General features: G+C 64.0%; 124 protein-coding genes and 1 pseudogene (2 of these 125 running past the window's edge). 61 read left to right on the forward strand and 64 right to left on the reverse strand.

The genetic code is table 11. The annotated features are described in order from the left end of the window. A protein-coding gene (locus CH281_RS22760; protein WP_143544850.1) for a hypothetical protein crosses the window boundary here: on the reverse strand, positions 1-699 show its 5' portion. Its footprint begins 657 nt before the window's first position; only the first 699 of its 1,356 coding nucleotides appear in the window; its start codon is at positions 697-699; the stop codon falls past the left edge of the window. 276 nt (positions 700-975) lie between these two features. Here CH281_RS22760 and CH281_RS22765 point away from each other — a divergent pair, with 276 nt between their 5' ends. The 7 genes from CH281_RS22765 (at position 976) to CH281_RS22795 (ending at position 8,806) form a co-directional block, all read left to right on the forward strand. Further along, positions 976-1,233, forward strand: coding sequence for an acyl carrier protein (locus tag CH281_RS22765; RefSeq protein ID WP_027495629.1), 258 nt, complete (start codon positions 976-978; stop codon positions 1,231-1,233). 5 nt (positions 1,234-1,238) lie between these two features. Continuing rightward, positions 1,239-2,396, forward strand: a complete 1,158-nt coding sequence (locus tag CH281_RS22770) for an acyl-CoA dehydrogenase family protein (protein WP_027495628.1) — start codon at positions 1,239-1,241, stop codon at positions 2,394-2,396. After that, positions 2,393-3,331, forward strand: a complete 939-nt coding sequence (locus CH281_RS22775; protein WP_032386497.1) for an amino acid--[acyl-carrier-protein] ligase — start codon at positions 2,393-2,395, stop codon at positions 3,329-3,331. Before CH281_RS22770 ends, CH281_RS22775 begins: the two co-directional genes overlap by 4 nt. 46 nt (positions 3,332-3,377) lie before the next feature. Further along, positions 3,378-5,186: an alpha/beta hydrolase gene (locus CH281_RS22780; protein ID WP_094695574.1), complete on the forward strand. Its 1,809-nt coding sequence runs from the start codon at positions 3,378-3,380 to the stop codon at positions 5,184-5,186. Then, positions 5,183-6,757, forward strand: a complete 1,575-nt coding sequence (locus CH281_RS22785; RefSeq protein ID WP_052053541.1) for a lipopolysaccharide biosynthesis protein — start codon at positions 5,183-5,185, stop codon at positions 6,755-6,757. Before CH281_RS22780 ends, CH281_RS22785 begins: the two co-directional genes overlap by 4 nt. Positions 6,758-6,995: 238 nt before the next feature. Further along, positions 6,996-7,847, forward strand: coding sequence for a glycosyltransferase family 2 protein (locus CH281_RS22790; RefSeq protein WP_032372043.1), 852 nt, complete (start codon positions 6,996-6,998; stop codon positions 7,845-7,847). Then, entirely contained in the window at positions 7,844-8,806 is a 963-nt protein-coding gene (locus tag CH281_RS22795) for a glycosyltransferase family 2 protein (RefSeq protein ID WP_032386498.1), read from the forward strand. Before CH281_RS22790 ends, CH281_RS22795 begins: the two co-directional genes overlap by 4 nt. A 28-nt stretch (positions 8,807-8,834) precedes the next feature. Here the strand turns inward: CH281_RS22795 and CH281_RS22800 are convergent, their stop codons facing one another. Both CH281_RS22800 and CH281_RS22805 read right to left on the reverse strand, forming a co-directional pair. Further along, positions 8,835-11,252 (reverse strand): glycosyl hydrolase 2 galactose-binding domain-containing protein, encoded by a 2,418-nt coding sequence (locus CH281_RS22800; RefSeq protein WP_094695575.1) that lies wholly within the window; start codon positions 11,250-11,252, stop codon positions 8,835-8,837. After that, on the reverse strand, positions 11,249-12,253 hold the full coding sequence (locus tag CH281_RS22805; protein ID WP_094695576.1) for a DUF1839 family protein: 1,005 nt from the start codon (positions 12,251-12,253) through the stop codon (positions 11,249-11,251). Before CH281_RS22805 ends, CH281_RS22800 begins: the two co-directional genes overlap by 4 nt. 358 nt (positions 12,254-12,611) lie before the next feature. On the opposite strand from CH281_RS22805, the gene CH281_RS22810 reads away from it, so the two are divergent. After that, complete coding sequence (locus tag CH281_RS22810; RefSeq protein ID WP_094695577.1) at positions 12,612-13,550, forward strand: endonuclease/exonuclease/phosphatase family protein; 939 nt, start codon at positions 12,612-12,614, stop codon at positions 13,548-13,550. A gap of 10 nt (positions 13,551-13,560) precedes the next feature. Here the strand turns inward: CH281_RS22810 and CH281_RS22815 are convergent, their stop codons facing one another. Beyond that, positions 13,561-14,955, reverse strand: a complete 1,395-nt coding sequence (locus tag CH281_RS22815; protein WP_094695578.1) for an Hsp70 family protein — start codon at positions 14,953-14,955, stop codon at positions 13,561-13,563. A 164-nt stretch (positions 14,956-15,119) separates the two neighbouring features. Here CH281_RS22815 and CH281_RS22820 point away from each other — a divergent pair, with 164 nt between their 5' ends. Together CH281_RS22820 and CH281_RS22825 are read left to right on the forward strand one after the other, a co-directional pair. Then, positions 15,120-15,629, forward strand: coding sequence for an arsenate reductase/protein-tyrosine-phosphatase family protein (locus CH281_RS22820; RefSeq protein ID WP_094695579.1), 510 nt, complete (start codon positions 15,120-15,122; stop codon positions 15,627-15,629). Between the two features lie 90 nt (positions 15,630-15,719). After that, positions 15,720-16,106 (forward strand): hypothetical protein, encoded by a 387-nt coding sequence (locus CH281_RS22825; RefSeq protein WP_027495618.1) that lies wholly within the window; start codon positions 15,720-15,722, stop codon positions 16,104-16,106. A gap of 3 nt (positions 16,107-16,109) precedes the next feature. On the opposite strand, the gene CH281_RS22830 is transcribed toward CH281_RS22825, so the two are convergent. Genes CH281_RS22830 through CH281_RS22840 form a run of 3 tightly spaced genes read right to left on the reverse strand, consistent with a single transcriptional unit; the run spans position 16,110 to position 18,749 of the window. Then, the gene (locus CH281_RS22830; protein ID WP_094695580.1) at positions 16,110-17,906 is read right to left on the reverse strand and encodes an ABC transporter ATP-binding protein; all 1,797 of its coding nucleotides are present in this window, start codon (positions 17,904-17,906) and stop codon (positions 16,110-16,112) included. A gap of 21 nt (positions 17,907-17,927) precedes the next feature. Then, complete coding sequence (locus tag CH281_RS22835) at positions 17,928-18,392, reverse strand: ATP-binding protein (RefSeq protein ID WP_027495616.1); 465 nt, start codon at positions 18,390-18,392, stop codon at positions 17,928-17,930. Positions 18,393-18,413: 21 nt separating this feature from the next. Then, the gene (locus tag CH281_RS22840; RefSeq protein WP_027495615.1) at positions 18,414-18,749 is read right to left on the reverse strand and encodes an STAS domain-containing protein; all 336 of its coding nucleotides are present in this window, start codon (positions 18,747-18,749) and stop codon (positions 18,414-18,416) included. 281 nt (positions 18,750-19,030) lie between these two features. Here CH281_RS22840 and CH281_RS22845 point away from each other — a divergent pair, with 281 nt between their 5' ends. Both CH281_RS22845 and CH281_RS22850 read left to right on the forward strand, forming a co-directional pair. Further along, a complete protein-coding gene (locus tag CH281_RS22845; protein ID WP_255032514.1) occupies positions 19,031-19,450 on the forward strand; it encodes a FluC/FEX family fluoride channel in 420 nt (139 codons plus the stop codon). After that, positions 19,447-19,812: a CrcB family protein gene (locus CH281_RS22850; RefSeq protein WP_032389785.1), complete on the forward strand. Its 366-nt coding sequence runs from the start codon at positions 19,447-19,449 to the stop codon at positions 19,810-19,812. The genes CH281_RS22845 and CH281_RS22850 overlap by 4 nt, the downstream gene beginning before the upstream one ends. Positions 19,813-19,822: 10 nt before the next feature. Here CH281_RS22850 and CH281_RS22855 read toward each other — a convergent pair whose 3' ends face one another. The 7 genes from CH281_RS22855 to CH281_RS22885 form a co-directional block, all read right to left on the reverse strand. Then, entirely contained in the window at positions 19,823-20,398 is a 576-nt protein-coding gene (locus CH281_RS22855) for a YdcF family protein (RefSeq protein WP_032392264.1), read from the reverse strand. Between the two features lie 50 nt (positions 20,399-20,448). After that, a complete protein-coding gene (locus CH281_RS22860) occupies positions 20,449-20,655 on the reverse strand; it encodes a hypothetical protein (protein WP_027495611.1) in 207 nt (68 codons plus the stop codon). A gap of 79 nt (positions 20,656-20,734) precedes the next feature. Next, the gene (locus CH281_RS22865) at positions 20,735-21,466 is read right to left on the reverse strand and encodes a MerR family transcriptional regulator (protein ID WP_027495610.1); all 732 of its coding nucleotides are present in this window, start codon (positions 21,464-21,466) and stop codon (positions 20,735-20,737) included. A 112-nt stretch (positions 21,467-21,578) separates the two neighbouring features. After that, entirely contained in the window at positions 21,579-23,102 is a 1,524-nt protein-coding gene (locus CH281_RS22870) for a flavin-containing monooxygenase (RefSeq protein ID WP_094695581.1), read from the reverse strand. After that, a complete protein-coding gene (locus CH281_RS22875) occupies positions 23,099-24,019 on the reverse strand; it encodes a reductase (RefSeq protein ID WP_094695582.1) in 921 nt (306 codons plus the stop codon). The genes CH281_RS22870 and CH281_RS22875 overlap by 4 nt, the downstream gene beginning before the upstream one ends. A gap of 1 nt (position 24,020) precedes the next feature. Next, entirely contained in the window at positions 24,021-24,902 is an 882-nt protein-coding gene (locus CH281_RS22880) for an SDR family NAD(P)-dependent oxidoreductase (protein ID WP_094695583.1), read from the reverse strand. Next, the gene (locus CH281_RS22885; RefSeq protein WP_235579994.1) at positions 24,899-25,906 is read right to left on the reverse strand and encodes an alpha/beta hydrolase; all 1,008 of its coding nucleotides are present in this window, start codon (positions 25,904-25,906) and stop codon (positions 24,899-24,901) included. The genes CH281_RS22880 and CH281_RS22885 overlap by 4 nt, the downstream gene beginning before the upstream one ends. Positions 25,907-26,018: 112 nt before the next feature. On the opposite strand from CH281_RS22885, the gene CH281_RS22890 reads away from it, so the two are divergent. Further along, positions 26,019-27,107 (forward strand): ferredoxin--NADP reductase, encoded by a 1,089-nt coding sequence (locus CH281_RS22890; protein WP_094695780.1) that lies wholly within the window; start codon positions 26,019-26,021, stop codon positions 27,105-27,107. 15 nt (positions 27,108-27,122) lie between these two features. Here the strand turns inward: CH281_RS22890 and CH281_RS22895 are convergent, their stop codons facing one another. Genes CH281_RS22895 through CH281_RS22905 form a run of 3 tightly spaced genes read right to left on the reverse strand, consistent with a single transcriptional unit; the run spans position 27,123 to position 30,171 of the window. Beyond that, complete coding sequence (locus CH281_RS22895; protein ID WP_051365015.1) at positions 27,123-27,800, reverse strand: TetR/AcrR family transcriptional regulator; 678 nt, start codon at positions 27,798-27,800, stop codon at positions 27,123-27,125. Beyond that, positions 27,797-28,618, reverse strand: coding sequence for an alpha/beta fold hydrolase (locus CH281_RS22900; protein WP_373453894.1), 822 nt, complete (start codon positions 28,616-28,618; stop codon positions 27,797-27,799). Before CH281_RS22900 ends, CH281_RS22895 begins: the two co-directional genes overlap by 4 nt. Beyond that, positions 28,615-30,171, reverse strand: a complete 1,557-nt coding sequence (locus tag CH281_RS22905; RefSeq protein ID WP_052066843.1) for a flavin-containing monooxygenase — start codon at positions 30,169-30,171, stop codon at positions 28,615-28,617. The genes CH281_RS22900 and CH281_RS22905 overlap by 4 nt, the downstream gene beginning before the upstream one ends. Positions 30,172-30,367: 196 nt before the next feature. On the opposite strand from CH281_RS22905, the gene CH281_RS27005 reads away from it, so the two are divergent. Continuing rightward, on the forward strand, positions 30,368-30,529 hold the full coding sequence (locus CH281_RS27005; RefSeq protein WP_155291285.1) for a hypothetical protein: 162 nt from the start codon (positions 30,368-30,370) through the stop codon (positions 30,527-30,529). Between the two features lie 167 nt (positions 30,530-30,696). Beyond that, positions 30,697-31,287 (forward strand): CsbD family protein, encoded by a 591-nt coding sequence (locus CH281_RS27580; protein WP_063216602.1) that lies wholly within the window; start codon positions 30,697-30,699, stop codon positions 31,285-31,287. Positions 31,288-31,340: 53 nt separating this feature from the next. Here CH281_RS27580 and CH281_RS22915 read toward each other — a convergent pair whose 3' ends face one another. The 3 genes from CH281_RS22915 to CH281_RS22925 form a co-directional block, all read right to left on the reverse strand. Then, positions 31,341-31,637 (reverse strand): hypothetical protein, encoded by a 297-nt coding sequence (locus CH281_RS22915; RefSeq protein ID WP_027495602.1) that lies wholly within the window; start codon positions 31,635-31,637, stop codon positions 31,341-31,343. Positions 31,638-31,740: 103 nt separating this feature from the next. Further along, the gene (locus tag CH281_RS22920; RefSeq protein ID WP_205914390.1) at positions 31,741-32,706 is read right to left on the reverse strand and encodes an alpha/beta hydrolase; all 966 of its coding nucleotides are present in this window, start codon (positions 32,704-32,706) and stop codon (positions 31,741-31,743) included. A 177-nt stretch (positions 32,707-32,883) separates the two neighbouring features. Then, positions 32,884-33,192, reverse strand: coding sequence for a hypothetical protein (locus CH281_RS22925; protein ID WP_094695584.1), 309 nt, complete (start codon positions 33,190-33,192; stop codon positions 32,884-32,886). 118 nt (positions 33,193-33,310) lie between these two features. On the opposite strand from CH281_RS22925, the gene CH281_RS22930 reads away from it, so the two are divergent. Then, positions 33,311-33,709, forward strand: a complete 399-nt coding sequence (locus CH281_RS22930) for a hypothetical protein (RefSeq protein WP_094695585.1) — start codon at positions 33,311-33,313, stop codon at positions 33,707-33,709. A gap of 94 nt (positions 33,710-33,803) precedes the next feature. On the opposite strand, the gene CH281_RS22935 is transcribed toward CH281_RS22930, so the two are convergent. The 3 genes from CH281_RS22935 to CH281_RS22945 form a co-directional block, all read right to left on the reverse strand. Then, complete coding sequence (locus CH281_RS22935; protein ID WP_094695586.1) at positions 33,804-35,111, reverse strand: NAD(P)/FAD-dependent oxidoreductase; 1,308 nt, start codon at positions 35,109-35,111, stop codon at positions 33,804-33,806. A gap of 141 nt (positions 35,112-35,252) precedes the next feature. After that, positions 35,253-35,876, reverse strand: coding sequence for a DUF305 domain-containing protein (locus CH281_RS22940; protein WP_057473556.1), 624 nt, complete (start codon positions 35,874-35,876; stop codon positions 35,253-35,255). An 82-nt stretch (positions 35,877-35,958) separates the two neighbouring features. Next, positions 35,959-36,354, reverse strand: a complete 396-nt coding sequence (locus tag CH281_RS22945; RefSeq protein WP_057473555.1) for a DUF6153 family protein — start codon at positions 36,352-36,354, stop codon at positions 35,959-35,961. A gap of 150 nt (positions 36,355-36,504) precedes the next feature. Here CH281_RS22945 and CH281_RS22950 point away from each other — a divergent pair, with 150 nt between their 5' ends. After that, a complete protein-coding gene (locus tag CH281_RS22950; RefSeq protein WP_027495586.1) occupies positions 36,505-37,383 on the forward strand; it encodes a universal stress protein in 879 nt (292 codons plus the stop codon). Then, positions 37,380-39,770, forward strand: coding sequence for a phosphoketolase family protein (locus tag CH281_RS22955; RefSeq protein ID WP_094695587.1), 2,391 nt, complete (start codon positions 37,380-37,382; stop codon positions 39,768-39,770). Before CH281_RS22950 ends, CH281_RS22955 begins: the two co-directional genes overlap by 4 nt. 11 nt (positions 39,771-39,781) lie before the next feature. Here CH281_RS22955 and CH281_RS22960 read toward each other — a convergent pair whose 3' ends face one another. The 4 genes from CH281_RS22960 to CH281_RS22975 all read right to left on the reverse strand — a co-directional run bounded on the left by CH281_RS22960 (position 39,782) and on the right by CH281_RS22975 (position 43,995). Beyond that, positions 39,782-40,666: a universal stress protein gene (locus tag CH281_RS22960; protein ID WP_027495584.1), complete on the reverse strand. Its 885-nt coding sequence runs from the start codon at positions 40,664-40,666 to the stop codon at positions 39,782-39,784. Next, a complete protein-coding gene (locus CH281_RS22965; RefSeq protein ID WP_143544851.1) occupies positions 40,663-41,505 on the reverse strand; it encodes a universal stress protein in 843 nt (280 codons plus the stop codon). The genes CH281_RS22960 and CH281_RS22965 overlap by 4 nt, the downstream gene beginning before the upstream one ends. Positions 41,506-41,624: 119 nt before the next feature. Beyond that, positions 41,625-43,331, reverse strand: coding sequence for a GAF domain-containing sensor histidine kinase (locus CH281_RS22970; protein WP_082519231.1), 1,707 nt, complete (start codon positions 43,329-43,331; stop codon positions 41,625-41,627). Further along, a complete protein-coding gene (locus CH281_RS22975) occupies positions 43,324-43,995 on the reverse strand; it encodes a response regulator (RefSeq protein ID WP_027495581.1) in 672 nt (223 codons plus the stop codon). The genes CH281_RS22970 and CH281_RS22975 overlap by 8 nt, the downstream gene beginning before the upstream one ends. A gap of 195 nt (positions 43,996-44,190) precedes the next feature. Here CH281_RS22975 and CH281_RS22980 point away from each other — a divergent pair, with 195 nt between their 5' ends. Continuing rightward, positions 44,191-45,102 carry a universal stress protein gene (locus CH281_RS22980; protein WP_179274265.1) on the forward strand — a complete coding sequence of 304 codons (912 nt, stop codon included), beginning with the start codon at positions 44,191-44,193 and terminating at the stop codon, positions 45,100-45,102. 87 nt (positions 45,103-45,189) lie between these two features. Next, a pseudogene (locus CH281_RS27430) lies at positions 45,190-45,441 on the forward strand (ATP-binding cassette domain-containing protein); the annotation flags it as partial. A gap of 33 nt (positions 45,442-45,474) precedes the next feature. Here the strand turns inward: CH281_RS27430 and adhP are convergent. Together adhP and CH281_RS27010 are read right to left on the reverse strand one after the other, a co-directional pair. After that, positions 45,475-46,485 (reverse strand): alcohol dehydrogenase AdhP, encoded by a 1,011-nt coding sequence (gene adhP, locus CH281_RS22990; RefSeq protein ID WP_094695589.1) that lies wholly within the window; start codon positions 46,483-46,485, stop codon positions 45,475-45,477. Between the two features lie 18 nt (positions 46,486-46,503). Further along, complete coding sequence (locus tag CH281_RS27010; protein WP_179274266.1) at positions 46,504-46,650, reverse strand: hypothetical protein; 147 nt, start codon at positions 46,648-46,650, stop codon at positions 46,504-46,506. A 90-nt stretch (positions 46,651-46,740) separates the two neighbouring features. Between CH281_RS27010 and CH281_RS22995 the strand changes: the two genes are divergently transcribed. Beyond that, positions 46,741-47,193 (forward strand): DUF1003 domain-containing protein, encoded by a 453-nt coding sequence (locus tag CH281_RS22995; protein ID WP_027495572.1) that lies wholly within the window; start codon positions 46,741-46,743, stop codon positions 47,191-47,193. Here the strand turns inward: CH281_RS22995 and CH281_RS23000 are convergent. Then, positions 47,168-47,668 (reverse strand): flavodoxin domain-containing protein, encoded by a 501-nt coding sequence (locus tag CH281_RS23000; RefSeq protein WP_027495571.1) that lies wholly within the window; start codon positions 47,666-47,668, stop codon positions 47,168-47,170. The genes CH281_RS22995 and CH281_RS23000 overlap by 26 nt on opposite strands. After that, the gene (locus CH281_RS23005; protein WP_057473548.1) at positions 47,665-48,096 is read right to left on the reverse strand and encodes a hypothetical protein; all 432 of its coding nucleotides are present in this window, start codon (positions 48,094-48,096) and stop codon (positions 47,665-47,667) included. Before CH281_RS23005 ends, CH281_RS23000 begins: the two co-directional genes overlap by 4 nt. Positions 48,097-48,290: 194 nt before the next feature. Between CH281_RS23005 and CH281_RS23010 the strand changes: the two genes are divergently transcribed. The 5 genes from CH281_RS23010 to CH281_RS27440 all read left to right on the forward strand — a co-directional run bounded on the left by CH281_RS23010 (position 48,291) and on the right by CH281_RS27440 (position 51,047). After that, a complete protein-coding gene (locus CH281_RS23010; protein WP_057473547.1) occupies positions 48,291-48,887 on the forward strand; it encodes an Rv1733c family protein in 597 nt (198 codons plus the stop codon). A gap of 36 nt (positions 48,888-48,923) precedes the next feature. Continuing rightward, complete coding sequence (locus CH281_RS23015; protein ID WP_057473546.1) at positions 48,924-49,124, forward strand: hypothetical protein; 201 nt, start codon at positions 48,924-48,926, stop codon at positions 49,122-49,124. A gap of 15 nt (positions 49,125-49,139) precedes the next feature. Beyond that, positions 49,140-50,267 carry a cation:proton antiporter gene (locus CH281_RS23020; RefSeq protein ID WP_057473545.1) on the forward strand — a complete coding sequence of 376 codons (1,128 nt, stop codon included), beginning with the start codon at positions 49,140-49,142 and terminating at the stop codon, positions 50,265-50,267. Positions 50,268-50,397: 130 nt separating this feature from the next. Then, entirely contained in the window at positions 50,398-50,706 is a 309-nt protein-coding gene (locus tag CH281_RS27435) for a WhiB family transcriptional regulator (RefSeq protein WP_135043299.1), read from the forward strand. A gap of 119 nt (positions 50,707-50,825) precedes the next feature. Beyond that, a complete protein-coding gene (locus tag CH281_RS27440) occupies positions 50,826-51,047 on the forward strand; it encodes an ANTAR domain-containing protein (RefSeq protein WP_230591697.1) in 222 nt (73 codons plus the stop codon). Positions 51,048-51,191: 144 nt separating this feature from the next. On the opposite strand, the gene CH281_RS23035 is transcribed toward CH281_RS27440, so the two are convergent. Continuing rightward, the gene (locus CH281_RS23035) at positions 51,192-52,421 is read right to left on the reverse strand and encodes an EAL domain-containing protein (RefSeq protein ID WP_179274267.1); all 1,230 of its coding nucleotides are present in this window, start codon (positions 52,419-52,421) and stop codon (positions 51,192-51,194) included. Between the two features lie 423 nt (positions 52,422-52,844). Here CH281_RS23035 and praA point away from each other — a divergent pair, with 423 nt between their 5' ends. Together praA and CH281_RS23045 are read left to right on the forward strand one after the other, a co-directional pair. Further along, entirely contained in the window at positions 52,845-53,354 is a 510-nt protein-coding gene (praA, locus tag CH281_RS23040) for an alkane oxidation protein activator PraA (RefSeq protein ID WP_032366927.1), read from the forward strand. A gap of 44 nt (positions 53,355-53,398) precedes the next feature. Then, positions 53,399-54,121, forward strand: coding sequence for a hypothetical protein (locus CH281_RS23045; RefSeq protein WP_032366928.1), 723 nt, complete (start codon positions 53,399-53,401; stop codon positions 54,119-54,121). A 69-nt stretch (positions 54,122-54,190) separates the two neighbouring features. On the opposite strand, the gene CH281_RS23050 is transcribed toward CH281_RS23045, so the two are convergent. Together CH281_RS23050 and CH281_RS23055 are read right to left on the reverse strand one after the other, a co-directional pair. Then, positions 54,191-55,300, reverse strand: coding sequence for a GGDEF domain-containing protein (locus CH281_RS23050; RefSeq protein WP_094621471.1), 1,110 nt, complete (start codon positions 55,298-55,300; stop codon positions 54,191-54,193). Positions 55,301-55,398: 98 nt separating this feature from the next. Beyond that, positions 55,399-55,617 carry a hypothetical protein gene (locus CH281_RS23055; protein ID WP_027495561.1) on the reverse strand — a complete coding sequence of 73 codons (219 nt, stop codon included), beginning with the start codon at positions 55,615-55,617 and terminating at the stop codon, positions 55,399-55,401. 772 nt (positions 55,618-56,389) lie between these two features. Here CH281_RS23055 and CH281_RS23060 point away from each other — a divergent pair. From CH281_RS23060 to yczR, 6 genes are all read left to right on the forward strand, one after another. Further along, positions 56,390-57,613 carry an alkane 1-monooxygenase gene (locus tag CH281_RS23060; RefSeq protein WP_027495560.1) on the forward strand — a complete coding sequence of 408 codons (1,224 nt, stop codon included), beginning with the start codon at positions 56,390-56,392 and terminating at the stop codon, positions 57,611-57,613. Then, on the forward strand, positions 57,613-57,777 hold the full coding sequence (locus CH281_RS23065) for a rubredoxin (protein ID WP_027495559.1): 165 nt from the start codon (positions 57,613-57,615) through the stop codon (positions 57,775-57,777). Before CH281_RS23060 ends, CH281_RS23065 begins: the two co-directional genes overlap by 1 nt. Next, positions 57,774-57,947: a rubredoxin gene (locus CH281_RS23070; RefSeq protein WP_027495558.1), complete on the forward strand. Its 174-nt coding sequence runs from the start codon at positions 57,774-57,776 to the stop codon at positions 57,945-57,947. The genes CH281_RS23065 and CH281_RS23070 overlap by 4 nt, the downstream gene beginning before the upstream one ends. Next, positions 57,944-59,158: an NAD(P)/FAD-dependent oxidoreductase gene (locus CH281_RS23075; protein ID WP_094695590.1), complete on the forward strand. Its 1,215-nt coding sequence runs from the start codon at positions 57,944-57,946 to the stop codon at positions 59,156-59,158. Before CH281_RS23070 ends, CH281_RS23075 begins: the two co-directional genes overlap by 4 nt. A 10-nt stretch (positions 59,159-59,168) precedes the next feature. Continuing rightward, the gene (locus tag CH281_RS23080; protein WP_094695783.1) at positions 59,169-59,789 is read left to right on the forward strand and encodes a TetR/AcrR family transcriptional regulator; all 621 of its coding nucleotides are present in this window, start codon (positions 59,169-59,171) and stop codon (positions 59,787-59,789) included. A gap of 391 nt (positions 59,790-60,180) precedes the next feature. Beyond that, positions 60,181-61,644: a MocR-like transcription factor YczR gene (gene yczR, locus CH281_RS23085; RefSeq protein WP_094695591.1), complete on the forward strand. Its 1,464-nt coding sequence runs from the start codon at positions 60,181-60,183 to the stop codon at positions 61,642-61,644. Between the two features lie 38 nt (positions 61,645-61,682). Here the strand turns inward: yczR and CH281_RS23090 are convergent, their stop codons facing one another. Both CH281_RS23090 and CH281_RS23095 read right to left on the reverse strand, forming a co-directional pair. After that, positions 61,683-62,132, reverse strand: a complete 450-nt coding sequence (locus CH281_RS23090; protein ID WP_032374962.1) for a YdeI/OmpD-associated family protein — start codon at positions 62,130-62,132, stop codon at positions 61,683-61,685. Positions 62,133-62,237: 105 nt separating this feature from the next. After that, positions 62,238-62,705, reverse strand: coding sequence for an SRPBCC family protein (locus CH281_RS23095; RefSeq protein WP_027495554.1), 468 nt, complete (start codon positions 62,703-62,705; stop codon positions 62,238-62,240). 98 nt (positions 62,706-62,803) lie between these two features. Between CH281_RS23095 and CH281_RS23100 the strand changes: the two genes are divergently transcribed. Continuing rightward, a complete protein-coding gene (locus CH281_RS23100; protein WP_032366937.1) occupies positions 62,804-63,412 on the forward strand; it encodes a ClpP family protease in 609 nt (202 codons plus the stop codon). Further along, positions 63,409-64,038 (forward strand): ClpP family protease, encoded by a 630-nt coding sequence (locus CH281_RS23105; RefSeq protein WP_094695592.1) that lies wholly within the window; start codon positions 63,409-63,411, stop codon positions 64,036-64,038. Before CH281_RS23100 ends, CH281_RS23105 begins: the two co-directional genes overlap by 4 nt. On the opposite strand, the gene CH281_RS23110 is transcribed toward CH281_RS23105, so the two are convergent. Together CH281_RS23110 and CH281_RS23115 are read right to left on the reverse strand one after the other, a co-directional pair. Beyond that, positions 63,996-64,298: a helix-turn-helix domain-containing protein gene (locus CH281_RS23110; RefSeq protein ID WP_032366939.1), complete on the reverse strand. Its 303-nt coding sequence runs from the start codon at positions 64,296-64,298 to the stop codon at positions 63,996-63,998. The two genes, CH281_RS23105 and CH281_RS23110, sit on opposite strands and share 43 nt — an antisense overlap. 66 nt (positions 64,299-64,364) lie before the next feature. Continuing rightward, entirely contained in the window at positions 64,365-65,039 is a 675-nt protein-coding gene (locus tag CH281_RS23115; protein WP_218829791.1) for a class I SAM-dependent methyltransferase, read from the reverse strand. 100 nt (positions 65,040-65,139) lie between these two features. On the opposite strand from CH281_RS23115, the gene CH281_RS23120 reads away from it, so the two are divergent. Continuing rightward, complete coding sequence (locus tag CH281_RS23120) at positions 65,140-65,811, forward strand: TetR/AcrR family transcriptional regulator (protein WP_027495550.1); 672 nt, start codon at positions 65,140-65,142, stop codon at positions 65,809-65,811. Continuing rightward, a complete protein-coding gene (locus CH281_RS23125; protein WP_032366941.1) occupies positions 65,808-66,740 on the forward strand; it encodes a TIGR01777 family oxidoreductase in 933 nt (310 codons plus the stop codon). Before CH281_RS23120 ends, CH281_RS23125 begins: the two co-directional genes overlap by 4 nt. Positions 66,741-66,756: 16 nt before the next feature. On the opposite strand, the gene CH281_RS23130 is transcribed toward CH281_RS23125, so the two are convergent. Genes CH281_RS23130 through CH281_RS23140 form a run of 3 tightly spaced genes read right to left on the reverse strand, consistent with a single transcriptional unit; the run spans position 66,757 to position 70,204 of the window. After that, positions 66,757-67,512 (reverse strand): SDR family NAD(P)-dependent oxidoreductase, encoded by a 756-nt coding sequence (locus tag CH281_RS23130; protein WP_048317602.1) that lies wholly within the window; start codon positions 67,510-67,512, stop codon positions 66,757-66,759. Next, positions 67,509-69,068 (reverse strand): AMP-binding protein, encoded by a 1,560-nt coding sequence (locus tag CH281_RS23135; RefSeq protein ID WP_094695594.1) that lies wholly within the window; start codon positions 69,066-69,068, stop codon positions 67,509-67,511. Before CH281_RS23135 ends, CH281_RS23130 begins: the two co-directional genes overlap by 4 nt. A gap of 11 nt (positions 69,069-69,079) precedes the next feature. After that, the gene (locus tag CH281_RS23140; protein ID WP_094695595.1) at positions 69,080-70,204 is read right to left on the reverse strand and encodes a DUF5938 domain-containing protein; all 1,125 of its coding nucleotides are present in this window, start codon (positions 70,202-70,204) and stop codon (positions 69,080-69,082) included. A 225-nt stretch (positions 70,205-70,429) separates the two neighbouring features. On the opposite strand from CH281_RS23140, the gene CH281_RS23145 reads away from it, so the two are divergent. Beyond that, complete coding sequence (locus tag CH281_RS23145) at positions 70,430-71,074, forward strand: TetR/AcrR family transcriptional regulator (protein WP_027495545.1); 645 nt, start codon at positions 70,430-70,432, stop codon at positions 71,072-71,074. Here the strand turns inward: CH281_RS23145 and CH281_RS23150 are convergent. The 6 genes from CH281_RS23150 to CH281_RS23175 form a co-directional block, all read right to left on the reverse strand. Then, positions 71,061-71,396, reverse strand: coding sequence for a hypothetical protein (locus CH281_RS23150; RefSeq protein WP_094695596.1), 336 nt, complete (start codon positions 71,394-71,396; stop codon positions 71,061-71,063). The genes CH281_RS23145 and CH281_RS23150 overlap by 14 nt on opposite strands. Positions 71,397-71,399: 3 nt before the next feature. Next, positions 71,400-71,843, reverse strand: a complete 444-nt coding sequence (locus tag CH281_RS23155) for a hypothetical protein (protein ID WP_094695597.1) — start codon at positions 71,841-71,843, stop codon at positions 71,400-71,402. A 27-nt stretch (positions 71,844-71,870) separates the two neighbouring features. Then, positions 71,871-72,440 (reverse strand): cysteine hydrolase family protein, encoded by a 570-nt coding sequence (locus CH281_RS23160; protein WP_256984000.1) that lies wholly within the window; start codon positions 72,438-72,440, stop codon positions 71,871-71,873. A gap of 258 nt (positions 72,441-72,698) precedes the next feature. Continuing rightward, positions 72,699-73,172, reverse strand: a complete 474-nt coding sequence (locus CH281_RS23165; RefSeq protein ID WP_094695785.1) for a DIP1984 family protein — start codon at positions 73,170-73,172, stop codon at positions 72,699-72,701. 200 nt (positions 73,173-73,372) lie between these two features. Beyond that, a complete protein-coding gene (locus CH281_RS23170; protein WP_032386797.1) occupies positions 73,373-74,551 on the reverse strand; it encodes an Nramp family divalent metal transporter in 1,179 nt (392 codons plus the stop codon). Between the two features lie 353 nt (positions 74,552-74,904). Then, entirely contained in the window at positions 74,905-75,846 is a 942-nt protein-coding gene (locus tag CH281_RS23175; RefSeq protein WP_027495540.1) for a dihydrodipicolinate synthase family protein, read from the reverse strand. A 246-nt stretch (positions 75,847-76,092) separates the two neighbouring features. On the opposite strand from CH281_RS23175, the gene CH281_RS23180 reads away from it, so the two are divergent. From CH281_RS23180 to CH281_RS23195, 4 genes are all read left to right on the forward strand, one after another. Then, positions 76,093-77,127: a LacI family DNA-binding transcriptional regulator gene (locus CH281_RS23180; RefSeq protein WP_032383151.1), complete on the forward strand. Its 1,035-nt coding sequence runs from the start codon at positions 76,093-76,095 to the stop codon at positions 77,125-77,127. 65 nt (positions 77,128-77,192) lie between these two features. Then, entirely contained in the window at positions 77,193-78,521 is a 1,329-nt protein-coding gene (locus CH281_RS23185) for a glycosyltransferase 87 family protein (protein WP_094695598.1), read from the forward strand. A gap of 33 nt (positions 78,522-78,554) precedes the next feature. Next, a complete protein-coding gene (locus CH281_RS23190) occupies positions 78,555-79,013 on the forward strand; it encodes a hypothetical protein (protein ID WP_094695599.1) in 459 nt (152 codons plus the stop codon). Between the two features lie 125 nt (positions 79,014-79,138). After that, a complete protein-coding gene (locus tag CH281_RS23195; protein WP_027495537.1) occupies positions 79,139-79,513 on the forward strand; it encodes a PLD nuclease N-terminal domain-containing protein in 375 nt (124 codons plus the stop codon). Between the two features lie 41 nt (positions 79,514-79,554). Here the strand turns inward: CH281_RS23195 and lepB are convergent, their stop codons facing one another. Then, positions 79,555-80,295 (reverse strand): signal peptidase I, encoded by a 741-nt coding sequence (gene lepB, locus CH281_RS23200; RefSeq protein ID WP_094695600.1) that lies wholly within the window; start codon positions 80,293-80,295, stop codon positions 79,555-79,557. A 41-nt stretch (positions 80,296-80,336) separates the two neighbouring features. Between lepB and CH281_RS23205 the strand changes: the two genes are divergently transcribed. Genes CH281_RS23205 through CH281_RS23210 form a run of 3 tightly spaced genes read left to right on the forward strand, consistent with a single transcriptional unit; the run spans position 80,337 to position 81,200 of the window. Beyond that, positions 80,337-80,528 (forward strand): hypothetical protein, encoded by a 192-nt coding sequence (locus CH281_RS23205; protein ID WP_094695601.1) that lies wholly within the window; start codon positions 80,337-80,339, stop codon positions 80,526-80,528. Continuing rightward, positions 80,528-80,668, forward strand: coding sequence for a hypothetical protein (locus CH281_RS27015; RefSeq protein WP_179274268.1), 141 nt, complete (start codon positions 80,528-80,530; stop codon positions 80,666-80,668). Before CH281_RS23205 ends, CH281_RS27015 begins: the two co-directional genes overlap by 1 nt. Positions 80,669-80,714: 46 nt before the next feature. Further along, the gene (locus CH281_RS23210; protein ID WP_094695602.1) at positions 80,715-81,200 is read left to right on the forward strand and encodes a hypothetical protein; all 486 of its coding nucleotides are present in this window, start codon (positions 80,715-80,717) and stop codon (positions 81,198-81,200) included. A 50-nt stretch (positions 81,201-81,250) separates the two neighbouring features. On the opposite strand, the gene CH281_RS23215 is transcribed toward CH281_RS23210, so the two are convergent. Then, positions 81,251-81,571 carry a hypothetical protein gene (locus CH281_RS23215; RefSeq protein ID WP_094695603.1) on the reverse strand — a complete coding sequence of 107 codons (321 nt, stop codon included), beginning with the start codon at positions 81,569-81,571 and terminating at the stop codon, positions 81,251-81,253. 139 nt (positions 81,572-81,710) lie between these two features. On the opposite strand from CH281_RS23215, the gene CH281_RS23220 reads away from it, so the two are divergent. Continuing rightward, a complete protein-coding gene (locus tag CH281_RS23220; protein WP_094695604.1) occupies positions 81,711-81,896 on the forward strand; it encodes a hypothetical protein in 186 nt (61 codons plus the stop codon). 58 nt (positions 81,897-81,954) lie between these two features. Here the strand turns inward: CH281_RS23220 and CH281_RS23225 are convergent, their stop codons facing one another. After that, the gene (locus tag CH281_RS23225) at positions 81,955-82,137 is read right to left on the reverse strand and encodes a hypothetical protein (protein WP_027495532.1); all 183 of its coding nucleotides are present in this window, start codon (positions 82,135-82,137) and stop codon (positions 81,955-81,957) included. Between the two features lie 77 nt (positions 82,138-82,214). On the opposite strand from CH281_RS23225, the gene CH281_RS23230 reads away from it, so the two are divergent. Next, entirely contained in the window at positions 82,215-82,508 is a 294-nt protein-coding gene (locus CH281_RS23230) for a hypothetical protein (protein ID WP_094695605.1), read from the forward strand. A gap of 337 nt (positions 82,509-82,845) precedes the next feature. Here the strand turns inward: CH281_RS23230 and CH281_RS23235 are convergent, their stop codons facing one another. Then, positions 82,846-84,072 (reverse strand): sensor domain-containing protein, encoded by a 1,227-nt coding sequence (locus CH281_RS23235; protein WP_094695606.1) that lies wholly within the window; start codon positions 84,070-84,072, stop codon positions 82,846-82,848. 135 nt (positions 84,073-84,207) lie between these two features. Between CH281_RS23235 and CH281_RS23240 the strand changes: the two genes are divergently transcribed. From CH281_RS23240 to CH281_RS23250, 3 genes are read left to right on the forward strand one after another with little or no spacing between them, the layout of a single operon-like run. After that, complete coding sequence (locus tag CH281_RS23240; protein ID WP_094695786.1) at positions 84,208-85,413, forward strand: MFS transporter; 1,206 nt, start codon at positions 84,208-84,210, stop codon at positions 85,411-85,413. Positions 85,414-85,443: 30 nt separating this feature from the next. Continuing rightward, positions 85,444-85,800 (forward strand): ArsR/SmtB family transcription factor, encoded by a 357-nt coding sequence (locus tag CH281_RS23245; protein WP_032366952.1) that lies wholly within the window; start codon positions 85,444-85,446, stop codon positions 85,798-85,800. 53 nt (positions 85,801-85,853) lie between these two features. Further along, positions 85,854-86,591 carry a TetR/AcrR family transcriptional regulator gene (locus tag CH281_RS23250; protein WP_052057102.1) on the forward strand — a complete coding sequence of 246 codons (738 nt, stop codon included), beginning with the start codon at positions 85,854-85,856 and terminating at the stop codon, positions 86,589-86,591. On the opposite strand, the gene CH281_RS23255 is transcribed toward CH281_RS23250, so the two are convergent. Then, on the reverse strand, positions 86,564-87,532 hold the full coding sequence (locus tag CH281_RS23255) for an AurF N-oxygenase family protein (protein ID WP_094695607.1): 969 nt from the start codon (positions 87,530-87,532) through the stop codon (positions 86,564-86,566). The two genes, CH281_RS23250 and CH281_RS23255, sit on opposite strands and share 28 nt — an antisense overlap. A gap of 163 nt (positions 87,533-87,695) precedes the next feature. Next, entirely contained in the window at positions 87,696-88,019 is a 324-nt protein-coding gene (locus CH281_RS23260) for a hypothetical protein (RefSeq protein ID WP_139278407.1), read from the reverse strand. Between the two features lie 155 nt (positions 88,020-88,174). Between CH281_RS23260 and CH281_RS23265 the strand changes: the two genes are divergently transcribed. Further along, the gene (locus tag CH281_RS23265; RefSeq protein ID WP_094695608.1) at positions 88,175-88,969 is read left to right on the forward strand and encodes an SDR family NAD(P)-dependent oxidoreductase; all 795 of its coding nucleotides are present in this window, start codon (positions 88,175-88,177) and stop codon (positions 88,967-88,969) included. A gap of 10 nt (positions 88,970-88,979) precedes the next feature. On the opposite strand, the gene CH281_RS23270 is transcribed toward CH281_RS23265, so the two are convergent. Further along, positions 88,980-89,921 carry a GGDEF domain-containing protein gene (locus CH281_RS23270; protein WP_094695609.1) on the reverse strand — a complete coding sequence of 314 codons (942 nt, stop codon included), beginning with the start codon at positions 89,919-89,921 and terminating at the stop codon, positions 88,980-88,982. A 234-nt stretch (positions 89,922-90,155) separates the two neighbouring features. Here CH281_RS23270 and CH281_RS23275 point away from each other — a divergent pair, with 234 nt between their 5' ends. Then, positions 90,156-91,130 carry a GGDEF domain-containing protein gene (locus tag CH281_RS23275; protein ID WP_179274269.1) on the forward strand — a complete coding sequence of 325 codons (975 nt, stop codon included), beginning with the start codon at positions 90,156-90,158 and terminating at the stop codon, positions 91,128-91,130. A 65-nt stretch (positions 91,131-91,195) separates the two neighbouring features. On the opposite strand, the gene CH281_RS23280 is transcribed toward CH281_RS23275, so the two are convergent. Then, positions 91,196-92,218: an ABC transporter substrate-binding protein gene (locus CH281_RS23280; protein WP_094695610.1), complete on the reverse strand. Its 1,023-nt coding sequence runs from the start codon at positions 92,216-92,218 to the stop codon at positions 91,196-91,198. A gap of 169 nt (positions 92,219-92,387) precedes the next feature. Between CH281_RS23280 and CH281_RS23285 the strand changes: the two genes are divergently transcribed. The 5 genes from CH281_RS23285 to CH281_RS23305 are packed head-to-tail and all read left to right on the forward strand — an operon-like array spanning position 92,388 to position 95,960. Further along, positions 92,388-93,392 carry a dioxygenase family protein gene (locus CH281_RS23285; protein WP_094695611.1) on the forward strand — a complete coding sequence of 335 codons (1,005 nt, stop codon included), beginning with the start codon at positions 92,388-92,390 and terminating at the stop codon, positions 93,390-93,392. Positions 93,393-93,425: 33 nt separating this feature from the next. Then, the gene (gene tatA / locus CH281_RS23290) at positions 93,426-93,632 is read left to right on the forward strand and encodes a twin-arginine translocase TatA/TatE family subunit (RefSeq protein ID WP_032366957.1); all 207 of its coding nucleotides are present in this window, start codon (positions 93,426-93,428) and stop codon (positions 93,630-93,632) included. Continuing rightward, complete coding sequence (gene tatC, locus CH281_RS23295) at positions 93,629-94,408, forward strand: twin-arginine translocase subunit TatC (protein WP_094695612.1); 780 nt, start codon at positions 93,629-93,631, stop codon at positions 94,406-94,408. The genes tatA and tatC overlap by 4 nt, the downstream gene beginning before the upstream one ends. Beyond that, positions 94,396-94,845, forward strand: coding sequence for a Sec-independent protein translocase subunit TatA/TatB (locus tag CH281_RS23300; RefSeq protein WP_094695613.1), 450 nt, complete (start codon positions 94,396-94,398; stop codon positions 94,843-94,845). The genes tatC and CH281_RS23300 overlap by 13 nt, the downstream gene beginning before the upstream one ends. Before the next feature lie 50 nt (positions 94,846-94,895). After that, positions 94,896-95,960 (forward strand): isopenicillin N synthase family dioxygenase, encoded by a 1,065-nt coding sequence (locus CH281_RS23305; RefSeq protein ID WP_094695614.1) that lies wholly within the window; start codon positions 94,896-94,898, stop codon positions 95,958-95,960. A gap of 16 nt (positions 95,961-95,976) precedes the next feature. On the opposite strand, the gene CH281_RS23310 is transcribed toward CH281_RS23305, so the two are convergent. From CH281_RS23310 to CH281_RS23330, 6 genes are all read right to left on the reverse strand, one after another. Continuing rightward, positions 95,977-97,419 carry a sugar transferase gene (locus tag CH281_RS23310; RefSeq protein ID WP_094621682.1) on the reverse strand — a complete coding sequence of 481 codons (1,443 nt, stop codon included), beginning with the start codon at positions 97,417-97,419 and terminating at the stop codon, positions 95,977-95,979. A gap of 166 nt (positions 97,420-97,585) precedes the next feature. Next, a complete protein-coding gene (locus CH281_RS23315) occupies positions 97,586-98,293 on the reverse strand; it encodes a GAF domain-containing protein (protein WP_094695615.1) in 708 nt (235 codons plus the stop codon). A 59-nt stretch (positions 98,294-98,352) separates the two neighbouring features. Further along, positions 98,353-99,021 (reverse strand): hypothetical protein, encoded by a 669-nt coding sequence (locus CH281_RS23320; protein WP_094695616.1) that lies wholly within the window; start codon positions 99,019-99,021, stop codon positions 98,353-98,355. 98 nt (positions 99,022-99,119) lie between these two features. Continuing rightward, entirely contained in the window at positions 99,120-100,010 is an 891-nt protein-coding gene (locus CH281_RS23325) for a trypsin-like serine peptidase (protein ID WP_218829792.1), read from the reverse strand. 89 nt (positions 100,011-100,099) lie between these two features. Next, positions 100,100-100,276, reverse strand: coding sequence for a hypothetical protein (locus CH281_RS27020; RefSeq protein WP_179274270.1), 177 nt, complete (start codon positions 100,274-100,276; stop codon positions 100,100-100,102). Positions 100,277-100,291: 15 nt separating this feature from the next. Then, positions 100,292-100,846: a hypothetical protein gene (locus CH281_RS23330; protein ID WP_094695618.1), complete on the reverse strand. Its 555-nt coding sequence runs from the start codon at positions 100,844-100,846 to the stop codon at positions 100,292-100,294. Positions 100,847-101,134: 288 nt separating this feature from the next. Here CH281_RS23330 and CH281_RS23335 point away from each other — a divergent pair, with 288 nt between their 5' ends. From CH281_RS23335 to CH281_RS27025, 3 genes are all read left to right on the forward strand, one after another. Continuing rightward, positions 101,135-102,118: a hypothetical protein gene (locus CH281_RS23335; protein ID WP_094695619.1), complete on the forward strand. Its 984-nt coding sequence runs from the start codon at positions 101,135-101,137 to the stop codon at positions 102,116-102,118. 4 nt (positions 102,119-102,122) lie between these two features. Next, a complete protein-coding gene (locus tag CH281_RS23340) occupies positions 102,123-102,905 on the forward strand; it encodes a class I SAM-dependent methyltransferase (RefSeq protein WP_094695620.1) in 783 nt (260 codons plus the stop codon). A 76-nt stretch (positions 102,906-102,981) separates the two neighbouring features. After that, positions 102,982-103,143, forward strand: coding sequence for a hypothetical protein (locus CH281_RS27025; RefSeq protein WP_179274271.1), 162 nt, complete (start codon positions 102,982-102,984; stop codon positions 103,141-103,143). Positions 103,144-103,293: 150 nt separating this feature from the next. Here the strand turns inward: CH281_RS27025 and CH281_RS23345 are convergent, their stop codons facing one another. The 3 genes from CH281_RS23345 to CH281_RS23355 all read right to left on the reverse strand — a co-directional run. After that, the gene (locus tag CH281_RS23345; protein ID WP_094695621.1) at positions 103,294-105,081 is read right to left on the reverse strand and encodes a cutinase family protein; all 1,788 of its coding nucleotides are present in this window, start codon (positions 105,079-105,081) and stop codon (positions 103,294-103,296) included. 338 nt (positions 105,082-105,419) lie between these two features. Next, the gene (locus CH281_RS23350; protein ID WP_094695622.1) at positions 105,420-106,307 is read right to left on the reverse strand and encodes a cyclopropane mycolic acid synthase family methyltransferase; all 888 of its coding nucleotides are present in this window, start codon (positions 106,305-106,307) and stop codon (positions 105,420-105,422) included. Further along, a protein-coding gene (locus CH281_RS23355) for a non-ribosomal peptide synthetase (RefSeq protein ID WP_094695623.1) crosses the window boundary here: on the reverse strand, positions 106,307-111,901 show its 3' portion. Its footprint extends 4,266 nt past the window's final position; the window shows 5,595 of its 9,861 coding nt (coding positions 4,267-9,861); its start codon lies beyond the right edge, outside the window — the gene reads right to left on this strand; the stop codon is at positions 106,307-106,309. The genes CH281_RS23350 and CH281_RS23355 overlap by 1 nt, the downstream gene beginning before the upstream one ends.

Consider the following 111,901-nt stretch of genomic DNA (forward strand, 5'->3'; position numbering starts at 1 on the left):
GGGGCTGTTGGCCACTCCTCCCAGCAACACGATCGCGTCGGGGGTCCGGGGACCGACCCACTCGATCATGTCGTCGATCAGTGGGGTGGCGACCGCCTCGAACTCGTCGCGTTCGAGGATCATCGGGCCGTTGTTGGGTGCGCGCACACCGGCCGACGTGGTCAGTAGCTCCCGAAGCTCTCGGAAGAACGTGCGATAGGACGCGGCACCCTCGGGCCCTTCCGGTTCCGGCAGGATCCCCTTGGTCATCACCAGGCCCTGCACCACGTCGTCGAGGCGTTCGCCGCCGAACGACTCCGTTCGGTCGTGCCATTCGACGGTTTCTTCGGCGGTGTTCAGAACCAAGGCCGACGTTCCGCGTCTGCCGAGGTCGAGCACCAGCACGGTCGTCGCGTCGGCGAGGGTGTCGAGCGAACGCACGAACGCGAGCAGCGCGTAGTGCTCGTCGACCGTCTCGACGGATGCAGCCAGGCCCGCCGACGTCGGGAAATCCGTGTAGCGCAGGGTGCGAGCCTCGCGCCCGGTGATGACGACGGAGTCGAAGGGGCCGCGCGCTCCGATTCGGTCGGACAGGTCGTGCATCGCGCGGCCCGGATCGGTGAGCTCGAGATCGACGGACTCGACGACGCGGCGGTCACCATCGGTGTAGGCGATGCGCAGGGCGTCCGACTCCACGGCCACGCCGCAGACTGGTCCCATCGAGTGTTGTCCTTCGATTGCTTGCCGTATGAACAGACGATCGGAACCTATCGTACGCACGCTCGGTGTGGCCGAAACGAGCAAACGGGCCGAAAACCGACATGCGGGACGTAGGTCACGAAACTTGCACTCGGTATGCGGTATCGGCTTCAAACAATCTGAGATATTGTTTACCCGGGTCTGGGGAGACTGCGGGTCGAAATATTTTCCGTCGGCCTGTACGACTTGCGTGGCCGCCCGGTCTCGCACCCAAGCGATCGGTGGAGGTCCGTCACGATGGAAACACTCAGTACGCAGTTCGACGCACGCATTCGGGACGTGCTGGACAAGCTCGGCAAGATGCCGGTCGCCGCGTCGGACATCGACTCTGCTTCCGACCTCTACGACAGTGGCTTGACCTCGCACGCGAGTGTCAACGTCATGATCGGCCTCGAGGACGAATTCGACATCGAATTCCCGGACTCGATGCTGCAGAAGTCCACGTTCGCGAGCATCGACGCGATCGCAGCTGCTGTCGCACAACTCGCAGGCTGACGACCATGACGGTCTCGTCCGACAGTCGCCCCGCGCAACTGCCCCTCACCGACGTCCTCAAGACCCTCCGCACGTTCGCGGCCGAGGTCGACCGCGAGGGCAGGTTTCCCGCCGAGTCCGTCGACGCTCTGCGCTCGGCAAATCTGTTCGCCGCCGCGATACCGACGGCGCTCGGCGGCGGTGGCCTGTCCCTCACCGAGCTCGCCCGGGTAGCACGCGATCTCGGTGCCGAATGTGCATCGACGGCAATGATTTTCGTCATGCACCAGTCTCAGATCCTGAGCATCGTCAGGCACGGCGGCACCCCCACATCCGACGCGTTGCTGCGCCGGATCGCAGCCGACCAACCGCTCGTCGCGTCGGCGACGACGGAGATCAACATCGGCGGCGACGTGCGTTCGAGCAGCTGCGCGGTCGAGTACGACGGAGACCGCATCCACCTGGCCAAGACCGCACCGGTGATTTCGTACGGCGAATACGCCGAGATCGTTCTCGCGACGGCGCGGCGCACGGTGGACAGCCCGCCGAGCGATCAGGTTCTGGTGGTGTGCCAGAAGCCCGACGTCACCCTCGAACGCACCAGCAACTGGGACACTCTCGGGTTTCGTGGCACCTGCAGCCCGGGCTTCCAGCTCGACGCCGTTGCCGACCGCTCGAGCATTCTGCGCGACAACTACGGCGAGATCTCCTCGCAGACAATGCTTCCGGTCGCCCATGTGCTGTGGGCCTCGGCCTGGCTCGGTATCGCCGACGCAGCCGTGTCCAAGTCCCGCAAGTTCGTCCGCAAGGCGGCGAGCAAGAGCCCCGGCGTCACTCCTCCCTCCGCCCTGCGGCTGGCCGAATTGTTCGTGGCCCACGAACAACTCGTCGACACCGTGTTCGGCGCAGCGGCGAAGTTCGAGGCCATCGCAGATTCCCCCGAGGAGCTCGGTTCCATCGGTTTCGCCGTCAAGATCAACAACGTCAAGGTGACGGCGTCGACTCTCGTCATCGACATCGTCGGCAAGGCGATGCAGATCTGCGGCATCTCCGGGTATCGAGAAGACGGCGACTTCAGCATCGGACGGCACCTCCGCGACGCGCACGGCTCGGCGATCATGGTCAGCAACGAACGCATCCTCGCGCACAACTCTCAACTCGCGCTTCTCTACAAAGGCAAATGATGACCCAGACACAGGACAAGACCTCCGAACTGGATTCGGCGCGAAGCGAATTCAGGCAAGAGCTCGTCGACGCCGGCTTGCTGATCCCGTCGTCGGTACTCGGTCTGTACGGCCGGTCCGGCGAGTTCGAGGACATCATCGAATCGATCGACCGTCGGGTCGTGGCCGCGAGCGCGTCGGAACACGGAACGGCTGTGCCCAGGTTCCGATTCCCACCGGTCTTCCCGCGGGAAGCATTCGAGAAGACCGACTACATCGCGTCGTTCCCCAATCTCACCGGTGCCATCAACACGTTCGACGGCGACAACAAGGCCCATGCCGCGCTGCTAGCCGATCGGTCCGAGGGCAAGGACTGGGATCACCACCTCGAGTCGGCCGGGACGATGCTGGTGTCCGCGGCATGTCACCCGTCGTACTCGATGTTGCCGTCCGTACTCCCGTCCGGCGGGACGACGTACGACATCTACGGGTACTGCTTTCGGCACGAGCCTGCCGTCGACCCTGCTCGCATGCAGGCCTTCCGCATGCACGAGATCGTGCGGGTCGGCACTCCGGACGACGCCGTCGCCCACCGGGAGAGGTGGGTGCAGCGCGGCCTGGAGGTACTGGCCGATCTGGGTCTCGAGGCGGAAGCGGTGATCGCCAACGATCCGTTCTTCGGTCGGGCAGGTCGCATGCTCGCGGCCAATCAACGCAACGAGAACCTCAAGACCGAGCTGGTCGTGCGGCTGTACGGAGACCTGGACGACGGCACGGCCGTGGTCTCGTGCAACTGCCATCGCGATCACTTCGGCCACACCTTCGACATCAGCACCGCCGACGGCGAACCTGCTCACAGTGCCTGCGTCGGATTCGGCATGGAGCGTATTGCGCTGGCGCTGTTGCGGACCCACGGGATCGACCGCAACAAGTGGCCGAGGTCGCTTCGCTCGTGACGTCGGTAGCCGACGTCGATATCCCTACCAGCGATCGGAGCGCGCTGTGAACACCACGAATACGGCGACATCCGAGTCCGCCGACAACCGTACCGACGAGCTCGAACAGCTACTGATCACCGAGGCAGGCGTACCGGGCAGACAGTCCACCTGGTTCGGGTCGGCAACATCGCCGCTGCTCGGTGCCGTGCACGTTCCCGAGGGATCGGTTGCCCGCGGTGCCGTCGTACTGGCACCGCCGCTCGGCAAGGAGCAGGTCGACTCGTACCGCGGTCTGGTCCTCCTGGCTCAGCGCCTCTGCGCTCGAGGCCTGCTCGTACTGCGCTTCGACTACCCGGGAACGGGCGACTCGTCCGGTGCACAGGACGACGACGGCATCGTCGAGCAGTGGCAACGCAGCGTCGTCACGGCGGTCGATTTCGTTCGGCAGTGCGGTGTTCGCGATGTTGCGGTCGTGGGTCTGCGAGCCGGCTCGCTGCTCGCCGCATCCGTGGCGGATCGGTGCGGCCCTCTGACGGGAATGGTGTTCTGGGATCCGGTCGTCAGTGGCCGCTCGTATTTTCGGGAACAGCGCGCTCTGTACTCGATGACCGTCGCGCGAGACGACGAGTCGGACCCGCGAGTGTCCATCGTCGGCGCAGTCCTGCATGCCGGAGTGGCGGCAGAATTCTCGACCCTGGATTCGTCGAAGCTGGAACGGCTCGACTGCCCGGTACTGGTTGCCACGCGCAGCGAACGTGCCGACGCCACGCCTGTTCGCAGACTCGTGTCCGCGCAGCAGGCGGACGAGCACACACTCCGCGATCACGACGCATTCCTCGAGCCACCTGCCTGGGACGTGGTCATTCCGCGTCCGGACATCGACGTGATCGCGCGCTGGGTACAGGCCACGTTCGCGTCGACGACCACGCCGGTCACCGTTCCGATCCGACGTTCCGCCGTGGTCTCGACTCCCCGGGGCGACGTCGTCGAAACCATCGAGCGGCTCGGTGACGACGAGCTGTTCTCCATCCGCACCACCGCGGTGGCCACGACGGCCGGCGGTCCTGCTGTGGTCATGTACGGCACCGCGTACGAGCACCGGGTCGGACCGGTACGGCTGTGGGTCGAGTTGGCCCGCACCCTCGCGACGGCGGGCATCACCTCGGTCCGTTTCGACCGTCGCGGTACGGGAGAGAGTGGAGACGTCGGTGCCGACGACGCACCCACGCTCTACAGCGAACTCGGCGACGACGACGCACTGTGCGCCGTTCGATCCGTGGGAACAGCGCCCGACAAGATCGTCTCGGCAGGTCTGTGCTCGGGTGCGTGGTATGCCGGTTACGCCGCCCACCGGGAGGGCCTGAACACCGCAATCCTGATCAATATGCGCGAATGGACAACGCGGCGTGTCGATTTCACCAAGAGATCCACGATCGCCCAGAAGCAGGGATTGACCGCGATCGCACTCGACCGCGCACACACGGCCGCCGTTCGCTTCAAGAACTGGTCGCAACCCCGGATGCCGTACCGACTGTGGCTCGCGCTCGGCCGTCGTGGCTGGATCCAGGTTCCCGAAATCTCGTTGGGAGAACTGCAGCGCAAGGGAGTCGACGCGTCCGTGCTGCTCGTCCCGGACGACAAGCAGTGGTTCCTCGACAACCGCGGCCCCGAGAGCCTGCATCGGTTGCGCCGCCGGGCCGAGCCCGAGCACCCACCCGTGGTGAAGGCGTTCACGGACGGAGATCACACCCTCTTCGGACGCGATGTTCGCGACACGGTCAGGGCCGAGATGCTGCAGACGATCGGTGCTGCGCTCGGAGTCCACATCGAACCGCAGGACCCACCTGTGAAGGTGAACTGGACGCCGTTGTGAAACATCGCGCTCGCCGGGTACCCCCGCCCGATCACGGCCGACTCGACAAGATCACCTACTACCCTGTCGAGCAGGTCCGATGGGACATGGGCTTCAACAGCCGCACCGTGCCTTTTCACGCGGTGCCGCCCGAGTTCGCGGTCGCGGCATCGCAACCCGCCGGACAGCTGTCTGCGGCCGATTCGATCCCCGACGGGGACCCGATGTTCACCGCGGCCGAGGCGTCGGGCACGGCGGTTGCAGGCTCCAAGCCCGCCGGCCGCAATCTCGCACTGAACTCGTTCGCGATGATGTTCTCCACCATTGCCACCGGCGCGCTCGGTCTGGCCTTCTGGGCCGTGGCGGGCCGGCTGTTCCCCGTCGAAGAAGTCGGCAGTGCATCGGCGGTGATCGCGTCGGCGGTGATGATCGCGACGCTGTCCAACCTGAGTCTCGGCTCGATGTACGAGCGGTTCCTGCCGACCGCGGGCGTGAAGGCCAAGTCCTATGTGCTTCGCGGCTACGCTGCCGTGCTGTCGCTGGCGCTGGTCCTGGGATGCGCGTTCTTGGTCGTGGCACCGGTGGACGAGTTGTTCACCACCACGACCGAGATCGCGACGTTCCCGATTTTCGTCGGCGTACTGGCCGTGTTCGCGCTGCAGGATCAGACGTCGTCCGGGCTGGGCTTCGCGCGGTGGGCGGCGGCCAAGAACGTCTTCCACGCGGTCGTGAAGTTGGCGGTCCTGGCCGTCACGTACGAGACCGGCCGTAGTTTCACCATCATCGCGGCGTGGGCGGTACCGGCGGCCATCGCGGCGATAGTGCTGTTTCGCGCGTTCGGGAAGAAGCTCGGCACCGATCCGCGCTACCAGCTCACACCGAACCTGCCGCCCCGTAAAGAGCTGTGGTCGTACTTCGGGTCGGCGTACGGCATCACTGCCCTGGGAACCTTGGCACCCCTGATGATCCCGATCATCGTGGTGAGCACGCTCGGTGCCGAGCAGAATGCCTACTTCTCGCTCACCTGGTCCATCGTGAGCGCCATCTACGTGTTGATCGGGGTACTGGTCGGCCCCTTCGTGGCGGAGGCGGCTGCACATCCCGAACAGTTCTCCAAGCTCGCCAAACGCTTCATCGGCCTGCTGTGCATCGTCGCCGTGGGCGGATCGTTCTTTCTGGCGGTCGTCGCACCGTTCGGACTCGGTATCGTCGGCCCCGACTACCGCGAGAACGGGACCATCATCGTCCATCTCGCTGCCGTCACCATCCCGCTGTCCGTCATCGGGGCCCTGTACGACGGTCTGGCCAGGGTCCGTCGTCGTATGCGGCTTGCGGTGCTCGTCCAGATCGCGGCCACCATCATCATCGTCACCGGGTCGCTGACGTTGTCACCGAGCTTGGGCATCGCGGGCATCGGCTGGTCTTATCTGGCGGCCGAAGCCTTCGGTGCCGTGGTTCTGTTGGTGCCCCTCATCAGGTGGATCGGGGACCTGTCCGGCGGCGCTGGTGCCGAGCATGCCGCGCCGGCTCTCGATCCGCGCGACGAATCCACGTCGCAGGCGACGGGTCGTGAGCACAGCGTACGAGCGTAACCGACATCACTCTCGTTAGCTGGCACCGCAAACATTCTTCGAGTACGTTTATACGCAGCTTGACAATCTCATGGCTTCTTTTAAGCTTCTAGTCAGGAAAAGACAGTGGGTTCGACGGGTAGATCAATCCCGCCGAAACCTACGTGCGAACTCGGCGGGGGTCGTGTCGCATCGGTCAGATACAGCTGCAGTAGCTCGATCAGCTAGTGCCCACCGAACTCGAACATCTGGAATGGATATGTTGAATCGTCAGAATCCCCGCGTCAGTGTCGTCATCCCGACTCTCAACGAGGCCGCGAACCTTCGCCATGTCCTCCCCTTGCTGTCCCACGAATTCGAGCTCGTACTGGTCGACGGCGGATCCACCGACGGAACCATCGAAGCCGCACGCGAGATTCGCAGCGACATCCGCGTCATTCAACAGACCCGCAAGGGTAAGGGCAACGCGCTCGCTTGCGGCTTCGAAGCTGCCACCGGCGACATCATCGTCATGTTCGACGCGGACGGCTCTGCCGACGCGGCCGAGATCCCCCGGTTCGTCGATGCCCTGATCGCCGGTGCCGACTTCGCCAAGGGCAGCCGGTTCTGCGAGGGCGGCGGCAGCCACGACATCACGCCGCTGCGCCGCGCCGGCAACGGTGGTCTGCACCTGGTGGCCAACACGCTCTTCGGCACCCGTTTCTCGGATCTGTGCTACGGCTACAACGCCTTCTGGCGAGACCTGGTGCCGGTCCTGGATCTGCCCGTGGTCGATCAGCCGGGCAGCGAGGGAATGATGCTGTGGGGTGACGGATTCGAGATCGAGACCATCATCAACTGCCGCTTCGCCGAGGCGTCCGTACGGATCGAAGAAGTGCCGAGTGTCGAGCTGGCGCGCATCTACGGCCAGAGCAACCTACGCACCTTCTCCGACGGCTTCCGGGTGCTGCGCACCTTGATGACCGAGCGCATGCGCGCCCGCAGAATCTCCCGCAAGCACATCGCTCGTCCGTCGCGTGAGTCGATCGATGCCCGCACCGACATGGACCTCGAGTTCGAGGTCATGGAGTCGTTCGGCGAGGTCATCGAGCTCCGCGAGAGAACGGCGTGAGTCTGCCGACTTCCTCGGTCGTCATTTGCGCGTACACGTTGGCTCGATGGTCCGAACTGTGCACTGCCGTGCGTGCAGTTCTCGATCAGAGCGTCGCTGCCGACGAGCTGATTCTCGTCGTCGACCACAATCAGCAGCTGGCCGAGCGCGCTCGAGCGGAATTCCTGCCGCTGAGCGAGACCGTGAACGTGGTCGAGAACAGCCACCCACGAGGACTGTCGGGGGCACGGAACACCTCCCTCGACCTCGCCACGGGTGACATCGTCGTCTTCTTGGACGACGACGCGTCCCCACGCACGACCGAATGGCTCGACGCCATTCTGTCCCATTACTCGGATGATGCCGTGTACGCCGTTGGGGGCTCTGCATACCCGGTATGGCCGGACAAGCGTCCGGCCTTCTTACCGGCCGAGGTAGTGGGTGAACCCGGCGAACTCGATTGGGTCGTCGGGTGCACCTACCGCGGGCAGCCGACGGAAACCGCTCAGGTCCGTAATCTCATGGGCGCGAACATGTCTTTCCGCCGCGCGCCGGTCGTCGAACTCGGCGGCTTCGTCTCCGGAATCGGCCGGATCGGACGCGTTCCGCTCGGGTGCGAGGAGACGGAACTGTGTATTCGCCTGCGCCAGACGCATCCCGACGCGCAGATCGTGTTCGATCCCTCGATCGTCGTCGATCACACCGTCAGTGCCGATCGGACGCGACCCCGCTACCTCATCACCCGCAGCTACGCCGAGGGCGTGTCCAAGGCAGCGATCGCCCGACTGATCGGTGCGGGCGACGCACTCTCGTCCGAGCGTGCGTACACGGCCAAGGTTCTGCCGCGTGCTGTCGGCCGTGAGACGAGCGCGGCTGCTCGCGGCAACCCGGCGCGCGCGTGGGGCGCGATGGCTGTGGTGGCCAGCGTCGGGGCCGCGGGAGTCGGTTATGTCCGAGGCAAATTCAGTGTGAGCCGCTAGCGGCACGTGCACGGAACTTCGTAGCCCACTACGAACTTCCACTCACGACCCTCGGTGCCACCGACGCCCGTTCCACGGAATTCAAGGCCCGGACGTGTCCCCTGGGCTTCCCGGTGCCTCGGTTGACGAGTGTGATGGTGCGCGGTTCGTTCGGCGCGAGATGGAACCACGAATCGGACGCGTCGAAGCCGTCGACATCGACGCAGACGTACTGCGCTGCCCACTCCGAGGACACTGTGAGCTCCCACGTCCCGGCTCCGGTATCGACGACACTCGCGCTCAGGCCCACGGTGTTCTGCCGACTCTGCGCGCCGACGAGCGCGGTGTTCCGCGCTATCTCGACTCCGTCGTCGCCCGCGAACACCACTGTGATCGCCGAGTACGTCCGACTCCCGAAACGGTAGGCGTGATTGGCATCGGTGAACGACCCCACGATGGAGTCCACCGTCAGTTCGGTCGAGCCGTTCGAGTCGACCGATACCGCCCGCTCGAACTGTTGCACGCCGCGCGCGGTGTGCAGTGCCACGCGCAGTGTGCCCGATCGGGCCGGGCCGTCGTTGACGAGCTCCACCGAATAGCCGTCGAGACCGTTGTCGCACAACAGCACTGCGGTCGGTGAGCCGGACCTCGCGAGCGCGTAGAACGGTGCCTTCGGTGCACCGGTGGCGTCGGTGATGCCCCACCCGGCACCGGGCACGGTGTCTCGTAACGTCAACACGAGCGCGCCCGCACATCCGGAAGACGCCCGACGCCACCGACCGAACGCTTCCTCGAAAGCTTCGACGATCACCGCCCTGCCGTAGTCCAGGTAGAGCTCGGCGTCGTCCCGCCGAATCAGGTGTGGGTCGACACCGAAGACAGTGCGTACGTAGTGATCGCGGACGTCCTCGAAATCCCACGACGAACCGCGATCGCGGGGGACCGCGGATTTCCACTCGGGGTGGTGCCCTGCCACCGCAGCAGATCCGAAGAACCTGTCGACCTGCGCACGTTCGGGAGGAACGGAGAAGGCCAGGCATTCCGCAGCGAATCTCACACCCGCGGCACGAATATCGGACAGTGGCCGCAGGTAGCCGCCCACCCCGAAGTAATGGGCGATACCGTCGCCCACGTGGGTGTGCAATTCGCCGGTCGAGCTGGACGGAGACGACGTCACGTAGGCGACGTCCGGCAGACGATCGGCGAGGAAATCAGGAACGATGGTGTCCAGCATGTCCATTCGCTGATCCTCGGCCGCGAGCCCCAGCATCGTCGGTTGCTGCTGCGTTTCGCTTCCGCCGCTGACGACCATCAGCGCCGGATTGGCGCAGACGATGTCCGCGAACGCGTGCAGCTCTCCGGTGACCGCCGCCGTGTACACCTCGTCGGTGGGCGGGTCGACGGTTCCCAACATGACGTCCTGCCACACCATGATGCCGAGTTCCGCACATAAAGACCAGAATTCGGCCTGCTCGTACACCATCGTGCCGACCACGCGCACCATGTTCACGCCCGCCGACTGCAGCTGCACCAACGCTGCACGCAGGTCTTGCTCCGACGACCACAGTCGCACCGGATCGAGTGGAGTCCACGTACCACCGCGACAGAAGATCGGGCTACCGTTGACCACCAACTGCGCGCCGCCTCCGGAGCGATCGAGTACGACGGTGCGAAAGCCGATGTCGTCCAACGGGTATTCCACCCCGTTCACGTCCAACGCCACCCGGTAGGTCCTGGGCTGCCCGTGCGTGTGCGGCCACCACAGCTCGACGTCCGGCAGCGTCAGAGTCGTATCGATACGATCGACCGTTCCGATCTCGAACACGCTGTCCCCGATCAGGATTCGCGTCGACGACGGGAAATCCAGCTCGGCGTGCACCGTGACGATACCGTCGGTGCCGCGGACCGTCGTCGACAGACCGACGCCACGAGGGCTCGACATCGGCACCATCGACACCGGCCGCCACGGACCCACCGGAACAGGCACGGGCCCGTACACCGGTGCCCGGCCAAGCATCGTCGTACGCTCGTGCCGCAAACCCTGTGCAGCGATCATCGAGGACCGCCACCGACCACGTGGCCGTCGAGTCTTCAGATGTGCGGCAAGAGATTCGACGTGGACTGCAATGGTGACGGTCGGTCCGCAACCGGTCAGATCGACAGTCTCGGGCACGAACATGGACGTGACCGTTCGCCGATGAACACCGTCCACCCAGATCTGGGCCCGAGTCGCGATTCCGCCGAAGGTCAGCCGCACCTCGGGGTATTCGCCGGTCGGGACGGTGGTCGCGTACCACCAATCGTGTTCGTCCGGAGCACAATCGGTGTCACCGAGCGCGCTCGCCACCGTGCCGGGCACGACGGCGTCGAGCCACTCGAGGTCGGCAGGCAGATCAGCGGGGTCGAGGATGGATCCGGCGTCGGTTCGGGCCAGCCGCCACGGCACGCCGTCGAGCAGATCGATCACGCGCTCAATGCACCCACGACGATATCCATCGCTGCCGCCCAGTTCTTGCTCATGTCGTTCAGCGGTTCGTCGAGCACCACGGCGCGGCCACGCGCTGCTCGCGCCATCCGGAACTGCACGGCCTTCGCGCCGGACGCGGCGTCGAGGAAATGCTGCGCCGCGTCGCCGGCTCCGCGTATCCCGCGGGTCTCGAGGTACTGCACGTAGTTGGCGGCAAGCTCCGCGGTGGCACCGAATTGCCGGAGCAATCCGAACGACCACAGATGAAAGGCGTCGGGCCCGGACGTCTGGACGAGCGGGATGTCGGCCACGATGCGCCGAGCGAGGGCATCGACGGGATTGCCCGGTGCCCTTCTGGACAGATGCGCCCGGGCGACGTCGAGGTCGCGGTCACCGACCCCCGCGTCGAGCACTGCCGCGTCGACTCGAACCTGTTCGACGTACGGCAGCAACACCTCGGCGTGAGGCTCGGGCGCGAGATTGAACACCCCGTCGAAGTCCGCCCCGGTCAGCTCGAAGTAGCCCCGGTTATGGAAGTAGCCCATCACCTTGTCGTCTCGGTTGACGAGATTCGGCACGATGGTGGTCTTGGTGTGCTGGTTCCGGTAGCTGGTGCCTGCGGTGTCGGGAAGCCAGAAGCCGTCGACCTCCACCGTGACGTGGGTACCGTCGAGCAGCCCTTCGACGACGTGCTCGAGAACGGGTCGCCATACGTTCATCTCGGCCACGCCGATGCCGTAGAGCGCGCGCAGATCCTCGGGCAGAATTTTCACGAAGTCCCACTGCCGTCCGTCACAGCCGGCGCTGAGCACGAATGCGAGCGCCGGGGTGGGATCGGCACCGAGCGAGTGCAGTACCTCGATCCACAGATCGACGTAGCAGTTGGTCTCGGTCCAGATGCGGTCGTGGTTGTGGATGGGATGAGGCCGGTAGCTGATGGGGTCGAGTTCGAGAACCCGGAGGCCGGTACCGAGCCTCTCCAGCACTGCATCGTTCGACATGACGCGCCTCTCCTACCGGAACAATGTCGGACGGTCCCCGAGCCGCATTTGTCCATATTGCCTGCATCCAGGCCACTCATCGTAGCGAATCGGTTTGTTCTACGCTTCCGATCCGGCGGTAGGATTGTTTTCGGCGCAATCGCTACTTACTGATCCACCGTTTGAGCGTCTGTACAACAGGAACCCGAAAACGCGGGCAATCACACAACGAACAGTTGGTTCCGCGGCGGTAATGCTGATGCGCAGCTTGTTCGTGTCGACACTTGCATATCCGCTCTGAGCTGGGCACATGCCGAGTGTAGACAACACCTGCAACATCCATGCCCATCTCGGGCGGACACGAGGAGGCACGAGCGCAATGCGCCGTTTCGTTCGCAGCGCAGCGCTGGTCGTGGGGTGGTGCCTCCTCGCCGTAGCTCTCGGAATGTTTGCCGTCCGACAGATCGGCGTGACCGAGATCACTTTCGTTGCTTTGGTGGTCGGAACTCCGTACCTCGGAGTCGCCACCGTCGCGGCGCTCCTGCTCTTCGCCGCCGCCCGCTCACGTATCGGATCGGCAGTCGCAGCCGTCGTCACCGTCGCCGTCGTGGGCGTCCAGGTGCCGATGTTCCTGGCCGACGGACCGGACAACTCCGGACCGGACCTGTCCGTGTTGACGGTCAACGTGGCGCACGGGGACGCCGATGCCGGCGCAATCGTCGACGCGGTCCGTGATCACGACGTCGACGTGCTCGCCGTCCAGGAACTCACGCCCGATGAAGTGACCGACCTGAGGGGTGCCGGTTTGGACGACCTGCTGCCGTTCTCCTTCACCGCCGCACTGCCCGTGGCCGACGGCACCGGATTGTGGAGCCGAACACCCTTGACCGACGGCACCCGACTGGACGACTTCGGCTTCGTACCGGTGCAGGCGAACACCGTCGTCTACGGCACGACGCTGACCCTCGTCTCGTTCCATTCGATGTCTCCCGCGACACCGCGCCACACCACCCAGTGGGACGCAGACCTGGCGAGGATGCGGGCCATCATGGATACCTACGACAACACTGCCATCGTCGCGGGCGACTTCAATGCCACCAACGATCACCGGCAATTCCGCAGGTTGGCTTCGGCTCCGTTCTCCGATGCGGCCGACGCTGCGGGGGCAGGACTGTTCCGCACCTTCCCGTCCGAACGTCCGTTGGCGCGGTTGGACCATGTCGTGACCAGTGACAGCGTCCGCGCGCGGTCGGTGCAGCCGTTACCGATCCCGGAGAGCGATCATCTGGCGGTGCTCGCAACGGTGCAGTTGCCGTGACGATCCCCGGCTAGAAGCGCGGAAGCTGAATGACCGGAGGCGGCGGCAGCTGTATCTGCGGGAGCTGGATCTGCGGCAGACCGGGAATCAGCGGTGCCGGGGCAGGTGCAGGAGCCGGTGCCGCGGGCGGCACGTACTCGGGCTCGGAATACGTCTGAGCCGGAGCCTGAACGGGCTCGGACGTGGGCGGCGGCGTTGTGGTCGGCGGTGGCGTCGTCGGCGTCGGGGTGACCCGGGTCGTCGTGGGACCTGCGGTGATCGGCACCGGTGAATCTGCCGGTGCACTGGTCGGGGCCGGCGACCCACCCCCGTATCCGAGAGACAGGCCGAGGGCGGCGACCGCGACGAGACCACCCGCGACCAGCACGGCACCGCGCACCTTGCGCTTCGAATCCGCTGGCTTGTCGGAGTGGGGTTCCGGGGTCAACCAATCGGGTGCACCGGTCAGCGATGCCGGGTCGGCCGCGGACTGTCGCCCGCCCGACTGTGAATTCGGCTGAGGGTTGGACTGCGCATTCGGTTGGGGAACCGGCTGGTGCGGAGCCTCGGCGACCGGTGTGGCGAGCAGTGCCGCTCCACGGGCCGCAACCGATTCGGGGTCTGCCGGAGTGACGACGGGTAACCCGACCCAGGCATCGAGTATCGCTCCGACCAGCGGTATTCGGGCACCGCCGCCGATCAGGAACAGCGCGTCGACATGCTTGGGAGAACGCCCGATGACGTCACGAACCAGGCGAGCGGAGTACTCGATCGGGACGGTTACCAGAGACTCGAATGCCTCGCGGGAGATCAGGATGACACCGCCGTCGCCCGGAAGACATACAGCGCCGCTGGTCGACAATTGTTCCTTGGCGACCCGGCACCGCGCGGTGAACGCGCTCAGTTCTTGGTTGTCGGCGATGTCGACGCCCTGCTTGGCCAACTGGTTGTCGGCGATCAGGCGATCGAAGTCGTCGCCGCTGATGTCGATGGTGCGTTCTGCCAGCAGAACTTGGCCTGTACCGCGGTCGATCACGCTGATCGTCAGACCCGAACTGCCCAGGTCGTACAACGCGATGGTGCCGAAATGCCCCAGCTCGCCCGACGCTTCGAGGTACTGCAGCGCAGCCCGAGCCTCGGGAACCAGTCGATAGTTGTACAGCCGCTGACCGGCCATGGCCTGCTGGATCTCACCGAACTGCTGCTGGTCGCGATACGCCACGCCGGTTGCCTGCACTGGGCCGCCGTTGCCCGGTTGCGAGAGCACCACGCCGATGGACTCAGCGGCCAGTTCCTCGGCCCGGTCCCAGTAGGCGTCGACGGTGTCGTGGTGGAAGTCGAGGCGTCCCGAATCCTGAGGGCGCAGGTCGGGTCGAGCCATGCGCACCGCGCTGGCCCCCACCGACACACCGAGAACTTCGGTCATTACCTGCCTCTTGTCGATTTCCCCGTCAACACACGCCGAGACTTCATGTCACGAACCAGTCTCGATCCCCCCAATTGATCACTGTAGCGCGTCGGTGCGGCTACGCCGCAGTGGTGCGTTCAGGTGCCCCCTGGGGCACCCAGCCACACCACTACAGTTGCGGCATGCGAGTTCTGTTCGTCTGCACCGGCAACATCTGCCGATCTCCGACTGCCGAGCGCCTTGCGGTCGCCTTCGCCCGTGAGGGCGGATTCGAGCTGACCGCCAGCAGTGCCGGGACACAGGGACTGACCGGGCACGCGATGGACCCGACGGCAGCGTTGGTGTTGTCGCAACTCGGCGGCGATCCCGAGGGCTTCGTGGCTCGACGCCTCACTCCGGCGATCACCGCCGACGCCGAACTCGTTCTGACGATGACCGCGTCGCATCGCGACGCCGTGCTCGCGCTGTCGCCGCGGCACATGCTTCGCACCTTCACCTTGCTCGAGGCGTCGAGCCTGGCCGCGGCGTCGGGCGCACGATCGGTTGCCGCCCTCGCCGACGCGCGGGCTGTCCACAGCGTCGAGACGCTGGATATCGGCGACCCGTACCGCCGCGACCCGTCCGTGTACGAGGAAGCCGGCGAGCTGATCGCAGCATCGTTGCCGAATGTTCTCCGACTGGCGCAGCCGTAACCTTCGACCCACCACGAATTCGCACGCTGCGGTAACGTTCTCGCATCATTGCCGACCACCCGGGTGCGGCCACGGCGTTAGGGTCTGTTCATGCGCGACAAGGTCATCGCGTTGGCAGCAGTGGCGAGTGCCGGAGTAGCCGTCACCGTGGGTCTGGTCATCGGTGCCCTCGGCGGCGCGTTCGACGATTCGAGCCAGGATGTCAGGCCGCCTGCGCTGAAGTCGGACTCCCTCAGTTCGGTCCAGGCGTCTCCGACGTCCGCGATCGTCGTGGTTCCGCCGTCGCCCACCTGGCAGGTCGCGGTGCCGACCACCGCCAAGCCGCCGACGACGACGCCGGAGCGGCCTCAGACGACGACGCGGACACCCCGAACAACCACCAAGCGGTCGGACCGAACTACCACGACCACCACCGACGAGGACTCGACCGACGAGCCCGCGACCGACGAGCCCACGACCACCGAGTCGGGCCGGTAGATCTCACGGACGGCCCGCTGTCAGATCGGGCGCGCTGTCTCCGATTCTCAACGCGGCCACCAGTTCTCGATACAGCTCGTCCGACGCCATGAGCTCCGCATGCGTTCCACGTGCGCGTACCACCCCATCGTCCATCACCAGGATGGTGTCGGCGTCGAGCACGGTGGACAACCGATGCGCGATGGTGACGACGGCAGCATCCTCGGCGATGGAACGGATCACCTCGTGGATCGCCGCCTCGGTGCGTCCGTCGACCTGAGCCGTCGCCTCGTCGAGCAGCAGGATCTGTGGGCGTCGAACGATGGCTCGCGCCAACGCGATTCGTTGCCGCTGCCCACCGGACACCGCCGAGCCGATCAGGTCGGTGTCCAATCCCTCGTCCAGAGCGCGGATGGTCGAATCCAGGTGCACCGACTCGAGCGCCGCCCAGATGTCACCCTCACTGGCGTCCGGGTGACTGAACAACAGGTTCTCCCGCACAGAACCGGGGATCACCGGCGTCTCCTGCTCCACGTAGGACAGTCGAGAGCGCACCTCGTCGATCGTGAGCTCGCTGTACGGCGTTCCGCCGAGCCGTATCTCGCCGCTCTCGGGCGTCAGGAACCGCAGGATCAGCGAGAACACGCTGGTCTTGCCTGCACCGGAGGGACCGACGATCGCTGTGTGGCCGCGCGCAGGGACGTCCAGGTCGATTCCTCGCACGGCCGGCTCTCGTCCCGGACCGTAACGCGCTGTCACACTTCGGAATTCGAGCGCCGGAGCAGCGTCGTCAACGGATCGGGTCGGCGCGGGGGTACCTTCCTCTCCCACTTCGACGACGAGGTCGTCGATCTGACGTATCCGCGCCGCCGCGGCCATACCCGCCTGCAGCGCGGTGATGTTGGTGGCGAGGGTGGAGACCGGGCTCATGACCTGAAATGCGTAGAGCAGAAACGCGATCAAGCTGGATACCGCCAGATCCCCGGTGCTGACGCGGTAGCCCCCGAGGCCGAGAATGCCGATGATGGCCAATTGGACGCCGCCGCCCGCAAAGGTCCACGCCAGTGCCGAGATCTTGACGGCGTGCACGCTGTGCCGAGCGGAGGTCCGCGCCTCCGCGATGACGCGTTCGGATTCGCGAGTCTCGGCTCTGCTGGACTTGACCGTTCGGATGGCCCGCAGGGTGCCGTCGAGAATGCCGCCGAGTCGTCCGATCGCTTCCTGTGATTGCCTCTGCGCGATGGCGATCGGAGGCATCAGCCTGGCGAACAACACTGCGATCGCCACGATGGCCACGGCGATCGCGCCCAGCAACACCAGATCCAGAACCGCCATCAGGATCAACGCGCCCACCAGACCCACGACGCTGTTGACTATGGCCACCAGCGCATTCGATGTCGCCTCACGCAGCAGCACCGTGTCCGAGGTGACGCGGGTGACCAACTCACCGGTGGGCCGAGTGTTCAGGCTGCCGACCGTGGCACCGAAATACTTCCGCACGATCGACTTGCGTGCGTCGAGCACGATCCGCTCGGCCAACACCCCGAGCACGATCCACTGCAAATACAGAACGGCCGAGCCGACGACCAACAGGGCCACCAGAACGACGACGGGAACGATCAGCGACGCGTCGGTGCCGAGTCCGTCGAGCACACCCTTGGCGACCATCGGCGTAGCCAACGCCGTTCCGGTACCGATCAGGCCGAGCATCATGCCCAGGATCAGGGTGCGCCGATGAGGCCGCACGAACTGCCACAACACCCGTAGGTTGGGTACCGTTATTTTCTTCTTCTCGGCTGTCGCGATCTGCACATCGACCATGTAGTCAGTGTGCAGCAACGATCAGCTGGTACCGATCGCGTCCCAGATCATGTGGACCGTGGTGCCGTTCTGGTCCGACGTCACCGCCGCAGTATCGGCCAGCGCCCGCATCAGTGGGACGCCTCGACCTCGGTTGGGATCGGAATTGCGGGTCGCCCAATCGCCGCGGTCGGTCACCTTCACATCGATCCGGCCCTGCGCACCGCACAACACTCGAATGTCGAGGGTTCCTCGGTCGGTGTGATCGCGATACGCATGTTCGACACTGTTCGCTATCGCCTCGTACGTCGCCAACACGACGTCGTACGCGCGATCCGGGTCGACGCCCAACTCGTTCAACCAGTCACCGAGTTCACGCCGAAGCTCCGACGCTCGATCCGCATCGGCAGGCTCGTCGGTGAACAGCAGTTCTTCCATTCGCGCACCTGCCGTCGAGATCGAACTGTCGGTACGTGAGTCGTCACCTCCGAAGAGAGTCGCCATCATGAATCCCGTCTACCCAAAACTTCAGGATCTACCCGCATGAATCGCAACGAGCGCCTCGTCGACCGTCGCATAGATGCCGAACACCTCGTCGAGCCCGACCAAAGTCAACGGACGCCCCGTCGCCGGACCGTCCGCCACCACGGCAAACCCGGCAGTACCGCCCAGTTGCTGATGCGTCGACGCCAACAGCGACATGCCTGCCGATGCGAGGAAACCCACATCACTGAGATCGATGACCACAGCCGACGGCGACTTCTCGAGCACCAGAGCCACGGACTCGGACAGATCAGGAGCCGTCACCAAATCCAACTCACCCGACACCGACAGAACAACATCCTGATCACGCCATTCAACAATCACATCGAAATGCTGGGGTCCGAGCCCCGATTCGTCCGCAGTCACACGAAGACTTTACCTCGCTCCCCCGCCCCGCCACCGAAGTCCACTCGACGTGACATCGACCCCCGAAAAGTCCACTCAACGTGACATTGACCCCCGAAAAGTGTCGATGGTCGTTCCGCAGGCTCCACTCCGGACCACCGAACGTGACATTGAGTCCCCTCAGGGTCGGCTTCGGGTTGGTTTGCCGCCGTCGGCTCACTCAGCCGAGGGGTATCGATCGCATTAGGCTCGTCCAGGTGATCGAGGGCCTGCATTCCATGGACGGTCGCGGTCTGCGTCGTCGCTCGCTCGGGGAGTACGTCGCGGTCGTTGTGGGCGGCGCGGTCGGTGCGGCGCTTCGGTACGAGGTGTGGACGTGGCGGGCGACGCCGCGGTGGCAGTTGTTGTCCACGTTCGGCGTGAATGTGTTCGGCTGTCTGCTCGTCGGCGCTGCGTTGGGGTATCTGTCCGGTCGTCGGGCTCCGGTGACTCGGGCCGGGCTGTTCGGTCTTGCGTGCGGTCTGACGACGTTCGGTCTCTATGCGTTTCAGGCGGTCACCCATCGCGGGGCGTGGAATTCGGTGATCTATCTGGTGGCGACGCCGGTGTTCGCGTTGATCGCGATGGCCGTCGGGGCTGCGATCACGAGACCGGCACGAACGAGCCCGACGCTGTGACGACGTTGATCCTGGTGGCGGCCGGCGGCGGACTCGCGGCTCTGGGCCAGTTCGTGTTCTCGTTCGCCCTCCGGTCGAGGCGACGGGCGACGGCACTGAATCTGGTGGCGTGTGCCGCGCTGGGGTTGGTGTTCGCACTCGATCCGCCGAATGCTGTTCGCTCCGTGGTGGCGGTCGGGTTTCTGGCGTCGGTGGCTCCGCTGGCGGGGACAACGCTGGCGACGATCGGGCTTGCGCGAGATCGTCGGTACCGCTCGGCAGCACTGTTCTTCGGCGCGAACGTGGTGGGTGGAATTGCCGCGGTGATGTTCGGGTTCCTGGCGTGGAAGTCCGGTGTGACGCTCTATCACAAGATTCTGTGACCGAATCCGGTCAGTCGCTTTCCGAATCCTGGCAGGAGCCCTGCACTCCGGCCTTGACGAACCCTGCGATTTGGTACAGGTACGTGAACTCCCATTCGACGAGTGAGAAGTCGTACGCGCGAGGCGTCGGACGCATCGTGACGGTTCCGTCGAAGCACTGATCGAAGATGTAGCGAGCCCGCGGGAGGTGGTATCGCCACGTCACGACGATGACGTGGTTCCAGCCGCGTTCGCGGGCAAGGGTTTCGGTGAACATGGCTTCGCCACGGGTGGTCGAGGGCGACGGCGGAATGCACAACACCTCGAACTGCGACGTGGACGCCGCGCAGGCCTTCTTCATCGTCGGATCGCTGGATCCGTAGGGATCGGACAGCACCACTGTCGTGGCCAGGCCTTGTTGGGCGAGCGAAATGCCGTAGGCCTCACGTCCGTCGTGTTCGCCGCCGAGCACCACGATTGCGTCGGCGGCAACGAGCGGATCCACCCGAGCTTTCGTAAACGCGAGGTAGCCGCCGACACCTACCGACGACACCAGGACAACTGGGATCGCCAGGGCGAGAAACAGCAACCAGCGTCCGCGGAACACCTCACCAGGTTAGGGAAGGCGCTCCGCGAGCGCGCGGTCAGCGACTCATATCACTCGCTGGGCTGCGGCACGGTGACGTTGCAGTCCGTGACCTCGGGGTTGATTCCGAAGTAGTTGAGCGGACCGGCAACGACGGTGAGGGCGATTGTGCCCGCACCTGCACAGTTCTCGGGCGCATTCTCGAAGTCTCCGCGCTGGTACGACGCGAATGCGCCGATGATCAGCCAAACCAGAACGATCAACGTTACGAACCTCATTGGTGCCCCCTTAGGCGGTCAGCCGCCGTTCGGCTGTCGAAGGGCAGGTATGTCCGATTGTGGCAGGCTTCAAACCACGTCACGTGCGCTTCGACAGAGTCTCCGACAGATAATCGTCGAGGGCGCGTTCCTGTACCCGGTCCAGTGCGCGCGCCAGTTCTGCCTGTGCCGATTTCATGGCAAGGCTGCGCATCTTCTCGAACATCTCGGTGGTCTCGGCTACCTCTCCGGACTTGGGCAGCCAACCTGGACCGTGTTTCGCGGCCAGATGGTCGGTCACGCTCCCGACCATCGACTCGGCGATTTCGTTCATTTTCGACGCGGTCCGCTCGTGCTGGTCGAGCAGACGTTCCAACGTGAAGCCGTACTGACTCAGGTCGACGAACACCTCGAGGAGGGTCGGATCGAGAATCTCGCACTGGTCACCGTCGATTCTGATCAGTTTCGCTTCGATCAGTCGGGCAACGATGTCGTCGTTGTCCTCACCGAGAAATTGCGCAATCAGTTCGACGGGAATGACCGTGGTCTCGGCCGACGACCACTTGCGAGTCACGATTTCCTGCAGGCCCAGGATTTCTTCCAGGTCTTTGCCCTGCTCCCAGCCCGACAGAAAATCGGCTATGTGCGCCGAGGTGAACCCCCGCTGAAGCAGCGAGTCGATCACCTTCAATCGAGTCAGGTGATCGTCGTTGTAAATACCTACTCGTCCTCGGAGCGTGGGCGGCGGCAGCAGCCCGCGTTCCTGGTACGCCCGCACGTTGCGAGTGGTCGTCTTGGCCTCTCGGGCCAAGTCGTCGATTCGATACTCCACCGAGCTCCCTACCTCCGCCGCGCGTCGACCCTCAGGATATACGTCGACCACGCGGCGGAAGGAAGAGCTGAATCCGACCGTCATCGAAACGACAAGCGTGCTCTCGAGCGATTCAGGAGTGGGCGACGACCTGTGCCGGTTCCTGCGGCAGGTCGACGCGGCGCGGAACCATGGTGAAATCGCCCTGTTCGACACCTCTGAGTTGGTTGACGTACTGGGTGGCGAAACCCGGGAACATGGTCGCGTTGAAGCCGTCCTCGGTGAGATACCAACTGCTGCAACCGGAATTCCAGGTCGTCTTCGCCAGTTTGCGCTGCATGTCCTCGTTGTAGGCATCCTGGACGTCCTGGCGCACATCGGCGCTGTGCAGATCTCCGTCGAGTACCAGAGAGATCGCCTCGACGATGTAGCCGATCTGCGCCTCCATGTACACCAATGCCGAGCTGTGTCCTGGGCCGGAGTTCGGGCCGAAGGTGAAGAACATATTCGGGTACCCCGATACCGCAATGCTCTTGTACGCCTTGGCTCCCGCGCTCCATTCGTCGGCCAGCACGCGGCTGTCGCGTCCGGTGATCGGAATGGGTGTTCCGGTGTTGGACACGTCGAACCCGGTCGCGAAGACGATGGCGTCGAACTGATGCTCGACGCCTTCCACGGTTCGAATGCCCTTGGGTGAGAGCGTCGCGATCGGCCAGGTCACCAACGTGCAGTTCGGCTTCTGCAGGGCCGGGTAGTAGTCGCTGGTCATCAACAATCGCTTGCACCCGGCCCGGAACCGAGGTGTCAGCTGTCGCCGCAGCCACGGATCGCGAACCTGCTGACGCAGATGCGCGCGCCCGACCAGTTCGACGATGCGCGTCAACGGGGTCTTCCACACGACACCGAGGGCAACGGACTCGTGCCCCCAGAACCACAACGACCGCGCCAGGGTCTGCGTCTGCGGGTACCGGGCGTATCGACGCTTGGTGCCTGCCTGCACCTTTCGATTGATCCTGGGCAGGGTCCAACCCGGGGTGCGTTGGAACACCTTGACCGTATCGGCGATCTTCACCAATTCGGGCACGATCTGTACCGCGCTCGCCCCGGTTCCCACGACCGCGACCTTCTTACCCTCGAAGTCGTAGTCGTGATCCCACCGTGCACTGTGGATCTTGTGTCCCTCGTAGGTATCGATGCCTCGAATGTTCGGCAGGCTGGCATTGGCGAGCGGCCCCGACGCCATCACCACCGTGCGCGCCCGAACATCGGGGCGCCCGTCGATGCTCACGTGCCAATGCCCGGCCGCCTCGTTCCAGATGATATCGACTACGTTGTGTCCGAATCGAATACGCGATCCGATGTCGAACTCACGCACCATCGTGTGGATGTAGTCGAGAATCTCACCACTACCGGAGTAGGTGTGCGACCAGTTGGGATTGGGCGCGAAACTGTACGAATACAGCCTCGACGGTATGTCGCAGGCTGCGCCCGGGTAGGTGTTGTCGCGCCAGGTTCCGCCGACGGCGCTGCCGCGTTCGAGGATCGCGACATTCTCTATTCCACTGTTGCGCAGTCGGATAGCGGTACCGATTCCGGCGAATCCCGCACCGACGATCACGGCGTCGAGCACACCTTCGCGCACATCGAACTCGCTCATGCGACGGGCTCGTAGGTCAGTTCCTTGGCCCAGGTGGGCTCGGAATTGAGAGTCTTGGTCGGGTACCGGCGAGTGAGCTTCACCAGGCCGTCCGCAACGCGGTGGTATGGATGCTTGCGGTTGATGACAATGCTGCTGTGCCACTGCACAAATCGATACATCGGCACGCGGAGCGCCTCGGGGCTACGCTCCCCCACACTGCGGAATCGCTTCATCGCGGTGTAGAGCCGCTCCTCGTCGACACCCATCTCGACGATGTTGTCGCGCATCTTGTTCAGCAGTGGGATGTAGCGCAGCAATCCGACGACGAGGGCCGGGTTCATCCAAGCACCGATGGTCTCGACCACCAGCTTGCGCATCCGGGAATGCCCGAGCAATTCGATGACCGCGAAATCGACCGCCAGATGCCGAGATTCGTCGGAGTTGATCTTCTTGAACACGGCCTGACACACCGGATCGTCGATCTCGTCCATGATGAACTTCACCAGCGCGCCGTCCAGGGCCACCTCGAGCATCGGTATGACGGTGCCCAGCACGGTCAGAGACAGCCCGTCGGAATGCTTGTCGAGCCAGTCGATGACGAGCTTGACGTTGACGTTCGGCTCGGGCATCCGGTCACCGTCGAGCATGCCCCAACGACGCATGAGAGCGAGCTCGGCGTTGGCGTGCTTCTGCTCTTCCGCGTGGAAGTAGCGATAGATCTCCGCGAGAGTCTCGTTCGGTGCCTTGAGCGCCATCGCCGCGAAGCCGCGAGCGCCCACGTTCTCGATCCACATCAGATCGGACATGAAGGGCTTGAGTTTGGCGTGCAGTTCGGGGCTGATGGTCTCGGCTCCCGGGCCGTCCCAGTCGATGTCCGCCAATGCCCACTGACGGTCCTTGATCTTGGTCAACATGTCTTCGAAATCCATTGCCATGTCAGGCTCCTGTGGTTGTCGAGGTGAGGGATTCGTTCTTCGCCGGCTGCTGCTGCTCGGCGGGCAGCACACGATTGAGCAATCCGAGAAAGCGCACGTACACGGCGGGCAGCAATCTCTTGAACCGCCAGACGGCTTTGGCGTCGAACTGGGGCACGACGTAGAGCCGGCCCCGGTCGAATGCATCGAGCGTTCGGGCAGCGATCTTGTCGGGAGACCGTCCGGTCCAGCGCATCGCGAACTCGGCCAGTCCGGACGAACTCGCGGTGATCCGGCCGTCGACGGCAACGTTGGTCTTGACGAACGTGGGACACAGAACCGACACCCGCACACTGGTACCAGAGAATTCCGCCGCCATCGTTTCCGACAGGCTCATCACTGCGGCCTTGCCGACGTTGTACGGACCCATCAGCGGCGCAGCGGCGAAGCCGGCGGCGGACGCGACGTTGATGATCCCGCCCTCACCGGCGGCCCGAAGCCCAGGCGTGAACACTTCGCAGCCGTGGATCACGCCCCAGAGGTTGATTCCCAAGGCCCAGTTCCAGTCCTCGAAACCGATGTTGCCGACGGGCTTTCCGCCGATTCCGACGCCTGCGTTGTTGATGAGCACCGTGGTGGGTCCGTCGAATTCGATACTCGCACGCAGGGCCAGTTCCTCGACGTTCTCGCGGATCGACACATCGCACTCGACGGCGAAGCCGATCGCGCCGAGAGCCTGCACCATCGCCACCGTCTCCTGCGCCCGCGGTAGGGAGATGTCGGCGCACATGACGGCTCCTCCACGTCGAGCCAGTTCCAGTGCGAACGCCCGGCCGATGCCGCTGCCTGCGCCGGTCACTACCGCTCTCGACCCGTACGAGGGTCTTCCGGTCTTGCTTCTCATCGACTTACCTGTCCCTTCGAATCATGTTGTAGGGCTTGATTTTCGAGCGCATCAGCAATGAAAGCGGCTGCATGCTCTAGTGCTCGGTCGGCCTCGGGGATCAACCTCGGGAGAGCGTGGAACACGTGCATCTGATCGGGCCAGATCTCGAGTTCGGCCTCTCCGCCGGCCGCGTCGATCATGGAGTGCAGGTGTCGCGCATCGCCCCTGAGCATCTCGGCTCCGCCCACCTGGATCAGCGTCGGTGGCAGCTCTCGCACACGTCCGAGATCGAGCCGGAGACGCGGGAGATCCGCATCGTGGCCGTCGGTGTACAGCGCCACGAGTCCTCGCGCTGCCTTCGCTGAAATCATCGGGTCCTTGCGCGTGCGTTCCATGCGCGCCGATAGCTCGAAGTCGAGATCGATCAACGGCGAGAACAACACCAATGCTCCCGGCTGCGGCGTCCCGGTTCGGTCGTTCTCGATGATCAGGTCGGCGGCCAGGTGTCCGCCGGCTGAGTCCCCGGCGATGACGATGTTCGATGCGTCGTACCCCTGGTCCAGCAGCCAGCGGTACGCGGCTTCGAGGTCGTCGGCTGCGGCGGGAAACGGGTGTTCCGGGGCGAGCCGGTAGTCGATCGTGAACACCGGCAGGCTCGTCGCCCTGGACAAGCGTGCGGTGAGACCACGGTGCGTCCGCGCCGAGCAGATAACGTATGCACTGCCGTGGATGTAGAGGATCACGCGTGGTCCCGGCGACAGGCCGGGTGCTCGCACCCACTCACCGCGAACCGGGCCGTCGGCCACGAGGTCCACTGCCGTTCCTTTCGGGACCGGACCGCACAGGTTCATCGAGGTGGCGACGAGGCGTCGAGAGAACTCGATGCCGCCGCGGGAGGTCGGCAGCAGGTTCGTCATCGGACGCAGAATCAGCCGAGTCATCAAGGCAGCCAGACGGGTTCGCCGAGACCCGGCCCTGAAAGCGCCGCGAGGCAGGTAGTCGTCGTCGGTGGTCGGAGTCACGCCATCACCCTCACCCGCTATTCGCCATTTGTCAATGGCCTATTATTTGGTGGCGAAGTGTGCGACAGTGGCGTCCAACACCGAAAGCGCAAGGGAGCGAGCACACGTGACGATGTTCAGGAGTAATCCACCGGCGGAACTGGATGCGTCTGCCATCGGTCCCGAGGACAGGATCTTCGAGTTGGAGATCGCCGAGGTGACCCGCGAGACCGAAGATGCGATCTCCCTCGGCTTTGTGGTTCCCGAGCACCGACACGCAGACTTTCGGTACGAGCCGGGGCAATTTGTCACCCTTGAGATTCCCTGCACCGACGGCGGCTCGGTGGCCCGCTGCTACTCCTTCTCGAGCTCTCCGGTACGCAGCCCACTCCCCACCGTGACTGTCAAGCGCATTCAGGACGGTCAGGCATCACATTGGTTGCACGACAACGCTGTTCGTGGGATGCGGCTCAAGGCATTGAAGCCGTCGGGCATGTTCGGACCCGAGAGCTGGGACGACCATTTCGTCCTGCTGGCCGCCGGCAGTGGCATCACCCCGATGATGTCGATCCTCGAGACCGCCCTGTTGCAGCACGAGAATCGGATCACTCTCGTCTACGCCAACCAGAACCGCGACTCGGTCATCTTCGCAGAGCGACTGACCGAACTGCGGTCTCGCTTTCCCGAGCGACTGAACATTCACCATTGGTACACCTCGGAATCGGGCTTGCCCACTGCTGCGGGACTGGCTTCGCTGGGTGCGAACATTCCGGCCGATTGCGAGGTCTTCCTTTGCGGCCCAGCGCAGTACATGAACGTCGCCGAGGAGTGGCTCGCTCGTACCGGCACGGTGGCGCGCAGAACCCATCGCGAGGTGTTCTCCTCCTTCGACTCGAATCCGTTTCGGCCCGGCGAGGCGACGATTTCCGACGAACCGGGCGCGAACTCCGTCACCGCTCAGGTCGAGATCGACGGAATGGAGACCGAGTTCGCTTGGAATGCAGACACCAAGCTGCTCGACCGACTTCTCGAGTTGGGTCTCGACCCGCCGTACGTATGCCGCGAAGGAACCTGCGGCGGTTGTGCTTACACCCTCACCGAGGGCACCGTGACCATGCTCGCCAATGAGACGCTCGACGAACACGAACTGCAGCACGGCGTCCGACTGGCCTGCCAGTCCGTGCCCGATTCCACGAGCGTTCGTGCGGTGTTCGACCGCTGATGTCGAGGAGGGCGCTCAGCTATCGAGCGTCAACGTGTGCGGCTCCGAGGTGAAGATAGCGGCCGATCCCGCAGCGCGCGCTATGCCCGCGATACCGCCCCAGACCATCATGGTGAGGTAGTCGATGAGCTCGTCGACCGTCATGGTCCGGTCGAACATCCACCAGTGCGACGCCAACCGCACCGCGCCGATCATGGCAAAGGCGATGGGCATCGAACCGCCCGTGGAGAACTCCCGCTCTCGGAATCGGTCGGCGATGACGGAGGACAGTAACTCCGCGATCAGTCCCTCGGACACGGTGATGATGTCCTGGTTGCCGCTGACTGCATTGTTGGAATGGACGTAGATGTAGATTTCGGGATCTGTGGCAACCGTCGTGACGTAGGCGGAAATCACTGCGCGAGTGAGGTGATACTCATCGAGGTCCTCGGACATCGCGTCCTGGATCCGCGGCACCAGTGCAGTCTCGACGTATCGAGCCATCGCAGCGTCGGCGAGACCCTTTTTGTCCGCGAAGTGTTTGTACAGAACGGTTTTCGAGACACCGTTCGCTGCGGCGATGGCATCCATACCCACGTCGTGTCCATGCTCACGAATCGCTGCCAGTGTTCGATCGAGCAGTTCACGTCGCCGGGTGATTCTGTGGTCGCGCCACCGGTCACTTCGCCCGTCCACCTTGACCACCGCGCTCATGCCGACTGCGGTACCGCTCGTGATCCCCTCAGCAGAATCGACGCCACCAACTCCGGATCGTCCGACATCGGAACGTGCCCGAGCCCCGAGTAGGTGCGAACTTCTGCCTGCGGAAACGTTCGACGCACCAGCGGTGCCTGATACACCGGCAACACCAGGTCCCGGCGTCCCCACGCGACGGTGACAGGAACGGACTCGTCGACCGGAACGCTGAAGCGCGGCACTGCGTTTCCGGCCGCGTCGATCGCACGATTGGTAGTGATGCTGAGCGCGTCGATCGTGGCCGTTGCCGCGGGAACTCGCCACGGCTTGGCGTAGAAGACAGCGTTGGCGATCGTGCGTCCCACGACCGAACGCATGACGGTCGGTGCGATCGGGCTCATCACTCGAGACAACGCCCGCAACAGACGGAACACGAAGAGCGCCCGAGTCTGATCCCAGTGTCCGCGAAAGAAACCGGCCGGTGACAGGGCGGTCGCCGAGGCGACCGACCCGCGGGCAGCAAGTTCCATCGCGAAGTATCCACCCAACGAATTACCGGCCACGTGCGGCTTCTCGCCGTCCACCGCAACGTAGTCGAGAAATCGCTCCAACTCGGCCACGATCCACGGACCCAGGTCGAATTCCTCGGTGGGCAAGTCCGGTGACGCGCCGTGACCGGGCAGGTCCACCGTCACCACTCGTCGATGCCGCGCCAGTATGTCGACGACACTGTCCCACGCATGTTGTCTGTGCACGATGCCGTGAATGAGCACCAATGTAGGGCCCTCACCCCGGATGGTGTGCGCGAGGGTCAGACCGTCGATGTCGGAAGTCACTGCGTGCCGACCTTTCTCGGCCAGATGCGGTATACGGGCGCGATATCCGCCCCCGCCACACGGGCGTTGTCCGCTCGGCCGAACGTCATCGATTCCGTCAGATCGTCGAATCGTGCGTCGATCCGGTCGAGAATGTAGTTCTGCCGCACCGACCAGGGACGTTCGGTCCCCGATTTGGGTAGCTCGTTCAAGGAACGCGTGACGTATCCGGAGGCGAGGTCGACGACCGGACGAGAGTCCACGGCCTTGCCCTGTCGGTCCGGGATCGCATGGGTGTAGCCGTGAGACCGCATGTACACCAACAGTTTGGCTACTGCCTGCGCCGTCATGTCGGCCTTGAGCGTCCACGATGCATTCGTGTACCCGATGGACCATGCAACGTTGGGTACGTCCTCGAGCATGTGACCCTTGTAGACGAACTTGTCGTGCACTTCGAGTCGCTCACCGTCCAGCGAGAGTGCGATTCCGCCGAAGGCCTGGAGCTTCAACCCCGTTGCGGTGACGATGATGTCGGCGGGGATCTCGTCACCCGATTCCAACCGAATCCCGTCGGCGGTGATCTCGGCTATCCGGTCGGTCACCACGGTCGCTCGACCGGTGCGAATGGCCTTGAAGAGATCGCCGTCGGGCACGACGCACAGCCGCTGGTCCCACGGGGCATACGTCGGCTTGAAGTGCTTGTCGATGTCGTATCCACGCGGGAGCTGCACCTTCGTCATTGCTCGGAACACCCTGCGGGCCGTCTTGGGTGCCCGTCGACACAGCTGATACGAGCCGACCATCAACAGTGCATTGCGCCACCGCAACGCACTGTGTGCCAGGGTGTCCGGCAGTACACGCCGAGTGAGCGTGGTGAACGGGTCGGTCATCGGCAGGGACGCAATGTACGTGGGAGAACGCTGCAGCATCGTCACCGACGCAGCATCGACCGCGAGCGAAGGCACCAAAGTGATTGCCGTCGCGCCACTTCCGATGACAACGACCCGCTTACCGGTGTGGTCGAGACCTTCCGGCCACTGCTGGGGATGCACCACCTGCCCGGTGAACTTCTCCATCCCGGGAAGGTCAGGGGTGTACCCACCCGAGTAGTCGAAGTATCCGGTACACAAGAACACGAATCGACTTCGATACGTTCGCGGAACGCCGTCGGACAGCGTGTCGACGGTCCATAGGTCGGTCGACGAATCCCAGTTCGCCGCAACGACGGAGGTAGAGAAGTGCGTGCGCTCGTCTATGCCGTTGGTGTGAGCGGTATCGACGATGTAGTTACGAATGTCTTCGCCATGGGCAAGCAGAGTGTTTCCCGGCCAAGGCGTGTGCGGAAACGAGAACGTGAAGATATCGCTGTCCGAACGAATTCCCGGGTACCGGAACAGGTCCCAGGTACCGCCTGCTCGCTCGCGCCCTTCGAGGATCGCGTAGCTGAGCTCCGGTGCCATCTCCTGCAAGCGATACGCGGCTCCGACTCCCGAAATACCCGCACCGACGATGAGCACATCCCTGAAGTTGTCGTGGGTCGAACCGTCGACCTCGGGCCAGGTATCTGCATTCATCGACGCGCCTCGCTGTCTCACCGAACACCATCGCCCGGACGCCGACCGAGCAGCGACACCGCGACTAACATCACATAATGTGCCATTGACTGGTGGCGGTGTCAATGGCAGCCTTCAGCACATCACAGACAGGAGCTGTCATGAACCGCACTCTCTTCGTTGGGTGCACGCCCAACGCAACCGGAACCAGTAGCCGATGACTCCCGTGGCGGTCGGGGCTGCGGGAGTCATCGCGCTGATCCTGCTCACGTCGAGAGGGTCGGGACTGGACTTCGACCGGCGCTCGTTGTCGACGGCCTACTCAGCACGTGCGACGCGCGCACGCCGTCGAACGTGGTGGCCGCGTTCGACGAAGTAGTCACAGCACGCCGAGCAGCACAAATACGGCTACTCGTCGTAGTGACCCGAAACACCCGTGGTCGGACGTATGTTTCGGACCGTCGAGTTCGACTCATACTTACCGGCGTCGTCCGCGACGTCACCGCTCCGGATTCCGGAGACGACCTACACGAAAGAGGGATACCGATGGCCGACTTCATCGACAAGGCTCAGCACAAGGCAGAAGAACTGGCCGGGACTGCGAAGGAGAAGGCCGGTGAGGCCACCGGTGACGACAGCCTTCGCGCCGAAGGGGCCACCGACCAGGCCAAGGCCAACACTCAGCAGGCTGCCGACAAGGTTTCCGACGCCGCCGAGAGCGTTGCCGACTCCGCGGCCGGCGCTGCCAAGCAGGCCAAGCACGCAGCTGCAGACGTCGCCGACAAGGCAGCCGACACCGCCGCAGACGTCAAGAGCGCCGTCCAGGACAAGGTCGAGAACGTCGACGTCGACGACGTGAAGGAGAAGGCCTCCCAGGTCGCCGACAAGGCAGCCGAGAAGGCCTCCGCCGTCGCCGACGACGTGAAGACCACGGTCCGCAACATCGACAGCGAGGATGTGGCCGAGGCCGCGAAGGTCGGCACTCCGATCATCGCTGCCATCGCAGCCGCCGCCGGTGCCGTCGCATTCGTGCTGATCCGTCGACGCAACCGTCGCCGCAGCGCTGCACACCTGTTCGTTCCGTCGAAGCGCACCACCCGCAAGCTCGCCAAGAAGGCGCGTAAGCACAGCTTCTGAAGGTGATCACCCGGAAAGCCCCGCCTCGTTTTCAGGCGGGGCTTTCGCTCGTTCTACAGCGGTTTCAGCGCCCGGCTGGGCACCCAGTGTGTGACGGTTTCGCTCCGGTCTCGCGACATCAGTTCGTAGGTGACGCGACCCAACCAATCGCCGTCGACGGTGATGGACCATTCGACCAGATCGCCCGGGACCACGCGTCGAACATCGAAGCCTTCCGGATTGAACTTCGACGCGTGATGCGGTGGTAGCGGATACAGGACGTTCAGATCGATCCACACCTTGAGTGGTGGTCTGAGCATCTTGAACGGACGCACGGCAGACGCGGGTCGAGGTTGAGCGCGTCGTGCCATCGTTCGATCATACGTTCGATTCGGACGCAGTCATACCTGTCCCCGCAACGAGAAACGGCCACCCGCACACGAGGTGCGGGTGGCCGTCTTCGATCAGGATGAATCAGATGCCGAGCGATCCTGCCAGGAACGGCCAGGACTTGTGCAGGTCGTCCTGCCAGTAGCCCCAGGAGTGGTTGCCGACCGGACGGAAGTCGACAGTTGCCGGGATTCCCAGCTGGTCGAGACGCTTGGCCAGGTTGGACGTGCAGAAGTTGGTGGCCAGCTCGATGCCGCCGCCGACGATGACCTGGTTGGCGAGCGTCGCCGGGTCGTTCTTCAGGCGCGGGTTGGCGAAGGTGTCGTTCGGGATGCCGGGCAGTCCGCTGCCGGTGCTCATGTAGATCTGGGTGCCGCGCAGCTTCTCTGCGTTGAGCAGCGGATCGTTCTCGCGCCACACGGGGCCGTCGAGCGGGCCCCACATGTTCTCGACGTTTCCGCCGCCGTACGTCTCGACGACGAGCTTGACGAACTGCTGACCGATCGGGTCCGAGGTCTGCGCGCAACCGCTGTATGCCGCGACGCCGGTGAACTTGCCCGGGTACTTGATCGCGATGTTGAGAACCGATGTGCCCGTCATGGACAACGCTGCCAGCGACTGGCGACCGTTGGTGTCGAACTGGGCGTCGATCAGCGGAGGCAGTTCTTCACCGAGGAAGGTGCTCCACTTGTTGCTGCCGAGCTTCGGATCGTCCTGCAGCCAGTCGGTGTAGTAGGACCACTTGCCCTTCTGCGGAGTCACGATGTAGGCGTTCTTGTCCGACAGGAAGGCCTCGGCGTCGGTCTGCGACTGCCACGATGCCGCATCCTCGCCGCCACCTGCACCGTTGAGCAGGTACAGCACCGGACGCGACACGCTCTCGTCGGCGGGGCGCTGCACCGTGACCGGAATGGTGCGGTTCATCGACGCGGAGTACACCTGGAGCTGAACCTGGCGGCCGTCGAGGGTGTTCACCGATTCGATTCGCGAGCCGTTGCTCGACTGAGTCGTTGCGGCGGGCAGTTCGTCCGCGGACGCGACGGGCGTCATCAGCGCGGTCGGAAGAATCGCCACTGCGAGGGCGACGGCCGCAGCCGAACCGAATCGCTGGAAGCCGTGTCGTCGAGATCGTGGCACGCTGTTTCACCTTTTCGTCGAGTTACACCGGTCGAGTTTCTACATCGGCCGAAGATGAGGTGACGTTACCTCGAGCAAACGTCCCGAGCGTTATGGACCGGACGAATCCGAGACGCGATCGTGATGCTCGCGCTCGGCCCTCGAACCGAGGACGAGACACACCAGGATGACGATCACCGCCACGACAACGCCGACGGGAAGTGGCGAATACAACCAGACAATGGGCGGCACATAGTCGTCGGATGTCCCATCCGTCCAACCGAACACCCGCGGCGGTACCGGTGCCGACACAGAGAACAGCGTCAGTGCGAACGGTACGAGCGGACCGATGGTCGACGCCACCGTGCGTGTCGCTCGTGCCGATCCGACGAGCAATCCGACAGCGATGGGATGCAGCACGCAATAGCACACAGTCCCAACGGTATTGATCGAGTCGTCTCCGATGGGCAGAAGAGGGCTTCCCAATCGACGGCCATGTGTGGTCTATTCGACGCGAACCCAACGTCAGGAGTGCGCCATGTTTCGTCGTATCACCGTCACGGTTGCTGTCGTCGCAGGTACCGCCGCACTTGGAGTCGGTACCGCCAACGCCGACGAATGGCCCGTCGCGCCGCCGTACCCGAGCCCGACTGCTCCGCAGGACGTCACCGGAGTGTTCCTGACTCCTCAGGACCCGGACTACTGGAATCCCTTCGTCAGCGAGAATCGACTGACCTCGCCCTACGGCAACAGCACTCGCATCGTCTGCACCGGATTCCACGGCGTGCTGGGCTCCTGTTGGCAGGCCGACTCGAACGGCAACCCGCACAAGCTCATTCCGCTGAGTATGGACTACCCGGGTTCGACTGGCCACTTGCTCCCCGGCGGCGGTCCAGGGCACTTCGTCTATCCCGGTTACATCCCCGGCATCGGCTGACCCCGTCGACACCGCCGGGCAACTGATCTGAGTGTCCACAATTTCGCCCTCGAAGCGGGATTCCGTGCGAGGGTGACAATAGTGGGCGCTCAGGTCAGTTGTACGGTTTGCGCGCCGTTTCCGGGTCTCCGTAGGTGATTGCCCGTTCACGTCGTGTTCCGCTGAGAAGTGTTGCGCCCCAGTTGATCAGTGTCCCGGCTCGGTTGCGCTTACCGGCCAGGAATGCGATGTGGATGACGCCCCACGACACCCAGCCCAGGAATCCCGACATCTTCAGCGGCCCGGCCTGCACCAGTGCGTGTCCGCGTGCGATGTAGGCGGCAGTGCCCAGGTCTCGATACTTGAAATCCGAACGCGCAGAACCGGATACATCTGCTGCGATTGCCGCGCCCGCTGCCCGTCCACCCTGCATCGCCACTTCGGCGACACCGGCGAGACCGTTCAACGCCATGATGTCGCCGACGACGAACGCGTTGCGGTGACCCGGTACGGACAGGTCGGGCTGCACGGCGATCCGCCCGGACCTGTCCTGTTCGACGCCCAGGGCGTCGGCCAGATTCTTCACGAACGGAACCGCTTCGACGCCTGCGGTCCACAGCACGGTGCGAGTGTCGTGGCGTGTGACGGTCTTCGGTTCGGCCTTGGCCGTCACCTCGACGTCGGTGGCCGTGACGTCGGTGACGTGAACGCCGAGATGCGTTTCGACTCCGACCGTGTCGAGGGTGCGCTGGGCCTTCTTCGTCAGAGAGTCGGGGAACGATTCGAGCACTCGGTCACCGCCGTGGAACAGCAGAACGCGCGCTTCGGACGGGTGGATCGAATCGAATTCCTTCGCCAGCGCTCGGGTGGCGAGTTCCCTGATCTGCCCGGCCAATTCGACTCCGGTGGGCCCTCCACCGGCGACGGCGAAGGTGAGCCAGGGGCGACGCTCTTCGGGGGTGGGCAGGGACTCGGCCATCTCGAATGCCGAGATCAGTTTTCGCCTGATCGCCAAGGCGTCGTCGAGGGTCTTCATGCCCGGCGCCCACTGCACGTATTCGTCGTGGCCGTGATAGGCCTGCTGCATTCCGACCGCGACGACGAGGTAGTCGTAAGGCAACTCGAACGTCGACCCGTCGAAGCGGCTCGCCGTCACCACTCCGCCATCGCCCACGGTTGTCACCGAGGTCGCTTCACCGAGAGCCACCTTCACGTTCTTCTGCTTGCGCAACAGGTGCCGCAACGGGCTGGCGATCGAGCCCTCGGAGAGAAGGCCGGTTGCGCACTGATAGAGCAGCGGCTGAAAGACGTGAGAGGTGCCTCGTTCGAGAACGGTGATGTCGACATCCGAACCGTGCAGCCGGCGGGTTGCATACAACCCGCCGAAGCCGCCGCCGAGGACCAGGACCCGTGGACGTGACATCGTCGATACTCTCCCTCGATCCGACCCGCAGAACACAATTCCTCGCGCGTCACAGCGTACTCGAGGGCAACGGCATGCAGCCGTCCCCCGCCGGGCCGCACCCCGGTCTGGGGTGCGGCCCGGCAACGTACCGACAACGGATCAGCCGAGCATCCGCTGCATCGTGTCGATTTCCTGCTGCTGCGTGGCCACGATCGTGCGGGCCATCTCCTGCGCGTCGGGGTTCGAGCCGTCCGCAATCTCGTTGTTCGCCATCTCGATCGCGCCCTCGTGATGCTCGATCATCATCGTCAGCCACTGACGGTCGAACTCCGGGCCCGACAGACCGGTCAGGGCGTCCATGTCCTGCTGGGACATCATGCCCATACCCGAGCTGTGGTCCATTCCGCTCATCTCGCCCATGTCCGACGGGGGTGCGGGCTGACCCCATTCGGCGAGCCAGGCCGTCATCCGGTCCATTTCCGGTTGCTGCGCGGCTTGGATCGCCGACGCCAGTGCCACGACGTCCGGATTGCCGGTGCGACCTTGAACCATTTCAGCCATGTCGACGGCCTGCGCGTGGTGCGGGTACATCATCCGCGCGAACATGACGTCGGCGTCGTTGAACTCCGCCGATGCCGATGCCGATGCCGATGCCGAATCCTGAACGGAAGCCGATGAGGTAGTCGTCGTCGACGAATCCGACGTGGTGTCGCTACTGCAGCCGGCGACGAGGAATGCGCTCACGGTGGCGGCAGCCAGCGAAGCGACGAGTGTTGTACGCATATGAAACTCCTTGAACGAGTGTGCAATACAGGGATCTAGGTATGTCGATCCGCCGGTGGTCGTGCGTCCACCGGGCTGCCTGTCACACTCGCAAGGTCACCGATCTGTCCAACTCCCACAGAGTCCACGGCGGCGCACGCTCCGATATGGAATGGACGCGCCCACCGATACCGTCCTCCGACATGACCGAGTGGACGCCATCGACGCTCGTCACCGGGACCGACAGCGCAGCCCACGACACGGTGGTTCCCGCGCACGGATGCATCATCTGATGTGCCGACGGGCAGTCGTGCTCACCGACTGCCACCTGAACCGGGTCCTCGTGGTGGGTCGCCGACGCCATGGCCGCATGCTCGCTTTGTGCCGACGTGGTCGGCGTCACCGAATGCATCAGCAGTACCCCGAGGATCGTCAGCGCGATCAACAATCCGGTCGCCGAGGCAAAGCCCGGACGACGGCGTCGGATCACTGACTGCATGTCACCGACGATAGCAAGACATACCCCCCAGGGGTAGCAGTGAGGGCATTCCGGCTCGAGCCGAGGGACTTCCGACTCTGTCTGCGCTCCAGCGAACCGGCCATGCTCGAGGTGTACCTGAACACGACAGTCAACGAACGGGAATACAACATGAATGCATCGAGTCGGGTCGTCGTCGGAGTCGACGGATCTGCCACATCGCTCGACGCGGTCCGTTGGGCAACGCGCGAGGCGATACGACGCCACGCCCCGCTCGAGTTGGTCACGTCGTCACTGTTCGCACCGGGAACCTACGGCGATGCCATCAGCCTCCGGATCGGCGCGTTCGCAGATCCGGACGTCGAGGCCAAGCGGGTCCTGACCGCTGCGGTCGACGTTGCGCACAAGACCGCGGCAGGCAATTCGCTGATTCTCGACACTCGTCTCGAACATGGCTCGGCTGCACGAAATCTGACGCACTTCGACGTCGCGCCTGCCTTGATCGTCGTCGGTTCGAGAGGCCTCGGTGAGTTCACCGGCGGATTGGTCGGGTCGGTCAGTACCGCCGTCGTGTCACACGCCAAGTGCCCTGTTGCAGTGATCAAGTCGAACACGGTCAGCGACGGGCCGGTGGTCGTGGGTGTGGATTGCACGTCCAACAGCCAGCCGGCCATCGGATTCGCGTTGCGCGAGGCGTCGATGCGAGGTGTCGACCTCGTTGCCGTACACGCGTGGAGCGACCTCGAGCTCGGGAGCGTGCTGACCCGCGACGAAGAAGGTCCGTGGGCCGATTCCGAACTGGCAGAGAAGACATCGCTGGCCGAGAGCCTGGCCGGGTGGTCGGAGGACTACCCCGACGTCACCATCCGCCGGGTGGTGGTTCAGGACAGACCCGTTCGCGAACTGGTCCGCGCCTCCGAGAGCGCGCAGCTGATCGTGGTCGGTAGCCGCGGCCGGGGCGGCTTCGCCTCGATGCTGCTCGGATCGACGTCCCGCGCAGTGCTGCATTCGGTCGATGTTCCCGTCGTTGTCGTACCCACGAACCGATGACCGCGTCCACCACCGAGACCACCTACAGCTCCGATGAACTCGACGCCGATCTGCGCTACTGGGCTGCCGCGAACTACCTGACGGTCGCCCAGATCTACCTGCAGGACAATGTATTGCTACGGCAACCACTGACGGTGGAACACATCAAGCCCCGACTGCTCGGGCACTGGGGCACCAGCCCCGGTCTGTCGATGATCTACACGCTGCTCAATCACCTCATCTGCCGAACCGGTTCGGATTGGCTGTATGTCACCGGTCCCGGTCACGGTGGCCCGGCGTTGGTCGCGAACACCTATCTCGAAGGCACGTACAGCGAGATCTATCCCGACATCTCGCTCGACAGCGACGGTGTGCGTCGTCTGTGTCGCCAATTCTCCACTCCCGGTGGCATTCCGAGCCATGTGAGCGTGCAGACCCCCGGCAGTATCCACGAGGGTGGCGAGCTGGGGTATGCCCTGATCCACGCAGCGGGCGCGGCGTTCGACAACCCCGATCTGGTGGTCGCCTGTGTCGTCGGCGACGGGGAGGCCGAAACCGGCCCGCTGTCGGGTTCGTGGAAGATCCCGGCGTTCCTGAACCCGGTTCGTGACGGCGCAGTGCTGCCCATTCTGCATCTCAACGACGCCAAGATATCCGGCCCGACAGTGCTCGGGCGCAGCACCGATCAAGCGATTGCCGACTACCTCGGCGGTCAGGGTTGGGCACCGATCTTCGTCGAGGGCGACGATCCGCGAGAGGTGTTCCCGGCCTTACAGTTCGCTCTCGCCCGCGCCCACGACGATATTCGGAGAATCCAGCGTGCGGCCCGCGGCGGCGAGTCGCACCACGGAAGTGCATGGCCTGCAATCGTCTTGCGTACCCCGAAGGGCTGGACCGGGCCACACGAGGTCGACGGCAAGCTGATCGAGGGAACGCACTGGGCCCACCAGGTCCCGCTGTCCGGCGTCCGCGAGAACCCGTCGCATCTGGCGCAGCTCGAGCAGTGGTTGCTCTCCTACGATCCCGGATCACTCTTCGACGACAACGGCGTACCCGCGGCGCACATCCGTGAACTCACTCCGACGGGCGATAAGAGGCTCGGGGCCACTCCCCACGCCAACGGCGGTGTGCTGTTGCAACCCTTGGTCATTCGTGAGCTCGAGAACTACGCTCTGACGATCGACTCCCCGGGACGCATCTCGCACGAGACGACCACCGTACTCGGGGAGATGATGCGGGATATCTACCTCGACAACGCACGACCCGACGGCGGTGGCACTTTCCGCCTGTTCTGCCCCGACGAGACAGCCAGCAACCGTCTGCAGGCCGTGTTCGAGGCCACCGACCGATGCTGGCAGCTGCCGACCACCGAGTTCGACGACAACCTGGCCGCCGACGGCCGCGTCATGGAGGTGCTCAGTGAGCATCTGTGTGAGGGCTGGCTCGAGGCGTACCTGTTGTCGGGCCGACACGGATTGTTTGCGAGCTACGAGGCTTTCGCGATGGTGAGCGTGTCGATGCTGATCCAGCACACCAAGTGGCTGCAGCATGCGGCCACTCTGGCCTGGCGAGCACCCGTCGCCTCGTTGAACGTACTGCTCACCAGTACGTGCTGGCGCAACGACCACAACGGGTTCAGTCATCAGGGGCCCGGACTGATCGACGCGGTGATCCCTCTGGCACCCGATGTGGTGCGTGTGTGGCTGCCACCGGACTCCAATACTCTTCTCGCCGTTGCCGACCACTGCTTTCGCAGCCGCGGACACGTCAACGTGCTGGTGGTCGACAAACAGAGCCATCCCCAATACCTGACGCTCACCGAGGCTCGCGCACATGCAGCAGCCGGTGCCTCACGGTGGGACTGGGCCGGTACCGAGAACACCGCTACTCCGCGCGATCCCGAGATCGTGCTGGCCTGCGCCGGCGACGTTCCGACCGAGGAGACTCTCGCTGCAGCGGACCTGTTGCGTAACTGGACACCCGAGCTGCAAGTACGCGTGGTCAACGTCATCGACCTGATGGCGCTGCTACCCGTCGCCGATCATCCACACGGGTTCTCGGAGGATCAGTTCGCCGATCTGTTCACCGACTCGGTCGATGTCGTCTTCGCTTTCCACGGCTACCCCCGCGCGGTGCACCAGCTGCTGCACGGCCGTCCGAACGCGCAGAGATTCCACGTCCGCGGCTTCATCGAACAAGGCACCACCACAACACCGTTCGACATGGTGGTGCTCAACAAGATCAGTCGCTACCACCTGGCGATCGAAGCACTCGACCGAGCACACACGGTGCCGGCCGGTGCCGAGGAACTGCGGCAGCACTGCCGGGACCAACTGACCCGGCACGACGCCTACATCCGGAAACACTTCGAGGATCTACCCGAGATTCGCGAATGGCGGTGGTCGTGACGGATCGGTTGCTAACCGCGAGCGATGATCAGCGGACAGTCGACGCGGTGGGCCAGAGACCGAACGGTGGATCCGAGCAGCTGGCCACTGAAACCGGTGCGTCCGCTCGAACCGACCACCACGGCCTCTGCGCGCACCGCCGCGCCGAGGATGCGTTCGACGACGTCGCCGCGCAGCACTGTCTGCTTCACCACCACGTCGGGATACAGCTCGCTCCACCCGGACAGGTTTTCGGCCAACACGGTTCGGCCGTTGGACACAATTGCCTCGGACTTGTCCGACGTCGACGCGTCGGGTGACGAGACGAGTCGATCCGTCGACACGTGGACTGCAACAAGGCCAGTGCCCCGAAGCGAGGCCTCCTCGAAGGCCAGCCGGACGGCCTCCTGGTTGTGCGCCGAGGCGTCGACTCCGAGCACGACCGGTCCCCGTGCCGAATGCAACTCCACGCTGCGCGGCACGATGACTACCGGACAGCGAGCCTGCACAGCCACCGCCGTGCTCACCGAGCCGAGCAGCTCGGCGAAGTACTCGCCGTTGCCGCGTGAGCCGACCACCATCATCGACGCGGTGGCGGACTCGTCGATCAGCGCCTGAACAGTCGGTCCGACAATCGGTTCGATCATGATCGTCAGCGCGTCGGGTTTCTCGACCGACCGCCGCGCGACGAGGGATGCCGACGTCAGAATCGAATCCGCACGTGCATTCTCCTCGGAGCCGAGTTGCGACGGGAGTGCGACGAAACTGGTGTAGAGGGCCCTGATTTGGTACGCGGACACCAGCTTCAACGGTGCTCCGCGTAATTCGGCTTCGCGTGCGGCCCAGCCGACCGCGTCGAGTGACGAACCGGATCCGTCGACGCCGACGACGATCGCCCTCGCGTTCACGGTACTCATGCGTGCGGCACCACGAGGACGGGGCATTCGGCGTGCCGCAGGACTTTCGTCAACGTGCTTCCCGGCACGCGATCGCGCTCGTGCCCCACCACCAGCAGCTGTGCAGTGTCGGACACCGCGACGAGTTCCGATCCCGAATCGGCCTCGGCGTAGACCGACGCGACCCGCACCGAAGGATAGTCGGCACTGAAGGGTTCCAACCGGACGTCCATTGCCGACTCGGGGTGCAGATGGTCGACCGGACCGCCGATGGCGCTGGCCAGAATGGTCGAGACAGTCTGGGTGTGCACCGCCAACACGGTGGCCCCGCGCATCGACGCTTCGTGGAATGCCTGCGCCACAACGAGATCCGATGCCGAAACCTTCACGTCTCCCAGAGCGGCGACGACCGCGCCGTCGCGCTCGGAATCGAAGGTGTGCACAACGGCCACGGGGTTCGGTGAGCATTCGACCACCGTGCGCACCATGGATCCGAGAACCCGTGCAGCGATCGAATTCTCGGTCTTGGCACCCAATACGATCAGGCACGCAGACGCTGCTTCGGACAGCATCACCGTTTCCGGGACACCCTGTAGAACAACAGCTTCCACGATGACGGTCGGGTCGCTCGCCCGCGCTATGATCGCGGCCTGGTCCAAGACGGTGCGCGCATAGTCACCGTCCACGTCGGGTGCCCCGTATACCGTTTCACGCTGCATCTGGGGTTCGATCACATGTACCAGTCGCAGTGATGTTCCTCGGCCTCGCGCCTCACGCACAGCGAAGCGCACTGCATCGAGCGCGGCCGTCGATCCGTCGATTCCGACCAGAACGGGTCCGGTGGTGTGTGAGATGTTCATCGGGTTCCTCTCGGTGGTGCGACGCAGGATCGGCACCGTCACCGAAAACGCTACGAGCTCATCGCCACTCGCGGTAACGGCCGGAGGTCATCGAAAGAGGTGACCAACGACTGGAGCCGTCAGGGCAGCGGTACCGCCCACGTCACATCGGTGCCGCTGCCGGAAGCACCGGGGCAAACGGTCATGGTCCCTCCGCACTCGGCCGCACGGGCCCCCAGGTTGGACAACCCACTGGTGGTGGTGTTGTCGGGCATACCGATTCCGTTGTCGGACACCACGATTTCGAGCTCGTTCCCCACCGACAGAGTAACGGTCACAGTGTCGCCCTGGGCGTGATGAACGACGTTGCTGACAGTCTCGCGGACAACGGCAACGGCATGATCGGCGAGTTTGGTGTCGACGACCGACAGTGGTCCGAACATCCGCACGACGGCACGGATATCGACGTTCTCGGTGAGTTCGAGTACCGCGCTGTTGATACGTTGCCGCAGCCGTGTTGCGGAGTGGGATGTGCTCTGCAGGTCGAAAATGGTCGTCCTGATGTCCTGCACCGTGTCCTGCAGGTCGTCGATCGTTCTGGACAGACGCTGCCGTAGGTCCGGGGACTCGGTGCGCTGCAGGGTGCTCTGCAGCGCCAATCCTGCAGCGAAGATCCTCTGAATCACGTGATCGTGCAGGTCACGGGCAATACGATCCCGGTCGGACAACACGTCGAGTTGATGCATCCGCCGACTGGCGTCCGCGATCTGCATCACCAGCGCGGCCTGGTTGGCGAAGTTCGAGACCAGTTCGAGTTGGGTCTCGTCGAACGGTCCCCGCCCCGCGGCGCGCAGAACCACCAGGACTCCACTGACGCCCTCTGCCACGCGGAAGGGTGAAATCATTGCGGGTCCGAAAGCAGAGCCCAGTTCCTTGACCCCGTAGTCGAGTCGCTCCTTCCGCAACGCTGTTCGACGCCGAAAGGCTACTCCCGAGCTCGAGCCCTCGATCGGAACGACTGCCCCGACCATTCGATCGGCCCCGAGCCCGTCGCTGACCGTGACGACGAGTCGCGTGACATCCCCGAAGGCTTGATCTGCGTCCTCGGGTACCGCGATGAACGCCGCATCGGACCCGGTCAGGTGCAACGACTTACGCGCCACCATCTGCAGTACTTCGTCGATGTCCGTCCCGGAAAGGAGCTCGGTGCCGATGTCCCGCGTTGCCTCCATCCACGCCTGACGCACCCGCGAGTCCTCGTACAGTCTCGAGTTGTCGATAGCGATGCCGGCGGCGGACGCCAACGCCTTGGTGACGACTTCGTCGTCCTCGGTGAACTGCTTGCCGCCCTTCTTCTCGGTGAGATAGAGATTGCCGAAGATCTCGTCGCGAACCCGAATCGGCACTCCGAGAAAGGTTTTCATCGGGGGATGGTTGGGCGGGAACCCCACCGATTCCGGGTGCGATGTCAGATCGTCCAGACGCAGCACTTTCGGTTGGTCGATCAACAGTCCGAGTACCCCGCGGCCGGTGGGGAGCGGGCCGATGGCCACCCGGGTGTCCTCGTCCATGCCGTAGTTGATGAACGCACTCAATCCGTGGCCTTCTCCGCGCACGCCGAGCGCACCGTACTGGGCGTCGACGAGCTTGACGGCCGATTCCACGATCGAACGCAGCGTCACCTCCAGATCGAGTCCCGAGGTGATGACGAGCATCGCGTCGAGCAGACCGTCGGCTTGAATCCTCGCATCGGCGATGCGACCGATACGATCCTGCACCTCGGCAAGCAGCTCCCCGAGCCGGAGTTGCGGTAGCGAAGACCGGGTTTCCCCGTGCTGGTCATCCATCCCGGGACCCCGGTTTCCGGTGGGCAGGCGGATCGCCGTCGGCGAGCTTCGACGCATACACCGCAGCTTGGGTGCGGCGTTCCATCCCGAGCTTGGCGAGCAGCCGAGACACGTAGTTCTTCACCGTCTTCTCCGCCAGGAACATCCTGGCCGCGATCTGTCTGTTGGTCAGGCCCTCTCCCAGCAGATCCAGCAGGGTGCGCTCCTGGGGCGTGAGGTGATCGATAGGGCCCGATGACGCCGTCCCGGCTCGCAATTTGTCCATCAACGCCGCGGCTGCACGGTTGTCGAGCAGCGACCGGCCGGAACCGACGTCCTTGATCGCTCGGGTCAGTTCCATGCCGGTGATGTCCTTGACGACATAGCCGCTCGCGCCCGCGAGTATCGCGTCGAGCATGGCCTGGTCCTCGGTGAACGAGGTCAGCATCATGGTCTTGAGGTTCGGCAGTCGATCGAGAAGCTCACGGCACAGTTCGATGCCGTTGCCGTCGGGTAGCCGCACGTCGAGCACCGCGACGTCGGGCTGCAGGGCCGGAATTCGGGCCAGCGCCTGCGCGCAACTACCTGCCTCGCCGATGACCTCGAGATCGGGATCGGAGTCGATGAGGTCGATCAGACCGCGCCGCACGATTTCGTGATCGTCCACCAAGAACACCGTGACCACGTCGACACCCCTCTACCTGCGTCCATGTCGAACGCCTCGACTTCTGAGCCTACGGGGGACGGGCGGCGGTGGTCCGACCTTTCGTCACCGAAACAGAGGACCAAAGTCCTCGGTCCAGGTGTTGTTGTCCTGCCGCGCCCGAGTCTGTGCGGGGCGTCTGATGGATGTTCGACACCACGACCGAGGAGGAAATCGATGGGTCCACTTCCGACCATCGTCGGGGTCGACGGTTCGGCGGCGGCTCTGGACGCGGTGCGCTGGGCCGCTCTCGACGCACGACTGCACCTGTCCGATCTCCTTGTCGTCTCGGCGATGTCGCTGCCCGAGGTCTTGACCGGGTTGGGCGTCCTTCCCGATACCGTGGTGCACCAGGCCAGATCGGAAACCGACCGAATTCTCGACGAGGCCCGGGAGACTGCGACTCGTGGGACGGCGACAGTCACCGTCGATACCGTCTCGTCCGAAGCCTCTGCGGTGTCCACATTGCTCGAACTGTCCGAGACGGCCCGCATGGTGGTCATTGCCACGCGGGGGCTCGGTGGCACCGAGCAGCGGTCGTTGGGCTCGATCGGGTTCGCCGTCACCACTCATGCTCGCTGCCCGGTCACCGTGGTGCGTGGCTGGACCGACGGCAGTATCGACCACGCGAGCCAACCGGTGGTCGTGGGCGTGGACGGCACCAAGGCGAGCGCTGCCGCAATGACGTCGGCGTTCGAGGAGGCGGATGTTCGATCGGCACCACTGACTGCGGTGCACTCCTGGTCGGACACGGATCTGTCGATCGGCTTCCCGATTCGAGGAATGGAGTGGCCGGACAACCGACGCGCGGCTGCAGATCACTTGGCGCGGCTGCTCGAACCGCACACTCGACTCCATCCGACGGTGTCGGTGCGGTCCGTGGTGGTCAAGGACAAACCGGTGCAGGCACTTCTCGATCACGCCCAAGGTGCTCAGCTGGTGGTGATCGGTAGTCACGGACGCGGCGGCTACGCGGAGATGATGCTCGGCTCGACCAGCCGGTCGGTGCTGACGCGAGCGCACTGCCCGGTCACCGTCGTGCCGTCGCCCGGTCGCCTCGCCGCTGTCACCCACCGGCCCAGCATGTGACTGTCCCTGACCGGACAATGCCGTTCGTCGACCTACGAGGGTCCTAATGCCCTACGACGGCCGAGCCGAGCCGAGCACGCTGTGTCCATGAGCCGACCGGACACCGCCGCCTACGCGATCGAAGTACGCGCACTGAGCAAGAGCTACGGCGGGAAGCTCGTCATCGACGACCTGTCGTTCGTCGTCGAACCCGGCACTGTCACAGGCTTTCTCGGCCCCAACGGATCGGGTAAGTCCACCACGATGCGATTGATCGTCGGATCGGATCGCCCCAGCGCGGAGCACACGCGCTGGTCCAGCGCGTGTCTGCCCTCGAGCAACCCTACGGCGAATCGAGCCCAAGGGGAACACTCGTCGAGATCGGAGAGCCCCTCAGAACTCGAAAACCTGACGAGCGGTGACGCGTCCGGCCATCAGGTCGTCGAAGCAGTCGTTGACCTCGTCGAGTTTGCGCGACACCGCCGATACCGTCGTTCGTCCGGCCTCGTGCAGTGCGAACACTTCACGCAGATCTGTCCTGGTGCCGACGATCGAGCCGAGTACCGAGATTCCGCCGACCACCGTCTCGAAGATCGGGATCGGGAACACGCCGTGCGCCGGCATCGACACGCACACCAGACGTCCTCCGCGGCGTAGTGACCGGAAGGCCTGATCGAACACACTCGGGATGACGGCCAGGACGATCGCGACATCGGCCCCACCGAGCGCCTGAATTGCCTCCACCGGATCGGTCGTCGCCGAGTTGACGGTGTGGTCTGCGCCGAGTTCTTGTGCGAGGTCGAGTTTTTCGTCCTCGATATCGACCGCGGTGACGAATCCGCCGGCGATCTTGGCGTACTGCACCGCGAGATGGCCGAGCCCGCCGACGCCGAAGATGGCCACGCGCTGCGCCGGGGTGACGCCACCGACCTTGACAGCCTTGTACGTGGTCACGCCGGCACAGGTCAGTGGGGCAGCGTCGAACGAGGAGATCCCGTCGGGAACATGGACGACATACTTCGCATGGGCGACAGCGTATTCGGCGTACGCACCGTCGATCGAGTAGCCGCTGTTCTGTTGCGTCTCGCACAGCGTCTCCCAACCCGAGACACAGTGATCGCATTCGCCACATGCCGAACCGAGCCACGCGATGGCGACTCGCTCACCGATTCTGTCCTTCGACACCTGCGACCCGACCGCCTCGATCACTCCGATGCCCTCGTGCCCGGGGACGAAGGGCAAGGTCGGCTTGGCCGGCCAATCCCCCTGCGCAGCATGGATATCGGTGTGACACACACCGCACGTCTCCATCTTCACCAGCACCTGTTCGGGCGCGGGCTGCGGTATCGGGATGTCCTTGACTATTAGGGGCCCGCCGAACTCGGTGACAACAGCTGCTTTCATCGTGAACTTCCTCCAACATCAGAAACCGGTGCCGTTCTCGACCGTCGAGCAATGCACACCGTCGAGGATCGGCGCTGCGGCGGTCGGCACGTAGGGCCGGAAGTCATCGACCGGTCGGGACGTCTCCCGAGGTGCGCGTGGGGAGGCAAAAGGCACAGCAGTCATGGACTTTCGTCCCTGGTGACTCTGGCGATCAGGGGCCACACTAGGCACCATGGACACTTCTGCACCCTCCGATTCGAAGACTCGCGAACGATGAACCTGTGGAGAAGACATCCGGGCGTTCGAACCGGTGATGCACTGACCACGGGTGAGCGTGCGGCGGATTACGTCCGAAACGGAATGGGCTCCTGGCCGTTCGTATTCCTGTTCCTGGGCGTGATGGCGCTGTGGGCCGCGTACAACCAGAACGACGGGTTCGATCCGTACCCTTTCATCCTGCTCAACCTGTTCCTGTCGATGATCGCAGGACTGCAGGGCGCCATTCTGCTGATCTCGGCCAAGCGCGCGGACTCGGTGAGCAGTGAGGTTGCCGTACATACACTTTCGAATACCGCGCTGCTGCAGGACATGATCGAAGCGAATACCGTCTTGACCGAATCGGTGGCACAGTTGGCGGCAGAGATTCACGAGCACGTCTGCCCGTCCGCTCGGCGTGTCGGTGCAGGCACGTTCACGAAGGTTACGAGCCCGGTGTCCCAGCCGTGAGACAGGCAAGAATCTCTCGGGCCCAATTGCACACACGAACCCAGTCTCGGAAGTCTCCGGCAACCGCGCCGGAGTTGTCGAAGATCTGACGTTCGCCCACCGAGAGCCGTTCCGCGTCGAGCCGACCGGGAAATGTTCGATGCGAGGATGCATCCAACATCGATACCGCGCGTGCGGCGTCGGCGGTGTCGTTGACCGGTCGGTCGCTCGAATGCAATGGCCCGCAGGAGAACAGCCACACGGGTGGGTGCGCAGACCTGGAGACCCGCTCGACGAGCCGCTTGGCGGTGGGGACCCACCGATCGGAATAGACGGCACTTCCGATGACCAGGGCGTCGTAGCCACTGATGTCGACGACGGAATCCGGAGCGCAGACATCGACCTCGGCTCCCCCGTGCCGGAACACGCGGGCCATCTCCTGCCCGAGCGAGTTCGTCGCTCCGTGCCGTCCGGCGGTCGAGACCAGGATTCTCATGCGATGCGACGTGCGAGGCGGTTCGTGTACGCCGTGATCCGCCACCCTCGGAGGGCGACGAGAACTCCCAGTACGCCGAACATGCCCTGCAGCCAACTCGTTTCGCCTATCACGAGCGGTTGGACCACTATCCAGGCAGCGAGCAGTACGCCCGCCGTGTGGGCGATGGGGCCGGTCTTGCCGCTACCCGCCAGAGCCGACGCCGCCGCCAGTCCCATCGGCACTCCGACGACCAGAACCAACGCGAGGCCGGCGAGCGCCGTATTCGACAGCGGTAGGCGTGCGTGCGCCTCGGTGCTCAGATCGATGGCGCCCGAGGCCAAACCGATCGCGCCACCGAAAGCGTTGATGGAAATTCCGGCGCACACTGCGCCCAGCCACGGCCATCGTCGGTCTTTCGTGGTGAGCGCTCGCGTAGTCGACATCATGAGCTCAGCGTGGCTGCCGAACAATCCGGGAGCTAGGGCACAAGGTCCGCCGCCACGAGGACTTCTCTCCACTTCGTGACTGAACCGTCCACCGCCCTTGCCGTATCGGGACCTTGTGCCCTTACATACGAGTGCACGGCGTCGGAGACTTGTAATCGACGCCGAACACACGGCGGTGAGGGGTAGGTGACCGCATGCTCGCAGAACTCGCGCACCGGTGGTGGCGTCGAACTCCTTGGTGTTCCAATCCGCTGATGCGACTGCCGGACAGGATCGAACGAACGGCCTACGTCGTCGGTGTCGCGGTCCTTCTGTTGCTGATACCCGTCGCCGCGACGATCGGTTCGGTGACCTACAGCGACCTGTCGACGCGGTCACGTCAGCAACGGGCACAATACGTTCAGGTCGACGCCCGAGTGATCGACACCGCGCAGTCCACGAGTACCGGCAGCGACAGCACCACGCTCGCCACCGGTGTCGCAACGGTGCAATGGAGTGCACCGGACGGGTCGATTCGCTCGGAATCGACCGAGGTTCCCTCGGACGTCCACATCGGTGAGACCACTCCGATTTGGTGCGACGCGAACGGAACCCTCGCGCGTGCGCCCGTCAGCGAAGTCGGTGCCGTCATCAACGGGGCCTCCACAGCCGTGTTCGTGTGGGTTCTCGGCGCGGTCTTGGTCGGATTCCTGGTCTATCTCACCACCGTGGCCGGTGATCGAGTTCGCATGCGGCGTTGGGACAGCGACTGGAAAGACTTCCTGCAGGCGCGAAACCACCCCTCGCGGTAGAGCCGTCGAGCATCCACCGTTCGAGGAGACAATGACATGAGCGATCTCGACACCGAATATCGGTCCGCCCGCATCGACTACGAGCGCAAACTCATGCGCAGCCCTCTGGCGGCGCAGCTGCGTGTTGTCGAGCAGCTGACGAGACTGATGATGGCCGAGCAAGGCGTGCTGCACCCTCGTGATCTCGTTGCGTCGGCGCTGCCGCCGAACATGCACCCGACGCTGAACTCTGCCTGACGTCGGCGGCGTCGTATGACCTTCGAGACGCTCGCCCTGTGTGCCGCGGTGGGTTTGTCCGGCCCACTTCTGGCGCTTCCGCGTGGGCTTCGGATACCGGTCGTCATCGGAGAACTCGTCGCTGGAATTGTCATCGGTCACACAGGCTTCGGCGTCATCGATCCGAGTGAGCAGACACTGAGCTTTCTGGCGCAGGTCGGGTTTGCGCTCGTGATGTTCGTGGCGGGCAGTCAGGTACCGATTCGCGATCCTCGACTGCGGGTCGGCCTCCGGGTGGGCGCTGCGCGGGCTGTGGCCGTCGGGCTGCTGGCCACCGCACTCGGCTGGGCCGTCTCCACTGCGTTCGATCCACCGCACCCCGGTCTCTACGCGGTGTTGATGACATCGTCCTCGGCCGCGGTCATCATGCCGATAGTCGAATCCAGCAAGACGGCCACATCCGGGCTGATGTCCTTCCTGCCACAGATCGCGATCGCCGACGCAGTCTGTATCGTCGCTCTACCCCTGGTGATCGATCCACCGCGCGCTGTTCCGGCCGCGTTCGGATCCATCACGGTCATCGCTGCCGCCACCGCGATCTTTTTCGTACTGCGACACTTCGACCTCACCGGACTGCGCCGTCGAATCCACCATGTGTCTGCCCAGCGTAAGTTCGCTCTCGAATTGCGACTCAACCTGGTTCTGCTGTTCGGCCTCGCGGCCCTCGCGGTCCACACTCATGCGTCGGTGATGCTGGCCGGCTTCGGCTTCGGACTGGCCATCGCTGCGATCGGAGAACCGCGACGTCTGGCGAAACAGCTGTTCGCCATCACCGAAGGTTTCCTGGGTCCGCTGTACTTCGTCTGGCTCGGCGCGTCACTCGACCTGCGTGCACTGGGTGGCCACCCGAGCATGATCGTGCTGGGGCTCGTGTTGGGTCTGGGTGCAATCGCGGTGCACGGCGCGATGCGCGCGACAGGCCAGCCCGTCGGGCTTGGGATACTCGCGGCCGCCCAACTGGGCGTTCCGGTTTCGGCCGTGACTCTCGGGGAGCAGAGCAGCGTTCTGGCACCCGGTGAAGGCCCCGCCATCGTGCTCGGCGCACTGGTGACCATCGCGGCGGCGGCCGTCATATCTCGGTCTGCTGCTCGTCGTCCTGCCTGAGCGGTGGGCCAGAACTGCTGGGCCCAACGGCGGGTGTTCGGCGCCGCAAGGCATTTGGTTGTTTCGAGTCTCCAGGGATGGGGAATAAGCGTTGTGGAACGATCGGCACGACGCGAAACGGATCACGACGATGACGGATGACCAGGTCTGGCGCCTCAAGGGTGCGTGCATCGAAGACATGGATGCATACGACTCGCAACAACTTCCTCGGCACGGACGCAAACGCGCAGAGAAGGCATGGCGGCTGTGCGCCGACTGCCCGGTGTTGCGGAACTGCGCCGAGCAGACAGCTCGCGATATCGAGTCGGGTCGAATTCCGGTCGGCGTGGTCGTCGCCGGCGCGGCGTATCACGACAATGCCAGCAACGGTCGGCGAACGGATGCCTACCGCACCCTCGAACTTCTGATCGGGAGACCTCTGGCCAACCCGGCTGCCTGATAACGAGGCGGTTACGGAACGCTACGTCACCGGTAACGGCTACGGCACGGTCTGTCGCTTTCACCGCGTGTCTTTCGGTCTCTGACCTGCATGGACGTCAGGTGCGCAACAATGTCTGCATGAGCACAGCGCACGTGACGAGGATCGAGGGCCCGCTCGATCTCCAGGACGCGTTGGCGCGTCGCGCGCCTATCGAACAGGCAAAGGGAATCCTGATGGCGGTGCACCGCATCACTGCCGACGAGGCGTTCGCTTTGTTGGTCGAGAGGTCGCAACGTGCCAATCGCAAAGTGCACGACATCGCTCTGGAGTTCGTGCACGAGATGTCCGAGTTGCCCTGACCGACAAGTCGACCCCGCACGCTGTGTTTTCAACGTACGGGGTCTGAGCAATGTGGCAGTCCGGACTACTTCATCACCTGTTGTGCCGTATGCCCTGCCGTGGCTGCCCGAAACATCCAGTACGCACACCACCGGCTCGACGGTTCAGAAGCGCGCGAGAATTGCACGGGCGCAACGGACTACGGTGGCGCGGTCGTACGACATCACATAGTCGAATTCACGATCCGCGTCGGCTTCGCCTCGGTGAAGGTCGATGGCAGCGAGCACTCCGCAGAAATGCGGGCCGAGAACTACCACGTTCCACTCCTCGACGAGTGAGTCCGTCGGGTCGAGCGGGGCGTGCACGATGCCGCCTTCTTGCACGTAGCCCATCCCCACCCCGTAGACGCCGGCGTACGAGATCTGCTCCGCCATCGACACCCACCGCGCACGGCTGGTCGGTGTGAAATGCTCGGCCCGCTGAAAGGTGCCGAGTACCAATGTTTCCGGGCCCGACGCCGACGCCTGCATCTCCAGGGACGTGCTCATGGCCACCAACAGACGCTTGGTGCTCCGCGTCGCGACCTTGCCTACGGCGGCAATTGCGTACGGCGACTCGAGCGCGGTGGCGGGGGTGCTCCAGGTGGGGAACGGCGGCATGATCTCCGCGGCGTCGGCCGGCAACTCTTCGGTCGTCTGAGCAGCCGGGTACAGCTCGCCCACTCCGTAGGTGGCACCGAGACCGAGTGCCCGGCTGCGGTGCACGGCGGTGTCGACTCCGCTGGCCACGACCACGGCACCGGTTCGCTCCACCTGAGCCGACACCGCGTGCGCCGTACGGGCGGTGGCCAGATCGGGCCTGGTGGAGACCATGGAGGAAGACAGAATGATGACATCGGGTTCGATGAGCGGCAGCAGCGTCAGGGACTGCGGTCGGCGACCGACGTCGTCGACGGCAACCACCTTTCCGTCGCGACGTGCTTTGTCGATCGCGGCCAGAGTGCGCGCCGGGCTGTCCACGAGTGCCGCCTCGGTGACGACGACGATGTCGCGACGCAACTGTTCTTCGGTGGCTTCGTCGAGTGCTGCGAGCGAGTCGACATCCATCGAGACCAGCATCGGTAGCCGAACGGCGCTTTCGAGCCGGGCCACTCCCCACGCGAGAACATCGAGTTCACGCTTGGCGTCCATGGCGCGAGCGGCGCGCTTGAGTGCATCGGCAGAGGCGAGTGGACCGTCCTTCGGGCCGCGCAGTTGTACTTCGATTGCCGCGAGCGCACCGTTGTCCAGTCGACAGACCGGGGCGAAATACGGCTGCACCGTCAACTCTCCCGTGTCCGTGTCGACTGTTGAACCTGCTTCGGCCAGCGCGAACGTCACACCACAGTTTGACATGAAAAAACCACCCCCGTCACGCAGGGGTTGCTATCTGTTTCAAACCTCTTCGGGTCGTCTTTTCTCGCTGACGCCAGCCTGAACGACTCAGGTGTCACCGAAGCAATACGGCGCGTCTCGTTTCGGTAACGAACGATAACGGTTCGATAACGCCACAGACGGGTGTTCGACGCGCCCATCATGCCGACTCCCCCAGAAAAAACGGGCCGAAAACCCATGAAGCGCATACCTTCCGAGTTGCCGACCGAAATCAATACCAAGACTTACAACAAACATACCGACCGGATTGTGACTTGTCACTGTCTTGCAAAAGAACATATCCGACATCCATTTCGTCGTCCTAATGTTCGTTTCGGCTGCCGGAGAACCGGAGCCACCGGATGCCCGTCTGGGAGCCGGAAGCTGCTCGGACTTGGAGGATCGATGACGCTCAACCTGCCGTCCCGTACCCGAACGTTCACCACTGTCGCTGCTGCAGTCGCGATTGCCGGGGCCACCCTCGGTGCCGGAAGTGCCGCTGCCGCCACCATCTCACCGGCGAATACCGCCTTCACCGCACCCGGCACGATCGTCGTCACCACACCGGCCTCGTTCGGGGTACCCGTCAGCTGCTCGATCACCCTGTCCGGATCCACCAGCGCGGACGGCTCGTCGGCGTCGATCACCGACGCGAAGATCAGCGGATCGAACCGCCTCTGCGGCCTGCCGCAGCTGAAGAACCTGCCCTGGACCCTCACTCCCACCAGCTCCACCACCGGTGAGGTCTCGAACGTCGGCTTCTCGCTTCTGGGCTACAACTGCGGGCCCGCAACGCTCGCAGGTTCGTTCGACAACATGACCAACACTCTGACGTCGAGCAACCAGCCGATGTCGGGCAACTGCACGGTGAACAGCCTGTCGGTGCAACCGAACCCGGCATTCACCTTGTCCTGATCGCCAATCCCTTTCCAGCACAACAACAATATTCAGGAGAGCACGTGAAGATCCGTAACAAAGCCGTCGTCACCGCGACGGCCTTGGCGTCGAGTGTCGCTCTGGCGACCTTGGTCGCCGGCCCGGCCAACGCTGCCGACACCCTTCCCATCACGTTCCAGGCCGACACCACGACCGTGATCGCCAAGACCGGCCAGCCGGTGGTCTTCCCGACCACCGCTCTGGCCACCGACGTCGACCTCGTCGGCGGAACGGTGACCGGCACACTTGCCTTGCCGCAGGCGTCGGCCGATCTGAAGCTCGGCCCGGCGACGCTCGCCAACTTCACCATCTCGATCGTCGACGCCACTCCGGTCTCCGGCACCATTGCAGCCGGCGGTCCCGCCGAGGCACCGCAACTGGAGCTGAATGTCGCGCAGAGCTTCAAGATTCGCATCGACTCCGTCAAGCCCCTCGGCATCGGCGGCACCGGATCGTCCGGGTCGGCGGCACTCGACCTGATTCCCCCGGGGAGCAACTGTGTCACCAGTGAGACCACCGCCAATCTGACCGGTGCCCTCGACGCGATCGATCTGATTCAGAACAACGAGGCCGACACCCACGTGAAGGGCACGTACACGATTCCGCAGTTCCAGAACTGCGGCACGTACACCTCGTTGCTCAACGGTCTCATCGCCGGCCCCAACAACACCCTCGACGTGCACCTGACCAACCCGGTCTTCGACGTCGGAACGCAGCAGGCCATCGCGGCCAAGGTTGCTCTGTAGCACCATATTTCGACTTCGTTGACGGCGTCGACCGGTTCCAGTAGCGGGATCGGTCGACGCCGTCGCTCGTCAGTGCGGCTCGCCGGCCGGCCGCGGCGATCGAGGCTCGCCCTCCGACAGGGCGACGCGGTCGCCGCCGAGCCCCTTGGCCCGGTACATCGCCCGGTCCGCGCGACCCAGCAATTCTTCCACTGCGGTACCGATTTCTCGCCCATCGACAACCGCATGCGCGACGCCTATCGAGGCGGTCAGTGGGGAGCGGTCGGTGGCGTTGCACAGTCGAATTCGTAGTACCTCAGCGCTGGCGACAACCGAGTCACGGTCGTCGAGGGCAATGATGGCGAACTCTTCGCCGCCGAGCCGAACGGTGATGGCGGGTGCCGGAAACACGTCGAGGATGCGGGACGCCGCCAGCCGGATCACGGCGTCTCCCTGCAGATGGCCGTATCGGTCGTTGACGGCCTTGAAGTTGTCGATGTCCATCACCACGGCCGTCATTCCGGTTGCCGATCCCGGCCGTAGTCGCAGGTTCCCGATCGCAGCGTCGAATCCCCGCCTGTTCTGCAATCCGGTGAGGGGGTCGTAGAACGCGCCGGTGGCATCGCGTCGCAGCATCATCATGAACGTGTGCACGATCAGCGGTGCCGAGAACATCACCAGTATCAAGATCACCAGGTAGACCGTGGCCAGTAACCGTAGTTCGGGTTCGGCCACCAACGCCGAGCCGTACAGCACCGCGGTCGTGACCAAGGCGAAACCGTAGTGGGCAGTGAGCAGCTTGGGACCGTGGAACCCGACGACGTAACTGCCGATGACGGTGAACAGGGCGGCGGTCGGCAGAACCGTCGTGGGAACACCGATGGTAAGCACCACGGCCGCGAGGACGACGTCGGCGTAGAAGACGAAGGCGATCGACATCTGCCAGCTCGGCCAGCCACCGACCCACCAGGCGACCCCGACCGGGACTGTCGTGGCGACGGTGAACCACAGTGCAGCCGTACCCAGACTGCCTTCGGCGAGGCCGGGCACCACCAATCCGATGGCCGCCGCCGCGCCGAACAGCCAGCACCAGAGGCCGATGAGGATCTTCGTGATCTCGAGCGCCTGCTGCGAGCGCGCGAAGGCAACGTTCCATCCGTAGTCGACTGGAAGTGCCCACCATTCGCGCAGACTGTTCACGTATCTCGAGCGGCTTTCCTCGTGTCCCGACTTGGATGAACCAGTGAACCACAGAAGATACCGCCTGGTACGCGAACGGCAGATGTCTTCGGCAGGCGTCAGCCGCGCATGCCATCCGCCAATTCGAGCACTCGGCCGGCATAGGTGCCGACGAACGCGTCGAGTGCCTGCTGCGACAACTCAGGGCAACCCGCTCGGCGAAAGTAGTGTTCGAGATCGACCAGCCGGTCACCCATCCCGACGCGTTGGCGGTCGAGTGCCTCGAGCTCGGCGACCAGTGCTTTGAGCTCCGCTACCTTGCGCAACACGTCGTCCATCGCCGTCACCGTCCACTCGCTCGGGTGTCATATGTAGGAGCGGTGGAGCAAGGCTTCCCTCCTCGCTCCACCGACTCGAACTCTACTCTCGATCGAACAGGTGTGCGAATCATATCGGCACATTGGACGGTTTGTACCATCCAACTTGTGCACAAACCCGAGAAGTGACCTACAGTCTGTGCCATGCTCCAGAAAAGGGGTCCGAACGGCGTTCGGCCGCCAGGCTCGACCAGCCCAATCCAATTGGCACTCTTAGCAATACTCATTATCGCGGCGATCGCTCTCGTCGTACTCGCTATCGCCGAGGGCCGCTTCTAGCCGTTCGCCATCGAGCGCGTGCGGCGATGCCCCGCGTTCACTCCTACCGCTTCGCCACTGACGCTCCGCGGGCTGCGCCGGCATTCTCGCCGACGCAGCCCTTTCGGGTCAGGATCCGAGGATTGCGCTCACTGCGGTGCTGCCGCTCTCGGCACTTCCGCTGCCGATGAGCCCGAGGATGACGTCGACGATGATCTTGGCGATGAATGCGTCCATAACTACTCCTGATGTGAAGTACCCCCGACGGGATACAGACGGACCTGCGAGTGCCGTGACCATTCGTGACCGATCACAACGAGTCGGAAGGTAGCAGGCCGATTCGTCCAATCGGTGACGCTGTGACTGCCGCAACAATCCATCCGCTTGATGTACAAATATCTTGATTTGTACACACGGGATACAAATTGCGCGTATTGTCCACAGCACAGTGATCCGCCCTACACGAGGAGTGACGATGACGGCATCGAATGTCGACGATCAGGCACAGGCGCCCGTCGACGAGTGGCACGACCGCAAGCGATACCTCTGGCTCATGGGCCTGATCCCGCCGACGGCGGTGTTTCTGGCAACCGGTCTGGTGTGGGCTTTCAACCAGCTCGGCTGGAACGCCGTGGCGCCGGTCTGGTGGTGGATCGGCGCGCTGCTCGTCTACGGGTTGCTCCCGATCCTCGACAGGTTCTTCGGGCCGGACGGCGACAACCCGCCCGACGAGGTGATGAAGGCGCTCGAGGAAGACAAGTACTACCGCTACTGCACGTACGCCTACATTCCGTTCCAGCTCGCCAGCCTGGTGTTCGCCTGCTACCTCTGGTCCGCCGACAACCTCTCGTGGCTCGGCATCGACGGCGGTCTGGGGCTGCTCTCGAAGATCGGCCTGGCCATCAGCATCGGTGTCATGGGCGGCGTGGGCATCAACACCGCACACGAGCTCGGTCACAAGAAGGACGACCTCGAACGCTGGCTGTCGAAAATCACACTGGCGCAGACGTTCTACGGCCACTTCTACATCGAACACAACCGCGGTCACCACGTGCGCGTCGCTACTCCCGAGGATCCGGCGAGCTCCAAGTTCGGTGAGAGCTTCTGGGCCTTCCTCCCCCGCAGCGTGTGGGGAAGCCTGCGGTCGTCCTGGGAACTCGAGAAGACTCGCATGGAGCGACTGGGCAAGAGCACGTGGAGTATTCACAATGATGTACTCAACGCGTGGCTGATGTCCGTCGTCCTCTACACGGTCCTTGCCGTTGTGTTCGGCCCGATCGTGTTGCCGTTCTTGGCCGTTCAGGCAATCTACGGCTTTTCGCTGCTCGAAACGGTCAACTACCTCGAGCACTACGGCCTCCAGCGCCAGAAGAAGGACAACGGCCGCTACGAGCGATGCACCCCCGAGCACAGCTGGAACTCCGATCACATCGTGACCAACATCTTCCTGTATCACCTTCAGCGACACAGTGATCACCATGCCAACCCCACCCGGCGCTACCAGACTCTGCGCAGCATGGACGGAGCACCCAACCTGCCGAGCGGTTACGCAAGCATGATCTCGCTGGCCTACTTCCCGCCCGTGTGGCGCAAGGTGATGGATCACCGCGTTCTCGATCACTACGACGGCGACATCACTCGCGTCAACATCCAGCCGTCCAAGCGGGAGAAGATCCTCGCTGCCTACGGAGCGAAGTGATGGCTGTCTACGAATGCCCGGTGTGCGAGTTCGTCTACGACGAGACCGCGGGCGCACCACGCGAGGGCTTCCCGGCCGGAACTCCGTGGTCCGAGGTACCCGACGAGTGGCCGTGCCCCGACTGCGGCGTCCGAGAGAAAATCGACTTCAGGAGCAAGCAATGAAGCTTTACCGCTGTGTGCAGTGCGGATTCGAGTACGACGAAGAGCTCGGCTGGCCCGAGGACGGCATCGAACCCGGCACGCGTTGGGACGACATTCCCGACGACTGGTCGTGCCCCGACTGCGGTGCGGCCAAGGCCGATTTCGAGATGGTCGAGGTCGAGCGCGGGTGACCGCTCGCCAACCCGGCAACGTCGTGATCGTCGGCACCGGGGCCGCCGGATACACCGCCGCCAAAGTGCTTCGCGCCGAGGGCTTCACCGGATCCATCACGATCGTCGGTAGCGAACCGGAGACCACGTACCGTCGACCGACTGTCTCCAAGGAACTGCTGCTGGGTACGAAATCGGTCGATCAGGTTCAGCTCGGTGCAGCCATCGGCGGGGTCGATGTTCGCGCAGGCGTCACGGCCACCGCCGTCACCGATTCCGAGGTGCACCTGGACGAGGGAGCTCCGGTCCCGTACGACGCCCTGCTGCTGGCAACGGGTTCTCGTGCACGACAACTCGACCTACCGGGTGCCGCGCACATGTTCACCCTTCGCACCGCAGCCGATGTCGCCCCGCTGCAGGCCGACATCGTCCGAACGAGATCACTGTTGGTGATCGGCGGCGGCCTGATCGGGTGCGAGGCGGCGGCAGCGGCACGATCGCTCGGTGCCGAGGTCACGGTGTTGGAGGCGGCATCGGCTCCGCTGAATCGGATCGCACCGGCCGCGATCTCGCAGATGTACCGAGACCTGCATGCCGACAACGGTGTCACGATGCACACCGACGTCGCCGTGACCGGCCTGGAGAAGCTGGCCGACGGCACCGTTCTCGCAACCTCCGAGGACGGTCGTTCATGGTCCGCCGGCACCGTGCTGATGTCCGTCGGCTCGGTCGCGAACACCGAGCTCGGGGCGGACCTGGGCCTCGAGACCGCGTCGGGAATCCTGGTGGACGCCGGCATGCGTACGTCGAGACCGAACGTCTACGCCGCGGGCGACGTCGCCGAAGTTCCCAACTCGGTACTCGGCGGGACGTATCGGAGTGAGCACTGGAACGGAGCCGTCGATCAGGCGACCCGGGCGGCGCGATCCATCCTCGGTCTCGATGTGGGTGCTCTCGATGTTCCGTGGGGATGGTCCATGCAGCACGGCGTCAACCTGCAATTCGCGGGGTGGACCGATGCACACGACGAGTACGTCGTGGTGCGCGGCTCCATCGAAAGCCGTCGGTTCACGGCCTGCGCGGTGCGCGACGCCAGGCTCGTCGGGGCAATCGGGGTAGGTCATCCCAAGGACATCCGGCAGGTTCGCACCCTCATCGCGAGCGCGGGCCCCGTCGATCGGAACAGTCTCGAAGAAGGTTGGCTGGACAGGCCACATGCGGTCGTTCGATAGAGTCGTGTTCATGCACGCCGCCGAACAGACGTCGACTCCCGGTCGATACCGTGAAGCCGCGTCCACTCTGGCGCGCGATGTGGCGCTCGATGCGCTGCGCGAGTTGTTGCACGAGCGCAACTGGCGCAACGTCACGATGAGCCACATCGCCAAGGCCGCGGGGTTGAGCAGGCAGAGTCTGTACAACGAGTTCGGTTCGCGACGCGGCGTCGCACAGGGGTACGCCATCAGATTGACGGACGCGTTCGTCGCGATGTGCGAGACCGCGCTGTACCAACACGAGAACGATGCGTCGGCCGCTCTGAGACAGGGCTTTTCGTCGTTCTTCGAGCTGAGCGGTCTGGATCCACTCGTCCGATCTCTGCACAGCGGCGACGCGCCGGAGGATCTTCTGCGCCTGATCACCACCGACAGTGAGGTGCTGATCGACCGTGCGGGCGAGCGTCTGGCGGAGACATTTCAGCGTGGATGGGTGGGCGCAAGTCCACGACAGGCCGACGTCATCAGCAAGTCCATCGTGCGCCTGGCCCTGAGCTACATTCCCGAGCCGCCCGACGATGTCGCCTCTGCCGCAGACGATCTCGCCCTGCTGCTGACGCCGTTCATCGACTCCATCGCCGACGGCAACTGACCTCAGCGCCCATAGTTCGTACCCACCCCCAGTTCTCGCACCACCCCCGCTGATCTCGCACCCACCCCCGCTGATCTCGCACCACCCCCGCTGATCTCGCAAACGCGCGCGCGTTTGCCAGGTGCGAGCGAAATAGGCCCCGAATCGGTAGCAAACTCGGACGCGTCTGACGAATGCGCGCGCGTTTGCTGCAGCTCAGCCACATCAGTCGACATCGATACGACTGCGCGGCGGACCAGTAGGCGCGCTTCTCCCTCCCTCCCTCAGTGCCACCACGGTCCATCCCGCGCCGACCAATGACAAGGCCAATACAGCTCCAATTGCGATCATGCGATAACAATGGACTGGTTTTCCCGCGAATTGTTCAGTCCAGTGTGCAACAGTGGACTGCATGGACTTGTTCGACGCCACCGCGATCTCGGCCCCGGAGTTGGCAGCACGCATCGGCCCGTCGACGCTGCGCAACAGATCCGGTGGTCCGCTCTACCTCGAGATCGCCGACGAGTTGCGGCGGTTGATCGAGAACGGCGAGGTGTCGGCTCAGACGCGGCTACCCGCCGAGCGGGCACTCTCGATCAGTCTGGACGTCAGTCGGGTCACGGTGGCGTCGGCCTACCGCCACCTCCGTGAAGGTGGCTGGATCAGCGCCCAACGGGGCTCGGGCACATACGTTTCCCCGACGGGGTCGATGCCGGCGTGGAGTTCCCTCGCCGGCGACCGTGACAGTGCGACAGTAGAATTGGTCAACGCATCACCGTCGGCTTCTCCCCTGCTGGCCGATGCGTACAGAACCGCGGCCAAAAGGATTCAGGGCCGATTCGCGTCCGGCGGCTATGCCCCACTAGGGCTGTTCGAGCTCCGCGAATCGATCGCCGCCTACTACCGGGGGCGCGGAGTGCCGACCACGGCCGAGAACATCCTCGTCACCTCCGGTGCGACCGACGCCATCCATGCGGTGTTGGCGACATTCACCGAGCCGGGCGCCCGCGTGTTGGTCGAGCACCCGACGTATCCGGGTGTCGTCGAACTCGTCCACTCACTCGGCGGCCGATGCATCCCGGTGCCCATCGACCCGGACGAGACCGAGCCGTTCGTGCCGGCCGCAGACCGTGCCGCACGTCAAAGCGCACCGACCCTGGCCTATTTCATGCCCGATTTCTCCAATCCATCGGGAGCTCGACTCCCTCTCGGCACCCGCCGACAGCTGTCCGCGACGATGCACCGCCACGCAGTACTGACCATCGTCGACGAGGTAGCAGCGGACCTGTCCCTCGACGGGTCGCCCGACATCGAACCCTTCGGGGCGGCAACGCCGGATAGTGCGACGGTGACGATTGGGTCGACGAGCAAGACGGTGTGGGGTGGGCTGCGAGTCGGGTGGGTTCGCGCCGAGGCAGGGCTACTGGCGAGGATCGCCGCCACCTATGCGCGACGCCAACTTTCGACGTCCATTCTCGATCAACTCGCTGCGGTCGAGTTGATGGGCAAATACGACGAGGTACGCCGAGTGCGCGCCGACATATCGAGAGTCGCACGTGATCACACCGTTGCTCTGATGCGAGATCTGCTGCCTGATTGGCACTTTCGCGTTCCGGGCGGCGGGCTGGCATTGTGGTGTTCCCTGCCCGACGGTCTTCGATCCAGTGCCCTTGTCGCCGAAGCTCAATCGCACGGCGTGCTGTTGGCACCCGGACTACGATTCGGCACGGGATATGCCTTCGACGACCGACAACGCATCCCCTTCACTCGTTCACTTCCCGACATCACCTCGGCTGTAGATATTCTCGCGCGCCTGTCTGCGGCGGATAGGTCGACGGAGGTCGTCCCATCGAACAGGCCCGCGACCGTGGTCTGATCGACGCGGGCACCCGCGCCCCCATGCCGGGTCGTACGTCAGGGCCGAAGAGCCTCGACGATCGACGCGATGCGTCGGTCGCGGGTGTCGGCGCGCTTGGCGTCGGCGACCGATCGTGCGTGTTCTTTCCTCTTCGACGGAGACAGTGCGTCGAATGCTGCGCGCACCGCAGGCTCGGCGTCGAGTGCAGTGGCGAGCTCGGCCGGTAGCTCGACGGTGCGCGGTTCGTCGTCGAGTTCGATGGTCACGTCGACGGTGTCGCCGGCCTCGACTCCGAGCGTGGTGCGCACACTCTTGTTCAGGCCCAGCAGGTTCTCCCCGCCCATGCGCCCGATGCGTCCCGCCACCGTCTGCCCACCGATCGTGAACCGCACCGGCGGCGTCTTGGTGCTGCCGAGTGACGCGACCTGGGCGTCGGTCAGCACGATCGCAGCCGCTGGGCCGCGAGGCTCGAGGACCGTGGTCAGTTGAAGAACCGTGGACGTCATCGGCACAGAATAGGCGCGACTACAGGGCTGAGTGTCCACAATTCGCGTCGACGGGCGGAATCCCGCGCGCCGACGCGAAAAGTGGACAACCAGCGCACCTGCCTGTCAGGACTCCGATTCGATGATGCGCTTGATTGCCGCCAGGGTGCGCGGAATGCCGTCGAGCGCGGCCTTGCTGCGGGTGTCGATCTGCTCCTGCGCGGAGTCTCCGAATTTGCGGTGGAAGAGAGCGATGCCGTCGGGCAGGAAGTTCCAGTTCTCGGTCAGTCGGGTGCCGCCGTCCACCGGTTCGAGTGTGTATCCCCAGCGCACGAAGTTGTCGCCGACGACCCACGCGAATTCGCGTCCGGGCTCGGCCGCTGCGACGGTCGAGACCGTTTCCCAGGTGCGGTCGGGAGTGACGTTGCGTCCGGTGAACGTCGATCCCACACCGCCGCCGTCGGGTTCGTTCCACCAGCATTCCTGGCAGATCGGGCTCCATTCACCTGTTCGGGTGACGTCGGATACGACGGCATAGACATCCTCGGGCGATGCGGCGACGACGACGGAATCGGAGAATTCGAGTGTGGTCATGGCTCCATTGTCCCTCGAGCGTCGCGCAGCTCTGAGCAGCGTCGCTGCCGACAGCAGAATCGTTGGCACACAGCGCTATTGGAGTTCACACTCGAATCATGAGCGAGACACCCCGAATGTTCCCACCCGAACTCCGCGACCGACTGCTGCGTCATCGAATCCTCGTGCTCGACGGCCCACTCGACGACGACAACGGCACCGTCCTCACCACCCACCTGTTGACGATGGCGGCCGAGAATCCGTCGGCCGATATCGCCCTGTGGATTCACTCCCCTGGCGGATCGGTGCCTGCCATGCTCGCGATCCGCGACGTGATGCACCTGATTCCCTGCGACGTCTCGACGTTGGCACTTGGATTGGCCTGCAGCGCTGGTCAATTCCTGCTGTCGTCGGGCACACCCGGAAAGCGCTACGCACTACCGCATTCGCGAATTCTGATGCACCAGGGCTCGTCCGGCATCGGAGGTTCTGCTGTCGAAGTGGAGGTGCAGGCCAACGATCTTCGACATACCCGCGATACGGTGCTCGGCCTCATCGCCGACGACACCGGGCAGACACGAGAACAAATATTCGACGACTCCTTGCACGATCGTTGGTTCACCGCGGACGCCGCGCGTGACTACGGGTTCGTCGACGCCATCGTCAGTTCGTTCGATCAGGTCATGCCTGCGCGTCGGGTGTCGTTCGGGATGGAGATGGCCCGATGAGTACGTACACCATTCCCAATGTCGTCACCCGTGATTCGCGCGGCGAACGCGTCGTCGACGTCTATTCGCATTTGCTCAGCGAACGCATCGTGTACCTCGGTACTGCATTGGATGCCGGTGTTGCGAATGCGATGATCGCGCAGCTGTTGCATCTAGAGGCCGACTCCCCCGATCAGGAAATCTCCATGTACATCAACTGCGAGGGCGGCGATACTACGGCCATGCTGGCGATCTACGACACGATGCAGTTCATCGGATCCCCTGTCGCCACAACATGTGTGGGGCAGGCAGTGGCGGCCGGCGCGGTGCTGCTCGCCGCAGGTGCGCCGGGTCGACGTTCGGCGTTGACGCACAGCCGGGTGGTGTTGCATCAGCCTGCGGGGCAGGGGCGAGGCACCATTCCCGATCTCATTCTCGCTGCCGACGAAATCGTCAGGGTGCGCGCCGAGATGGAGATGATTCTGGCGAAACACACCGGACGCGATGCCGCGAAGATTCGGCACGACACCGACCGTGACCTGGTGTTGACGGCTCCGTCGGCGCTGCAGTACGGCCTGGTCGACCAAGTCCTCGAAGGACGACGTCAGGCAGCCATCAACGTCGCATTGCCGCGGGACAAGTCGTGATGCGCCAGACCTGAAATTTCGGCCATCGATGTGCCGAGTGCCCCGACGACGGCCGCGAGGATCTCACTCGACGGGTCCTTGCGGCCGCGTTCCAGCTCCGAAAGATACTGCGGCGCAATGCCTGCTCGCGCCGCCGTGTCGGCGAGTGTGTCGCCGCGGGAGTGTCTGCGCTCGCGCAGCCGGCGACCGACCACCTCACGCCACAGCGGTTCCACTGAGCGCGCTGCTCGGCGCTCATCGATTCGTATGACCTCGCCCATGATCGGAGCCTAAGCCTCGATCCCATCAAGGGTCGGCGATTCTGCTCAGAGCAGAGAACCTTCCGATCACCCAGGCTTCGTCCATTCGATGGTGTGCCTGAATCCGACGCGATGTCGCATCGTCGCCCCGGGCAGTATCGCGTCGACCGACCGCTTCACTTCGTCGAAACTGAGCACCGGGTCCTTGACCGGGAAGGGTGCCGGCTGCTTTCCCGCTGGGCTCGGCCAGGGATGGCCGACGAAGCCGATCAGCGGGTTGGTCACGATGGATACGGCGTCCCACAGCAGATCCCGGGGACTTCGTGGCGCAGCCATACCCACGACGAGCAGCCGGCCGTTCGGCGCGAGAACACGCTCGACGTGGCGAAGCGTGTCGTCGATGTCGAGGTGGTGGAGAACGGCGATCATCGTGATCAGATCGACGGATTCGTCCGCCCACGAGTCGAGTCGGCGTTCGGAGACAGTCACATTGGTGACATCGGAGCACGCAAGACCTGCGCGGCGGCGCATGTCGGAGTCGATGTCGACTCCAGTGACGTGATCGAAATACGGTGCGAGAGAGTGCACGAGACCGCCACGGCCACAACCCACGTCGAGTGCCTCGCGTCGTCGGCTCGGCAGGTTGGCGAGAATCCAACTGTGGAAGTAGTCGTTGTGACTCCACGGATGCCGCGCATTCAGCGCTTGCACCCATTGAGCCCCCTTGCCTCCGATCAGCGAGGTTCCCATTCGTCTGAGCATGCGTCGAGTATCCAGGTCGGTCCCCGGCCATTGCGCTTGAACATGTTCAAAAATGGGTCTACCGTCCTTTTTGAACACGTTCAGAAAACGAGGTGACCGCATGGCCCGCACATCCGAGACGCGCGACAAGCTGGTCGAAGTGGCTCTTCGGCTGTTTCGCGAAGAGGGGTTCCAGGCCACCACCATGCGCCGGATAGCCGACGAGGCCGGCGTGTCGCTCGGCAATGCGTACTACTACTTCGCGGGCAAGGACGAACTGGTCAACGAGCTGTACGTGGTGATCCAGCGCGATCACCGCGAACGTGCGGAGCAGGTCATCACCCAGGGCGGGTCACTGTCGGAGAACCTGGCCGCGGTTCTGCATTCCGGCTTGGACGTCCTGACGCCGTATCACGCGTTCGGCGGCGCGTTCCTCCAACTGGCGCTACCGACGAGGTCCAGCTCCAGTCCGTTCTCCGAGGAATCCTCCGACGCCAGAGCCATGGCCATCGATCTGATGCGCACAACGTTGGATGCATCGAAGCAGAAGGTGCCCGCGTCGCTGAACGATGCACTCCCGCTGCTGCTCTGGATGATCTACATGGGCGTCACGCTGCATTGGGTCACCGATTCGTCCGACAACCAGGCTCGTACCCGCACTCTGGTCGACGGGCTCGTGCCCGTCGTATCCAAGGCGGTTCGTCTCGCCCGACTCCCGGTTGCGCGCGGCCTGGTAGCCGATGTCGCCGGTCTCCTGAAACGAATGACCTCTCCTGAAGGGTTGAGCCAATGACCGATTCACCATCGACCGTCGTTCTGTGCGGTGCCTCCGGCTACATCGGCGGGTATCTGCGTAGCTACTACGAGGAACGCGGTATCGGCGTCAGGACGGTCGGACGCGGATCGTCCAGCGATGCACCATGGTCCGACCATCGCGGCCTCGTCGAGGTCCTGAACGGGTCCGATCTGGTGGTCAACCTCGCCGGCCGCTCGGTGAGCTGTCGCTACAACAAGACCAACGCCGATGCGATCATGTCGTCGCGGATTCAGACCACAGCCCAGCTCGGGCGTGCCTTGGCACAAGCACACAATCCGCCCGCGCTGTGGGTCAACGCGAGCACCGGAACCATCTATCGCGATGCCCGCGACAGGTCGATGAGCGAACGGGACGGCGAACTGGGATCGGGCTTCTCGGTCGAGGTGGCCAGATCGTGGGAACGCGAACTGTTCGACGCCGATGTGTCGATTCGCCGAGTGGCACTGCGGTTGTCGATCGTGTTGGGCGCAGGCGGTGGGGCGATCAACCCCATCATCGATCTGGCGCGAGTGGGTTTGGGTGGCCGCATGGGTGATGGCGGCCAGATGTTCAGCTGGGTGCACGTCGATGATGTCGCTCGGACTCTCGACCATCTGTACGCCACCTCGGACATCGCCGGACCTGTCAACGTGGCGACACCGTTCCCGGTGACCAACGAGGTTCTCATGCACCAGGTTCGATCTGCTCTCGGTCGCGATCACGGACTGGCGACGCCGGCATGGCTGCTGAAGCTGGGCGCACGGGTGATCCGAACCGAACCCGAGCTGGTCCTCAAGAGTCGGTGGGTCGAGCCGCAGGTGTTGACCGACAGCGGGTTCGACTTCCGATACCCGACGCTGGAGGGTGCGTTGGCCGACATCGCATCTCGGACGCGACCCGGCCTGCTCCCCGTCGCCCTCGGCTGACGGGGAGCTCCGAGCGCTACACCAGGGACGCCGAGAGGCCGCCGTCCAGAATGTAGTGACTGCCCGTGATCCATGTTGCGCGGTCCGAGGCGAGGAACAGCGTCACTTCTGCGATGTCCTCGGGTGTTCCCAGCCGTCCCTGCTTGGCGGCGACGAGATCGCCGAACGGGACCTGAGTTGCCGCTTCGAAGTCCGGAACGAGGCGTTCGACCATGGCGGTATCGGCGAAGCCGGGGCACACGGCGTTCACGCGTACGCCTGCGGCACGCATCTCGATGGCCGCGACGCGTGTCAGCTGAATGACGGCTGCCTTTGTGGCGCAGTACGACCCGAGCAGCGCCGTGCCGCCGACACCGGCCAGCGATGCGATGTTGACGATGTTGCCCTTCGACTCGACGAGCGCACCGATCGCCGCTTTCATCACCAGGAATGTGCCCCGCACATTGACGGCGTAGATCTTGTCGAAACTCTCCGTGGACTGCTGCAGCAACGGGGACGAGACCTCGATGCCCGCGTTGTTGACGACGATGTCCAGTCCGCCCAGAATCTCGACCGCGCCGGCGACGGCTCGCTGTACCTGGCTCTCGTCGGAGACATCGCAGTTGGCGGTGCCCTCGGCACCGATTTCCTGGGCCGTCGTCGCTGCGACACCTTCGTCGATGTCACTGACCACGACGCGCGCGCCCCGCTCGATGAACATCCGGGAGATGGCCTTTCCGATTCCGGCACCGGACCCGGTGACGAAGACTCGTTTGCCCTCGAACTCGCTCATACTGTGCTTCCCTTCGCTGGTGACGGTGCAGACATCGTGCTTCGTACTTCGGTCTTGAGGATCTTTCCCACCTTCGAGCGGGGCAGATCGCTCCATATCTGAATCTCTTTGGGAGCCTTGACACTCCCGATCCGTGCCTTGACGTGTGCGATCAGATCCTCGGGGGACGCGTCGCGACCGGGGCGCAGAAGCACTGCAGCCGTGACTCGTTCACCCCACTTGTCGTCGGGAAGGCCGACGACTGCGCATTCCTTCACCGAGGAATGCGACAGCAGGGCCTGTTCCACCTCAGCCGAGTACACGTTGAATCCTCCGGTGATGATCATGTCCTTGGCACGATCGACGACGTAGAGGTAGCCGGCTCGATCGAGGTACCCGATGTCTCCGGTGTGGTGCCAGCGATGAGCGCCGACTTCGGCTGTGGCATAGGGATTCTGGTGATAGCCCTGCATCACGAGAGGTCCTCGGACCACGATCTCGCCGCGATCCCCTCGATCGAGCAGGCCGCCGTCCTCGTTCATGATCGCCACCGTCGTCAGCGGCGTCGGCTTGCCCGCCGAGGTCAACCGTTCGACCGCGATGGAACCGTCACTCCGGAAGTGATCGGCCGGTGCGAGCGTCGCGATCATGTTCGGTGCCTCGGTCTGCCCGAAGAGCTGCCCCAGCACCGGCCCGATTCGGGTCAGTGCCTCCTCCAACCGGGTTGGCGACATCGGCGCAGCCCCGTACCAGAGGCATCGGAGCGACGACAGATCCCGCGTACCGAGGTCGGGATGGTCGAGCACCCCGTAGATGACCGTCGGCGGCAAGAATGCGTGCGTGATCCGGTGCTGCTCGATGAGTGAGAGAAACTCTCCGATGTCCGGAGCCGGCATCACCACCACGTGGCCACCCAGGCTCAGGATGGGGAATGTCAGTACCCCCGCCGAATGGGTCAACGGTGCCAGTGCGAGGTATCGGGGCCGGTCCCCGAACGGATAGCTCATCAGTGCCGTAGCCGTCGACGTCATCATGTTCTCTTCGGTGAGTCTGACGCCCTTCGGTTTTCCCGTCGTTCCGCCGGTTCCGGCGATCATGGCGAGCCCGTCGGCCGGTCGCCTGTCGACGACCGAGTCCGAGCGGTGTTCGACGAGCCATCGGTCGTACGACAGTGCTCCCGGCACGTCGCCGTCCAGGCAGACGAGCCACTCCAGTTGCGGCAGGTGGTCTTTGATGCGGCCGACCAGATCCGCGAATGCTTTCTGGAAGAACAGGAATCGGCACCCGAACAGATCGAACAGTTGACGATTCTCGTCGGCCTCGTTTCGCGGGTTGATCGGACACCACACTGCGCCTGCGCGGGAGATCGCAAAAACGCAGGTCAGGGCGAGAGGGTCATTGCCGGAGAGCACCGCAATACGATCCCCGGTCTCGATACCGTTGTGTTGCAACGCTCCGGCGATGGACACCGTGTCGTCGTACACCTCGCCGTAGCTCTTCGTGGTGTCACCCATCGTCAGGCAGGGGGCGTCTCGGCCCAGGGACATGCCCTTGTCGAGGTAGTCGGATAGCCGCATCGGCCGGGTCCTCAGCTGTGTGCTGTGACGACGGGGTCGAGCACCAGACCGAAGGCGCGGAGCACGCCGAGCAGTTCGCGGTGTCCGAATGCCTGGCAGCTCGAGGCGAATCCGACCTTCTTGGGCGGCCCCTGCAATGCGTGTGCTGCCGCGAATGCGTTGAGCAGAGCGGTCTGCTTGTAGTTGCAGTTGCCGTGAATCACCGTGTGCACGCGGCCGAGTGGGCCCGATGCGTAGACCGAGTCGAGGGAGGTGTTGATACGGGGATTCTCCCGCGGCGGTGTCTCACTGCGCACCGACGCCGACACCGTATCGATGATGTCGTACTTCTCGGCGTCGGTCTTGCCTTCCATCTGCGCCATTGCGCCGGCGATGATCTGAGGCACGGCGAGCATAAGCGGCTTGTTCATCACCCCGCCGTAGGCGCGTGCGTTCGCGACTCGGGGATCGTTCTTGAACCACACCGGATGCGACGTACCGCCCCACGGCAGCGCCAAGCCCAGATCGTGCTGGCCCGGCACGACCACCTGGAACACCCCGTCGTCGGGCCATTCCACGTACTCGTTCTGTTCGAGGTAGTACGCCTTGGAGAAGGCGGCATTGGTGAGGATGGTGTTGGTCGACGCGACCGTCGGATGTCCCTTCCAGAAGACCTCGATGTCGAGGGTGTCGAGACCCGGGGTCTCGAGGCAGATGTTGGCTGCGATCTCGCCGATGCTGTACATCTGCGCCAAACCCGGTGTCAGAACGATGTTTCGGGCGGCGAATTCTGCGCCGTACTTCTTCTCGGCATCGATGATCCAGTCCTGCTCACCGGTGGTGTCGGTGTAATGCGCACCGATCTCGATGCATGCCTGTGCCACCTCGTGTCCGAACCGCGAGAACGGACCGACCGTGTTGAGCACGATCTCGGCTCCTCGAAACGCTCCTGCCAGTGCGGAAGCCGTGTGCTCGACCTCCACAACGTCGTACTCGACCGTCTCGACGCCGGGGACGGCGTCGACGATGCCCTTGACTCGACTTTCGTCGCGGCCGGCGGCCAGGAAGGGAATGTTGTACTCGCGCAGGTATTCGCAGATCAGTCGCCCGGTGTATCCCGATGCCCCGTAGACGACGACGCGCTTGTCGGTTGGCATGAAGAGTCCTCTCGTGATCGGCCGTCGTCGGACGGGCCGAGGTTGGTCGAGCCGTGAAGCACCGGAGGCAGGTGTGCATCCACCCCTCTGACGTGTGCTGCGGATCACACTAAGTTAGAATTTGTACACACGTCAAGGTTTTTCTTGACGACTGCCCAGAATCCGGTTTTCGACGGCTCGGGCATACACTGATCAGCGAAACGCCGCGCGGAAAGGACACCGAACATGACCCAGACGGTCGATCCGCGCGCGCGCATCGAGGAACGCGCCCGCAACAAGTTCGAGTCCAAGCGAACCGAGCTGGCCGAGGCGACGCTCCACACGCTGGCCGAGCTGGGGTACGCCCGCACCTCGTTGCGGGAGATCGCGCAGAACTCCGAGTACTCGCACGGCGTTCTGCACTACTACTTCACCGACAAGCTCGACCTCATCACCCACGCAGTTCGCCAGTACGAGGCCATCTGCGTCACCCGGTACGACGAGGTGGTGGCCAACGCCGTCGACGCCCCCGGCCTGTACGCGGACTTCGAGACGAAGTACTTCGCCACCCTGGTGGCGGACGCCGGAATTCATCGACTCTGGTACGACCTCCGCAACCAAGCCCTGTTCGACGGTTCCTTTCGAGGCGACGTCCTGGACATCGAGGAACGTCGCGAAGACATGATCTGGCGCGTGGTGACGAAGTACTGCGAACTACGCGGCTCCGAATCCGCCCTCGACCGCCCCTCCGCCTACATCCTGCTCGACGGGATCTTCCAACGCGCCTTGCTGCACCATCTGGCGGGCAACACATCCGAAGTCGACGCAGCCCGAGCGCAATTGACGGCCGCGTTCGCGTTGTTGGACCATCCCAACGTCACGACTTCTTGACCTTCTCCAACGGGTAACCGCCGACCACCACGACGACGAAGACGTAAGCAGCCAGACCGGCCAGCTCCCAAGTCGTTCTTTCACGGTGAAAGTCGGAGCCGATCCATACGATTGGCACCACAGCCATCACGGAACTGACCGTGCACCAGATTCCGACCGATCGATTGGCTCGTGCACGCAGTCGGGGTGACGATTTCACCGCGTCCGACACTCGTGCACCGTAGTAGTCGGGATTCGTTGCCCTGCCGCGGAATCCGACGGATGCCGCGTACGCGAACACGACGAACCACAGCATGAGCATCAGTATCAGCACGGTGTTCATGGGTTATGTTGCGGACGCTCGACGTCGACTCTTCAGTGCGCGATGGTTACGAATCGTGTTGGAGCAAGCCCACGCCGCAATGAGCGGCACCAGGAATCCGGCTGATCCGGTAGCGGTCACGAACACCAGAACAACGACGGCGTAGGCAATGAGTGTCACCACCACCGCGTCGACTTTCCGCCCGATCGACGACCCCGGTGTGACGACGATTCCTGGGAACCTCGGAGAGTCGGCCAGTGCGCGAACTGCCGCAATACACGCGGCGAGACCGCCCACAATCATGAACGAGAACAGCAACACTTCACCGAAGCCCGTGTCGGCCCAATCTATTCGTGGGTCGAAGATCCCGTGGATCAGCGATGAGAGGGTCGGCACCGACGCGAAGTACCCCAGATACAGCAGCACAATGGGTCCCGCGAGCCCTGCTACTGCTCCCCGATCGGCCATACCGAACGGTATCAAATTGGGGCGACGTCAGCGGGAAGTTATGTCTTTCGTTTCGATCACCGTCGCGAACTCGCCATGCAGGTTGGTGGCCGTGATGGCAGACAGTGTTGCGGCAGGTACGACTGTCCCGTCGGGCGCGACGCGATCGAAGGTATGCGTCGCGTCTATGACGAAGTAGGTGTCGTAGCCGAGATTCCCGGCCATCCTCGCGGTGGTCTCGCAACAGTGATTGGTGGTGATTCCGCAGATGACCACCTGGTCGATGTCCTCGCCGCGTAGCCAGGCGTCCAGATCGGGAGTTCCGTAGAAGCTCGAATTGACGCGTTTGCGAACGAGCAGATCCGGAGTCCCGTCGAGCATGTCCTTGAAGCGATGCCCGTCCTGCGTCGGCGACAACGGCGACTGTGGATTGTCGGAATCGTGCTGAACGAATACCATCGGCCAAGCCTTGGACCGCCAGAACTGGACGAGCTCAGCAATATTGGCCTCGCACGACGGGTTGTCCCGCGGACCCCAGAATTCCGAATCGTCGAAACCGGCCTGCACATCGACGACGATCAGTGCAGGTCGGCTGAGGGACATCGATAGAGCCGTCATTCTGACCAGACTAGTCGCGAACACAGGCGCAAACCATCATGCCGGGTGGCCCCTTACCCACCCTCGCTTCCGTTCGATCAGCACACGGTAGTGCAAGGTATGCTGTGCACCGTTCTGCGTGAATTGTACTGAGCTGCACTGTGACCGAGTGAATGCCCGGAACGCTGCTCACCACGCAGGAGAAGGGCCGGAAGACCGCCGACCCGCGGTACGTGCTCGCCTCGACCGAAAACTACCTACTACCCGGCATGTGGCACGCTATTCGACTAGGTCGAACTCCCAATTGACGCGTTGGATCTCCAAATCCACCAACCGAATCTGCTTGGCAACATCATCTGCGGCAGAACGTAATTCGGCAACCGGAAGAGCTGCGACGTAGACCAATTCCGACCTCAGTTGACGTGGGCCGTATCTGTGCTCCTGGTTGCGTCCCGATGCTGCGTCCGAGGCCGCAGAGATCGCCTTGTGTCGCATACGCAGCACGTCGCGGGACGCGAGCGCATCGGTGATGGTTCCATCCCGCACCGCGGCAGCACTGTTGGTTCGGTTGATCCTACGGATGAGAACTTCGAGACGATCGAGCGCAGAATTATACTCGGACAACAAGATCCCTGCATCCTCAGCCGGTGATTCACCGTCTTGGTGGCGAGCGTTCGCCAGAATCCGAACCTTCAGATGTTCGGTGCGCTTGATCAGTTCCCCTCGTTCAGCGAGGGCCTCGGCAAGCTTCATGATCTGCACCTCTGTGTAGTGGAACCGGAGGTGGGATAGCTACGGGCGCTCATGCGCCTTTCGACGTGTCGAATGTGTTCATGACTCAAGAAGTACCACAGTTCTGTGGCCGGCGATAGGCCTGCTTTCAAGATCCGGTTGGGAAATCAGAACGCCCCGGGTGGATGCTCGTCGAGCACCCACCCGGGGTTTCAGTCGAATTATCGCGTCGCGAGTTCGTAGATTAGTAGTCCGGAGAGCGAGAGGATGGAGAGGAAGCCGAGACCTCCAATGATGTTCTTCCACCAGGTGTTGCGGAGTTCGCCCATCAGTTCTCGGTTGTTGCTCATGACGTAGAGCAGGAAGCCGAGGAACGGCGCGATCAGCACGGTCAACGCTTGCGCGAAGATTATGAGCTGCACAGGCGATTTGGTGAAGATCAGCGTGATGGCCAGTCCCCAGGCAAGGATGGCCGCGCTGGTGCGTTTGGCGGTCATTGTGCTGGGTGACGGGCCCTTGCCGAGTGCGTCCGAGAGCATCGTGCCGCCGGCGGTTGCGTTGGCGACCATGGCCGAGAAGGCAGCACCGGACAGGCCGAGGGCAAAAATGGTCGATCCGACGGGTCCGGCGATGGGCTCGAAAATCTTGGCGAGGCCGACGAGTGTCTGCGCTTCTGCATTCTGTCGACCGAGCACGGCCGCGGCGACGATGATTACCAGAGACGTCATGATTCCGGGAGCGATGATGCCGGGGATGGTGTCTGCGATGGTCGTCTGCTTGTACTGCGCGCGGGTGCGGCCGCGTTCGTGGGTGCCGTACGAGGTGAAGAAGGCGGCGTTGAGCGAGAAGTTGGTGCCCACCAAGGCCACGACGAGGAGCGCTCCTCCCGGGGGGATGCTGGGGACGACACCGCTGACCGCTTCGTACCAATCGGGCTTGGAGATGACGGCACTGATGATGAACGTGGCACCGAGGAGTCCGACGATGACCAACAGGACGCGCTCGACGGTGCGATAGACGTTGCGGAACAACAGGATCAGGCCGACGAATGCGGTACACACTGCCGACCAGATCAGCGGTGATCCGCCGAACACCATCGAAAGACCGAGGCCGGAGCCGACGGCGTTACCCACCGAGAAGCACAGCGTGATGATGAAGACGCCGAATCCCGCAGCGACGCCGACCTTCTGGCCGAGGACGTCTTTGACGGAGCTGATCATCGATTTCGGGGTGCGAATGCCGAGCCGGACACTCATGTCCGCGTACACCAGCATGAACACCGTCGAGAGCACGATGACCCAGATCAGGCTGTAGCTGTACTTGCTGCCGGCTTCGACGGCGCTGGCGAGGTTGCCGGGGCCGAATTGCCATGCACCGGCGATGAATGCGGGGCCGGCCATCGCGATGGTGCTCAGGAAGGCTTTCCATTTGCCGGAGCGGGGTGCGGGAGTTTGCGAAGTTCGCACGGCTGCGGACGGTACCACCGGTGTTGCGTGGTGCTGACTCATTGCGAGCCCTTTCTCGAAGCACTTTTCGAGCCGGCGACGTGGCGCACGTCTGCTGTCGGCCTGATGTGGCAAGGGGCGAATACGTGGGGTGGATCTGATGCAGAGCTCGGCAGTCCAACCGAACGGACTCGACCCGGTCCGCGTGTGCGGTGATGCATGCCGAAAGAAGTGGTGCTCGGTGCCCTTCCGGGCCGTAGCGGCTACTACGGAAGGGCACCGAGGGTAGGGAGTGACCGTCGACCGGGTCAGACCAGCGCAGGTACTACCGAGCCGAGGTTCGCGGAATCGAGTGCCGCTGCGATCTCCTCGTGGGCACCCGCAGCGAGCGGAAGCAATGGTGAACGCACGGTGGCGTGTTCGAGAATGCCGCGGTGCACGAGGCCTTCCTTGAGGGCGACGGTGCCTTCCATGTGGGATCCGCGGTGGTAGACGTTCGCGGTGACGGGCAGCAGACGGTCGTGAATGGCGCGCGCGGCCGGGTAGTCCTTGGCCTTGCCTGCCGCGATGAGCTCGACGAGCGGCTCGGGTGCGAGGCCGCCGTACCCCACCAGCAGGCCGTCGACGTCGAACATGGTGTGCAGCAGGTACTCGTCGTGGCAGCTGAGGATCTGCAGTTCGGGGTTCTCCTTGCGCAGCACCGGAATCTCGCGATCCCAACGACGCATGTTCCGGACACCGTTCTTGGTGGCGAAAACGCCCTCCTGAGCGGCAATTTCGAGCTGGGTGTCGAGGTTGTACGTCGCCTTGGTGACGTCGGGGTACTGGAACAGGATGAGCGGCAGGCCCGAGCCTTCGTACAGTGCCTTGTACCGGTCCTGCGGCGCACCGTCCTGGTATCCGAATCGCAGCCATCCGTGCGAGGGGTAGACCAGGCCGGCGGATGCGCCGGCGTCGACTGCACGCTTGGCTTCTTCGACGGATACCGCAGTGCCCTCACCGGTGATGCCGGCGACGATCGGGAGCTTGCCGTCCACCGAATCGCGGAACGCACCGATGACCTTGGCCTGCTCGGCCTGCGTGAGGAACGTGCCCTCGCCTGCATGGCCGAGGACGACCAGGCTCTTGACCCCGTCGACACTGCCGAGCCACGACCCGAGTCGCTGTATCGCGTCGTAGTCGACCTCGCCGTCGCGGGTGAAGGGCGTGATCGGTGCCGGGCTGAGTCCGCGGAGATCGAGTGAATTCATGGTGACGTCCTTTTCGAGAGGCGGTTGGGAACGTTGTCGGGAACGTTTGCACGACGCTAAACCCGCGACCCCAAATGTGTCAACCATCACTTCGTTGACCGAGAGGTGACAGGGCTCGCACCCGGCACCGACCCCTCATGCAACACTTCATGCAAACGTTCCTGGGACGTTTGCATGTGCGATCAGCTGGGGATCGGTAAGTTCGGTCCTGTCGTGCGATCGGGCCGATCGATCAAGGAGGTGTGGATGCGTCCCACTCGAACCGGGCTCTCGGCGGAACGAACGGACGTCGTCACGCTCCGCGACGTCGCCAAGGCGGCGGGCGTCAGTGTGTCGACGGTCAGCCGCGTGCTCGACGACCGCGTCGCCCCCTCCCGTACCGCGACAGCCGTCCGGGTGCGAGAGATCGCCGAGCAGCTGGGCTATCGGCGCAACACGTTCGCGTCCAACCTCAGGCGCGGTGCAACGGCGACCATCGGAGTGTTGGTTCCCCGCCTGTCCGACACCGTCATGGCCCTGATGTTCGAGGCGATCGATCGGGCCGCGGGCAAAGACGGCTATCACGCCATCGTCGCGACCAGTGGCGACGACCCCACCGACGAGTGGAACGCCGCGCAGTCCCTGCTCGAACGCAATGTGGACGGCGTCGTTCTCGCCACCAGCCGAACCGACGATCCTCTCCCCAGCCACCTGCGCGACAACGGCATTCCGCACGTTCTCGTCCTACGAACCGACGGCAAGAGTCCGTCGTCCATCGGCGACGACGAGACAGGCGGGTACCTGGCAGTTCGACACCTCATCGATCTGGGCCACACCGACATCGCGGTTCTGACCGGCCCGCTGTTCACCTCCAGCGCCGTCGGACGGCTCGCGGGTGCCCGACGTGCTCTCGACGAGGCCGGCGTGTCACCGAGGTCGGAGTGGACGGTGGAAACCGGTTACGGAATCGAAGCGGGCGCGCGCGCAGGACACGAATTGTTCGACGCCACAGAACGTCCCACCGCGGTGTTCGCGGCCAACGACAATCTGGCCCTCGGTGTGTTGTCCGCAGCTCACCGCCACAATCTGGCCGTCGGCGTGGACCTGTCACTCGTCGGATACAACGACATTCCCCTCGCCCAATTGCTGCCGGTGCCGTTGACGTCGGTGCGTACCGCGTTCGATCAGATCGCCGGCACCGCGATGGATCTGCTGATCAACGGAACCGACGACTCGGCGGCCGTACACAAAGCGCTCCCCACCCTGATACCCAGGCAATCGTCGAGCCGAGCAATCCGCTGACAAAACGTACCGGTCTGTCCGTGTCGAGTTCCTTGTATCAGGTACAACGATCTATCGTGTAGGCCATGACGACGTCCAGTTTTCGTCCGCTCTACGCGCGGTCAGACTCGGACGTGCGCGCAGAGAACGCCCAGGAGACGGCCATCCGGGAGACGCAGCCGGAAGTGCACGCGACGGGCGCTGGCCGGCTCGGTTGGCGCTGGTTCCTCGCGTCGGCCATCGCCGCGTGCGTCGCGGTCGTGGCGCACGCCTACTTCTTGGGATGGACGACCCCCTTCGGTCTGTTCGGCAACGGAATCGACACCATCGTCTATCGACACGGTGCGTACGTCGTTCAGCATGGCGAACCGCTGTACGAGTTCGCATTGTTCGACATCGGCCTACCGTTCACCTACCCGCCCTTCGCAGCGTTGGCCTTCGCCCCGCTCGCCCTCCTCTCGGTCACGAGCGCTGTGACGGTGGTCCAGGCGATCAATCTGTTGCTGATCTACGTGGCCGTGGTCGCGAGCTGGCGCGCGCTCGGATATCGCAGCGCAACAATGTATCTCGTCAGTGTCGGATTGGCAGTGGCGCTCACTTGGCTCGAGCCCGTCCGCATGACCATCTGGCTCGGCCAGATCAATGTGCTCTTGCTGGTTCTCGTTCTGCTCGATCTCACCCGCGGCGAGGGCAGTCGACTCCGCGGTGTGGGGGTCGGCATCGCTGCAGGACTGAAACTGACGCCCGCATTCTTCGTGCTTCATCTTCTCGCACAGAGACAGTGGCGAGCAGCCGTCACGGCGATCGCCGCGTTCACGGTGACTGTTCTTGCCGGGCTGATCGTCATTCCTGCGGATTCGTGGAGATTCTGGACGTCGACGATGATCGACTCGGAACGAATCGGCGCACTCGCCTCACCCGCCAACCAGTCGATCCATGGCGCGTTGGCTCGACTGTGGCCGGGCAATACACCTCCATTTGCCGTGTGGCTGGTGCTCGCCATCGTTGTCGCCGCCCTGGCGCTGTGGGTGGCGGCACGCGCACAGGCAGCCGGAAAGACGTTGCTGGCCCTGACGATATGTGGAATGGCGACTCCGATGGTCTCGCCTTTCGCGTGGGGTCATCACTGGGTGTGGTGCATTCCGCTGACCGTCCTCGCTCTCGACTACGCCAACCGACACCGAACCTGGTGGAGTTGGCTGGCCCCGATCGCCGTGACCACGCCGATGATTGCCTGGTACTTCACCGACTACCGCGGCATCAAGGCCATCGGTATCTTCATGTTCGAGGGCTCCCCCGCCTTCGAATTCGCCGTCCAATTCACCTATCCCGCGGTGTTTCTGACGACCCTTGTCGTTGTTCTCGTCGGCTCGAGGATCAGGCCCACTGCGGGCCGTGACGATGCTCGCCAATAGGCGCACACGCGTCCGCCCGATGTTGCTGCGTCCATGACCGATTCGTGGAAACTCCTCTGCGCGTCGGCAATTCTTGTTCTCCTCACGGCCTCGTGCGCCAGCGAGATCGGCAAGCCCAGGTCCATGGACAGCGATGAGGTGACGCACAATCTGCAACGCATAGCGTTCACCGTTCCGGATGGCTTCGAGTTCGCGCAGGGTGCGACACATTCGGAGTTCTCGGGTCGGCCCGCCTGGTCGGCTCGATTCGATGCACCGGACGAACTCGGTGACGGACTCACGCTATCGGCGGCCAACCCGTCCTATCCTCCGCTTCAGCCTTTCGCGTGCCAGACGGTGCCCCCGGGAAGCTGGGCGGGGGTGAACTTCACGTGTGAGCCGGAGATGCTGACCACCTTTGTTGGGCCGAAGAGCACGCCAGATCCGGTGACCGTCCTGCTCACCGGGGATGGGCAGCGATCATCTCTGTACATCTACTGCCCAGGACATTGACGCGACATCCGACCGCGTCCGAGCCCCACCCAGATTTCCAAACCGACTCGTCTGTCGAAATCGCGAGGACAGCGCTACGATCTTCGATACAACGGACCGAGCGGTCTTGGACATGGAGGGACACAATGCCGTATTTCGGTTTGCTGGTCATGCTGCTGTGGGTGTTCTGTCTGATCGACGCGATCACCGCAGACGAGGGTGGCATCCGCTATCTGCCCAAGATCGTCTGGATTCTGCTCATCGTTTTCCTCCCGTTCGCTGGGTCGTTGGCCTGGCTCGTTGCGGGCCGACCCGTCGGTGCCGGGATCTGGGGAGGTGCCGGCGGGTCCGGTTACGGTCGCGCGAGCAACTCCGCGTACCCCGAGTACGAGACGCGGCCGGGCCGTCAGGCCGCCCAGAATCCGGATGCGGACGCCGAGTTCCTCCGGCAATGCCGCGAACGCGCCGAGGAACAGCGGCGCATCGAACGCGAGCGTCGTAAGCGCGATCTCGGGTTCTGAAGACGCTGCTACTCGACGGGATCGTGGGAATGCGTAGTCGATCAGCGCTGTATCGCAGGCGAGTCGATAACTCCCCATCTCGACGGTGGCAGCACGATGAATCTGGCCTTGCCTATCACGTTCTCGATGGGGACCGTTCCGCCCAGTTCGTCACGGGAGTGTGCCCTCGAATCTGCTGAGCCGCTTCGATTGTCGCCCATCATCCACAGATTGCCGGACGGTACGGTCACCGGCCCGAAACAGCGACCGGACTGCGGAACTGTTGCGCAGGTGAGTGTGTCCGCGTCGTAGGGGAAGTCGAACGCGATGTAGGGCTCGTCGAGCGGCTGCCCGTCGACCTCGACTCTTCCTTGCACATCGCAACACTGGACGGTTTGCCCGCCTGTTGCGATCACCCGTTTCACGAGGTCGTTCTCGTCGGGCGCGACGAGTCCGGCCCACGATCCCGCGTCCTGCAACGCCTTCACTCCTGCGTTGCTCGATCGGCTCGACGTGTATCCCCTGTTCCACGACTCCGTCGGAGCCTTGAACACCACCACATCACCCGGCTGCGGATCTCCGAATCGAAACGTCATCTTGTCCACCACGATTCGATCGCCGGTACAACCGGGACAGCCGTGCAGCGTGGGTTCCATGGACTGCGACGGGATGAGATAGACACGGCCGACAAAAGTTTGCAGCAGCACACTCAGTAACAATGCGACCACGACCAGAACCGTCAACTCTCGTAACCAGGACGGCACCCGACGACGGGTCGCATCGGAATTCGCAGCGGCAGTCATACCAGCAGCCTAGGGCCACAAGTTTGCGTATCGTACTGAGCATGTTGTTTCTCGGCCTCCTGATCGCCGCCATCAGCGCGGCCATGATGACTGTCGCGACGCTGCAGCTGTCACAGGTGAACGAGGGCCACTATCTGCCGATGACCATCGGCAAATTCGCAGTTCGTTCACCGTGGAAAGTGACGGCCTCCGACTGGGTGCGCAGGCCATCGCGGCCGTGGGTGCATGGATAGTGGCTGTAGCAATCCACAACCTGACGACTGCTCCTGCTGCCCTCGTGCTTCCAGCGGCGGCCCTGACCCTGCCGATCGCCATACCGGTACTGGTGATCACTGCCCAACACAACCGGCGCCTGACGACGTCGGGTATCTGAACCCGATTCACCTACCCACCATGCTGTTTCGGTTCATACTGGGCCGGTGAAACTTGTTGGAGTGAGCGCGGTCGCTGTGGTGTTGCTCGCCTGCGCCTGCTCCCCCGCCGAGGTGGACGAGCCGGAGTCGCCGGTCGCATTGATCAGCCCGACGCAATTCGCCTCTCCGCCACCGCCCATCACCGACGATGTGCCGACCGCAGCCCAGTTGACGGCTCTGTTCGCAGCGAGCGTGGACTACTCGATTCGCGAAGAAGATCGAGCTCGATTGTTCGACGGGCCGGCCGAGAACAACGTGCGGCTCGCACGTGCCTGGGGCGCTCAGCCGGATCCGCAACACATCGAGTTCACAACCGTCGCCGCGACCGGTCCCGATTCGGTGGAGGCCATGGGTGTCGGAACTTTCCGAAGCATGGACAGTTATCCCGTCGGACCGATGTCATTCGTGCGATACGACAATCAGTGGAGAGTTCCGCGTGATATCGCCTGCCTCTTGGTGGGCGCGTTCGACGGCCCTGACGCCTGTCGGTGAGCGTGTCCTCGGCGCGTTCACCGGTTCGGACTGAACCGCTCCAGCCGGAGTCAGTTGACCTCGGGCGCAAGGAAGTACGCGAACACGTAACTGATTGCAGTCAACGCAATTGTCACCATCAGCTGTATCGGCGGCTCCGCGCTGTCCGAAGCGACCATCCCCGAGGCAGCGCTGGCCCATGCCGTGAGCCCGGCAACGAACAGTGTCACCACTGCCGCAGTGCACAGGGCAAATCTGTGTCGCCATTGTGTGCGACCGCTCGGTGGCCACGGCACTGCAGTCTTCAGTGCGTACTTGCCGCCGACCACCGCCGCGAATCCCACCAGCAGTCCAACGATTGCGCCGAGTACGGCAGGGAGAGTCAGATCCAACCACTTGCCATCGATGACCGGTGCGATGAGTGGAGTGCCGCAGACGTGACTGCCCCACTACCCGCAGCCACGCACAGCTCTCTGCCGACCCAGTCCATGGGACTCACCCAAACACATGGCCTCACCACCCTCGAATCGGGTGCAGCTGACCGCTGAGCGCGGCTATCTGCACCCGATTCAGGTGGATTGGGAGGCAACGGGTGCCCACGCCGAACTGCTCCGGCCGAGTCACGAAACGGGACTGAACCCCGCCGCAAACGCGCGCGCTTTTGTCGAATGGCCCTCTCTGGCGGTCGAAATTGGCGACGAATCCGCGCGCACCTGACGAATGCGCTCGCGTTTGCGCCGCCACGCCGACCCGACGCCGACCCCCGAGCATCGATCTAAGACCGCATCCGTCCGTCTATGCGGCGGATAGCCTTCCATCCCGCAGGAGTAGCGACGGTGCAGATGATCGCGCCGAACATGATTCCCTGACTCAGGGCCGACCAGTGGCCGGGGCTGTCTCCGAACACCGGCCACTTGTAGATGATCGCGAGTACAGCGAGGAAGACAACAGCGCGCATAACTCGAACCCTACCTAAACCAACTCTCCGGTATCCTGGCTGAACGGGACAAATCAGACCCATACGAGGAGCCTGAGATGCAGAAGCCATTTCGCGAGTGGGTCATGACCGGCGCGTTGAGCAAGAAGTGCGGCGCAACTCGCGCCGACTACATCAACGCCCTGGCTCTCGTCCCGGCCGTAGCAATCGGATTCTTGCTGCTCCACTTGTCAGTCAACTCAGGATCCACCGCCCTCGATATTGCAGCAGGATGTCTCGGCGGCACCGTTACCGGCTTTCTGTATCTCTATCTCGCGTATCGGGTCGATTCACGCAAGAAGCAAGACCCTGCTCCCACACCGATACTGGGGGCACGTCCGACACGGCTGTGAGGCACCACCCTCGTAGCCGACTCCCACGCCGACCGGAGTACCTCGAGGCCTCCCGCAAGAGTGGCGTCTACATCGTTCTGGCGGAGGTCCATGTTCTTGCGTACCTTCGCAAACGCGCGCGCGTTTGCCGAACGCTCGCATAATTGCCACACCGTTCCGGGCATTTCTGACAAGTGCGCGCGCGTTTGCGAACTATCCGGACCCGCACCTCGCCGCTCACCCCCCTACCGGCGGATCAATGCGACTTTGTTGCACTCCAAGCGACTGCAAGCCACATTGATCCGCAATGGGGAACCGCACGAGGGGTCAGCCGAACGTCGGGGAGCCGCGCGAGGGGTCAGCGTCGTTTCGACGAGTACATGCGTTCGTCCGCGATGTGCAGTAACTTCTCCGGGCTGACGGGCTTGTCCCAGCTCCATCCGACGCTGACCGATGCGGGTACCGGAACACCGTCGATGAGGTACGGGCCGGCCAGTAGCAACCGCACTCGTGCGGCGAGGCGTTCGACTCCGTCGGCCGATCGGGAGCTACGCAGCAGGGCCACGAATTCGTCGCCTCCGGTGCGGCAGGCGATGTCTCCGGCGCGGAGGTCGGCGCGGATGCGGGCTCCGATGGCGGCGAGCAGTCGGTCGCCTACTGCGTGGCCGTATCGATCGTTGACGGATTTGAAGGAGTCGACGTCGACGAACAGGATTCCGACCGGGGTTTCGTCGGCGGCTTCCTTGAGGGCCTGAAGTTCTGCCATCAACCGTCGGCGATTGGCCAGGCCGGTCAGGTCGTCGATCAACAGTTGGCGCTCGAGTGCCGCCTCGGCTTCCTTCCGAGCGGTGATGTCCTGGATCTGAGCGATGATGATGTCGTCCCCGTCGTTGTCTCGTACCACGGTGGCGTTCCGCTGGACCCAGATCGTGGCTCCGTCCTTGCGGATGTACCGCTTTTCCGATGCCACGCTGGCGAGGGTCCCGTCGGCTAATCCGGCGAGGTGTTCGTCTGCCATCGCGATGTCGTCGGGATGTGTCAGGTCTCGAAAGGTCTTCTGCAGCAGTTCTTCCGAGGTGTACCCGAGGAGATCGCACAGTGCTTTGTTCACTTGCAGCCAGCGGCCGTCGATCGTCAGTAGCGCTTTACCGATGGGCGCGTACTCCATGGCGATCTGGAAGAGGCGGACGGCGCGGTCGCGTTCGCGTTCTGCCTCGGCACGGGCGCTGACGTCGACGACCATTGCCGTGAATCCGACGACGCCGCCGTCGACGATATCGGGGACGTAGGTGGCCTGGGTGACGCGTACGACACCGTTGACGTCGATGAGTGTGCGGTCGAACTGTTGCTGCTCGCCGGCGAGCGCTCCCGAGATGTAGGGCTTGTTCAGTTCGTACAGTCCCTCACCGAGGAGCTCGCTGATGTGCATACCGACCAGGCGCGCCGGCTCGATGCCGAAGTAGTCGGCATAGACCTTGTTGGCGAAGACGTTGCGCTCCGAGCTGTCCCAGTAGCCGATCATCGACGGCAGCTGGTCGATGGCGCGTGCCAGTTGCCCCACTGGATACGTGCGCTGATCGGCCATTGACCACCCCTGGATATTCGTTGAGCCGACAACCGACAACGCTACAGAAAATAGCCCCTTCGTGGGGCGTTCGTCGGTGCATCTTCAATAAAACATATGAGTGCGCAAGTGCGCACGCATATGTACAGTGAACGCATGCTTCGGCACAATCACACTTTCCGACGCCTGTTCACCGCACAGGTGGTCGCACTCGTGGGCACCGGGTTGTTGACGGTGGCGCTCGGGCTCCTGGCCTACGACATCGCCGGCAGCGCCGCCGGAGCCGTCCTCGGCACCGCATTGGCGATCAAGATGATCTCGTATGTGGTTGTTGCGCCGGCTGTTTCGTCACTGACCGACACAGTGCCGCGCAAGCTCGTCCTCGTCGCCGCGGACCTCGTCCGAGCGCTCACCGCGCTGGCGCTCCCCTTCGTCGATCAGGTGTGGCAGGTCTACGTCCTGATATTCGTGCTGCAGGCGGCGTCGGCCACCTTCACACCCACCTTTCAGGCCGTGATCCCGTCCGTCGTGCCGGACGCACAGCAGTACACCCGCGCGCTCACGCTCTCCCGCCTGGCCTACGACCTCGAGTCCCTGGTGAGCCCGCTGATCGCCGCCGCACTGCTGACGGTCGTCACCTTCCACACCCTGTTCGTCGGGACGGCGGTGGGGTTCGTCGCCTCCGCAGCGATGGTGGTCGGCACAGCCCTTCCGAGATACGTTGCACCACAACACAAGAAACCACTCGACGGCATAGCGACGTTCGTCCGGCAGCGGGAACTCCAGGGTCTGCTGGCACTGAACATCGTGGTCGCCGCAGCCACGGCACTCGTACTCGTCAATACCGTTGTCTACGTTCGTGATCTGTTCGGCGGTTCGAGCACCCAATTGGCCGTCGCCCTCGGCTGTTTCGGTGCGGGGTCGATGGCGGCGGCGCTGCTCGTTCCGAGAGCCCTCGAGCGGATCTCCGACCATCGCCTCATGCTCGCCGGTGCCGCCGTCGCTGTCGTCGGCACCGCAGCCGCAGCACTCGTCGCCACCCTCGGCCGCGGGCCGACCGCGTGGACCGCTCTCGCGATCACGTGGTCGATCCTGGGTATCGGCACCTCGCTGATCAACACGCCGTCGGCGAGGATCTTGCGCCGCGAGTCGGACGAACACAGCCGAACCTCCATCTTCGCCGCTCAGTTCTCCCTGTCCCATGCGGCGTTTCTGCTCACGTATCCGTTGGCCGGTTGGGTCGGGGCGCAATTAGGACTGCTCGCCGCGGCGACGGTGCTCACGGCCTTGGCTACACTTGCGGCACTGTCCGCAGCACGCCTGTGGAGTCGCTCCCGAATCCCGGTCGCCGCCTCCGCATGAGGAGACGCCGTCCACAAAGGAGACACCTCGATGCCACCGAAGAAGGAACAGCGCATCAGTCTCCATCACGAGGCACAACCCGACTCCGCGCGACTGGCGACGGCAACCGACACGTTCCGGATGCTGTCCGATCCCACTCGGCTGCACATACTCTGGCTACTCGATCGCGGCCCCGCCGACGTCAGCGAGCTCACCGCGGCCACCGGCACATCCCGCACTGCCGTCAGCCAACATCTGGCCAAGCTCCGGTTCACCGGTCTGGTCGAGACACGCCGCGACGGGCGCAACGTCATCTACAACCTCGCCGACGGGCACCTCGCACGACTCGTGCGTGAGGGCCTCAATTTTGCCGACCACAAGGTCACCGGTGAACCCCCGCACGAGTGACCTCCGAACCCCAACGCGCCCACAGGCGCCCGTCGAACATGAGACCATGCAGCATGAGTGACGGTGGCGCACGACCGAAGGCCGATGGCCGCAAGCGGCGGTGGGAACAGCACAACACCGATCGTCGACGCCACATCATCGAGGCCGCGATGACGGTACTGGCCCGTGACATCGCTCCCGGGGAGCGGCTGACCACTGCACAGATCTCGGCCGAGGCGGGCGTTCATCGCACCGGCCTCTACCGCTATTTCAACGATCGCACCGATCTCGACACCGCGATTCAGCGTGCCATCTGCAAGCAGTTGAGCGCTGCGCTGGTCGCCTCGTTCGCGTTGACCGGCACTCCACGCGATGTGGTGCATCGGGTGGTGAGTACGTACGTCCGCTGGGTCGCCGAGCATCCCGCGTGGACGCGGTTCGTGGAGCAGGACGTCAGTGCCGAGTCGCCCAGTCCGCTCGAGGAGACCAATGCCCTGCTCGCCGAGCAGCTGGAGGTCAGCGTCGCGGCGTTCCTCGCGTTGGTGAATGCGGATCTGTCACCGGAGGATTGGTCGCTGGTGCGGCCGTGGGTCGCGGGCCTGGTCTCCGGATGCATGGGCGCGGTGCGCAGCTGGAGCGCGCAAACCGAATCACGCACCGGCCTGGATCATTTCGCGACGTTCCTGGCCGACACCATCTGGCTGCAGGTCAAAGGACTTGGGGCATCCCGCGGAATCGCGATACCCCAAGTCCCTCTCGAATCTGTCACCGGCCCCCAGACAGCTCAGCCGAACGAGGGCTCACTGCGGTAGCGCGACGGTCGTCCGTCGATACCGAGGGCGCGCCACACGCGCTTCGAGACGCGGTTCATCAGTCCCAGTTCACCGGCGAGCATGCGGACGTCACCGAAGGTGTCGCGCAATGCCTTTCGTGACGATTCGCTGTTCCACCACACGGCATCCACTACCTCGTCGGGGATGTCGAGTTCGCGTCGCATCTGCTTGCTCGGCTTCATGATGACGTCGCACAGCAGCCGCATGATGACGGGCGTCAGGATCGAGATCGACGCCTTCTCGAAGGGACCGAGACGAGGTGCCTTGTAACGCAGGTACTGATGCGCGAAGCCGATGTGGCGCGCTTCCTCGGCGATGTGGATCTGCATGACGCGCTGGACCAACGGGTGGCCGACAGCGCCTCCACGCAGAACGCCCTTCTGCATGTGGTCGATCGGCTCTTCGCCCGCGAGGACGCCGACGAAGAATCCGAACGGTGCCGAGCGGCTGGCGAACACCGTGAGCATCGGCACGATCTTGCGGAACCATCCGGGCCCACCCGGCACGTCGATGCCGATGCGATTCACCAGCTCCTGGAACATCTGGGTGTGGTGGCACTCTTCGGTGGCCTCGTGCGTCGAGTACCGGAATTCCGGCGAGTCGTTGGGTAGCGTCAGGGCGTACTGCATGAGGCCGCTGATGAGGATCTGCTCGAACTGCAGGCCCACCTTGACCATGCTGGCCTGGCGATACATGCCGATGTGGATCTGCCGATCCAGGGGAAGCGACTTGTACCAATCGGTGTGACCGAGAGGATCTTCGTCCGGGAGTACCCACCGGGGATCGTTGGGAACGATCGCGTATTCGGGCTCGTCCCAGGGAATGTCGAGGAAAGCGTCGAAGTGCTGATGCACCGATGCCGTCGACAAGGAGTGCAAGGTGTCTCGGTAGTGCGTTCGTGCGTCGTCGACTGCAGTCATGGTGGTCCTTCCGCCTGCGTCCCGAACAATCTTTACGCTACAGAGCGTCACATATAAATCCCGTTAGTGCAACGGACCGTCGCAGATACTTACCGAAATGTTGCCGAAGACGACGAGAGCCGGCCGACGTGTCGTCGACCGGCTCTCGCCACGAACCCTTACCTCACCAGTGCGGCAGCACCATCAACAGGAAGCCGAGACCGATGAGAACGCCGACCGCTCCGGTGCCGATGGCGAGCGCGGTATCGCTGCGTTCGGCGCGCGGCCCGGAGAGATCCGGGCTTCGATCCGCCCACAGCGCGGACACGATGGCGATCAGGCCGGCTGCGATGCCGAGGCCGGCGGCCCAGAACGACACGATCGACAGAGCGCCGAACATCACGGCAATCTCGGTCACCTGCGTTCGAGTCCGAATATGTCGATTCCACCACCGTGGCGGCACGTCATCCATGTCGTGAGCGTCGAAATCGGGGGATGTCACTGTCACTGTTCTCTCCTTCCTCAGGCTCGCTGAGCTGGGGTTTGGTGCACGAAAGCATGCCTCTCCATTTTGGCACCCGACGCCCTAGAGTGCTAATCCCAAATTAGTTGCATACGCGCTATAACGGCGTAGGCTCACAACGAACACTACGAGGAGGATCCATGCACATCGATCTCGACGGACGTACCGCCCTGGTGTCCGGCTCCACGCAGGGAATCGGGCTGGCGATCGCTACGTCGCTTGCACAGTCGGGTGCCCGCGTGGTGATCAACGGGCGCTCGCAGGCCACCGTGGACAAAGCCGAGCAGCAGATACTCGACACCGTTCCGGGCGCGCGCGTCATCGGCGTCGCCGCCGACCTCGCCACCGTCGAGGGCGTCGAGCAACTCACCGCGCGCGTCCCCGCGGTCGACATCCTCGTCAACAACCTCGGCATCTTCGGATCCAAGCCCGCCCTCGAGATCGACGACGACGAATGGCGTCGCTATTTCGAGGTCAACGTGCTCTCGGCCGTCCGCCTGATCCGCACCTACCTGCCCGGGATGATGGAATTCGGATGGGGCCGAGTGCAGAACATCTGCAGCGACTCCGCCGTGGTCATTCCCGAGGAGATGATCCACTACGGCATGACCAAGACCGCGTTGCTGGCCGTGAGTCGCGGATTCGCCAAAGCTGCCGCCGGGACCGGAGTTACGGTCAATTCCGTCATCGTCGGCCCCACCCATACCGGCGGGGTGGAGGATTTCGTGGCCGAGCTCGTCGGCGACGACCTCCCGTGGGACGAGGCTCAGGCGACCTTCATGAAGAACCATCGCCCGAACTCGTTGATAGGCAGACTGATCGAGCCCGAGGAAGTCGGCAACATGATCGTCTACTTGAGCTCGGATCAGGCGTCGGCCACCACCGGTGGCGCTCTGCGGGTCGACGGCGGTTACGTCGATTCCATCCTGCCCTGATCGAGCACTGTCAGCGGCTGCGGCGCAGCATCTTTCGGCGGTACATGTCGGCGTCGGCAACCTGGGTCAGCGCCTCGAGTACGTCGGGTCCGGGGGAACCGATGGCGATGCCGTACGTGACCGAGACGACATGCCCGTCGACGAGTTCCTGCGCGAGAGTGTCGATCTGCGCCGTGTCGAGTCCGGCGACGAGGACGATGAACTCGTCGCCGCCGAGCCGGGCGATCACACTTCCGGCCGGTACTTTCTCGGTCAGTGTGTCGGCGAGTCCGATGAGAATGCGGTCGCCCGCAGCGTGGCCATCCCTGTCGTTGACCGCTTTGAAGTGGTCGACATCGAACACGATCGCGGCGATGTTCTCCGATCGACGAGCCGCTCGGGCAGCAAGATTCGTCGCCGCGTCGACGGCACCGGCGCGGTTGAACACCCCGGTGAGCGGGTCACGGAGCGCGCCGGCGATCAGGGCGGCGCCGAGAGCGCCGAACACCTCGGCGGCAGCGAGAATGCACACGACGTAGAGAGCGCCCCACAGCATCGGTGCCGGTGCGGGCGCGAGCAGCAGCGCCGTGGCCGACAGCAGAGCCAGCGCCACGCACAGGACCCGTGCCACGACGACGGGATACGTCGCGCGCAGGTAGAGCGCCAGAAACATAGCGGGAATCAACGCCCACACCTGGGCAGCGAGATTCTCATGGGTCAGCATCGTCAGCGCTGGAGCCAATGCCGCACAGGCAATGGCGATCCCCTGCCGCACCGGGCCGGGTCGACGAGACAGGATCGAAACGGATCCCACCGCAGCGACCACTGCGGCCCACATCTCACCCACAGCCCCGGCACCGTTCGTGTCGGCCCAGGACGCGATGAACGCGGCCGAATAGAGCACCAGCTGTACAGCGAGAAGGGACGACAGAACGCGGCGACGCGAGTCGATCACCACCGACCCCGCGTTCACCGACTGCCTGTTTCGACCCGGGGACACAGCTCATCATCGCCGCCTACCCGCTGGCGTTACCGGACTGCCCCGTACTTTTCCTGCACCAGCAACACGATCAGCCGAAAAAGCGGGCACGCTGTGGCGGCATTCACCGCCGCCGATGAGCTCGTCCGTTGCGAAAATCATCGCAGGCAACGGAACGGCGGGGTCGTGGTCGAGACAGGTGCCGTGCGCCCTGGCAGGGTATTGGCCATGCCCTCGTTCCCGCACGTTCCGCATCCGAGTTCGGTGCACGGTACGGCGGGTCTACGGACGCGGCTGTTGATGTACTTTCTGCTGGCCACAACCGGTCTCTATGCAGTTGGGGTGATCTTGACGTTGCTGCCTCACGGCGACCGGGTGACGTCCGATGTCACCGGTGGTGTCGTGGCTGTCGGTCTGGGAGCGGCCGGCGTGGTGATGCTGTGGGTTCGACCCGGTACCGCGGTGGCGCTTCGGCTTGCCCTGGCCGCGGCGATGGTGGCGACACCCGCGGTGATGGCGTTCCATCGGCTCGCGGCGGCGCAGAGCCAGTGTCTGATCGCGGCGATGTTTCTGGCGATGTACATCCGTGCGTTCCATCGGGACGGACCCGGCAGAGTGCTGGTCGGCGTGCTCGTGGTGAGTGTGCTGTCTGCGGTGTGGGTTTCTCCTGCTCCGATGTATCCGATTTCGTACCTGATCTTCGGCGTCGCGGTGATTGCCGCAGGCGAGGCGTTCGGTGTGGTGACCAAGGCTCTCATCGTGGCGTCGTGCACCGATCCTCTGACCGGAGTGTTCAACCGGGCGGGATGGGAGATGGCCGCGGCGGAGGTGGCAGGCAACAGGACTGCGGAGCTCCCGGTCGCGGTGGTGATCGTCGACGTGGACAATTTCAAGGCCGTCAACGATTCGGGCGGACATCGTGCGGGTGACGAACTGCTGATCGATCTGGCGCAGTCCTGGACCCGCGCAGCTCCCTCCGACGCCGTCATCGCACGTCTGGGCGGTGACGAGTTCGCGGCGCTCCTGACAGGGCACAGCCGTGACGTGGTCGACGAGTTCGCCCGGATCACCGCCGAGTCGTTGCCCTACGCCAGCGTCGGAACAGCTCAGTCCACGGATCCGCAGGAGTCTGTCTCGGACATCCTCGCCCGCGCCGACGAAGATCTGTACGGCGTCAAACATGTTCGCCGAGAACGCCCTTGAGGAGTCGGTGTCATGGGGGAATCCCCACGCCGCCACACCAAATCCCTACCCGCATCGCTGCCGCGTCAGTTCCCGGCTACCTCGGTAGCCCGAGCCAGTCCGTCGACGAGGGTCGGCAGGAAGTACGGAATCGACAGTGCCGTCGGGCCTACTGCGGCCCCGGCTTCCTGGCCCACGAATCCTGCCACTGCTCCCCCGGCGACGGCCGGGATCTGCCGCGTCACCGGTGAACCCGTGAATTCGGCCAGTGCAGCGTCGGTGTCGACCTGAGTGAACACCACGTCGGCGTCGATTTTCGAGATGTTCTCCGCTGAGACGGTGGTCGAGAACGTCGAGTCGCCGCTCGCCAGGGCCGTCACCGACGGGTCCGAGGTGAAGCCCAGATTCTCGAGCAGCTCCACTCGCGGGTCGGACGGCAGCAGCAGGTAGTAGACATCTGCAGCCTCGGACACGTAAGCGATTGTGCGACCCTCGAACTCGGGGTGTTCCGAACCTGCGTCGGTGACCTGCTTGTCCAGATCGGCCACCAGGTCACGAGCCCGATCCGGCACGCCCAGCACGTCGCCCGTGGTGGTGATGACGTCGCGCCACGGCGTCGACCACAGCTCTTCCGGCGGTGCGATGACGGGAATTCCGGCATCGGTCACCGCGTCGTACTCGGCCTGGGTCAGACCCGAATGCGGGGCGAGCAGAACGTCGGGGTCGGCGGCGAGCACCTTCTCGACCGTCAATGCGTTGGTCACGTTGTCCAGCAACGTCGGAGCGGGGCCACCGCTGGCGTCGATGGCGTCGGAGATCCACGGATAGATCAGGTCGTCGCCGCCGCCGTATTCGGCCGACGGCATGGCCACCGGCACCACACCCAGTGCGAGCACGGCGTCGGTGGTGCCGAAGCCCCACGTGGCAATCCGCTCGGGCACGGCGTCGAGTGTGGTCTCGCCGTACATGTGCTGCACGGTCAACGGAAACGAGTCGGTGGACGACGCGGCGGGGGCGGAAGCGTCGTCGGCATCGGACGAGCTGCAGCTCACCAAAGCGAGCGAGGTGAGCACCGCGGCAGCGATGCTGGTCAGTACACGATGAGTCATGAAAAGTCCTGTATGTCGGGGTAGTGACTAGAGGTTAGCCTTAGCTTGCTTTAACCGCGAATCGGGCTCCCAGGAACCTCCCAGCCGGAGCCCAGGGTTCTCCCCGGATCTCCGCAGAGTATTGGCACTACCGAAACATCCAGTGCCACATCGAAGGAGACACAACGCGATGCCTCGCATTCCCGAACCCACGAACACCCCCGACGGACCCGCGTACGAAGGTCGACTGCTCGACCGTCCCGACGAGGAGGTGGTCGATCAGGGTGCCGCGTTCGACATCACCACCCTGTTGACCCGTCGCCGCGTTCTGAGCATCGTCGGAGCCGGTGCCGGAGCACTCGCCCTCGCGGCGTGCTCGAGCACGTCGAACGCCGGAAGTACCACCACCACAGCTGCATCGACGACGGCGACCACCGCCTCGGCCGCGAGCGAGATTCCACAGGAGACCAACGGCCCGTATCCCGCCGACGGCACCAACGGCGTCAACGTTCTCGAAGAATCGGGAATCGTTCGCCGCGACGTGACGTCGAGCCTCGACGGCGGCACCACGGTCAGCGGCGTGCCACTGTCGTTCACGTTCACCCTCACCGACATGGCGAACGACAACCGCCCCTTCGAGGGGGCAGCGGTGTACCTGTGGCAGTGCGACGCGAACGGCAAGTACTCGATGTACTCCGAGGGTGCCGAGGACGAGACGTACCTGCGCGGTGTGCAGACGGCCGATGCGAGCGGGAGTGCCACCTTCGACACCATCGTGCCCGGCTGCTACTCCGGCCGCTGGACGCACATGCACTTCGAGGTCTACCCCGACGCAGCGTCGGCAACCAACGCCGAGAACGCAATTGCCACCTCGCAGGTCGCCTTTCCACAGGAGATCCTGAACGACATCTACCAGCTCGACACCTATCCGGGCTCCTCGACCAACCTGGCCCAGCTCGGCAGTCTCGACAACGACAACGTATTCGGTGACGGCTACGACCTGGAGATGGGCACCTTCACCGGCGACCCCACGAGCGGTTACGTCGGCTCGCTGGCAGTCGCGATCGACACCACCACCGAACCCACCATGAGCGCAGCGCCTTCCGGCGGCGGCGCGGGCGGCGGGGGCGGACAACCGCCGATGGGCGGCACACCCCCGGCCGGCGGACCTGCCGGAACCGCTCCCACCAACTGACCCTCCCCGACACTACCCACCGAAGGAAACATCATGTTGCACAACCTCACTGGATGGCACGCCCTCGTCGTTCTCGCCATCGTTCTGCTCGTGTTCGGTTCGACCAAACTCCCCTCGCTCGCCAAGGGTGTCGGTCAGTCGATGCGCATCCTCAAAGACGAAGTGCGTGAGGACAAAGCGAAGACATCGGCGACGCCCGACGACGTCTCGGTCCCGGTTCCGTACCGACACGCCTCATGACCGCAGCCACCGCCGTGCGGGGTGCGATGCCCCTCGCCGGGCACATGCGCGAGGCACGTCGCCGTGCGATCCGTGCGGCGGTGTCGCTGCTCGTCGGCGTCGTGATCGGCTTCGCGACCTCCGATCGGATTCTCGATGTCCTCCGCGGCCCCGTCGAGGAACTGGCGCTGTCCCGCCAGGCCAGCCTCAACTTCGAGACCGTCACGGGCGCTTTCGACCTCCAGCTGCGGATCGCACTGTTCACCGGCGTCATCGTGTCGAGTCCGGTGTGGTTGCGGGAGATCTTCGCGTATCTCACTCCAGGATTGACCCGTCGCGAGAAGAAGTACGTTCTCGGCTTCTCTGCGGCCGCCACCCCACTGTTCGTCGCCGGCTGCGCGTTCGGGTTCACCATCTTCCCTCGTATGGTGAGCGTGCTCGCGGGCTTCTCCTCCGACGAGGACAGCACCATCCTCAACGCGTCGTACTACGTGGATTTCGTCATGAAGATCGTGCTGGCAACCGGTATCGCCTTCGTCCTGCCGGCAGTGTTGGTGATGCTGAACTGCCTCGGCATCGTCTCCGCGCACAGGCTGCGCCGCAGTTGGCGTGTCAGCGTGGTGGCGATCGCTCTGTTCAGCGCGCTGGTCACCCCCGCGGCGGACGTGCTGTCCATGTTCCTCGTCGCGCTGCCGATGGTCACTCTGTTCGGCGCGGCTCTCGCGATCACCGAGATACACGACAGACGATTGTCCAGACGAGCTACTGCACAGGAGAATTCATCATGTTCGGCCTGACATTCGAGAAGTTGTTCCTCGTCGCGATCATTGCGGGGTTCGTCCTCGGCCCGCAACGACTGCCCGGCTATGCCCACCGACTCGGACGGGCGGTGCGCACGCTGCGCCACTTCGTCGACAGCACCCGCAGCACAGCGGAGGCCGAGATGGGCGTTCCGCTGCGCCGCAGCGAGTGGGAGTCGTTGGACCTCAGGCAGTACGACCCACGCCGCATCGTCGCCGACGCACTGCGAGAGAACGTCGCTCTGCGAGAGAACGATACGGGGACACCGGCCGATCCAGATCTGGTCGCAGAGGCCGCCCGAGTGCGGCCCGGTCAGAAGTATCTGATCACCGGACCGTCCTCGCATCCGCGTCGCGTGCTCATCGAGTCACTGCCCGAGAACGATCCACGCCGGCTCGCTGCCGAGGCATCGACGCGCGAAAGTGCGGGCTGAGGCGGTAAATTGTCGGCTCAGCAGCTAGGACTCCAGGAGAGTGAACGCCGATGTCCGATCACCGTGCACACGAGTTCGAGATCCCCACGATCGACATCGGCCCCTTCGCCTCGGGCAGTACGGCCGATGCGGTAGCCCGAGGTCGTGTGGTGGCCGAGATCGACGATGCCTGCACCCGTTCCGGTTTCATGCAGATCATCGGGCACGGCATCGGAGACGATGTACTCGACGGTCTGGCGCGGTCCATCGACTCGTTCTTCGCTTTGCCGCTTGCGACCAAGAACGAGTACCGGATACCCGACGCGAATCGTGGATACAGCCCGCCCAAGAGCGAATCATTGAGCCTCAGTGTGGGAGTCGAGTCGGCGTCGCGGATGAACGACTTCTTCGAGGCGTTCAACGTCGGGGTCGAAGCGCGATCCTTCGACTCCCTCGATCTGGACGAGTCGGATTACGGGGTCAACGTGTGGCCCGACGAGCTGCCGGGTTTCCGCCGCGACGTCGACACGTATTTCGCCGAGGCGTCTCGGGTCGCCCGCACTCTCACCGGAATTTTCGCTGCGGCACTCGAACTCCCGGCCGACTTCTTCGACAACCTCACCGACCACTCGATCGACGTGCTGCGGATGAACAACTACGCCCTGCCCGAGGGCATGGTCACCCTCGACGGTGACCTCACCGGGATGGGCGAGCATACCGATTTCGGGATCGTGACGGTGTTGTGGGCCGACCAGGTGGCCGGTCTTCAGGTGCTGGGTACAGACCGCGTGTGGCACGACGTCGCTCCTCGCGACGGCGCTCTGTTGGTGAACCTGGGAGATCTCACTGCGCGATTGACCAACGACCGGTGGCTGTCCACTCTGCATCGCGTCAAGCCACCCGTCGTCGACGGCACCATCGTGCGTCGGCGGTCGGCAGCGTTCTTCCACGACGGCAATGTCGACGCGGTGATCTCCACCTTGCCGTCGCACCTGGACGCGGATTCCGGCCTGGCCTACGAGCCGGTGTCGGTACGCGATCACATCGCCGCCAAGCTCGCCGGATCGCGGCAGGGCAAGGCGAATGTCGGCGCGGTCCGCGAGGCTGCACGCGTACGCGCGGCGGAAGGCCGATGACAGACGGACGCGTCGGTCAGTCTTCCGACCTTTTGAGCACGGCGATGCACGTCAGAAAGACGATCTTGATATCGAGCCGGAGGGACCAGTTCTCGATGTAGTAGTTGTCCCATTCCGCACGATCCGCGATGGGAGTCTGACCGCGTAATCCGTTCACCTGAGCCCATCCGGTGAGTCCTGCTTTGACGCGATGCCGCTCGCCGTAGCGTCTGATCTGCGCTGCAAACAGATCGACGTACTCCGGCCGCTCGGGACGGGGGCCGACCAGGCTCATGTCGCCGCGCAGCACGTTGATGAGCTGCGGCAGCTCGTCGAGCGAGGTCTGCCGCATGATCTTGCCGATCCGGGTGCGTCGATCCACGCCTTCCACACCGCCGGGTGCCGCTCCCTCGGTCCGGACGAAGTCTGCATCGGAGTCACGTGGTGGCCGCATGGATCGGAACTTCAAGCAGTCGAACGGAACTCCGTCTCGGCCGATTCGTTCTTGCGCGAAAAAGATGGGCCCGGGGGAACTCGCCCGTACCAGCACGGTGAGCACGAGGAACACCGGCGACAGCAGCAGCAGAGCCAGTCCCGCAGTGACGCGGTCCAGCGCGCCCTTGAGGACGAACTGCCACCCCCTCGGGTCGACGTGCCGCAACACCATCAGGGGCAGCCCGCCCAGATGCTCTATGCGCGCGTGCATTCCGACGGTGTCGAACATGCGGGGTACGAGCCAGACGCGGGCACCGGCATGCTGTGCCGCACGGATCGCGTCGACTATTTGTTCGTGCGGAGCCGACGCGAACGCGATCACCACCTCTTCCACCCGATGCGCTCGGAGTATTCGAGTCAGGTCGGTGAGCGGTCCCAGATACGAAAGCCCCTGTTGCACAGAGGGGTCGACGTCGGGCGAGGAGTCGACTGTCCCGACGAGATCCATCCCATATTCGGAGGACTGCTTCATTCTGCGCGCCAGTTGCTCTGTGACGGGACCACTACCGACGATGACAGTCGGTGCACTCGCATGGTGCTTCGCGCGAAGCCAGCGCTGCCCCCACGCCCGTGCCAGGCACGCGATCGCGAGCGCAACAGCTGCGCACAGCCACACACGGACCATGACCGCACCTGGGCGATAGGGAGTCTCGATGGCCAGAATCAGGGCGAGCGTGATCAGGGTCGCGAAAGCGACGGCGGATTGCACCGGGCCGATTTCATCGATGAAGTTTCGTCGAAGCCCACGTCGGTAGAGCTTTCTCGACGCGAGCAGCACCAAGACCGTGGGCACGAACAACCATGGGTACCACCCCAATGCAGAGACGCTACCGGAGCGCCACTGGACGCCTTCGGCTACGCCGATGGCGGCGGCGAGCGCGTCGAAAAGAACGGTGAGGATCGTACGAACAGAGTTGCTCCGTATTCGATCCGATACGTTCCTCCCGAAGCGGGCTTTCACTGACTGCGGTGTCGATATCGTCATCGTCGATCCGCGCGAGTTCGACTCGATATCCGGTCCTTCCACGTTTCATGTCCTCAGAGCGGTGACGCCGTTCGGCAGTTGACATTTCGTACAGCGAAGACATATCACCCTTCACCTTCATCCGGCGTGCAACGCAAGCATTGTCACTGTCGAAACAGGGCTGCTGTCAACGAATTCGCTGTTGAATGAGCCAGGCGATGTCTTCGAGGGTTTTGACATGGCCCGACGTCCATTTACGTGGGCGGTAGTCCCACACATCCAGCATTCCGACGGTGAAACCCGCGTCGGACTTGATCGGCGCTGCCATATAGGCGATCAGATCCGCAGTTGCGTGATCCCTCAAAATCGCGTGCTCTCGAATGTCCTGTGCCACCAGCGTTTCGCCGGTTTCCACCACGACACGGCACGCCGACCGTTCCACCGCTACGGTCTGTGGCTGCGCTGCCGTTCCCGATGTTCCGACGCTGGCTTTGATGAATTGCGTGTGATCGTCGACGAACGAGATCGAAGCACCCTGTGCTCCCATGGCTCGCAATGTCATCCGGGCCAGTTTGTCGAACTGCTCGTCACGAGAACTGCCGATCATGCCGGTAGCTCGTACGGCGGCGAGACGGTCGACGTCGCCGATCTGCAGGTACGTCTGCGGAAGCGACGTCGAATCAGGGTCGGACAACTCGATGTTCTCGTACTCGAAGCTGCGGGCGTCCGCGAGCACGGCGGCCACTTCCGGTGAGGACTCTCGTTCGAGTTCGGTGACGAGGCGAGTGATGATTGCCCGACGTGCGTAGGTGTTGAGGGACTCGCCGGCCTTGTCGGCATGGTGCGTCAACAGCCTGTTGATTCGATCTCCGAATCCGGTTTTTCCCAAGTCCACCTATCGGACGGTAGTTCACTACGCGCTGTTGCGCGCAGCGATCGGCCGGCCACCCCGGCTCACACTGGACGGAAGCCGGCTCCCGGCTCTCCCGATTGATTCAGCAGCCGAACGGATTCCGCTGCCGACGCGTAAGCGGTGGGACTGAGCAGCGGCACCCCGGAGGCGTGGCTCGTGATGCCGACGAGGGTGGTGCCGACGACCAGAGGTCCACCGGAGTCGGACCAGACAGTGAGCGCGTCGGACATCAGGTCGCTGCCGCACGCGTCGACGATGCTTCCGCAGGTCACTCCGCTGCCGAGCCCGGTCTTGCAGACGGGCTGCCCCACCGATGCGGTACCGATGTCGGTGACGGTGATTCCGCCGAGGCTGTTGACGGGTGCGACTCTGGTGGAGTCGAGAACGATGACGCCGTAATCCGGCCCCCAATGTCCGACGGCGGTAGTGCCGACCGGGGCTGCGGGCGATCCGACGAGCGTGACGGGTAGGCCCGGGCGAAGGATGCAGTGGCCTGCGGTGAGTGCGACGAGCCGGCCCGTGCCGTCGTAGCCGACGGCGGCGATGGAACAGACGGTCAGGTCGTCGAGGCCACCGGTGGTGACGAAACCACTGCCGGGTCCGACAACCGGAAGAGGCGCTGCAGCTGCGGCTCCGGGGGCCATCGCGCTGATCGCCAGCACCGCGGCAGCGAACAGTGCACTGACACAACCGAGTCGAGCCTTCTTCATGTGGGACATCCTTGTCGACGAACGTTCATGCGGGGCCTACATGCGCGAATCGATTCTGGCACAGCCACGTCGTTGTCGTTCGGCGTGAACTGGCTGCCCTAGCGCAACCGAGCGAGAGTGTTGAACAATTCAGCGGTGAGGACGGTGCCGCTGTTGGTGCTCCCGCCGTCGGTGTGGATTGCGACCGCAGTGTCGTCGCCATCGGTGGTCACGGCTGCTCCACTCTGCCCACCGAACGTATCGGTCGCGTAGGACAGCGTGCGGTCGGTTTCAGCGCTGATGGTGTCGACGGCCTGCCACAGCGTTCCTGCTGCTTTGTCGCCGGGATATCCGATGACTCGTGCCTGGTGCCCAACCAGGTCGAGGTTGTCGACCGATTCGATTCCGTACCAACCGACATCGTCGCCGACGGGAGCATCGAGTTGGATCAGGCCCCAGTCCCGTCCCGGCGAACCGTACTGAGCGTCGAACCACACCGCCGTCGCCCGGAATGTGCCGTAGGGGTCGTTGCCGACGCCGTTGCGCGCCGGCGCGAATTCGAGGTCGACCGTTGGTGCCGTGCCGTCGGTAAGGCAGTGCCCTGCGGTCACCACAGCAGTCGGCGAGATCAACCAGCCAGTGCAGGTAGCGGTCCTCGTTCGGGAACTGTCGAACACCGTGATCTGACCGGAGCGGCGGTAGGGGTTCGATTGCGTGTTGTAGACCTGAGTCCGATCGTCCGATCCGATGACCGAACGCGGACTCAGCAGAACCGACCCGTTCGACGACGCGGTAGCCGAGTAACCGACGTCCTCGGTCAGACCGACACTCGGCAGCGGGTTGTTCACGTCCGGCTTTCCATCGACGACGCGATAACCGACCGGATCTATCGACAAACCGGTGGTGGGCGCGGCAGAGGCCGATCCGCCGAGGCCGGCCAGCGCCGGGATCGACAGTGCCAGCGTTGCGGTAGCCATCACCAAGTATGGCAGTCGAATGGGGTGCATCATGTCTCCTCGTACAGGAACGGGAAAGCCCTTCGGCACCGTGCTGCACCGAAGGGCTTTCCGGAGTTCGATCGAGTCACCTCAGCGCGACATCACTGGCGAACCGTTCGACTCTTAACCAGCACCGCAACTCCCAATCCGACGAGAATCAGAACGATCGGTGCAGCTATCGCCAAGTTGGAATCGAGGGCGATGAACAGTAGAAGTAGCGCCAGCGCCGCGAGAAAGTACACAGCGGCGAAACGTGGGGCCCACAGAACGGTACGCACGATATTCCTCCTACGTCAGAAGCACGAAGCGGCGGCACCGGTGGCCGCGCCGGAGAGGCCACCGATGATGCCACCGGCAGCAGTACCCAGTCCAGGCAAAGCGGAGCCGACTCCCGCTCCCGCGAGTCCACCACCGCCGGCGCCACCTGCGGTGCCCAGCGCGCACTGCCAGAAGCCTTCTTGGGTCTCGGTCCCGGGAGCCGGTTCGGAAGACGACTTTGCGGGGTCGACCACCTGGATGTGCAACCCGTCCGCACCCTGCACGTACCGAAGTTCGACGGGTGCACCGGTCTTGTCGCTTGCCGACGTCGGCAGGGCCTCGGACGTGTTGCCGTCGGTGAGGGATGCCCCCGTAGCGGTTACCGCGACGGATACTCCTTCGCTGGGACGGAGCACGAACTCTGCCTCCGAAACCTGGGTCAACGTTCCGGCGCTCTGGTCGGCCGGAGCGGTGATCGTCGGGGTTGCGTTGGAGATTTCCTGGGCCTGCGCAATTCCGGAAGACAGCGCGAGGGCCACGAATCCCGTTGCAGCAATGGCAGTCGAGCGGCGAATGATCGTGCGAGACATCGTTGTGCCTTTCTACGAAGTACGTACAGGTCGGTAGTGCAGCGGTCCCGGCGATTTCTTGTCGATCGGGTGCACCCTTGAATCATGAGGCAAAGTAACGACTGTCCGCTACAGTTGTCACGTAGACGGGACCACCATTGACAGGGGGTGAGGAATTTGGTAGCCGAACTGCCGCCCGCAGGGGACAGGCGGGGCAAGTCGACCCGCCCTTCACCGGCATGGCCGCACAACGCTGTACTCCAGCGTCCTCGGTCCTTGGAATCGATCTCCGGCCGGACGTCTCTGACGATGGCCGATGTCGTCCTCTTGTCCGGCATTTCGACGAGCACCGTCTCACGGTTGTGGTCCGATCACTTTTGGCTCGACAAGATCGGCGGCTCGACACTGCAGAGCTTGGTCGCGGTCATTCCCGACCTCGCCGGATATGTCGCACGGCGCAGTCGCACGCGCGTACTCGAAGGGGCACTGCGACAGTGCAGCGAAGCAGGCTTGGAAATATCGAAACCTGCGCTCGGCTGTATTGTGCGACAACCGAACTCAGGCATCCACCTCGCCACGGTGCTGAACGCGGCGGCCGGCGTGATGCGTCAGGACCAGCGATCCGCGCACGCGTGGCTGACGCGCTCGTGGGGAGCCGCTCCCGACCTCGCACTCGATGCACTGTTCACTGTCGGACCGGACGGCCTGCTGATCAACCAAGACCAGTTCCTTTCTCAGGCAACGCGGATGGTGGAGACCACAACCAGCACTTCCGACAGTTCCCTCTACAGCACAGTCGGTTCAGGGATGTTGGTGCACAAACTCACGAAGATCGATCGGACCTCGATGGTCACGCCCGTCGACGCGCCACAGCGACGGTCTGCCTTCCTGTACCGAAGCTCAGTCATCGGTGCCATTTTCGCCAGTGGCGATGTAGACGTCTCCAGACGTTACGCGGCTCGCGTAAAGGGAAGCCCCTTGTTGCAGCGCAACGAATTATGGTCCATCGCCTCGTACAGTTCGGACCTCGCCCAGTCGGCGGACTTCTCGATTCCGTCGACGACAACGCTCAGCGACACCGTGTCGATCATCCTGCACGACCTCGAGAACATGAACGAGGCATACGTGCATTACCTGGTGACGTCAGCAATCCCAGCGGTCCTGGCTCACGGCAATGGATTCGGGGCCGCGAAGCCGCGGTTGACCCAGACGTTGAAGCGACGATTGGACGACGGTATCGAAGATCGTGGGGTTCGGGCCGCGTGCGTGGCACTGATCGCCGCGATGTCGTGAACACATGACACAGGGAGACGAGATGCTGGGTGACTTGGAAGTATCGCGCGGGTACCAGCAGAATGCGGAGTACTGGGAGCGCATCGTTCGGCAGCGACTCGACAAATTTCAGACAGAGGTCACCGACGTCGCCCTGTTGAATCTGATCGGTGACTGCAGTGGCGCGAATGTGCTCGATGCAGGCTGTGGCGAAGGTTATTTCACTCGTGAAATGATCGCACGCGGTGCGGCGCACGTTCACGGAGTGGATACCTGCGCAGAGTTGATCACCGCGGCCCGCGAGCACCCCGACGGTGGAAGCCCCCGCTCCGAATATCATCACGCCGATGTGGCCGACCTACCTCTGAATGACGCGAGTGTCGATGTCGTAGTGGCGAATCGTCTCCCCCACGGCATAGCCGACCCGGCACAACGATTCGATGAATTCCGCCGGGTGCTCCGGCCCTCCGGGCGGTTGTTGGTGCTGTCCATGCATCCCTGCTTCTACGCCGCCCGCGGCGAACGGGACGGGGTCGGCTTTGGGTCCACGATCGATGACTACTTCGGCGTCAGAACAGTCCAACAGCGATTCGACGTCGCGGGTCTGACTTCACCCGTCGAGTCGTTTCAGCAGTTCTATTCGTTGGAGCAGCACATCGGCATGATCACGGCCGCAGGGTTCGCGATCACGGCTCTGCTGGAGCCTCGACCGTCCGCCGAACAGAGACGGTCCGACGAATTCTGGGAGAAAAATTTCACCCGCCCGCTGTTCATGTTGCTCGAATGCACCCTAGTGACAGCCAACTAGCTCGCTCGCCCCCGAGGCATGTTTCCTGGGCAGATCTCACACCCATCCAGCCGACGCCCCGCTACGAATGTCGGCCATGTGGTGGGTACTCGGCATCGTCGCCGTGTGGCTGGTGATCGGTGCTGTTGTCGCCGTGTGGCTCGGCCGTGGCATTCGCCGAGCCGACATCGAGGAGTCCGCAACGGAGTCTCCGCGCAGAACCATCGACGAACCACCACCGGAGAAGGACGCCGCGTAATCGAGCGGTGTCACGGTGCGGGTGCGTCTACGGCCTCGAGCGTGAACTGCACAGTAATCCATTGCGCGCCGCAATCGAAGGGCCGGCACTTCAGTACCGGCCCTTCGACGCTCGCCTACCGTCTAGATGGAAGCTGACGCCACAGGCACGTCAGTTCCCACTACTACCCGTGCCGAACGGCAGAAGACTCCCGAAGCCGCCGGATGGACCCGCACTGCTGCCTGTTCCACCTGAACCCGTAGTCGGTGCAGTTCCGTCCTCCGGCCCGAATGAGTACACGGGCGAGTTAGTCGTATCCGTCGAATCGACGACCGTGACCGGTACCTCGACCGAACGCCCGCCCGGCTGCCTGACGATCAGGTGATGATCACCATTCGGAGCGTCCATTGGGACATTCACGGAAACCACGGCATTTCCGTTGTCGTCTGTGGTGAAGTTGCCGATCACCGTCGGCTCCGACGCGAAGAGCGCAAGGCTAGGTTGCTTTGCCAACCAACCACCGATCGAGAACAGAATTTGCTGTCCCCGTTGCACCAGCGTGGGCTCACGCACGACCGCAGGCAACGCATACCCTGTGTCCTTCATGACTCGGAACGCAGCACACTGGAACACAACGACGTCTTTTTCGCCATTCACCGGGCAAGATGCTTTTGTAGTAGGCAACCCGTATGAACCGTGGATCTGCTTGCCGAACACCACGTCTACAGGTGGATTGCAGACTATGTCGCCGGTTAGACAGAAAGAGCTGACCACATTCGGATGCGTCGACAGATACGCGGTGATATCGGCGTCACCATTGGTCACCCCACCTGCTACCACGCCCAGGTAATTAAAGGCCGTGCCTTCGTGCCGCTCACCCCCGCGTTTCGGTTGCGCATTCGGGTCACCTAGATAGAGTACGGATTTGACCGACTTTGCGTCTTCGGAAGTGCCGTTGTCCACCAAGTATCGGTTGATGACGTTCGCACCCTGTGAGTACCCCGCCAGCACAACTCGCGTCTCACCTTTGCACTTGGCGGAAAGCGCCTTCATGATTCTGGTCAGGTTGTCCGCACCGATTTGCACCGAATCGCGGTAATCCCCAAAAATGTAGTCGGCACTCGCGGTGACCTCGATGGCCGGATAAGCCACCGACATGACGTTGAAGTCATAGTCGACCGACGGCTGCCGCTGCAGGAAGTTGAAGACCTCGCGCAGGGGCCCGCCCATCCCCAGATTTACGGTCCCCTCTTTGTTGAACGGCTTGTTCGCGGCCGCAGAAGCCTTGTAGTAAGCGAGGTCGGGGGATTGGGGTTGCTCACTCGAACCTCTGACCCCGATGAAAGTAGGTGCCGTGCAGACAATATCGGGCCGAATATCTCCCCCTCCACTGGTGATGGCAGTAGAGATTGCCGAACTCAGCTCGGTCGTGTTGGTGGCGGTGAAGTACTGGCCGCCAGTCGCAGCCGCGATGCAGCTGAGTTCGCTCTCGGCCGCGTCCGGTGCATTGAAGCCGACAGCGTGCACGCGGAAGTCGATACCGTACTGGGTTTTTAGTTGCGCAGCAACGACGCATGGGTCGCCACAGGAACTCTGACCGTCGCTGATCAGGATGATGGTTCGGTCACCAATCGCAGGGAGATCACCGGCCGCGGCCCGCAACGCATCCGGAGTGGGTGTACCGCCGTTCGCGCTCAACTGATCAGCAGCCGAATCGAGTTCGTCTTTGTTATCTGTACCTATCGGAACTAGCAGACTGCCACCTTCTCCACATCCTCCTGCGAAGGACCGAAGACCTGCAGCTTGCCCCGGGGCCAGGGCATCGATTCCTGCATGAAGCGCTTCCTTGGCTTGAGCGAGTGGGGTTCCGCTCATCGAACCCGAGGTGTCGACGACGAACAGCACGGTCGATTTCGTATCGTCGGCGTGAGCAACCGGGACGGACAATCCGATCACCATCAATACCGCGACGAGCGTCCCGGATACCCCCCGGCCAATCTCTCGGAAATGAGTGCGAGATGTGCGGTGTCGTGTTCTCCACCGTGGTGCAAGTGACACTGAAGTCCCCTCTGACTGCCTCGTCGATCATCAACACGGGGGCAGGAGGCACCCGACTCCATGGATATAACAACGTCAGAGCCGCATTGTCTGTCCTGCAAACGGACTAACCGACATCCCTGTCGCAGTGGGTGCCCGTCGACTCGACACGGTGAGACTCCATGACCCAGCCACCAACTGCCCTCAGCTCACGACTAGCGGTACGAGTAAGCAGAAGCCGACGCCCGAGACAAACTCATTTATGAGCGCAGTCGCTGCGCAGGCGCGTCCCCGGCTTCGAGGGTGAACTGCACAACGTTGATGCGTGAGTTCTTGAATCGCTCCGACGACCCGGTGAGGTACTGCACGTATTTGTCGTAGGTCGCTTCCGACGACAGTGCGATGGCCTCGTCCTTGGACGCGATCAACTTCTCGGCCCACGTGTCGAGTGTCCGTGCATAGTGCGGTCCCAGTGCATGCTCGCGGAGCAACTCGAATCCCGCCTCGGCCGCTTTCGCCTTCACCACCTTGACCAACGTCAACTGGCCACCGGGGAAGATGTCGCGCAGGATGAAGCGGGAGAAGTGTGCATCCTCGCGCGTGAGTCCACCCCCGGAAGCCGGGTCGGGCGGGGTAATGACGATAGTGTGCAACAGCATTCGCCCACCCGGCTGCAACACCGAACGGCACTTCGCGAAGAACGCCGAATAACGCTGACGTCGGAAGTGCTCGAACGCACCGATGGACACGATCCGGTCGACGGGCTCGTCGAATTCTTCCCACCCCTGCAGCCGGATGTCGACGTTGCGTTCGGTCGGGAGGTCGGCGACGAGCGCGCGGCCACGGTCGTACTGGTTTCGGCTCAACGTCAGACCGATGACGTTGACGTCGTACTTCTCCACCGCCCGTTTGACGAGAGCACCCCAGCCGCAACCGATATCGAGCAGTGTCATGCCTGGCTTCAGATCGAGCTTGCCCAGGGCCAGGTCGATCTTGGCCGTCTGCGCTTCCTCCAGCGTCATGTCGTCGCGCTCGAAGTAGGCGCAGCTGTACGTCATGCTCGGATCGAGGAACAGCGCGAAGAAATCGTCCGACAGGTCGTAATGCGCTCGCACATCATCGACGAACGGCTCCAGTTGTTGGTTCATCACGCCACACCCTTCCCCACAGCATCGGTGCCGATCACTCGGCCTAGTGCACGGGCACCCTGCTCGCCCAGCATGTCTTCGTGTTCCACGTCCACCTCTGTCACCGAGATCCGACCGTCGACCAGAGCCGTCCAGTGCTTCGCGCCGTCCGAGCCACGGGCAGCGAAGTAGTGGACATCGCCCGCGTACACCGCCGGCCGGTACGACGCGACCCAGCTGGCAGCGGAGACGACCGGTCTATACATGGCACGTAAATCGTCCTCGGTGAGGAATGTCAGTTCGGTTCGCGTACTCCGCAATTCGGCAACGATGTCCTCGAAGGACGCCGCCTCGACCCCGAGCTGACGAGCCAGATCGTCGACGCCGAATTCCTCGGCGTCGTCGGGTGCTGCGAGCTGCGCATCGACGAGGGCCAACAGCGCGACGTCCTCGCCTTCCGACTGCAACTGCACGGCCACCGCGTGGGCGATCACACCTCCGAGCGACCACCCCAGCAGGTGGTAAGGCCCGTGCGGCTGCACATCTCGAATCATCCGCACGTATACGAAAGCGAACTCCTCGATCGACGACGGCGCAGCGTCACGGTTCGAGATACCCGGATCCTGCAGCCCGTACACCGGGCGGTCCGTCTCCCCCAGCAACGACAGGTAGCTCCACGCGATTCCGATGGCCGGGTGCACGCAGAACAGGGGTGCGCCCACGCCGTCGGTCCGCAGCGGCAGCAGCACATCGAACGCGCCACTCGATTCGGCATCACCGTCGTCCATGTCGAGGCGCGCGGCCAATGCCGTGATCGTCGGGTGCTCGAGCAATGCACTGATCGGGATTCGACGGCTCAGTTTGTCACCGAGGGCGTCCATCACTTGCACCGCCGAGAGGGAATGCCCACCGAGGTCGAAGAAATTGTCGTCGATACCGATGTCATCGCCAGCGATGTGCAGCACGTCGGAGAACACGGTGTGTACGAGTACTTCGGTGGACGAGACCGGCGCGCGCCGTTCGGTCGACATCACTGCCGGCTCGGGCAGCCTGTTCGTATCGACTTTGCCCGACAACGTCATCGGCAGTGCATCCACGGCGGTCACGGTGCTGGGCACCATGTACGCGGGCACTGTTCTCGCCAGGAAGTCGCGAGTCTCTCGCGGTTCGACCGCACCCACCACGTAAGCATCCAACGAGTTCGCATGCCCGATCACGCTGGCTTGACGCACAGTCGGGTGACGCAGCAATGCCGCCTCGACCTCGGCGAGTTCGACGCGATGGCCGCGGATCTTCACCTGTGAATCGACTCGGCCCAGGTATTCGAGTTCGCGTCCGGTCTCGCGCGCCACCCACCGCACCAGATCGCCGGTGCGATAGAGCCTGCCGTCACCGAACGGATTGGCGACGAAGCTGCTCGACGTCAACGCAGCGTCGCCCACGTACCCGTCGGCCAGACCGGCCCCGCCCAGGTACAGCTCCCCGACGACGTCGGTACCCACCGGTCGCAGACGGCCGTCGAGAACCACCGTGTCGAATCCGAGGGTCGGTTCGCCGATGGTCACCGCGGCCGCTGCCCAGTCCCGCTGATGCGTGGTGCAGGTGCTCATGACGGTCCCCTCGGTGGGCCCGTACGCGTTGAACACCGAACGATCCTGCGACCACCGCTGCAGCAGTGCAGAATTGGCGGCCTCGCCGGCCATGACGACCACACGAAGAGAAGGCAGAGCCGCAGAGTCGGTCACCTGCAGCACGGTCGGCGTGAGGCAAGCATGGGTCACCTGGTACCGGTCGATGAGCGCTTCGAGCTCACGCCCTCCATGCACCTCGGGCGGCACGATCACCACGCTCGCTCCGGCACCGACGGCCATCAGCGTCTCGAAGATCGACGCATCGAAACTTGGTGACGCGAACTGCAGCACGCGTGATGTCGGCTCGACGTCGAACAGGTCTCGTTGGCTCTGCACGAGATTCGCGATACCGCGGTGCGTCACCCGCACACCCTTCGGTACCCCAGTGGATCCCGAGGTGTAGACGACGTACGCCGTGCTGTCGACGGGTGCTTCGCGTACCTCGAACAGGTCGAGCTCGTCACCATCAGCCGTCAGCCAGTCGTTGCCGGCCGAGTGGAAGCCCACGGACGCGATTCCCGCGACGGGGGCCGCGCGGTCGAGAACCTCCCGCACTCGCGCGGCGGGTTGAGACGGGTCGATCGGCAGGAAGCCGGCACCGGTCTTGGCCACGGCCCAGATCGCGGTGAGGTACTCGACAGACCGTGGCAGGGCGATAGCCACCAGCGACCCCGGCTCGACTCCGGCCCGGACGAGCTTGTCGGCCAATGCATTCGATTGCCTGCCCAGCTCGTGGTAGGTCACCGATCGTGCGTCGCCGATCACCGCGATGTTGTCGGGCCAGCTACTCGCTGCCCGCGCGAACACCTCGGCCAGTGTGGACTGATCGGCCGTGCCGTCTCGGCGGGACACGACCGCCGACCCACCCTGACCGAATTCTGCGCTGCCGAGCCGAAGGTCCGGTGCCGCGGCGACCGTGTTCAACACCGTGGTCAGACGTTCTGCCAGTCCGGTGACGACCGCCTGAGAGAACCGGTCGGCGGAGTACGCCAGAGCGCCCAGCAGCCCGGCATCGGATTCTTCGACGACGAACTCCAGATCGAATTGCGTCGCCGTGATATCCACCCGACGCGGAACCACGGCACTCTGGCCCAATTCGATTGTGGGCGTGCTGACGTCGCCGAAGGCCAGGAGCACCTGGAACAGTGGGTGCGTATCGACGGCGCGGGTGGGTTGCACCGCGTCCACCACCCACTCGAACGGGACGTCCGAGTTCGCGAAGGCGTCGAGGTCGCGGTTGCGCACGTCGGTGACGAAGTCCTCGAACGTCGTCGCCGGATCGACATCGGTCCGCAGGACGACGGTGCCGACGAACATGCCGACGAGGTGGTCGAGCGCCGGATCTGCTCGGCCCGATACGGGGGTTCCGATGGCGATGTCCCGCGTGCCGCTGGCCTCGGCGAGTACGGCCGCCAGCGCCGCGTGAACGACGACGAAGACCGTCGCGCCCAGGCGATGTGCGAGCGACCGCAGACTCGCGAGAGTGTCTGCGTCGACGGCGAACTGGACTCCCGACGCCTCTTGCTCGGCGTCAGGAGTGCCGGTGGGCAGGTCGAGGAATTCCGGTAGGCCGGCCAGGGTGCGACGCCAGAAGTCGAGTTGGTCGGAGGCCACCGCGTCCAGGACGTCGCGTTGCCATACGCGGTAGTCCGGATAGTCGACGGCGAGTGGAGTGAACTGGGGTGTAGCTCCGGCCGTACGAGCCAGCAGAGCCGTCTCGATGTCGCGGCTCAGTGGACGTAGCGACAGGCCGTCGACCGCGATGTGGTGGGCGACGACGGTCAGAACGCGCTCACCGCGACGTTCCGCGAGCATCAGTCGCAGCGGTGCCTCGACGGTCAGGTCGAAGCCCTGCTGTGCCACCCCGCCGATGCCCGCATGGGCGTCGTCCAGTGTCGAGAGCACGATCTGCGGATCGAGGACGACGGTCACAGGCCCATCGCCCGTCGACGGGTATACCGTGCGGAGCGGCGTATGCCGTTCCAGCACATCGGCAATCGCCGCGCGCAGTACCTCGAGGTCGAGGCCTTCCGGGAGCGTCACCTCGAAGGCGATGTTGTATGCCGCCGATGTCGGGTCGTATCGATTCTGCAGCCAAATGCGTCGCTCGGCCGGCGCGAGGCCGGAGTATGAGCGCGCATCGGCGCGGTGGACCAGCGCAGGGAGCGCGGTGTAGTTGTCGGACAGCAACTCGATCGCCGACGCGAGCTGCGCCGCGGTGGGGGCCTCGAACACCGTCCGCACCGGAACCCGAACGCCGAGAACCGCACTGATACGCGTGGCGACGCGGGTGGCCGCGAGGGAATCGCCCCCGAGGACGAAGAAATTGCTGTCGACGGCCGGCACGTCGACCCCCAACGTGTCGGCGAAGATTCCGAGAATGACGTCCTGCGTCAACGTGCGTCCGGCCCCCGACTCGGAGTCCGACGACACCGCCGGAAGCAACGCCACCTTGTCCACTTTTCCGTTGCCGGTCAACGGAATACGATCGATCGACGAGATGACGGCCGGCTGCATCGCCAACGGCAGCCGGTCCAAGAGCCACTGAGCCGCGTCGAACTCGCCGGTTCCCACCACCCAGGCGTGAATTCTGTTGTCGACCAGCAGTGCTGTAGCGGCAGTGACGTCGGGATGCGCCGTCAGCGCGCTCTCGATGTCGCCCAGTTCGATGCGCACACCGTTGATCTGCACCTGGTCGTCGCGCCGGCCGCGGTAGTCGAGCGATCCCGACAGTTCACGTCGGACGAGATCACCGGTCCGGTACATCCGGGTGCCGCCGTCCGTTGCGACGAAGCGCGCGGCAGTCGACGCCGGATCGGCTCGGTAGCCGCGGGCCACGCCGGACCCCGCGAGATACAGCTCTCCGACGCCCCCGAGTGGCACCGGCTGCAGCCGGTCGTCGAGCACGAAGGCTCCGACATGGTCCAACGCGCGGCCGATCGTGACGGGCTCTCCGGCGCGCAGTGATTCGGCCAGCGTGGCCACCACCGTGGCTTCGCTGGGTCCGTAGGCGTTGAGCATCGAGCGCCCGGCCGACCACGCGTCGACGACCCCGGCACCCAGCACATCTCCGCCGACGGCGACGGTCTCGATGCCGTCCACCGGCGGTACCGTCGCGAGCACCGCGGGTGTGGACAGGTAGTGGGTCACTCGCTGCTCGCCGAGGAAGGCGGCCATCTCCTCACCGCCGAGGAGGCCATGTGGCGCGATCACCATGGTCGCTCCGGCCCCGAATGCGAGCACGAGCTCGAGCACCGCGGCATCGAAGTTCACCGAGTATCCGTGCAGCACTCGCGACGTCGCCGTCACGCCGTACCGCGGATCGACCTGCTGCGCCAGTGAATACACACCCTGATGCGTCACGACGACCGGCTTGGGCGTGCCGGTGGAACCCGACGTGTGGATCACGTAGGCGGGGTGCGCCGGGTCGAGCGTCGCCAGTCGGTCGTCGTCGGTCAGTGGTGCGTCGCTGAACGTCTGTGCGCGGGCCTCCTCGACCCACCGCACTCCCGGTTCCGTTCCGCCGAAGCCGATCTCGATGGGCCCCAGCATCTGCTCCCGACGGGCCGCCGGGTAGCGGGGATCCACCGGCACGAATGCTCCGCCGGCCTTCACCACGGACCAAAGCGCGACGATGTAATCCGCCGAACGCCCGAGGGACAACGCGACGAGGGTTTCCGGTCCGACGCCGTGGGAGATCAACAGCCGTGCAATCCGGTTGGATCGGCGATCGAGTTCGGAGTACGTCACCGATTCCAGACCGTCGATCGCCATCGATTCTGCTGTGCCACCGACCAATACCTCTAGGAGCGTGCCGCCTTCGGATTCGGCCGGCAGTGTCGGCGTAGCAGAGAGAGCAAGGTTGCCGACGATGAAATCGGAGTCCGACACCGCCGCATTCAGGAGTGCCGTCACCGCGGACGCGAACTGTTCGACGGTGGCCCTCTGATACAGGTCCAGCGCATATTCGATCTGCCCCACGAG

Source organism: Rhodococcus sp. 06-221-2, from assembly GCF_002258365.1.
GTDB lineage: Bacteria > Actinomycetota > Actinomycetes > Mycobacteriales > Mycobacteriaceae > Rhodococcoides > Rhodococcoides fascians.

Coding starts and splice junctions, on each gene's coding strand:
- CH281_RS27005 (WP_155291285.1), top strand. CDS start 30,368: ATGACTCCCGTGGCGGTCGGGGCTGCGGGAGTCATCGCGCTGATCCTG.
- CH281_RS22930 (WP_094695585.1), top strand. CDS start 33,311: ATGTTTCGTCGTATCACCGTCACGGTTGCTGTCGTCGCAGGTACCGCC.
- CH281_RS23225 (WP_027495532.1), bottom strand. CDS start 82,137: ATGCGCGCTGTTGTCTTCCTCGCTGTACTCGCGATCATCTACAAGTGG.
- CH281_RS22825 (WP_027495618.1), top strand. CDS start 15,720: ATGCGCGACAAGGTCATCGCGTTGGCAGCAGTGGCGAGTGCCGGAGTA.
- CH281_RS23320 (WP_094695616.1), bottom strand. CDS start 99,021: ATGAAGAAGGCTCGACTCGGTTGTGTCAGTGCACTGTTCGCTGCCGCG.
- CH281_RS22950 (WP_027495586.1), top strand. CDS start 36,505: ATGAATGCATCGAGTCGGGTCGTCGTCGGAGTCGACGGATCTGCCACA.
- CH281_RS23165 (WP_094695785.1), bottom strand. CDS start 73,172: ATGAAGCTTGCCGAGGCCCTCGCTGAACGAGGGGAACTGATCAAGCGC.
- praA (WP_032366927.1), top strand. CDS start 52,845: ATGACGCTCAACCTGCCGTCCCGTACCCGAACGTTCACCACTGTCGCT.
- CH281_RS22830 (WP_094695580.1), bottom strand. CDS start 17,906: ATGGTCGATGTGCAGATCGCGACAGCCGAGAAGAAGAAAATAACGGTA.
- CH281_RS22815 (WP_094695578.1), bottom strand. CDS start 14,955: ATGACCGAAGTTCTCGGTGTGTCGGTGGGGGCCAGCGCGGTGCGCATG.
- CH281_RS23070 (WP_027495558.1), top strand. CDS start 57,774: ATGAAGCTTTACCGCTGTGTGCAGTGCGGATTCGAGTACGACGAAGAG.
- CH281_RS23120 (WP_027495550.1), top strand. CDS start 65,140: ATGGCCCGCACATCCGAGACGCGCGACAAGCTGGTCGAAGTGGCTCTT.
- CH281_RS22895 (WP_051365015.1), bottom strand. CDS start 27,800: ATGAGCGCGGTGGTCAAGGTGGACGGGCGAAGTGACCGGTGGCGCGAC.
- CH281_RS22980 (WP_179274265.1), top strand. CDS start 44,191: ATGGGTCCACTTCCGACCATCGTCGGGGTCGACGGTTCGGCGGCGGCT.
- CH281_RS23145 (WP_027495545.1), top strand. CDS start 70,430: ATGACCCAGACGGTCGATCCGCGCGCGCGCATCGAGGAACGCGCCCGC.
- CH281_RS23100 (WP_032366937.1), top strand. CDS start 62,804: ATGAGCGAGACACCCCGAATGTTCCCACCCGAACTCCGCGACCGACTG.
- CH281_RS23095 (WP_027495554.1), bottom strand. CDS start 62,705: ATGACCACACTCGAATTCTCCGATTCCGTCGTCGTCGCCGCATCGCCC.
- CH281_RS23170 (WP_032386797.1), bottom strand. CDS start 74,551: ATGGCCGGCCCCGCATTCATCGCCGGTGCATGGCAATTCGGCCCCGGC.
- CH281_RS23280 (WP_094695610.1), bottom strand. CDS start 92,218: ATGACTCATCGTGTACTGACCAGCATCGCTGCCGCGGTGCTCACCTCG.
- CH281_RS22790 (WP_032372043.1), top strand. CDS start 6,996: ATGTTGAATCGTCAGAATCCCCGCGTCAGTGTCGTCATCCCGACTCTC.
- CH281_RS22955 (WP_094695587.1), top strand. CDS start 37,380: ATGACCGCGTCCACCACCGAGACCACCTACAGCTCCGATGAACTCGAC.
- CH281_RS23285 (WP_094695611.1), top strand. CDS start 92,388: ATGCCTCGCATTCCCGAACCCACGAACACCCCCGACGGACCCGCGTAC.
- tatA (WP_032366957.1), top strand. CDS start 93,426: ATGTTGCACAACCTCACTGGATGGCACGCCCTCGTCGTTCTCGCCATC.
- CH281_RS23205 (WP_094695601.1), top strand. CDS start 80,337: ATGTTGTTTCTCGGCCTCCTGATCGCCGCCATCAGCGCGGCCATGATG.
- CH281_RS22915 (WP_027495602.1), bottom strand. CDS start 31,637: ATGGCACGACGCGCTCAACCTCGACCCGCGTCTGCCGTGCGTCCGTTC.
- CH281_RS23230 (WP_094695605.1), top strand. CDS start 82,215: ATGCAGAAGCCATTTCGCGAGTGGGTCATGACCGGCGCGTTGAGCAAG.
- CH281_RS23160 (WP_256984000.1), bottom strand. CDS start 72,440: ATGACGGCTCTATCGATGTCCCTCAGCCGACCTGCACTGATCGTCGTC.
- CH281_RS23080 (WP_094695783.1), top strand. CDS start 59,169: ATGCACGCCGCCGAACAGACGTCGACTCCCGGTCGATACCGTGAAGCC.
- CH281_RS22890 (WP_094695780.1), top strand. CDS start 26,019: ATGTTCAGGAGTAATCCACCGGCGGAACTGGATGCGTCTGCCATCGGT.
- CH281_RS22770 (WP_027495628.1), top strand. CDS start 1,239: ATGACGGTCTCGTCCGACAGTCGCCCCGCGCAACTGCCCCTCACCGAC.
- CH281_RS23110 (WP_032366939.1), bottom strand. CDS start 64,298: ATGGGCGAGGTCATACGAATCGATGAGCGCCGAGCAGCGCGCTCAGTG.
- CH281_RS23000 (WP_027495571.1), bottom strand. CDS start 47,668: ATGAGAATCCTGGTCTCGACCGCCGGACGGCACGGAGCGACGAACTCG.
- CH281_RS23090 (WP_032374962.1), bottom strand. CDS start 62,132: ATGACGTCCACGGTTCTTCAACTGACCACGGTCCTCGAGCCTCGCGGC.
- yczR (WP_094695591.1), top strand. CDS start 60,181: ATGGACTTGTTCGACGCCACCGCGATCTCGGCCCCGGAGTTGGCAGCA.
- CH281_RS23115 (WP_218829791.1), bottom strand. CDS start 65,039: ATGCTCAGACGAATGGGAACCTCGCTGATCGGAGGCAAGGGGGCTCAA.
- CH281_RS23005 (WP_057473548.1), bottom strand. CDS start 48,096: ATGATGTCGACTACGCGAGCGCTCACCACGAAAGACCGACGATGGCCG.
- CH281_RS22960 (WP_027495584.1), bottom strand. CDS start 40,666: ATGAGTACCGTGAACGCGAGGGCGATCGTCGTCGGCGTCGACGGATCC.
- CH281_RS22940 (WP_057473556.1), bottom strand. CDS start 35,876: ATGCGTACAACACTCGTCGCTTCGCTGGCTGCCGCCACCGTGAGCGCA.
- CH281_RS23245 (WP_032366952.1), top strand. CDS start 85,444: ATGCCACCGAAGAAGGAACAGCGCATCAGTCTCCATCACGAGGCACAA.
- CH281_RS22970 (WP_082519231.1), bottom strand. CDS start 43,331: ATGGATGACCAGCACGGGGAAACCCGGTCTTCGCTACCGCAACTCCGG.
- CH281_RS27010 (WP_179274266.1), bottom strand. CDS start 46,650: ATGACTGCTGTGCCTTTTGCCTCCCCACGCGCACCTCGGGAGACGTCC.
- CH281_RS23275 (WP_179274269.1), top strand. CDS start 90,156: ATGCCCTCGTTCCCGCACGTTCCGCATCCGAGTTCGGTGCACGGTACG.
- CH281_RS27025 (WP_179274271.1), top strand. CDS start 102,982: ATGTGGTGGGTACTCGGCATCGTCGCCGTGTGGCTGGTGATCGGTGCT.
- CH281_RS23255 (WP_094695607.1), bottom strand. CDS start 87,532: ATGACTGCAGTCGACGACGCACGAACGCACTACCGAGACACCTTGCAC.
- CH281_RS22805 (WP_094695576.1), bottom strand. CDS start 12,253: ATGTCGAACGATGCAGTGCTGGAGAGGCTCGGTACCGGCCTCCGGGTT.
- CH281_RS23310 (WP_094621682.1), bottom strand. CDS start 97,419: ATGACGATATCGACACCGCAGTCAGTGAAAGCCCGCTTCGGGAGGAAC.
- CH281_RS23335 (WP_094695619.1), top strand. CDS start 101,135: ATGGCCGATGTCGTCCTCTTGTCCGGCATTTCGACGAGCACCGTCTCA.
- CH281_RS23150 (WP_094695596.1), bottom strand. CDS start 71,396: ATGAACACCGTGCTGATACTGATGCTCATGCTGTGGTTCGTCGTGTTC.
- CH281_RS23155 (WP_094695597.1), bottom strand. CDS start 71,843: ATGGCCGATCGGGGAGCAGTAGCAGGGCTCGCGGGACCCATTGTGCTG.
- CH281_RS23305 (WP_094695614.1), top strand. CDS start 94,896: ATGTCCGATCACCGTGCACACGAGTTCGAGATCCCCACGATCGACATC.
- CH281_RS23300 (WP_094695613.1), top strand. CDS start 94,396: ATGTTCGGCCTGACATTCGAGAAGTTGTTCCTCGTCGCGATCATTGCG.
- CH281_RS22860 (WP_027495611.1), bottom strand. CDS start 20,655: ATGAGGTTCGTAACGTTGATCGTTCTGGTTTGGCTGATCATCGGCGCA.
- CH281_RS23250 (WP_052057102.1), top strand. CDS start 85,854: ATGAGTGACGGTGGCGCACGACCGAAGGCCGATGGCCGCAAGCGGCGG.
- lepB (WP_094695600.1), bottom strand. CDS start 80,295: ATGACTGCCGCTGCGAATTCCGATGCGACCCGTCGTCGGGTGCCGTCC.
- CH281_RS23235 (WP_094695606.1), bottom strand. CDS start 84,072: ATGGCCGATCAGCGCACGTATCCAGTGGGGCAACTGGCACGCGCCATC.
- CH281_RS23135 (WP_094695594.1), bottom strand. CDS start 69,068: ATGCGGCTATCCGACTACCTCGACAAGGGCATGTCCCTGGGCCGAGAC.
- CH281_RS22995 (WP_027495572.1), top strand. CDS start 46,741: ATGAACCTGTGGAGAAGACATCCGGGCGTTCGAACCGGTGATGCACTG.
- CH281_RS23180 (WP_032383151.1), top strand. CDS start 76,093: ATGCGTCCCACTCGAACCGGGCTCTCGGCGGAACGAACGGACGTCGTC.
- CH281_RS22935 (WP_094695586.1), bottom strand. CDS start 35,111: ATGTCACGTCCACGGGTCCTGGTCCTCGGCGGCGGCTTCGGCGGGTTG.
- CH281_RS23130 (WP_048317602.1), bottom strand. CDS start 67,512: ATGAGCGAGTTCGAGGGCAAACGAGTCTTCGTCACCGGGTCCGGTGCC.
- CH281_RS23020 (WP_057473545.1), top strand. CDS start 49,140: ATGACCTTCGAGACGCTCGCCCTGTGTGCCGCGGTGGGTTTGTCCGGC.
- CH281_RS23190 (WP_094695599.1), top strand. CDS start 78,555: ATGACCGATTCGTGGAAACTCCTCTGCGCGTCGGCAATTCTTGTTCTC.
- CH281_RS22775 (WP_032386497.1), top strand. CDS start 2,393: ATGATGACCCAGACACAGGACAAGACCTCCGAACTGGATTCGGCGCGA.
- CH281_RS22875 (WP_094695582.1), bottom strand. CDS start 24,019: ATGGCAATGGATTTCGAAGACATGTTGACCAAGATCAAGGACCGTCAG.
- CH281_RS23340 (WP_094695620.1), top strand. CDS start 102,123: ATGACACAGGGAGACGAGATGCTGGGTGACTTGGAAGTATCGCGCGGG.
- CH281_RS22810 (WP_094695577.1), top strand. CDS start 12,612: ATGCGCCGTTTCGTTCGCAGCGCAGCGCTGGTCGTGGGGTGGTGCCTC.
- CH281_RS22870 (WP_094695581.1), bottom strand. CDS start 23,102: ATGAGCGAGTTCGATGTGCGCGAAGGTGTGCTCGACGCCGTGATCGTC.
- CH281_RS23195 (WP_027495537.1), top strand. CDS start 79,139: ATGCCGTATTTCGGTTTGCTGGTCATGCTGCTGTGGGTGTTCTGTCTG.
- adhP (WP_094695589.1), bottom strand. CDS start 46,485: ATGAAAGCAGCTGTTGTCACCGAGTTCGGCGGGCCCCTAATAGTCAAG.
- CH281_RS22965 (WP_143544851.1), bottom strand. CDS start 41,505: ATGAACATCTCACACACCACCGGACCCGTTCTGGTCGGAATCGACGGA.
- CH281_RS23140 (WP_094695595.1), bottom strand. CDS start 70,204: ATGCCAACCGACAAGCGCGTCGTCGTCTACGGGGCATCGGGATACACC.
- CH281_RS23015 (WP_057473546.1), top strand. CDS start 48,924: ATGAGCGATCTCGACACCGAATATCGGTCCGCCCGCATCGACTACGAG.
- CH281_RS23125 (WP_032366941.1), top strand. CDS start 65,808: ATGACCGATTCACCATCGACCGTCGTTCTGTGCGGTGCCTCCGGCTAC.
- CH281_RS22880 (WP_094695583.1), bottom strand. CDS start 24,902: ATGAGAAGCAAGACCGGAAGACCCTCGTACGGGTCGAGAGCGGTAGTG.
- CH281_RS23185 (WP_094695598.1), top strand. CDS start 77,193: ATGACGACGTCCAGTTTTCGTCCGCTCTACGCGCGGTCAGACTCGGAC.
- CH281_RS22820 (WP_094695579.1), top strand. CDS start 15,120: ATGCGAGTTCTGTTCGTCTGCACCGGCAACATCTGCCGATCTCCGACT.
- CH281_RS27435 (WP_135043299.1), top strand. CDS start 50,398: ATGACGGATGACCAGGTCTGGCGCCTCAAGGGTGCGTGCATCGAAGAC.
- CH281_RS23240 (WP_094695786.1), top strand. CDS start 84,208: ATGCTTCGGCACAATCACACTTTCCGACGCCTGTTCACCGCACAGGTG.
- CH281_RS22920 (WP_205914390.1), bottom strand. CDS start 32,706: ATGACGCCCGTCGCGTCCGCGGACGAACTGCCCGCCGCAACGACTCAG.
- CH281_RS23175 (WP_027495540.1), bottom strand. CDS start 75,846: ATGAATTCACTCGATCTCCGCGGACTCAGCCCGGCACCGATCACGCCC.
- CH281_RS22945 (WP_057473555.1), bottom strand. CDS start 36,354: ATGCAGTCAGTGATCCGACGCCGTCGTCCGGGCTTTGCCTCGGCGACC.
- CH281_RS23065 (WP_027495559.1), top strand. CDS start 57,613: ATGGCTGTCTACGAATGCCCGGTGTGCGAGTTCGTCTACGACGAGACC.
- CH281_RS23055 (WP_027495561.1), bottom strand. CDS start 55,617: ATGGACGACGTGTTGCGCAAGGTAGCGGAGCTCAAAGCACTGGTCGCC.
- CH281_RS23325 (WP_218829792.1), bottom strand. CDS start 100,010: ATGATGCACCCCATTCGACTGCCATACTTGGTGATGGCTACCGCAACG.
- CH281_RS23060 (WP_027495560.1), top strand. CDS start 56,390: ATGACGGCATCGAATGTCGACGATCAGGCACAGGCGCCCGTCGACGAG.
- CH281_RS23345 (WP_094695621.1), bottom strand. CDS start 105,081: ATGGTGATCGGATTGTCCGTCCCGGTTGCTCACGCCGACGATACGAAA.
- CH281_RS27440 (WP_230591697.1), top strand. CDS start 50,826: ATGAGCACAGCGCACGTGACGAGGATCGAGGGCCCGCTCGATCTCCAG.
- CH281_RS22765 (WP_027495629.1), top strand. CDS start 976: ATGGAAACACTCAGTACGCAGTTCGACGCACGCATTCGGGACGTGCTG.
- CH281_RS23035 (WP_179274267.1), bottom strand. CDS start 52,421: ATGTCAAACTGTGGTGTGACGTTCGCGCTGGCCGAAGCAGGTTCAACA.
- CH281_RS23010 (WP_057473547.1), top strand. CDS start 48,291: ATGCTCGCAGAACTCGCGCACCGGTGGTGGCGTCGAACTCCTTGGTGT.
- CH281_RS23105 (WP_094695592.1), top strand. CDS start 63,409: ATGAGTACGTACACCATTCCCAATGTCGTCACCCGTGATTCGCGCGGC.
- CH281_RS27580 (WP_063216602.1), top strand. CDS start 30,697: ATGGCCGACTTCATCGACAAGGCTCAGCACAAGGCAGAAGAACTGGCC.
- CH281_RS23350 (WP_094695622.1), bottom strand. CDS start 106,307: ATGAACCAACAACTGGAGCCGTTCGTCGATGATGTGCGAGCGCATTAC.
- tatC (WP_094695612.1), top strand. CDS start 93,629: ATGACCGCAGCCACCGCCGTGCGGGGTGCGATGCCCCTCGCCGGGCAC.
- CH281_RS23330 (WP_094695618.1), bottom strand. CDS start 100,846: ATGTCTCGCACGATCATTCGCCGCTCGACTGCCATTGCTGCAACGGGA.
- CH281_RS22905 (WP_052066843.1), bottom strand. CDS start 30,171: ATGAATGCAGATACCTGGCCCGAGGTCGACGGTTCGACCCACGACAAC.
- CH281_RS22835 (WP_027495616.1), bottom strand. CDS start 18,392: ATGATGGCGACTCTCTTCGGAGGTGACGACTCACGTACCGACAGTTCG.
- CH281_RS23265 (WP_094695608.1), top strand. CDS start 88,175: ATGCACATCGATCTCGACGGACGTACCGCCCTGGTGTCCGGCTCCACG.